Origin of the sequence: Alistipes ihumii AP11, assembly GCF_025144665.1 — a bacterium.
GTDB classification, from domain to species: domain Bacteria; phylum Bacteroidota; class Bacteroidia; order Bacteroidales; family Rikenellaceae; genus Alistipes_A; species Alistipes_A ihumii.
The window spans coordinates 2,191,521-2,306,863 of record NZ_CP102294.1 but is presented as its reverse complement, the minus strand read 5'-3'; the positions used below and the strand labels follow the sequence as shown (position 1 = coordinate 2,306,863).

Sequence of the window (115,343 nt, the reverse complement as noted above, 5' to 3'; positions counted from 1 at the left end):
AAACCCGTATTCCTTTCATAACAACGGCCTAATAAATCGCCTGCACCGTACCGTTATAGGTCACCGTCGGGTACATTTGCGAGGCGAGCGTCAGCACGGCCTCCCGCGTGATCGAGTAAATCTTGAACGTAAACGTGTAGGTATTGGTCGAGTAGAGATTCGACATGAACGAAACGGTCCACCCGTCCTCGTCCTGCACGGCCGTATACTTCTGAATGTCGAAGGTGATGTAGTTCATGATGGTCAGATGATAAGGCGGAACCTCGCCGACGATATAGGGCATATCGATGTCCATGTAGTCGCCGCGCATCGACAGGAAATAGAGTACGCTGTAAATCTGGTGCATGTTGCCGGCCGGCTCCTGCTGGAAGCTGTTCGGAACGAACTTGTAGTTGCGGCTCAGCACGACCGAGTCCATATACTTCAGCTCGTTCTGATGACGCACGGCGCGCTCTTCGACACGCTGCTCGTGGTGCTGTTCTCTCTGTTCGCGAGTCATCGTCGACTCGTCTTCGGGTGCTTGGGCCGCGGCCGACAACGCTATCATCGTGGCGACCAGAATCAAATACAGATGTTTCATGGCATTAAAATGGTTTAAGTGACTTTTGCTGACATCGGTCCGTACCCGTCGTCTCGACGGCACGCGGCCGATACGGCGCACTCAAACAAATTCCCTGCCTAAAACATCGAAAACAAGCAAATTAACCCGTTTGGAATATAAAACCGCTGCCGCTTCCTCAAAACCGGCAGTCCGCGTCGTCCCCGTCTCTGTCCGAGAGCCCGCCGGGCATCAGCGGATACGGTCCGAACCGAGCCGTCCGTTGCCGAACCATATCTTCGCATACACCGGCAAAGAATCGTCCTCCTCCCAGATAGCCTCCAGATAGTCCGTAATCAGCCGCATCCGTAACGGCCGGTTCCACAGCTCGTCGATCTCGCCATGCCCGTTATACGCGAGTGTCGCCCGTCCTTCCTGCAGAACGACGATCGTCAGCAATTGCGCCTCGCCCGGATAGGGATAGCCCGCAAGCAGCAGAAGCGTAGGTCCGCTCGTCCAGACACCATTCTGAAACAGTCGCCATCCGTTCTGAACCTTTCCGGGAATCGGTCCCACGCATCCAGTTCCTTCATCCTCAACAGCAGTCGGCCGTCGCACTCGATATCGACGACACAAAAGCAGCCGGGCTCGTTCTCGAAACCTTCCAGCGTATACGACCGGATAGCAAACGGTTTCCGAAAGCCGGGCAACGAAATCGTCCGGCTCTCGACCCGAACGGTGTCAAACCCGAGATCTTCCCTCCACAGAAACGGCTCGACGAATCTCGGATCGGCTATTATCTCGCCCTGATCCGTCCATAATGAAAATATCGTCTTCGCTTTGGGCATTCGCGGACACGAAGGCAAGCAACAGCGTAGCCGGAACAACAGCTTTCTTACATCATTCAATTTCGGGTGATCAGCGGCTTCGTAAAAGATTCTATTGCCCCTTGCGCCACTTCAGCAGATTGCCGTCCTGATAGATCACCTCGTACAGCGAAGCGTGCGTGCTCTCGGGCACAGCCTCGAGAAATTGCCTGATCGTATGAATCTTCAACGGATTCTCCGTCAGAGAAGTGATATGCCGGCCCTTATTGTAAACAAGTGTCGCCTGACCGCCTCGCAAGATAACGATCGTCAGCAATCCGGGCTCGCTCGCGTAATTGAAACCGACGAACAAAAGAGCATACGTCGAATCGTCCAGCCTGACCAACTTGTAATAGTCGCTCGTCGGAGAGTAATCCGGGTGGAACTTGTCCCAACCACCAGTCTGAATCATCCTCAACACTTGCTTCGAGCCGCAATCGATCTCGACGATGCTGAAATACCCTCCGTCGTTCTCGCTATTCTTGTAGCGGTACAGCTTGACTGTGTAAGACCCGCTTAAGCCCGGAGTAAACAAAGTCCGGGAATAAAGCGGCTCGTACTCGACCGTCGGATTGATCCACACGAACGGATCGATAAACGCCGAATCGGCAACCACCTCTCCCCGAGCGTTCAACGTGTAAATGTCGTGTTGCGCGACTGTCGGCAACGCGCAGCACAAAAGCAGCGACGAAAGGATCAGTGTTTTCATCATGGCTTGTCGGGATGATTCGTTGCATAAAGAAAATCATTTTCAACGAATTTACCTAGAGAAGCTTCGCTTTCTCCGCATCGTTCAGCCCCGACGATTTCCTAAAGTCAATTCTTCCCTTGCCGCCATTTCAGCAAATTACCCTCTTGAAAAATCGTTTTATACACCGTATTTCGCATCGTTACAGGAAGCGTGGAAGGAAACTGCGTCACCACCTTCATCAGAAAAGGACTCTCTCTTAAATTGTAAATGCTCCAATGCTTATTGAACACCAAAGTAGCCTTGTCATTTCGAAGAACGACAATCGTCAACTGTTCCGGATCGCTCGCATAATGATAGCCAACGAATAATAAAATATACGTCTGTTCATCAAGTCGGATAAGTTTAAAGAACTCATCGGAAGCATTTCCATCAACCGTGAATTTGTCCCCGCCTAAAGACTGAGCCATATGCAATGACAAAACGCCATCGCGCTCAATATCGACGATATAATAATACCCCGGTTCATCGTCCCATCCTTTGTATTTATATAATTTTACACGATACGAATGATTCAGGCCTGGCGTAACAAGAGCTTGAGTATATACCTGCTCGTAAGGAGTGTCCTGATCCGTCCAAAAAAAACGGATCAATATAATTCGACTGGGGTTCTATTGTCCCTTGATCATTCATCGAATAAATAGGATGCTGCGCGGAGCCAAACGACATAGAGCAAAATAACAATATAACTAGTAACCAGATTCTTTTCATAAGTCTATTTATAGTAATAAAATTCGACATCAGGAAGTTTATTTTTTCCAAAACTTTTATTCATTGGTTGTTTTTCAACTCTCATATTCCGCCCAGTATCCATACACTCAGGGACATACATTTTGGCACCCGAAGCCCAATGGAGCGTCCCGGGAACAATCACCACCACATGTCCCGCCCCTTCCGAAGCTTTCCAACCTGCGACAACAAACCAGCCGCTATTGGCCATTTTCTGTACAAGATCCACAGAAGTCAAACGGACCCAACGCTCAGGATTATTTTGCCAATATTCAATCATTGCATTTGCCCTCTTATCCTCCAATTCTGTCGAATTGTTCGCTAATTCCATGAATGCCAATTTAACGCCCCAATTACAAAAAGGCTCGCTTTTTCCGAATCTTTTTGTCACTTCCTGGACCGCCACCTTAGCCGCTCGCTGGATATCCCCAGCACGAGTTTTCAAAGAACTGACCGGAACATCTACCCCGCCGGCCCCTCCGCCGCATGTCCCGTTGCAATGGTACGGATCGGGGCAGCCGGGCTTCGTACAGGTAATGATCTCGCCCTGCTCTCCGCCTCCCCCGTGAGAGCACGAGCAAGGGAAGTTATGACATACCGGACAGCATACGCACTGCGATTCCAACTGTCCGCATCGTCCGCAATAATCGGGATAGACGTCGGTCGGCAGCAACATATTGCACGCGCTGCAAATCCCGTTCACAAAATTATGAGCTCCGCCCGTACCCGGACACACCTGCCAGTCGCCCCCTCCCCATTCCGAGTTATAGGCATAGCTTTCGAGCATCATCCGATCGGTGCCCAAATGGAGCGTCGAGACGGCCCGCGCCGAATCGATACCCAACGACTGAGCCCGATCGCGCGGAATCAAGCCGACCGGAATCCGCTTGCCGTCGCGGTGCAGATAGGCCGCAATATACCGCCCCGTGGCTTCGGACAGAATCTCCAACCCGCTGAACCTCTCGTCCAGACGATAAAACGTCAATTCCGTCAAATCTTCGATCGACCGCTGGCAAGGCCCGTCGGCTACGAATGTAGCGATAAAAAAGCGTTTTTCCTTGTGTGCATGAGTACGCAAACTTCTATGACAAAAAAATTATGATTCGATCTACGGGCACATGGAATAAAAAGCGAACGATAATGCAAAAAGGGCATGCCTTTTTTGGACATGCCCCTTCGTTACAGATTTCAGACCGGTTTTCAATCGATCGGCTCGAACACTTCCTTGCCCTCCTGACACAGCGGGCAGACCCAGTCCTCGGGCAGGTCTTCGAATGCCGTTCCGGGCTCGATGCCGTTGTCGGGATCGCCCAGTTGCGGATCATAGATGTATCCGCACACTTCGCATTTGTACTTTTTCATGGTTGGTCGTTTTGGTTGAACATGCTTTGCGTTGCAAAATCCGGACCCCGCTAATACTTGCAGACGCCCGTATAGGTTTGCGGCGACAGGGCGCGCAGCTCCTGCTTAACGCTCTCCGACACCTCGAGCCGCTCGATGAAATCCCGGATGTCCGCCTTGCCGATCGGCTTGTTCGTGCGGGTCAGGGCCTTCAGCGCCTCGTAGGGATTCGGATAGTTCTCGCGGCGCAGGATCGTCTGGATGCCTTCGGCCACGACGGCCCAGTTGTTCTCCAAATCGGCGTTGATCTTGTCGAAGTTGACGATCAGCTTGTCGAGCCCCTTGAGTATCGACTTGAACGCGACCACCGTATGGGCCATCGGAACCCCGATGTTGCGCAGTACCGTCGAGTCGGTCAGATCGCGCTGCATGCGCGACACCGGCAGCTTGGCCGACAGATGCGAGAAGACGGCGTTCGCGACGCCCAGATTGCCCTCGGCATTCTCGAAATCGATCGGATTGACCTTGTGGGGCATGGCCGACGAGCCGACTTCGCCCGCTTTGATCCGCTGCTTGAAATATTCCATCGAGACGTAGGTCCACACGTCGCGGCAAAAGTCGATCAGGATCGTATTGATGCGCTTGAAGTTATCGAAAATAGCGGCGATGTTGTCGTAATGCTCGATCTGCGTCGTGGTCTGCGAGCGGTCGAGTCCCAGCACGTCGTTGACGAAATGGTTCGCGAACCCGACCCAGTCGACATCGGGATACGCGCACACATGCGCATTGAAGTTGCCGGTCGCTCCGCCGAACTTGGCGGGCGACGGAATCGCGCGCAGCAGCGCGGTCTGCTTCTCGATCCGCTCGACGAACACGCGGATCTCCTTGCCGAGCTTCGTCGGCGAGGCCGGCTGCCCGTGCGTGTGGGCCAGCAGCGGAACTTCCTCCCATTCTTTCGACAGCGCGGTCAGTTTGGCCGTCAGTTGCTCGAGCAGCGGATAGTAGACGTCGTTCGACGCATCGCGCAGGCTCGACGGAATCGCCGTGTTGTTGATGTCCTGCGACGTCAGGCCGAAGTGCACGAACTCGCGGTGAGCGCCGAGTCCCAGCTCGTCGAGCTTCCCCTTGACCAGATACTCGACGGCCTTTACGTCGTGGTTGGTCGTTCGTTCGATCTCCTTGACTTTCAGAGCGTCGGCAGCGGTAAAGTCGCGGTACAGATCGCGCAGTTTCTCGAAAGCGCCCCGGTCCACGTCGGCCAGCTGAGGCAGAGGCAACTCGCAAAGCGCGATGAAATACTCCACCTCTACCAGCACGCGGTAGCGGATCAGAGCCAGTTCGGAAAAATAATCGGCCAGCACCTCGCACTTGTCGCGGTAGCGCCCGTCGATCGGGGATATGGCGGTCAGTTCGGTCAGTTCCATCGTAGCACGCAATTAGAATTTTCAGCTCTCCGGCGCCGGGCGGCACGCTCGCGCATGCGCAGGGCATCCGGTCCCGCAAATATAGCGAAACCTGCGGAATATCCACAATAATTTCGCCAGTGGCAGCGTATTGCGTTACAAAACGGACAAGGCCCGCGATCGGCCATGTCTCCGCGGCGGAACCGTCCATTTCACGGGACTTCGCTCGCAAATGCGAAATTAAATATTACCTTTGTCACTGTCGGGAATATTCTTTGCATGAAGCGTTCCCGGGCATCGTTTGCAAGCTATGATACTGACCATCCTGTTTTTCATCGTCGTCGGAATCTACCTGATGGGGCTTGTCGGGCGGCTGGCGCTCGGCTACTGGATTCGTAAGAAACAGCGCGAGTTCGCCGAGAGCGGGCAGGCCGGAGGCTTTTCGCGCACCTATACGTGGGGAGGCCGCAAAGCCTCGCGCTCCCGGGCGGAAGGAGACGTGACCGTCCAGCAGACGCAGGCATCGCCCCGCAAGAAGATCAACAAGAACGTGGGCGACTATGTCGACTACGAGGAGATTAAAGAATAGCATGAAGAATCTGTTCGAACTCATAGGCCGCTACTTCCTGCTGATGGGCAAGGTATTCTCGAAACCCGAGAAGGCCTCGATCTACGGCAAGCGCATCCTGGCGGAGACCGAAAGCCTCGGACTGAACTCGATCGGCATCGTCGCGATCATCTCGGTGTTCATGGGGGCGGTCATCACGATCCAGATGGCCCTGAACCTGGAGTCGCCCTTCATTCCGAAATACCTGATCGGATACGCCGCCCGCGAATCGATGCTGCTGGAGTTCAGTTCGACGGTCGTCGCGCTGATTCTGGCCGGCAAGGTCGGATCGAACATCGCCTCCGAAATCGGAACGATGCGCATCACCGAGCAGATCGACGCGTTGGAGATCATGGGCGTCAACTCGGCGAGCTACCTGATTCTGCCCAAGATCGTCAGCACGGTCTTTTTCTTCCCGTTCCTGACCATTCTGAGCATGATCATCGGCGTGGCTGGCGGCTATGTCGTGAGCATTCTGACCGGAGCGGTCAACCCCGACTCCTACATTATCGGTATCCAGTACGACTTCAAGCCGTTTTACATCACTTACTCGCTGATCAAGTCGTCGACGTTCGCATTCATCATCACGTCCATTTCGGGCTTTTACGGCTATTACGCCGACGGCAACTCGCTCGAGGTAGGCCGCGCCAGTACGAAGGCGGTCGTCGTGAGCAGCATCGTGATTCTGATTTTCAACCTGATTCTCACCCAAGTCCTTCTCACATAACATGATCCGAGCCGAACACATCGTAAAATCCTTCGACGGGCGCATCGTACTCGACGACATTTCGGCCGAGTTCTCGCCCGGCATCACGAACCTGATCATCGGCCAGAGCGGATCGGGCAAGACCGTGCTGCTCAAATCGCTGGTCGGCCTGCACAAGATCGACAGCGGCAGCATCTATTACGACGACGTGGAGTTCAACCGACTTCCGTTCAAGGAGATGAAGGCTATCCGCGAAAAAGTGGGCATGATCTTTCAGGGAGGAGCGCTGCTCGACTCGTCGAACGTCGAAGAGAACGTCCGGCTGCCGCTCGACCTGTTTACGTCGATGCCCGAGGACGAAAAGCGCGACCGGGTCAACTTCTGCCTCAAGCGGGTCAACCTGAGCAATGTGAACCGCCTCTACCCGGCCGAGCTGAGCGGCGGCATGATCAAGCGCGTGGCGATCGCCCGCGCCATCGTGCTCAATCCGCAGTACCTGTTCTGCGACGAGCCCAACTCGGGCCTCGACCCGATGACTTCGGTGCTGATCGACAACCTGATCCACGAGATCACGCAGGAATACAACATCACGACGGTCATCAATACGCACGACATGAACTCGGTACTCGAGATCGGCGAGCACATCCTGTTCATATACAAGGGGCGCAAGTGGTGGGAAGGTTCCAAACACGATATTCTGGACGCCGACAACCGGGAGCTGAACGACTTCGTGTTCGCCTCGGCCATGGCCAAGCGCGCCAAAAAGGCCGGATTATAACGGAATAATTCTTGCTTTGTCCCGTCCTTTGCGCGGCCTTGCGCCACGAACGGCTGCGATATCCTGCGCGACCGTACGAGAGGCGAAGACGATGGGGCGAAAGCCGTGTTTTCTTAAAAAAATTTAATATAAAAATTTTGAAGCTCATTGATTTTTACGTACTTTTGTGCCGGTGAAAAAGAGCAGTCAATTAACCTTAAATAGTAAAGATTATGTCAAAGATTAAAGTGGGTATCAACGGCTTCGGACGTATCGGACGTCTGGTGTTCCGTGCGGCCATGGCCAAGGACAATGTGGAAATCGTCGGCATCAACGACCTGATTTCGGTAGACTACATGGCTTATATGCTTCGTTACGACACGATGCACGGCCAGTTCAAGGGCTCGATCGAGGTGAAGGACGGCGCGCTGGTTGTCAACGGCCACTCGATCCGCGTAACGGCCGAGAAGGATCCCGCCAACCTAAAGTGGAACGAAGTGGGCGCCGAGTACGTCGTTGAGTCGACCGGCCTGTTCCTGACCAAGGAGAAAGCCGAGGCCCACATCAAGGCCGGCGCGAAGCGCGTCGTGATGTCGGCTCCGTCGAAGGACGACACCCCGATGTTCGTGATGGGCGTCAACAACAAGACCTATGCCGGCCAGACCATCGTGTCGAACGCATCGTGCACGACGAACTGCTTGGCTCCGATCGCTAAGGTGATCAACGACAAGTTCGGCATGGTAGAGGGTCTGATGACGACCGTTCACTCGACCACCGCCACTCAGAAGACCGTCGACGGTCCTTCGATGAAGGACTGGCGCGGAGGCCGTGCCGCATCGGGCAACATCATCCCCTCGTCGACCGGCGCCGCCAAGGCCGTAGGCAAGGTGATCCCCGCCCTGAACGGCAAGCTGACCGGTATGTCGCTGCGCGTTCCGACCCTCGACGTTTCGGTTGTCGACCTGACCTGTACGCTGGCCAAGGACGTGACCTACGACGAAATCTGCCAGGCCATGAAGGAAGCATCGGAAGGCGAGCTGAAGGGCATCCTCGGCTACACCGAAGACGCCGTCGTTTCGTCGGACTTCCTCGGCGATCCGCGCACGTCGATCTTCGACGCGAAGGCCGGTATCCAGCTCTCGCCGCGTTTCGTGAAGGTCGTTTCGTGGTACGACAACGAGTGGGGTTATTCGAACAAGGTTCTCGAACTGATCGAATACATGAACACCGTCAAATAGTTTCCGCAAGGAATCGACGAACAGGAGAGCGGGCTGCCCGAGGCAGCCCGCTCTCTATTTTTATCCGTCTCCGACCGATCCAATCCCCTTTCCGGCTTTTAACAGTCGCCGCACTCCTTCCGGCTTACCGCAAAAGCGCGAATCGCCTTACCCGACATCAGTAGTACCGGATACCGAAACCCGAAACCCGAAACCCGAAACCCGAAACCCGAAACCCGAGACCCGAGACCCGAGACCCTTCTTTACAATCCATACGCCCATAATTTTTTACCGGATCGCTTACGGCAGCGCAACTATACGGCATTTCCCCGGATATCGACTCAAGCCTAATCGAATGTTTCCGTTTCCGTTTCCGAACCCGATCCCATATCTCCGAACCCGCCGAAACAAAAGCGCCGCGACTAAAGTCGCGGCGCCCGATACGAAAGTCGTACCCTCCGCAAACCTCAGCGGATTGCGGAAAGCCGAGGTTCACTCATTACAGAACCGTATGCATAATATCGTCCCAACTCGAGATCGGATCGTTAGCCGTCTCGTTGATCACATCGATATAGGGAGCGAATTTCGCATCCTCGTCGGCCGTACCGGCAGCCTGATACAGGAACCAGATCGGCTTCTTGGCACAGGGCTCTTCGGCATCCTCCCAGCTCTTGCGAAGGCCGAAACGCTGATTGGGATGCTGAGCGATTTCGGTCGGATGGTCGAACGGATGCCAGTGGATCGAGTTGATACCGGTCAGCTTATTCATCTTCTTCCAAGCATAGGCGAAGCAGGCGGCCTGATTGGCCAGATCCGTCTCGCTGTACGAAGGCGAAGCGGCCGAGTTCTCCGACAGCCATACGCTGCGCCGCGTCGTCCCCTTATACATATGCTCGGGCATATTGACCCACTTGTCGAGCACCTCTAGATTCTTGAACGTCACCATCGGCGAGTCCATATCGAACGTAGCCTGCGCATCGTTCCACGTCTTGGGATCGATCAGGCTCGACGGATAGGAGTGGTAAGCCAGAGCCCAGCGGAAATCGCCCTCGGTATGCGAGTACCCGTTGATACGGTCGAGCATATCCTTCACTACATAGGACTTAGCGTCGTTCGCTACTGCCCACGAATGGGCAAACGAGCCGAATATTTCGGCGTTCTGATCGTACTGGCGTACGATGTTATAGGCGATACGCATCGAGTTGACATAGGTGTCCACATAAGTTTCCATCGTGGGCGAACCCATGTTGGTCCACGAGTAACCCATGTCCACCTCGTTGTGCATGATGAAATGGTGGATACGGCCGTGCGAGAAGTCGTTGCCGCAATAGCGCTGAGCCATGAAATCGAGCGCGGCGGCATAGTAGTTGGCGCTCTCGATCGTCGTCAGGTTCGGCATCGTGTAGCTTCCGCCGTTGAAGTCGGGATGCTGGATCAGTGTCCCGTCCTCGGGATGACCGGCATGGAAAGGCGAATTGGCAGGCGGGATCAGTATGATCGCCGCTACGACCAGATTATTCTGAGCGGCCATTTCCAGATCGGCATCCACTCCTTCGACGAGAGCCTTGTCAAAATAGTAAGTCTTGCCGCCGAACTCGTGTGTCAGATCGCTGCCGCCACCCGAAGTTTTCGAGAAATGAGTCGGCTGAATATTGATCACCGTGCACGAAATACCCAGATCGGCATAATCGGTCCGGTACTCGGCCTGTCCGGCCGCAATGCCCCCGAGCCCCTTCTTGGTTTTCAGAACCGCTGCCGGAGCCGAAGCCTTGGTCTGAATCTGATCGGCATAGCGTGCAGCGGAAACGAGCACGTCGTACTCGCCGGTATGCTTGACGATCGCCCACTTGGACAGCGCGCGGTCGAACTTGAAGTCGCCCCGCGTTACGAAACGGTCCAGCTCCTTGGTGAACGAGCCCGAGACTTCGATCATATATTCCGACTCGAAATGTCCTTCGAACATGCCGTCTACCATATAAGGCGCTATCTCGACCAGACTGAACGAACCCTCGCCGCTGCAGATACCGGAAATCGTTACCTTGTCAGTCGTCACGTTCACGTTCGAAACGGCCGACTCGAACGTCTTGGTCAGATAATTCGCTTTGTTGTCGGCCAACTGGTCCAGCACATCGCCCGTAGCGGCCTCCTCGGCCGTTCTGGGACGAAAGTGAATGTTCTTGATTTCTATGTCGATACCTTCTGTTTGGCCCAAATCGATGCGCAGGTAATCCTGCGGAGCGCCCCACGACATGTTAATGGCCTGAAAGCCCAGATCGACCGACCATTTAGCCCATTCGTCGTTGTCGTCGGAAGTTTCCTCGCCCGAGACCCTGGAGGCCGGAATCGGACTCGCCTTCATCATGCGCGTCGCGGACAGCGGCTCGGCGAAATAAAGCTCCACGTCCCGTATGGTCGAATCGCTCCTATACTCGAAAGTCAGCACGCAGGAATCGGCATTGAAAGCGCCGGCCAGCTTGTCCAATATGAGCTGAGGGTCCGTGCCGGTCGTGCTGACGGCATACTCGAACCGGCCCTGCCGCGTGATGTCGACATCGTTGGACGCTTCGACGGCAACAGTCATATAGGTCGGAACATCGACCTCGGGATACGAAGGCACAGGGATCTGCCTGTAATCTTCCGGGTCGTCCTCGCACGCTCCCATCAGCAGCAACGGGACCATGAAAGCCGACCACATCAAAGTGCGAGCGGCGCGTACGCCACGGGAACGCCTTCCCTTTGCAGAGAAGAATCCCGAATTGTTCAAGTTCAGGTGTTTCATATCAATAATCATAATAAGGTTAATGGTTCAATCCGGATACAAGTTTCGGACAGGCCTTGCAAGTAATTATATAGTTTATAGAGGCCTTCAAATCAATTATTTCCGCATTCAGAAAAAAGGCCCCTTTCTTTCCGAATGCGTCGAAATTTGCTACAAGATAAAAAGTTTTTCGCAAAAACAGCAAACCTTGTCGGATAAATTTAATCGAAACGTCATACGGCCGGCTTTCCGCCGGAGACCGGACCGGATCCGCACAACCGGACCGGGCGTGATCCGCCGGAGAACCGGCACTTCGACCAGTTTTCCGACAAGGCTGCCCGGTCGCTCTTTTCCGCATAGCTCGCGATACGTTTTCCCCACTCGACCCGGCAAGTCCCGATACCCTCCTTGTTCGCCAACCGGCCGAAGGCATGCGACAACAAAATATGGCAATGTGTCGCGTGACACATTGCCATTTTCACGAGATAGCCCGACGGAGCCGTTCATGTCTCTTATCATATTCCCGGGCTCCCCCCAAAGACATGCCTGCGGGTCAGTAAGTATTCGCCGGAGGACTCCACTTCCCCTCTTTCCTTCGGAGCGAATCGTCGCATCGATCCGCCTGCACGACGGCAGGAAACGCCATTGACCGGATCGTCGCGGCTTAGAGAGACGATTGTCCGGTCTCCGCCCGTCGCGCTACATTCTGAACGAGATGCCCCCTACGAAGTTGACATCTTCGGTAGCCGGATTCCAGATCAGATTGGTGAAAAATCCCAGCTTCATACCTTCGGCTCCTTTGATCTCCCAGTTTTTACCGGCGTTCAGGAAAACGTTCTGAACATAGAAATCGCGGTCTATGCCGTAAGTCCCGACGGCATTCCAAGGAACCATGCCCACGCCGGCCTTCATATCGATCCCTTTTACGCAGAACGGATAGGCCACCTCGAAATAGGAACCGTAAGCCCGCTTACCCTTGGCATTAACGTCGGCCGCGCCGAAAAGAATCGTGTACCAGGAGAGCGTAAAGGGAGCCTTCTCCGACACGACCCAGCTGGCGCCGAGTTCCACGCGGTGGGGCGATCGGCCGTCGAACGTGAAATAATTGCGGTTCACGAGTCCCCGGTCCCCGGCGCCGCCTTCCCAGTAAAGATCGGCCAGCGAGAGGGTCACGGGACCCAGCGCATAGGCCAGCGTCAGATCCATCTCCTTATACGAAGTCGAGGCGAAATCCACCGAGCCCCATGCCGTGGCTGAAAACTTGCCGGCCGTCATGGTCAGCGTGGGCTGAAGGCTGACACCGGCCTGAGTAACGCCGCGCCATACATAGGCACTGACGAGATCGGACCCGCCGCTGAAAGAAACTCCCTTGTCCTGAGCCGAAACACGGCCTGCGGTCAACACTCCGGCCAAAGCCAGAGCGCAAATCATAAAACGTTTCATAGTCTAAATTTTCCTTTTTTATTTGGGTTATCGATAATCCTGTTATCAGCCCGTTCCGGGTCTTTCCGTACCCGCTCGCAGGCTTGCCGATCCGATACGCCGCCCCCGTTTGCGGCACGGAAACCGGGGTTTCCGTGCCGCATGTGTCGAAAATCTTAACGGAAAACGGCGCTCAGAAAACCATATCCAATAGCAGCAGAACGATCAGGAAACAAATCATGCATGCCGCCAGTCGCCAGAATGGCTTATCCGGTCTTTTCATAAAATGCGGCGTTCGTTACCGTCCCTGCGCCTCATCGAGAGCGACGTTGAGCTTCAGAACATTGACCTTGTAAGTCCCGAAAAGACCCAGCCAAGGACGCTCAACGCTCGCTTCGACGATCTTACGCACCGCATCCTCCGACATGCCCCGCGAAGCCGCCACCCGACGAATCTGAACCTCCACCCCTCGTACCGAAATGTCGGGATCGAGACCCGAACCGCTCGCCGTAACCAGCTCAGAGGGAACGTCCCCCCTCGATAAATACGGATGAGCCGCCATGAACGATTCGATACGGCTTTCCACCTCCGAAAGGTACTCCGGATTGTTCGTGCCCTTGTTGCTTCCGCCAGAGCCGCCCCCGTTGTACTCCACGGCCGAGGGACGGCCCCAGAAATAGACGCTGTCGGTAAAAGCCTGACCTACGTTGGCCGCTCCTACCACTTTCCCGTCGAGCTCCACGAGGGCGGCCTCCCCGTCGTTCGGGGAGACAACGGCCGAAGTCAGGCGAAGAAGCAGAACGTAACCCACCGTCAGCACGACGCACATCGCCAACGTAATCCTAACTGATATCCATAAGTTTTTCATGACTGCTCTCGATTAAAAGAATACGCAAATTAACATGTCGATCAGCTTGATGCCGATAAACGGCGCTACGATACCGCCCAGACCGTAGATGAACAGGTTCCGGCGCAGCAGGGCCGATGCTCCGATCGGCTTGTAGGTCACGCCGCGCAGGGCCAGCGGGATCAGCAACGGAATGATTACCGCATTGAAGATCACGGCCGACAGGATTGCGCTCTCGGGCGAGTGCAGGCGCATGATATTCAGGGCTTGCAGCGAGGGAATCGACGCGATGAACAAGGCCGGAACGATAGCGAAATACTTGGCCACGTCGTTGGCGATGGAGAACGTGGTGAGCGTGCCGCGCGTCATTAGCAACTGCTTGCCGATCTCGACGATCTCGATCAGCTTCGTCGGGTCGTTGTCCAGATCGACCATGTTACCCGCCTCTTTGGCAGCCTGCGTACCGCTGTTCATCGCGACGCCCACATCGGCCTGAGCCAGCGCCGGCGCATCGTTCGTACCGTCGCCCATCATAGCGACCAGCTTGCCGGCCTGCTGCTCGCGCTTGATGTACTCCATCTTGTCCTCGGGCTTGGCCTCGGCGATATAATCGTCCACACCGGCTTTCTCCGCGATATATTTTGCCGTCAGCGGATTGTCGCCGGTCACCATGACCGTCTTCACGCCCATCTTGCGCAGACGCTCGAACCGCTCGCGGATACCGGTCTTGATGATGTCCTGCAGCTCGATCACGCCCTTGACCTCCTCGTCGGCGCATACGACCAGCGGCGTACCGCCATTCTCGGAGATTTCGCGTACCGTCTTTTCTATCGTTTCGGGAAACTCATGTCCGGCGTCGGTCACGATACGGCGGATCGCCTCGGTCGCGCCCTTACGGATTCGGGTTCCGTCGGGCATGTCTACGCCCGAGCAACGGGTCTCGGCCGTAAAGCCGACCATACGAACGCCCACCATTTCCATCGGGTCGGCTTTCATGCCTGCCGCGGCTCCGAGCTCCACGATGGACTTACCCTCCGGAGTCTGGTCGGAAACCGAAGAGAGCACGCACAGACGGGTAAACGCTTTCGCGTCGACGCCCCGTACGGGATAGAATTTTGTAGCCTTACGGTTACCGATCGTGATGGTTCCGGTTTTGTCGAGCAGCAGCGTATCGAGGTCTCCGGCCGTTTCGACGGCCTTGCCCGACTTGGTAATGACATTGGCGCGCAGCGCGCGGTCCATGCCGGCGATACCGATCGCCGAGAGCAGGCCGCCAATCGTAGTCGGAATCAGGCAGACGAACAGCGAGATGAAAGCGGCTACCGTGATGTTGGCTCCCACGTAATCCGCAAACGGTTTCAGCGTAGCGCAAACGATCACGAATACCAGCGTGAAACCGGCCAGCAGAATCGTCAGAGCGATTTCGTTCGGAGTTTTCTGGCGGGACGAGCCTTCGACCAGCGCGATCATCTTGTCGAGGAAGCTTTCGCCCGGCTTGGCGGTTACCTTGACGACGATCCGGTCCGACAATACTTTCGTACCGCCCGTCACGGAGCTTTTGTCTCCGCCCGCCTCGCGGATCACCGGAGCCGACTCGCCCGTGATGGCGCTCTCGTCGATCGAGGCAAGGCCCTCGATGATCTCGCCGTCGGCAGGAATCGTATCTCCTGCGGAGCATTCGAACACATCGCCCTTTTTCAGTTGCGAGCTGCTGACCACTTTCGCGGCACCGTTGGCCGTTACCAGCTTGGCCGGAGTCTCCTCGCGGGTCTTGCGCAGGCTCTCGGCCTGCGCCTTGCCGCGCGCTTCGGCGATCGCTTCGGCGAAATTGGCGAACAGAATCGTCAGCAGCAGCACGAAGAAGATCGCCAGATTGTACCCGAACGAACCCTGCGACTGGTCTCCCGTGAAGGCGATGTAGAACAACATCAGCAGCATGATGGCGGTCACCAGTTCCACGGTGAACATGATCGGGTTCTTGATCATGGTCCGAGGATCGAGCTTGCGGAACGCCTCCACGAGGCTCGTATTTACCAACTGTTTGTCGAACAGCGAATTATTTTTCTTTTTCATGGTCAGTCCGTAATTAGAAACTTAAATAATCAGCGATCGGGCCCAGAGCCAGTGCCGGGAAGAACGAAAGAGCGGCCACGATGACGATAACGGCGAAGGTCATCAGCGAGAAAGTGGCCGTGTCGGTCTTCAGCGTGCCGGCGCTTTCGGGAATGTATTTCTTCGAGGCGAGCAGGCCGGCGATGGCTACCTGTCCCACGATCGGGAAATAGCGTCCCATGATCAGCGCGATACCTGTGGATATGTTCCAGAAAGGAGTGTTGTCGGCCAGTCCCTCGAAGCCGGAGCCGTTATTGGCCGCGGACGACGTGTACTCGTAGAGCATCTCGCTCAGTCCGTGGAACGACGGGTTGTTCAGCCAGCCGATTTCCGGATTGGCGGCCGCGATCGCCGACGATATGCCGGTTCCGACCAGAATCAGGAAGGGATGCATCAGAACGACCATCGTCGCGATCTTCATCTCGCGGGCCTCGACCTTATGCCCGAGAAATTCCGGCGTGCGGCCCACCATCAGCCCGCTGATAAAGACGGCGATGATGAGGAAGGCGAAATAGTTCATCCAGCCTACGCCCACGCCGCCGAACCAGCAGTTGATCTGCATGTTGAGCATCTGCATCATGCCGCTCAGAGGCGTCTGGCTGTCGTGCATCGAGTTGACGGAACCGTTCGAGGTGACGGTCGTCACCATACCCCACATGGCCGAGGCCGCCGAACCGATCCGAATCTCCTTGCCTTCCATCGAGCCGAGATCCTGCGCGATGCCCATTTCATCGATATGGGGATTGCCGCCCATCTCCTGAGGAACGGATACGAATATACCGACCGTAAAGGCGACGAGCATAACGCCGAAGATACATCCCGCCAGTTTCTTACGTCGGATATAGAATCCGAAACACCACGCCATGGCCATCGGAATGATCAGAATAGACCAGCATTCGAGCATGTTGGTAAAGGCGTTGGGGTTCTCGAGCGGATGCGAGGAGTTGGTTCCGAAATAACCGCCGCCGTTGGTTCCGAGCTGCTTGATCGGCACGATAGCCGCCGTCGGTCCCTGCGAGATCACCTGCTCGTTGCCCTCGAGGGTGGTGATCGTCTGCTTGCCGTCGAACGACATCGGCGTGCCGTTAATAATCAGCAGAATACCGACCAGCAGCGAAAGCGGCATCAGGATACGGGTCGTGCTCTTGACCATGTATACCCAAAAGTTGCCGATCGTCTTGGCGGTTTTGGCGGCCAGCCCCTTCATGATCCCGGCCATCGCCGCCATGCCGCAAGCCGCGGTAATGAACTGAAACAGCATGATCACGTAAAGCTGAGTAAAATAGCTCAGTCCCGATTCTCCGCTGTAATGCTGCAGGTTACAGTTCACCATGAACGAGATGCAGGTGTTGAACGCCAGATCGGGAGTCTGTCCCGGGTTGCCGTCCGGATTGAGCGGCAGCCAACCTTGGCAGCAGAGCAGCACCATGCCCCACACGAACCAGAAAAGGTTGACCATCAGCAGGGCCTTGAGGAACTGCTTCCAGTTCATTTCCTGCTCCGGGTTGATCCCGCAGAGCTTGTACACCCATTTTTCTACGGGAGTCATGAAGTCGAGCCACGTGCGCTCGCCCTTGTACACTTTGGCCATGTAGCGTCCCAGCGGATAGCAGAGCACGACCAAGGCCACCCATTGCAGAATGACGCCTAAAATTTCGGTATTCATTTATTTACAAGTTTTGATAGTTCCACACTTAGAATTTTTCCGGTTTTACGAGCACGTACATCAGATAGACGAAAACCGCGATACTCAGAATCAATAGTCCTATGAACATAGCCGTAACCGTTAAATTTTCTCGAACCAGTCGACACATTTGAAGTAGAACCAATAGCACAGCCCACCCAGAGCGAGCAGCAGTAGAAAAAGCAAAAATCCGTTCATCTTTTTTTCTTCGTTTTAAAGTTTTCAACACTCACCATTTTCTTCTCTGTCTTTTATAATCGTTCAACTTATCGACGAAATCCGCCACGCTCCGGGAAAACAGGAACAGCACAACGCATGCCGTCAGAAATACGAGTATTACGCCTGCATCTTCCATGATCGTAGTCCGTCTTTACTATTTTTCGGGCCCGAGCTTTTCCAAATGAATGCCAAACCGCACCCTATTTCAACAAATCACTAATTATCAAATACTTACAGCCAAACAAAATATTTCACCCTCTCGAAATCCTTCTCAAAATGATAGAGCGATTATTCAAAATGGTAAGCCGGAGGAGATTCCGGCCGCCGTATTCCGAGATTTTCCGGCCTACGGGAGTGGCTTAATCCGTCCCGGCAGCGGACGGCCTGCATCGGTCGCCGTCCGCATCGTGCAGCGTATCGTCCGCGACAAGCATGCTATTCACCCGTCATAACCGGATGGTAAGCCCCCTTGCAGAAAGCGGAACGGCACGCCGTTCCGCCGGAACCGCCCCATCACTGCAGGACGCAGGAGCTGTTGAGCGCCTCCAAAGCCTTTTTCTTATCGGCACAGCGCAGGACGAACGACACGTCGCAATTGTCCCCGTAAGAGATCATCCGCAGCGGAATCTTCCTCAGCGAGTCGATGATCTTGTGCCTGAAACTTTTGTCGTTCCGCTTCAGATCGCCTACCACGCACACGATCGTCATGTTCTCCTCTACCGCGATGTCCGCGTAGGGACTCAGCCCGTCGAGTATCTCTGACAAGCATTCCCGATTGTCCGTAGCCAACGATATTTCGTTATCGGAAACGGCGACCAGATCGACGGAGGTACGAGTACGCGCGAAGCTGTGGAACACTTTGTCGAGCAACCGGTAGCCGGGAATCTTGTGCATCGAGCGGATCTTGACATGAACAACGCCGTCCTTGGCGGCGACCGCCTTCACCCGTCCCGCGTCGGCCGAGTCGGAGATCAGCGTTCCCGGAGCCGACGGGTCCATCGTATCGAGCAGACGCACGGGAATATTCCTCAGCTTGGCAGGAAGGATGCAGGTGGGGTGCAGGATTTTGGCGCCGAAATGCGCCAGCTTGGAAGCCTCGTCGAACGTAAGCCTGCGCACGGGAACCGTAGACGATACCACGCGGGGATCGTTGTTGTGCAATCCGTCGATATCGGTCCATATCTGAATTTCCGAAGCATCCAGCGCCGCCCCGAGCAGCGACGCGGTATAGTCGCTGCCTCCGCGTTGCAGATTGTCTACCTCGCCCGCCGCATTCCTGCAGATATATCCCTGCGTAATGAAAATACGGTTATGTGGGTAGCGGTTTACGGCCTTACGGGCATTTCGACGGATAAAGCGCATATCCGGCTCCCCGTTTTTGTCCGTTCGCATGAATTCCAAAGCAGGAAGCAGCGTAGAGCGAACGCCCGTCTCCGCCAGGTAGAGGTGCATCAGCATCGTAACGATCAGCTCACCTTGGGCCAGAACGATCTTTTCCTCGACGGACGAAAAGGGCCGTTCCGCCACTCCTTTCAATAAGGAAAAGGAGTCCCGGATATGCCTTCTCGCCTTTTCCGCGCTTCCTTCGGAAAAATAGAGCTGACCGGCCGTCTCGAGGTATTTGCTTTCCAAAGTTCCGATATCGTCCGAAGCCCCGGAAATATTGCCCCGCGACAATTCGGCGGCAATCGCGGCAAGGGCATTGGTCGTACCGGACATGGCCGACAGGACCACCAGTTTCGGCTCCTCGTTGCTGATGAGCCTCGCGACATGCTTGATCATTGCCGGAGAGCCTACGGAGGTTCCTCCGAACTTCATGACTTTGATTGATTTAGGATCGTGATCCATCGTTTTGAATTTTCGTTTACGATTAGCGGTTCTCACATTTTCGTTCCTGTCGCAAGACAATCGGGATGCCACCGCAATGCGCCACGCAACCAAATACATGACTATCAAATCGTTGTCTGCAAACACACGGTCATCCTTGCATCGTCCGGACTTATCAAAATGAAAAGGCATTTTTTCATTCTGATAGAATCTTCGCCCGAGCGCATTCACGCAAAACGCTATATATCTGAAGATTGAATAGACGCCCGATCCGACGGTACTTCTTTTGCTTTTGAAGCACGTATGAGACTTTTTATCATATCCAACAGACTGCCGGTGAGGATGACCCGAGAGGGCGACCGGCTTTCTTTCACGCGCAGCGAGGGAGGATTGGCCACCGGTCTCGGCTCTTTGCAGATTCCTTACGAAAAGCACTGGATCGGATGGCCGGGTATCTGTACCGACGATCCGCAGGAGCGGAAAACGATCGGCTCCGAACTGCGGAGGATGCATTTCCATCCCGTATTTCTTTCCGAGGCGGAAATCGAAAATTACTATGAAGGCTACAGCAACAGCACGATCTGGCCGCTGTGCCACTATTTCTATGCCTATACGCTTTACAAAAGCCGTTTCTGGGAGGCGTACCGGGAGGTGAACCGCCGCTTCTGCGAGGAGATCTGCCGTGTCGTGGAACCCGGCGACAGGGTATGGGTGCAGGACTACCACCTCATGCTGCTGCCCGGCATGTTGCGCGAGGCGATGCCCGACCTATGCATCGGATATTTCCATCATATCCCTTTCCCCTCCTACGAATTGTTCCGCATCCTGCCGGAGCGGGCCAGGCTTCTGAGGGGATTGCTGGGAGCCGATTTCATCGCATTCCATACGCCCGACTACATGCGCCACTTCGTCAGCGCCGCGCAGCACATTCTGAACGTGGAGTTCCGGCTGGACGAGGCACAACTGGGCAGCCGTACGGCCCGGGTGGACGCGCTTCCGATGGGAATCAATTACGACCTTTACCATAAGGCCGCGTCGAAAATACAGGTACGCGACGCGGTCGAAAAATACCGCAGGCTTTTCGGCGACCGCAAGCTGATCCTCTCGGTAGACCGCCTCGATTACAGCAAAGGCATCCTGCACCGCCTGCACGGCTTCGCGTCCTTTCTGGAGCGCCATCCCGAATACAGAGGCAAAGCGACTCTCTCCATGGTGATCGTCCCTTCGCGCGACCATGTGGGCAGCTATGCCGAACTGAAGACCCGAATCGACGAGGAGATCGGCTCCATCAACGGCAAATACTCCACGATGGACTGGACTCCGGTATGCTATTTTTATCACGGATTCTCGTTCGAGGAGCTCGTCGCCATGTACTACGTGGCGGACGTGGCGCTCGTCACCCCGCTGCGCGACGGGATGAACCTGGTAGCCAAAGAGTATATCGCCGTCAAGGACGGCAACCCCGGAGTCCTGATCCTGAGCGAGATGGCCGGAGCGGCCGTGGAGCTGAGCGACGCGCTGCTGATCAACCCGAACGACATGGATCAGATCGAACAAGCCATCGTGAAGGCGCTCGAGATGCCGGAGCAGGAGCAGCTGAGACGGCTGAAGAAAATGCAGCGCATCGTCTCGGCGCAAACCGTGAACCGCTGGGCCGAAAGTTTTATCAACGAGTGGAGCTCGGCCTGCCGGAAAAACTGGGCGATGAACCGTAAACGGCTTTCACCCGAATCCGAGACGACGATCCGCAGGCACTACGCCCGGGCCCGGAAGCGGCTGATTCTGCTGGACTACGACGGTACGCTGGCTCCGATCCGCGCCCGGCCCGAGGAAGCCAGTCCGACACCGGAGCTTCTGGATACGCTGCGCCTTCTGTGCGGCGATACCCGAAACCGAATCGTGATCAACAGCGGGCGGGACAAGGCGACACTGGAGCGATGGCTGGGAGAACTGCCCGTGACATTGGCTGCCGAGCACGGAGCCCGTTACCGGGAAAACGGAGTCTGGCATACCCGCGTGGCGAGACAGCAGTGGAATACGGGGATCATGGCCATTCTGAACCTATATCTGGAAAAGACCCCCCGTTCGCGGCTGGAGATAAAGGATACCGCGCTGGCATGGCATTACCGCGAATGCGATCCGTGGCTGGGCGAGCTGCGGGCCCAGCAACTGACCCGCGCGCTGGTCTCGGTCTGTCTCAGGCACAAGCTGCAAATCATTCAGGGAAGCAAAGTACTGGAGATCAAATCTCCCGAATACAGCAAAGGTTCCGAAGTACGGCGGCTGCTGGAAAAGGGCGGCTACGACTTCATTCTGGCCATGGGCGACGACACGACGGACGACGATATGTTCGAGGCGCTGCCGCGCGACTCTTTCGCCGTCAAGGTAGGCAGCGTCTCGGAGAAGGCTCTCTACAACATGCCGCAGCAAGAGAGAGTGCTCCCGTTCCTGCGCTCCCTGACCGAAAAAGTACCGGACGCTTCGGAGCCGTCCCGCAAAAGGCCCGGACGGACGGCGATCCGCTTCGTAAAAAGGCTGTTGCAAACGAAAAACCGATAAATCTCGTCTCTCCATGAACCATCGACTCAATTACGGGGCCGTAGGCAACTGCCGCACGGCCGCCCTGATATCGGAAACAGGAAACATCGAATGGCTCTGCCTGCCCGAGTTCGACTCTCCGTCGATCTTCGCAGCCCTGCTGGACCGCGAGAAGGGAGGGTGCTTCGGCTTCGAGGTATCCGAAGCGTACCGCACCGAGCAGTCCTACATTCCGCACACGAATATTCTCTCCACGCACTTCATTTCGGACGAGGCCGAGTTCACGGTACTGGATTTCATGCCCTACTACCGGGCCCAGAACAGCGAACACTATCTTCCGGCCGAGCTCTACCGCTACGTACGTCGTATCCGGGGCGTTCCCCGGTTTCGGGTCCATTACGCTCCGGCTCCGGACTATGCCCGGGGAAAGACCATCCGCAACGTCGGGACGGAATATATCGAAAGCTACAGCTCGCTGAACGCTACGGACCGGCAATACCTCTACTCTTCGATTCCGCTGGAGGACATCGAGCGGAGCAGGGAGATCGTACTCGAGAAAGACGAATTCTTTCTGCTTTCCTATAACGAGAAGGTAATTCCGGTAGACATCGAACGGGAAAAGCTGGAATACTGCCGGACGCTGGTCTACTGGCTCAACTGGAGCAACCGGACGAAAAAATACACTCTCTACAACGACGTGATCGAACGGAGCCTGCTGACACTGAAGCTGATGTCCTATTACAACGGAGCCATGCTGGCAGCCCTCACCACCAGCCTGCCCGAGACGGTGGGCAAGGTGCGTAACTGGGATTACCGCTTCTGCTGGCTGCGCGACGCGTCCATGTCCATCGAGACGCTTTTCAAAGTGGGTCACCCCGGCGTGGCGCAGCGCTTCATGCGCTTCATTCAGTCCACCTTTACCGCCGACCGGGACTCTTTCCAGATCATGTACGGCATCCGCGGAGAACGGCAATTGACGGAAACGATCCTCGAGCATCTGAGCGGCTACAAAGGCTCGAAGCCCGTACGCATCGGCAACGACGCTTACCATCAGCGGCAGAACGACTCGTTCGGTTATCTGATGGACCTGATCTACCAATACTACCGCTTGGTCCCGGGACCGCTGGACGAGATCGAGGATATGTGGGAGCTGGTGAAAAAGATTCAGGCCAACGTCATGCAGGAGTGGCGCAAGCCCGACAAGGGAATCTGGGAAATCAGGGGCGAGGAGCGCCATTTCGTCTCCTCCAAAGTGATGTGCTGGGTAGCTCTGGACCGAGGGGCCAGAATCGCCCGGATGCTGGGCAAATACGACTGCGAGAAGCGCTGGCAGCAGGAGGCCGGGCTCATCCGCAGGGATGTGCTGGAGAGGGGCTGGAAAGAGGAATTGCAGAGTTTTTCCCAGACTTATGACAATACGGCCTTGGATGCGTCGCTGCTGCTTATGGAACCTTACGGCTTTCTGGATGCAGACGACATACGCTATCATAAAACGGTCAAGGCCGTGAAAGCGGCCCTGATGCACAACGGGCTGATGTATCGCTACAACAGCGAAGACGATTTCGGGATGCCGTCGTCGGCCTTCACGATCTGCACGTTCTGGCTCGTCCGCGCCCTGTTCGTAACGGGAGAGAAAGCCGAAGCGCGCTGCCTTTTCGACGAGGTGCTGCGCTACGGCAACCACGTGGGGCTGATGAGCGAGGATCTGGATTTCGATACGAAAGAGCAATTGGGAAATTTCCCGCAGGCTTACTCGCATTTGTCTCTGGTCAATACGGCGATCCTCTTCGCCGAAGAGGATAAGCACCGAAGCCTCCATTTCGTCCGGCCGTAAAGTCCGCGGCCGGCATGCCCATACGGCTCTCTCGCGTCCGAACAAAACCGGAGCGCGCCGCCATCCGTTCCGGCATAAAAGACATAAAAGACGGGGATGCCTCTTTCGGACGCATCCCCGTCTTTCTTCGCTCGGGCCGGCCGTTGTCAGACCCGCAACGAGATCGTGAAGCGGCTGCCCTTGCCGACCTCGCTCTCGACGAATATCCTGCCGTTGTGCGCATCGACGAACTCCTTGGAGATGGCCAGTCCGAGGCCGCTTCCCTGCGTCTTCGTCCCCGGCACGCGGAAATAGCGGTCGAAAATGCTCTTATGATAACGCGGGTCTATGCCGCGACCGAAATCCTGAACGTAGATATCGACCCAGTTGTCATGCTGCTTGGCGCCCACGATGATACGGGCATTTTCGGGCGAGTGGTGGATCGCGTTGGATAGCAGATTGGTAACGACCCACGCGATCTTCTCGTTGTCGACGAACAGTTTCGATATTTTTTCCGGATACTCCACTTCCACATAGCAGTGGAAACGTTCGGCCAGCACATGGGTGGCCTTGACCGCATAGTCGATCAGCTCGATCGGCTTGACGATCTTCGGATGGAGCTGGAGCTTGCCCGACTCCACCTGAGTCAGGTTCAGCAGCTCGCCCGTAATGTCGAGCAGACGGTCGCTGCTTTCCTTGATGCTGCCTACGAGCTGCTTCTGCTCGTCATTGAGCGAGCCCAGCCGGGCGTCGCCCAGCAACTGGAGGCTCATCAGAATCGACGAGATCGGGGTCTTCATCTCGTGCGATACGGTGGAAATGAAATTGGTTTTGGCCGAATCCAGCTCCTTGTATTTCGTCACGTTGTTCAGAATGATCAGATTCCCGATGAAATTCCGCTCTTGCTCCCCGACGGCATTGGTGTAAAGCGGAATATTGTCCATCTGGAAATAGCTCTCCTTATTGTCCGCATAGATTTTCAGCGGCTCGTGCGGCCCGTCGGATTCCCTGTTCGAGTACAGTTCCCTGATCAGACGACGCAACAGGTCGTTGTTTATCGCGATCTCGGCGGCGTTGCGCCCGATTACGTTTCCCCGTTTGAGATTCAATATAGAGAACGCCTCGTCGTTCATAAAAAGGATGTTCCGTTCGGAATCCAACCCGATGATCGGCTCGTGAAGGCTGTTGACGATCGCCTCGATACGCATCTTTTCGGTCATCAGCCGGTCGAGCGAGCTGCGCCGGTACTGGGAGAGCTTTTGCGCCATATTGTTGAACGATTCGGCGACACCCCGCAGCTCGCGGTTATTGCCGAAGTCGAGCCGCTGGTCGTAATTATGGTTGGCGATCTGGACGATTCCCTGCTTCAGCTTGTCGATGGGGCGGAGCACGATGGAGGGGAAATAAAGCAGGAACAGAGCCGCCAGCAGGACACAAAGTATCGCTATGACCGATATCCAGCGCACCGCCTCGTCCGCGCTGCTCTCCATCCCCCGGCTTTTGGCCAGAATGGAGCCCATATTCAGCTCCATGATGCGGTACAGGTCATCGCGTATTTGCTGAACTTCTTCTCCGGAAATGGAATCGTTGAGCCGGCCGACCTTCTCTTCGAGGGCGGAGGTAACCTGGCGCTCGTTGATCTCCGTAATGTTCTGCTGCTGCAGAGTCAAGGCCTCGATCAGCGTCCGGCGGGAGGCCGAATCCTGAGAGAAGCGGTCCAGGGAGCGGAGCATCTCGCTCACATAATGTACGGAGTTGTAGTTATCCGACAGAATCTCTTTCGAGGAGACCGACAGATGGCGCACGTACCGGATCGACTGTATGCCTTGTATGAGGATCAGGGTGAACAGGATGCCTATGCCCAGACTGAGTTTGCTGCGAAGTTTCATATTACGATAACATGGTTAGATCTATATTCATTCTCGCCAGACGATTGAGCAAGCGGCGCAGCCGGAGCGCCGTCATGAACAGGGCGTATAGGGAGAAGCGAGGCTTTCCGATATATACGGCACTGATCTTTCGCTCGATACACACGTTCACCACCGTCTCGACATAACGGTTGGAGTGCACCTGCACAACTTCGCCGCCCAATTCCGTCGCCAGATTGAAATTGTTGATCAGATAGCGTTGGTTGGCCAGCGGGATACGGTCGTCGCTCTCCTTGTCGCTCTGAATGTAAAGGACGATGAAACCGGCATTGAGATGGGTCGCCATGCGGGCCGTCTTGCGAATGACGCGCCGGGCCGCCTTTTCGGACGAGTCGATCACGGCCAGCAGCCTGTCGTGCCGCAGGAGCTTGTCTCCGGCCGAAACGCTGGTCTCGACCTTCTTCTCTACCCTCAGCGCGACCTCTTTCAGCGCCAGCTCGCGCAGCTGCAACAAGTTTTCCTGCGTAAAAAAGTTGCCGAGCGCCGCCGCGATCTTGTCCGGCTTGTAGATCTTGCCCGCCTTCAGTCGGGCGATCAGATCGTCGGCCGTGAGGTCGATGTTGACGACCTCGTCGGCCATCGCCAGCACGCTGTCCGGCACCCGCTCGTGCACTTCGACGCCCGTAATTTCCTGAACATGCTCGGTCACGCTCTCGATATGCTGGATGTTGATCGCCGTGATCACACTGATTCCCGCGTCGAGAATCTGCATCACGTCCTGCCAGCGCTTGGGATTGCTGCTCCCTTCGATATTGGTGTGGGCCAGTTCGTCGACCACCACGATCTCGGGATGCAGGTTCAGGATGGCCTGCATGTCCATCTCGTCGAGCTCTTTTCCCTTATAGAAGAGCTTGCGTCGGGGAATCAGCGGCAGACCCGCGACGAGGGCCTCGGTCTCCGCACGGCCGTGCGTCTCGATATAGCCGACCTGTATGTCCACCCCGGCATCGAGCAGCTGATGGGCCTCCTGCAGCATGCGGTAGGTCTTTCCCACACCGGCGCTCATGCCGATGTAGATTTTGAATTTTCCCCGGTGCGACCTTTTGATCAGCTCCAGAAAGTGTTGCGAACTCTGTCTGGTTTCATCCATCGTCTCTTTGCTTGCCACTGCATCGAAGTCCCGTTCATAAAACGAACGATTTCAGGACAAGATTAAATATTTTCCGAAAACAATAAAAATTCTTTTTATCCAAAATTCCTTTCCCCGTCCTCGATCGTACAACGGAGCACATCACGCCGGCGCCAGCTCTCGACATAGCGTAACGAGCACCACCAATATCGCGAGAAGCGTCAGGAATGTCAGCAGCAGTCGCGCCGGTCCGTCCAGTTTCGGCATAAACGGTACTTTTAGCAGGTATTAAAACGATTCGATTGTGTGTAAAGCAAATTCCCACATGCTCCGCCTCACCGTCCCTGCGCCTTATCGAGGGCGACATTGAGCTTCAGAACGTTCACCTTGTACGTCCCGAAAAGACCCAGCCAAGGACGCTCAACGCTCGCTTCGACGATCTTACGCACGTCCTCCTCCGACATGCCCCGCGAAGCCGCCACCCGACGAATCTGAACCTCGGCCCCTCGTACCGAAATGTCGGGATCGAGACCCGAACCGCTCGCCGTAACCAGCTCAGAGGGAACTTCGGCCTTCCCGAGATACGGATGAGCCGACATGAACGATTCGATACGGCTTTCCACCTCCGAAAGGTACTCCGGATTGTTCGTGCCCTTGTTGCTTCCGCCCGAGCCGCCCCCGTTGTACTCCACGGCTGAGGGGCGGCCCCAGAAATAGACGCTGTCGGTAAAAGCCTGACCTACGTTGGCAGCTCCTACCACTTTCCCGTCGAGCTCCACGAGGGCGGCCTCCCCGTCGTTCGGGGAGACAACGGCCGAAGTCAGGCGAAGAAGCAGAACGTAACACACCGTCAGCACGACGCACATCGCCAACGTAATCCTAACCGATATCCATAAGTTTTTCATGACCGAATATTATTTGAAAGAATTTGCAGATCGCCCCGGATGTCGCCCCGTCCGGACCGGCGTCGCAGGGAAGAGAAGCGGCGCAAGGAAAATAGACCGAACATCCTGACGGGCCGGCGGCATTTTTCGATTCTTATGCGCTTTTCATACATTATTTACGGCAAGCGAGCTGGGATACCAAACCGTCATGTACGGTTTTACGGCTTTTATGCCACAGCAGCGGCGTCTGGAAATGCCAAGAACGTGCCACAATAGCGCATTGGACTTCAGGAAAATGTCAATCAACGCATTACATTGCCCTCGACCTATGCAAGAAAAACCCGAACCATTTCAAAACGATAAGGCGGCACTTTTAAAATGATAGGCGACACCGCTATTCTCCGGAACCGGGCGGCGGAACGGTCACGGATTCGGAATCACCCGCGGTCAGGAACCGGCAGACCGTCGTACTCCGAAGCGCGGCCGCCGGAGTCGGAAAATCCATGCGGCAGCCGCCACACCATCGTCGCGGTTCATGCCGATATGATCGGACGCGAACCGGAGATTTCACGCCGGTTTTCGTCCCGGTCATTCGATTGCGAAACAGAACGACACGCCTATTTTCGTCGGTCCGAAGTAGTTTTTGTGTCCCCGGCCGAGATACCGGCCGCACCGCTTCCATACATAGCGTTCGTAGTCCGACCGCAGATAGCCCAAAGCCGCCGTAGCCTCGACGCTCCAACGCTTTCCGACAGGCCACCGGTATCCGTATGCCACGCCCGCCCCGTACAGGCTTCCCTCGTATCGCCGGTCGGCCATGCCCAGAAACTTCACGCCTCCGACATTGAAGCCGGCATACAGGAAATGCACGCCCAGAAAGTGCCCCTCGGAACGACAGCCGAACCAATGCCGGACTTCGGGCTGTAGCAGCCAGAACTTGAATTTCCGATTGTCGCCGAACGTCCACGGATTATATCCTGCGTCGATCACAAGCGAAATATCCGGAGTCAAACCCGTTTCAAAACCGGCGTTGAGCGACGATGTCGCCCAGTACAGCGCATTCGTCTTGACCTCCAGCAGAGGAAGGGGTCTCCTCGGTCCGATCGGCCGCTCTTGCGCGGCGGCCGAACCGCCCCATATCGCTCCCAAGCACAACAGGGCGAGGACTACCCGATTGGATATGAACACATTCATTATTCAGAGCTTTTATCGTTCCCGGCTTCCATACGAACGGGCAGAACCGCGGCAGGCGGTCATTCTTGGCCGCACACCTGCTCCACGATCCATGCCCACAGATTGGCCGTCAGCCGGTCGAAATCCGTCGTAACCGTTCCGTCCGTATTGGCTTGCGAGCTCAACCGGCCGTTCTGGTTCAAGTTGGCGTCGCCATGATACACGATGCGGGCTCGCCGGTTGACTCCGACGACCATCGCCTTTTCGTAGCCGGCCGCATCGCTGACCACCAGAGGAGTCACATCCGACGGATAGTCCGAGCAATAGGCCGCGTAGTCGTCGGCTTTCGCGATCGGCGCGTTTTCGGCCACCGTCCCGAAGGGCGAAGCGAAAAAGCGCCTGTTGCCGTCCGTCTGCGCCGCGCGCTTGAACTTTCCTCCGACGGCGGGACTCTGATAGTAATATTTCCATGTTCCGTCCTTAGTCAGGTACTTGCGCAAGTTTGCATTGGTCGTTTCGGTGTCGGTCCCCACGATCAGCACCCGGTTCGGACTGCCTTGGAGCCATGCGAGCACGACCTGGGCCAAATCGTCCGAAATCGAGGTATTGTAGGTCAGGTAAATGACATCCTGAGTATTGATCGTGTTTTTCACATTCCGGTATATATCGGAACCGGAGCCCGCGCTCGTGGCCTGCATCTCCGTGCGGGAAGCCTCCGAGAAAGAGAATCCCCCGACGATTACCGTGCCGGAAGGCGAAAAGTTTTTCGCATTGTCCAATATCTTTCGCAGCGGCTGCCCGCTTGCCGCCGCGGGGTTGTTCGTTCCGAGCGAGCCCACTTCCGTCACCGACAGCACTCGGATAAAGCGCTTGCGGTATTTCTCCGGACTCTCCTGCCTTACCGAGACATCCAGCGTCCAACGTCCGGCTGTCACCCGCAGCCTGGCCGTCACGTCGCTTTGCGTGCGGTTATCTGCTGTCGTAGTGAAGACCAATCGCGTGACCGTCTCCGCGTCGCCGGAGTTCCGTCCGATCGAGACCGTAAAGCCGTTGTCTCCCGGCAGCGAGGCGCCGACGCCCGACACGGCCGTGCCGACAAGGCTGCCGGAGGCATCCAGCCACTGGATCGTATAGGGCAACGTTGCCTGAACGTCCACCGTGTCGGCTTTTCCCGCCGGATAGCCGAGCGTCACGCTACGGGATGACAAGCCGATATAGTTGTCTCCTTCGAAATGCATCTCGGTCGTAAAGTCCTCCCACGGCTCGATCTCCGCAACGATGCTCGTCGCCTTGTTCACGGCAGCCAGACCGGGATCGCTCCACCCCGGACCGGTTACCTTTCTGATCCGGAAAACGTACCTGTGATTCCTCAGTATCTGGCCGAACGGATGGCCCTCGAGGCCCGGATCGAAATCCACCCGGTAATAAGTAGGCTGGGACTGTCCGTCGTAATATCCCCCTACGACGATGCAGGTCGCATCCGTCAGTCGTGCCGCCGCATCGGCCACCTCGTCGGCCTCGGGGACATAGATTCCGGCGACCGACACGGGGTCCGGCTCGCTCGTCTCCGTTACGACCGGGGACTGGGATTTCACCGCGCCCGCGAATACCGACGGCGCGGTGACCCGGGGCGACTCCGGAGCGAAGGACTCGTCGGGCGCAAGCTGGATTTTGTCGTTCGGACGGTACAAACGGACGCTTTCGATCCGCAGAGACCGCGAATCCGCCGTCAGGTCTTTCTCCACATCGATCCGGGCTACGGCCCGCAGCATCTTGACGCTGAAACGATTTTCCCGGTCGGCCTCCAGTCCGGACGGAACGGCGATCTCGCCGTACATGGGCAGACTCCGAGCGGCTCCCGTAAACGAGCATCCTATTCCGGCCTTGACCTCGGCCTCCGAGCGGCCCGGCGAAGGCGCATAAGCGGCGAACGCATCGCCGTAATTGCCGGCCAGCATCAGTTTGACCGGCTTGGTCGTACTGAGGAGCTTGGCCTGAAACTGAGCGCTGTTTCCGGTCGATTCGAGCCTCTCTCCCTCTGTCATATAGCGATACACGTACTTGCCGTTTTCCTGCTCGAGCACGAGTATCATCACGTCCTCGATCCGGTTTTCCGCATCCCCGGACAAATCTCCGGCTCCCGCGCTTCTTGTCGGAAGCGCCGGTTGCGGCAGGCTGACCGTCAGGCGTACCAGCGTCCCGTCGTGCCTTGCAACGCCGTCTTCCGGAGACATCTTCGTACAAGCCGCGAAAAACAAGACAGACAGCCATGCAATTAGCGGCGGCCGAAAGCGAGAGCTTCGTTCCTCCGGGACGGGATCATCCCTATCGTTATTTCCATACTTGCTCATTGTTTCCCGTTTATCGTTACCAAATATCCCATTGGTATATTTCATCCCATGGGGTGATTTCCGTATAGACGGACAAGCCCTCGCCTTCATTCAGATCGATTAACAGATTGACGGTCCGGCCCGCCGGCAGCGAGATCGGACGGCCGTCGTCGTCGGTCACCGAAGCGATCAGGCGGTCGGCCGACCGACCGAGCGCTTTCTCATACAGATTCACCGTCACGCCGCCTGCCGGAGAGACGGCCGGATCGGTATGGATCAGATTGAACGCTTCGTCGGTCGAGAAGTCCCCGTTATCACGGAACGCGCCGGTCCTGCGAACCCGGGCCGTACCCGCGGTCGGGTTTCCGACAAAGTCGTAGCCGTCGTTAGGTATCTCCACGGTGAGGTAATAGCGGTCCTCAAGAATACGCCGGTCCAGTCCTCGCACGGTAATGCGCATTCTGGCATTCTTACGGGCCAGAGTAATCACCTCGGGCCCGGCCGCTCCTACCGGGGCAAGCCGGGCATGTCCGAAAAACAGATCGTCCGGCGTACCGTGAAAAGCATCCTCTCCCTCGATCAGCGAAACGGCCCGCTCTTCGATCCCGCTCCCTTGGGCGGGCGAATGGAACAACTGGCCCGCCCCCGCATTGGTCCATGCCGAGACATGACAGCGACCGAGCGCCTCGACGGGCAACAGGACCGGCACACGGTGCACAATCTGCTCCCCGGTCACAAAAGCTCGGCCGACGAAATACCTCTCCGGAGAGAACAGATACAACACGGCGCTGCCCGCCTCCCCGGTCTCCGTGATATCCCGCCCCGTGGTTTCGTCCATAATCTTCAGTACGACGAACCTGTCTTCCGTTTCCGGAGGACAGTCGCCTCGATCCTCCCGAATGCAGCCGGACAAACAGTACAGACAGCACAGGGAGAGGCACAGCCATCCTCCGCAGAACAGATATCGAGCCGTATTCACGATCCGTATTGTTTAGACGGTTCTGAGCCTACCCCGCAGAACATAGCTGCCGATACTCTCGGGGACAGGCTCCGGACCGAACAATCCTTTCCCCGACTACCACTCTACGTTCTGGACAAGTTCCGTCGCCCACTCCTGCGGCTCGACGGTGACCGTAAGAGACGCCGGATCGGCCGGCACTTCCGGATCAGCGCTGCCGCCTCCGAGCCGTTTGAGCGTCACATTGACCGTATAGACGTGGTTGCGCTGAATGAAGGTCCCGTCGCTGGTAGCACCGTCGCTCCCAGGCTTGTCGTTGATGCGGAACGGGAAATAGGCGGGTTGTCCGTCGTAAGTTCCCACAAGCGTAATGAGGGTGGCATTGCCTCCGGTATTGTCGTTCGGGAACACGTAGAAATAACGGTTCGAATGATCGTCTGCCGATATGGTCTCCGACAGATAGCTCTTTTCGGCGCTTTTGTCTCCGGCCATGCCGCCGTAAAACAGTTCCGGAGTGTTGACCGACGGAAGCCCCATCGTGGCCGAACCGCGTGCTTTCATGACGACCGCCCGGCTCAGCACGAATTTGTCCGGATCGTGCCCGGCTTCCGGAGATACGGTGATCGTTCCCAGTTTGACCTTAGCGGCGACACGACTGACGGATACGGTTGTCGCGGCGGTAGAATTGGCCGAGAGCGTCACCGTCCCTTCCCCGCTCATGAAAAGTCCGTTCGTTTGCGGAGACTGGGTCTCCAGATCCATCGCATTCCGAGCATCGGCGAACCAACTGTAATTGATTCCGTCCGGGAAAGCGACGCCGGAGGGAACGTTCGCCACCACCACGACTTTCTTCGTTCCGGCGATCAGCCCGGTGATCGTCTCGGAGAAGCTCGACGAAGCGAAGGTTTGTTTCTTATCCAGCGTACCGTTGGCATTGAATACGAATACCGTCACGTTCTTGACCGTGTTTTCGGCTTTTTCCAGGTCTTCGGCTCCCGCGCCGTCCGACGGAACGACAGCCTTGGAGCCGGCCGCCTGCCGGTTCAGCGTAACGGTCAGGGACGCGGTCTCCCCGGAAGGGGAGTTTTCCGTGTCGTTTTCAGCGCAGGAGACCGATAAAAACGCGGAGGCGAAAAGGCATACGAATACCGACAATAAGCCTCTTTTCCCGATGCAGATACTTGTTTCCATAATAATTATTGTATTAAAAAGATATAGTCATGTCCTCAGACGATTGGAGACATGCAAAAAGCGTGACACATCGGACATTTTTCAACCCGGGTATCCGCAGGCCGATACATAGAGACATACAATCGGGTTTGCAACAAACACATTGATCGGTTCATACGGGAAGCCGCATCCGAAACCTCGTTCCATTTTCAAAGAATCTTGCAAACCCGTGATGCCGTTTTGTACTGCAGCAAGCCGGCGGAAGGTCCTTCCGCTTTTTCAGGACTGTCGAAACATGGTCAAAAGAACAAGTTCCCTTGGCATGTTCCTCTCATAAAAGTATTTTCGACTTTCTCCGCTGCGACGTACAATTCCCGTTCCCGTAATAACCTGTACGGTTCCCATTTTCGGATAAAGAATGTACGCCGGCCGTTCGCAGATCTTCCGTCGCGGAGGTGCAGTCCCCGAAGCCCCGGTCCGCTGTACGTCGACTCCGGATATCCGGGTAAACCGCCGGACTTAATCGACGACCGCACGACTTTCCATCGACGGCAATACGCTCCGTAGCGGCACACGGTCATCTGCACGAAAGAACGCCGCAAACAATACAATATCAACCAGATTTTACCCCCCAGAACAGGCAGGTTTCCCCGCCTCGCATAAACGCCCCTTGCCGCATCAGTCCTCATACGCGTATCTCGTCGTAACTTTTCCCGATTATCTTGTCGCACCCAGAAACGACCTTCCTTACAGAACAATACGCATAAAAAAATCCGTTTTCTGACGGGGGAAGCAATATTTCTCCGTTTGCAGAAGTTATTATACACATCTATTTTTGCGACGTCAACGTATGCAGCGAGTATCGGAATTCACGGGTAATAGGGTCGTGTTGCGAATTGCGAATGTTCCTTCGGTCGTCGCAGTACGTTCTCCCGGCATTGGACGCCGCGTCCCGGAATCCCGGACGGTTTTTCAGGACACGCGCCCGTTCGCCCGCTTATCCGTTCCGCGCGGCATTTCCTTATCGCAGGCATCGGAAAAATATGGTCATATGTTCAGGGGGGTATTGTTCAGTCTTTCGGATTCCTACTCCCCCGGACGATAGAAAACATCGCGTATGCAGAAAGTTAAATTTTCTCCCGAGCCACAAAAGCTGAAAGAGACCGTCCGCAGGTTGTCGCGCGTCCGAATTCAGCTCACCCGCCGGCAGTGGATCGTTGCGGTTGCCGCACTGGCTGCCGTTGCGGCCCTGCTTATTTGGTTGTTACGTCCGCAGACGCAGCAACCCGTCTACCCGATCGTCGCGGTCGAACCGGTGACTACGGACAACGTGAACATATACGGGGAATATGTGGGACGGATCCGGGCACAGCAGTTCGTCGAAGTCCACGCCCGTGTGGAAGGCTATCTCGAGCAGATGCTTTTCGCCGAAGGAACCCATGTCAACAAAGGACAGACCCTCTTTGTCATCGATCCGAAACTTTATCGCGCCCGGGCGAACCGGGCGCGGGCTCAGTTGAACAAAGCCCGTGCGCAGGCATTGAAAGCCGAGCGCGACCTGAACCGCATCCGGCCTCTTTACGAGCAAAATGCCGCCAGCCAGCTCGATCTCGACAATGCGATCGCCGCTTACGAAAGCGCTGCGGCGGACGTCAAAGTCAGCGAAGCCGATCTCACGCAAGCCGAGATGACGCTGGGCTACACGACCGTACGATCGCCCATTTCGGGCTATATATCCGAACGCAGCGCGGATATCGGCACATTGGTCGGTCCGGGAGGACAGTCACTGCTGGCCACCGTCGTCAAAAGCGACACGGTCCGCGTGGATTTCAGTATGACGGCGCTTGACTACCTGCGCAGCAAGGCGCGCAACGTCAACCTCGGTCACAAGGACTCCACCCGCAAATGGGACCCTTATATCACCGTTACGCTGGCCGACGATTCGCAATACCCGTTCCGCGGCCTCGTCGATTTCGCGGACCCCCAGGTCGACCCGAGGACGGGCACTTTTTCCGTCCGGGCCGAAATGCCCAATCCGGAACACGTCCTGCTGCCCGGACAGTTCACCAAAGTCAAGCTGTTGCTCGACGTCCGCGAGAACGCCGTCGTAGTACCGTCCAAGGCGCTCGTGATCGAGAAGGGCGGCGCCTATCTTTTCGTCGTGCGCCCGGACAGCATCGTGGAGAAGCGTTTCGTGGAAACAGGGCCCGAATTGGGCAACAGCATCGTAATCGAGCGGGGACTGGTTCAGGGCGAGGACATCGTCACGGAAGGATATCACAAACTCTCGCATGGGATGAAGGTACAACCCGCAAGGGAAGCCGTCCGGAAAGAAACCGAAAAGGAAGAATAGCCTATGAAACTGGATTTCTTTATCGATCGTCCCGTGTTCTCCACGGTTCTGTCCACCGTTATCGTCATCGTCGGGATCGTGGGCCTCGTACTGTTGCCCGTAGATCAGTATCCGCAAATCGTGCCGCCGGTAGTGAAGGTCTCGGCCTCCTATCCGGGAGCGAACGCACAGACCGTCACTCAGGCCGTGGCCACTCCCATCGAGCAGGAACTCAACGGTACGCCCGGCATGATCTATATGGAGTCTTCCAGCTCCAACTCGGGCAGTTTCTCCGCCACGGTCACTTTCGATATATCCACCGATCCGGACTTGGCGGCCGTCGATATCCAGAACAGACTGAAACAGGCCGAATCGCGTCTGCCAGCCGAAGTGGTGCAGAACGGCATTTCGGTGGAAAAGCAGGCATCCAGCAAGCTGATGACCATTACCCTGCTCTCGTCCGACCCGAAATTCGACGAGATTTACCTGAGCAATTACGCCACACTGAACGTATTGGACATGTTGCGCCGGATTCCGGGCGTGGGCAGCGTATCGAACGTCGGCAGCCGCTATTACGCCATGCAGATATGGGTGCAGCCCGATAAACTGGCCAACCTCGGGCTCACCGTCAGCGATCTGCAAGCGGCCCTAAAAGACCAGAACAGGGAGTCAGCCGCCGGCGTGCTGGGACAGGCGCCGATGGAAGGCGTGGACATCACGATCCCCATCACCGCTCAAGGCCGTCTTTCGTCGGTCAGTCAGTTCGAGGAGATCGTAATCCGGGCGAATCCGGACGGCTCGATCATCCGGTTGCGCGACGTAGCGCGTATCTCGCTCGAAGCCTCGTCCTACAATACCGAGAGCGGCATAAACGGCGGGAACGCCGCCGTACTGAACATCAACATGCTGCCGGGAGCGAACGCCATGCAGGTCGCCGAATCGGTCCGGGAGACGATGGAAGAGATCAGCCTGAGTTTTCCCGAGGGCATCTCCTACAACATCCCGTTCGACATGACCACGTATATTTCGGAGTCGATCCATCACGTTTACCGCACGTTGTTCGAGGCCCTGTTGCTGGTGATTCTGGTCGTTTACCTCTCTCTGCAAAGCTGGCGCGCAACGATCATTCCCGTTGTGGCCGTGCCGATCTCTCTGATCGGCACCTTCGGCGTGATGATGCTTTTCGGGTTCTCGCTGAATATGCTGACGCTGCTGGGATTGATTCTGGCCATCGGCATCGTGGTGGACGACGCCATCGTGGTGGTGGAGAACGTGGACCGCATCATGCACGAAGAGCACCTTCCCGCGCGCGAAGCGACAAAAAAAGCGATGAAGAATCTGGGAGGGGCGCTCATCGCCATGTCGCTGGTACTCTGCGCCGTTTTCGTGCCGGTAAGCTTCCTGTCCGGGATCACGGGACAGCTCTACCGCCAATTCACGATCACGATCGCCGTATCGGTAGTGATCTCCACGATCGTGGCGTTGACGCTCAGCCCTGTCATGTGTTCGCTTTTCCTGAAACCGGGCTCCGGCCGCAAAAACCGTTTCTTCCGGCGGATTAATTTCGGACTGGCCACAGGCAACCGCTTCTACGGTCGTATGATCCGCGCGTCGCTGAAACACTCGCGGCGTATGTTTACCGCTTTCGGAATCATCATGGTCGGCATCTGGATGATGAACCGACTCGTGCCCAGCAGTTTCATGCCGCAGGAAGATCAGGGTTACTTCACCGTGGAACTGGAATTGCCCGAAGGGGCAACCATCGAACGCACCCGGGAAGTGACGGACCGGGCCATGGCTTTCCTGACGGCGGAACCGGACGTACAGTACGTGCTGAACGTCACGGGTTCCAGCGCCCGCGTAGGGACCAATCAGGCCCGCAGCCTGCTGACGGTCATTCTCAAGCCATGGAACGAACGGCAGTCGGAGAGAATCGACGAGGTGATGAACCGCGTGCGGACCGAACTGTCGAGATATCCCGAGAGCAAAGTCTACCTCTCGACTCCCGCGGTCATCCCCGGTTTGGGTTCTTCGGGCGGTTTCGAAATGGTGCTCGAAGCCCGCGGCAGCATGACCTACGAAGAGCTGCAGCGCGCGGTCGATACGCTGATGCACTATGCCGGGCAACGCCCGGAGCTTACCGGACTGGCATCGTCCATGCAGGGAGACATTCCGCAACTGTATTTCGACGTGGACCGCGACAAGGCGCAGATGCAGGGCGTCACTCTTTCCGACGTTTTTTCTACGATGAAAGCGTTCACCGGTTCCATTTATGTCAACGACTTCAATATGTTCAACCGCATTTACCGGGTTTATATTCAGGCCGAGGCGCCCTACCGCGCCTATCGGGACAACCTGAACCTTTTCTTCGTACGCGGCTCGAACGGAACGATGATTCCTGTCACATCGCTCGGAACGACCGATTACACCACCGGACCCGGCACGATCAAACGCTTCAACATGTTCAACTCGGCCACCGTCACGGGCGAGGCGGCCCACGGGTACAGTTCGGGTCAGGCCATGAAGGCATTGGAGGAAGTCGTCCACGAACACCTTCCTCCGTCGGTCGGGGTGGAATGGAGCGGTCTCTCCTATCAGGAGAAACACGAAGGCGGGAAAACCGGTTTCGTGCTGGCGCTGGCTTTCCTGTTCGTTTTTCTGTTCCTTGCCGCACAGTACGAGAGCTGGTGGATTCCGGTAGCCGTCCTGCTTTCGCTGCCGGTAGCCGGTATCGGGGCTTACATGGGCATCTGGCTGTGCGGCCTCGAGAATAACGTCTATTTTCAAATCGGTCTGGTAATGCTCGTGGGGCTGGTAGCCAAAAACGCGATTCTGATCGTGGAATTCGCCAAGGAAGCGGTCGAAAAGGGACAAGATACGGTGACGGCCGCCTTGACGGCAGCGCATCTGCGTTTCCGCCCGATTGTCATGACCTCGCTGGCTTTCATCCTCGGGCTGCTGCCGCTGGTTTTCGCTTCCGGTCCGGGATCGGCCAGCCGGCAGGGCATCGGGACGGGCGTTTTCTTCGGCATGCTGGTCGCCATTACCGTCGGCATCGTCTTCGTCCCCTTCTTCTTCGTATGGATTTACCGGATCAAAGCAAAACTGAAACGATGAAACGGAACCCGCTTGCATTTTTCTGCCTTCTCGGTGCCGTCGCATGGCTGTCCTCGTGTTCCGCCGTGCGCCAGTGCAAAGCCCCGGAGCTGAATCTTCCGGAACGGATGGCGGATGTCGGACCGGATACGCTCTCGGTCGCCGATACGAAATGGTGGCAGTTTTACGGCGATACGCTATTGTGCAGGATCATCGAGCGGACGCTTTCTCACAATAAGGACCTGCTCGGAGCGGCGGCCAACGTGGAGCGAATGCGGCAACTTTACAGGGTGAGCAAAGCCGAACAACTGCCCGTGTTCAGCGCTCCGGTCTACGCAAAGTACGAAACGAACGACTACTCGGGCGAATCGCCTGTCCGCGACCCGGAGCTGGGCGCCAAACTGACGGCGGAGTGGGAACTCGACCTGTGGGGAAAATTGCGCTGGGCGCGGCGGCAGGGGAATGCGGAATATCTGGCTTCGGTCGGAGCCCAACGAGCGATGCGCATGTCCTTGGTGGCCGAAGTAGCCACGGCCTATTTCCAGCTGATCGCCATGGATAACGAACTGGCCGTCGTGCGACGTACATTGGCCACACGCAGCGAAGGCGTGGAACAGGCCCGGTTGCGCTTCGAGGGAGGGCTGACTTCCGAAATGGTCTACCAGCAGGCACAGGTGGAATACGCTACGACCGCAGCGCTCATTCCCGAACTGGAGAATCGCATCAAACTCGCCGAGAACGGCATTTCGCTGCTTATGGGCGAATATCCGGGCTGGGAGATCGTGCGCAGCCGGATGAATACGCAGGCCCTTATGCCCGACAGTCTGCCGGCCGGGCTTCCCTCGGCGCTGTTGCAGCGAAGGCCGGACGTACAGGAGTCGGAGCAGCGGCTACGGGCAGCCATGGCCGCTGTCGGCATAGCCTATGCCGACCGTTTCCCCCTGCTTACCATTTCGTTGACGGGAGGATGGGAGAATGATGCTTTGGAGAACTTTCTCCGTTCGCCTTTCTCGTATGTGGCGGGCAATCTCGCCGCCCCCGTTTTCGGATTCGGCCGCAAGCAGGCGAAATACCGCGCCGCCATGGCAGCTTACGACGAGGCGCGTCTGGAGTACGAACAGAAAGTGCTCGAGGTCTTCCGCGAGGCGGCCGACGCGGTTGCCACCTACCGACATGTCCGCGAAGCGGCCGCCCTGAAAGGCGCTTTGTGCGACGCAGCCCGCGAGTATGTTCGGCTGGCCCACCTGCAATACCGTGCCGGCAGTATCAACTATATCGACGTACTGGATGCCCAACGGCGCTATTTCGACGCCCAGATCGGACTGAGCAACGCCGTGCGAGACGAGCACCTTGCTCTGGTAGGGCTCTACAAAGCGTTGGGCGGCGGTTGGCAGACCGGAGCGGAATGATCCGTCACGGGACAGAAGCGTTCCTTTCTGTCCGTCGGCCCCCCCCGACGGCGTCCGGGCCGTACATTCGCGCCCCGAAAAGACAGTGAAAAAACATATAACCAAACGGAACGAGCGTATTCCCGTCCGGTCCGATCATACGGTTTCGCACGCCCCGGATATTGCGGACGGATGATGGAAGGCCACTCGCAATTCTCTCTTATATCAGCCCCCCGTCGAGCGGCAGAAACGCAATGGTTTTTCGCATCGGATTCACTCGATTCGTTCCCGCATCATCCCTAACCGTCGGATTCCTTGCATGCGCACCCGCTTCGCCAGTCCAAGTCACCGTCCAGTTCATGGCATACGACACCAATTTTTCACTGCTAATTGCATGTATGTTCATGCTCTTGCAACCGCCCAAAGAAAAAACGCCCGCATAATCGACGATTATGCGGGCATTCCTGAATTCCATTCAATTTCTTGGCGGAGAGGACGGGATTCGAACCCGACTCCGCTATATATCTGAGAGTCAAATACTTTCTATTTTATCTTTTTTGACAGGTAACGATTTGGAAACTAAGCGTTCATTTTTTGTCCGAACCTGTCTCAAAGAACCTTTATTACAGTGCGAATATAAATATTCTTTTTTATTTACACAAATTATTCTTATTTTTTTGTATACAAAAGTCTTCGATTGGCTGTTGTTTGGTGGTTCGTGTCTTATTTAAGCAGACAGAAGAACATTTTATTGATTGGATTAAGATTGATTTTGATCAGAGTATTCGTTACCGCTTTGGTTATTTTAGATTTGAGACAGGGGGCATATAGGTATATATATACCTATATGCCCCCTGTCATAACTAAAACAAACACTAAAACTCAATTATCATGAAAACACTAACCTCATTGCCCCTGTTCGACCTGCTCGAAAAGTCTACACGGAACCATGTTCTTACAGACATCGCCCTCGATGCCGCTTACGATGATTTCGTTTCGGCACTCGCTTCGCTCTGCGATACCGAAACCTCATTTCCGCACCTGATGCGTGTACTTTGTTACACCCGCTTGGAGTTTACAGCTTTACAGAAGCAAATCCTGCATACCACCGGTGGTGGGGCGGCTGAAAAAAAATGTGGCCGTAGTATGCCACAAAGCCATTGAGATGATCCGCTGCGAAGAACAGACGGCCTGTCGACCGCAGCCTCACATGGAAAGGCTGACATGGCAGGACAGCAAGACCGGCTTGTGCGAAATTATCTTCGCATGGCAAGCCAAAGGTTCCTTCGGGAATATCCCCATGACAAAATTGGCGGCCTACATCCAACAGGTATTCAATATCGACTTGGGTTCCAACTTGAGCCGCACACTCGGGGAGATGAGGCTGCGTAACGACCCCACACCTTATCTCGACAGTATGACCGATGCACTCCTGAGAAAAATGAAACGGACAAAAATAAAACGGTAATCGGATCGACATATACACCAGTTATGGGTATACGACCGACTTAAAAAATCTATCGAGCCGCTAAAATTCGAAAATCAGGGAACAGGTCAGCTTTTACACCTGTTCCCTGATTTGTTTGCATATTACTGTATTTTGAGTGCATTGTTCAGACAGTTAATGTGTTAATATGCATTCTTGCGTATGAATCGCTTTCATATACGTAAAGAGATGGACATTCTTTTGCATTCTATATTTTTTAGAACCAGTCTGTTGTAAAAATATTCGACAGAAATCCATACCGTATTCTGTATATCGCCTTGATCTAACCCAAACCTTTGCTGTAAGTAATTTCAAATAGCGAAGGTTATGGAAGTTATCACTTTCGACTCGGCGGCATTTCGTAAGCTGCAAAGCGACCTGAATAAGATCATGGAGTTTATCGAGGAGCAGCAAAAACGGCAGCACGACCCGTCGGCAGACGATGAGATGTGGATCGACAACTACGATGCCTGTACGTTCCTCAAGATCAGCGAGCGTACGCTCCAGCGACTTCGCGCCGCTAAGAAAATCACCTATTCGCGCTTGGACCGCCAGGTCTACTATCAGGTGAAGGAGATCAAGCGAATGTTGCGAAACCACCTGATCCGCAGCAACGAGGAATACCTGCGGGATCTGCTCGAAAACCAACGACTCTATGCTGAGCAAAGACGCGCTGCTAAGCCGAACAAATAACGGTTTGGACGTCTTCCGGCATTATATCCCGGGGGCGTGGCGTGTAGGTCGCAACTTTCTCAATCCGCTCTATAAGGATACCAAGCCCTCGTGCAACGTATATCTGGACCGACGCAGCCGTCAGTACCGGCTCAAGGACTTTGGAAACGATGACTATAGCGGCGATTGCTTCGCCTTCGTGGGGCGTCTCTTCTCGCTGGACTGTGCCCGGCCGGAGGATTTCATCAAGATCCTGCGGATCATCGACTCAGACCTGCATCTGGGGCTGGAAAGCGGCCAGAGGCCCTCGGCCGCTGTATCCAATGAAGTCATAGCCCGTAAGGTTACACCCGTACCACCGGAGCGTGTGAGCCGCCCGTACCGCTATGCGGATAAAGCCTTTTCCGAACAAGAGACAGCCTATTGGATGCAATACGGCATCGGGCGCAGCACGCTCGACCGCTACCATGTAGTATCTGTCGGAGAGTACAGCAGCCGGAATAAGGACGGTGAGCCTTTTACACTGCGTTCTTTCGAGCAGATGCCTCTGTTCGGATATGTCTTTCCGAAGTACATCAAGCTCTACCGTCCTATGGCCGATAAAATGCGCTTTCTCTATGGCGGCGATCCGGGTGAGAACTACTGCTTCGGGTTAGAGCAACTGCCAGTGCGTGGCGATACGCTCTTTTTGACCGGAGGCGAAAAGGATGTGCTTTCGCTGGCTGCCCACGGGTTCTATGCCGTATGCTTCGGCAGCGAAACCTGCACCGTACCGTCAGCCCTGATCCGTTCGCTCTCGCACCGCTTCAAGCACATCGTCCTACTTTATGATATGGACTCCGTAGGAATAGAAAGTGCCTGCCGTCATGAGCAGGAGCTGCGCCGTTACGGAGTCAAGCGTCTCGCGCTGCCCCTGTCGGGGGTCAAGGGAGAGAAAGACATCTCCGACTATTTCCGTTTGGGCCATAGCGGGGAGGAGTTCCGCGAACTGTTCGTCCGTTTTCTGGACCGTATTTACGAGGAGACCTTCGCCATGCTCAAGCCCTGCGAAGTGGATCCCGTACATCCGCCGGAGGTGCCGCGTACCATCGTCTCCATTAGCGGCGTCCCTTTCGGTACGCAGGGTAACCTGCTCTGCATCACGGGCGGCGAGGGCAGTGGGAAAAGCCACTATGCCGGAGCACTTATCGCCGGAGCCTTGGCCGGGAACGCAGACTCCGATACGTTGGGGGCGACGGTGGCCGGTAACGAGGCCGGCCATGCCGTGTTGCTCTACGATACGGAACAGTCGCTACCTCAGCTCTACAAAAACATATCGGTGATCCTGCGCCGTTCAGGCATCACCATGCCTCCGGAATCGTTCAAAGGCTATTGCCTGAGCTGCATTTCGCGGCGCGATCGTCTGCAGGCCATCGTGCGGAGCATGGACCGGTACTATTATCGATACGGCGGTATCCACTTGGTGGTGATCGACGGCATTGCCGACCTGATCCGCTCGGTCAACGACGAGAGCGAGAGCGTCGAGCTGGTCGAAGAACTCTACCGTTTGGCCGGTATTTATAACACTTGTATTGTGGTTGTGCTGCACCTTGTCCCCAGCGGTATGAAAATCCGCGGATACCTCGGTTCGGAGATCGGCCGTAAGGCCGCCGCCATTCTTTCCATCGAACGGGACGAGAAACGCGACCTGTGCTGCCTGAAAACGCTCAAGGTGCGCGATGGCAGTCCGCTGGATGTTCCGCTGCTCGAATTCGGCTGGGATAAGCAACGGGCGATGCACGTAAGCCGTGGCCAGCGCAGTCCTGAAGCTCAGCAGAACCGTAAACAGGAGGAACTGAGGGCACTGGCCGGAGAACTCTTCCGTCAGCGGAGCGAATACTCTGCCGTAGAGTTGCGTGAGGCGATCTGCCGGATGCTCGACGTGGCCGAGTCTACGGCCAAAAGTTATATCCGCTTTATGAAAGAGAAAAAAATCGTGGTCTGCAAACCGGGATCGATGGAACTGATCCCGGGACCTGCCAACCGTTAAAACCCCGGATGCATATGGAAATGAGCAAAGAAGAATTCATGATGCTGCACGAAAGGCTCCTCGATCGTCTCGATCGGTTGGAGCATAAGATCGAGTCGCTCACTACCATCGGAGGCAAGCAGATGCTCGACAACCGCGACATGCGTCTGCTGCTGAAGGTTTGCGACCGCACACTGCTACGCTGGCGTCGCAGCCGCAACCTGAGGGGATTTCGTATCAGCGGCAAGGTTTACTATATGGCTTCTGATGTCCACCGATTCCTGCAAAGCGAGTATTATCGGAAAGAAGAACGAAATCGCAATAGAAATAATAAAAACCATTTCCATGAAAAAGAACAGTAAAGTAATCGTGCTGGAGCGCAACCGTTTTGCGATGCTCGTCAAGGTCCATCGTAAAAGTTTGCTGATGCTCGAGGTACTGACCTACATTTGTCGAATACGCAACATCGACCTGGTCATGACGCTCGAAGAGGTGTGCCATGTATTGCGCATGGATGCTGCCGTTGTCGAACAACATCGCCACAAGGGGTTGCTGCGCAGCTATGAGGAAAACGGACTGCGTTTGTACGAGGCCGCCGATCTGGTCCGGCTGAAAGCCGCGCTGGACATGATCGATATCTACCGCCGTATCAACAAGGCGGCCATTATTCCCTCATCTTCTAAATCCAAGTCCAAGTAGTATGCAGTACGATCCGGCCCATGTATTCCGATGACCGCCGTCTTGATAGAAACGAACAAGAAAACGATACGCGGTCAAAATCATGTCGAACCATTTGATAACGATGCATTATGAAAACACCCATCAGTTATTACGGCGGCAAGCAGTCCATGCTCAAAGATATCTTGCCGCTCGTTCCCGAACATGATATCTATACGGAGGTTTTCGCCGGCGGTGCTGCCCTGCTCTTCGCCAAGAGTCCCGTGCGGGTCAATGTGATCAACGACCTGAACGGCGAGCTGGTCAACTTTTACCGTACCGTCGTGGCGGACTTCGACGCCCTGCGCCTCGAGGTGCTGCGCACGGCCCACAGCCGCGAACAACACGACGTGGCCTGGTTCATCTACCGGCATCCGGACTACTTCAGTCCGGTCAAGCGGGCTTGGGCCGTATGAGTGCTTAGCCGGCTGGGATTCTCAGGCGTATTTTCGTCTTCCTTTTCGTATACCCGTACTACGGGAAAAAGCGGTGCCAGAGTCTTCGCAGCCAAAGACCGTTTTCTTCCCGAACTCAAGGAATTACTCGAAAAATGCACCATCGAGCAGGACGACGCCCTGAAAGTGCTCTCCCGCTTCGATACCCCGACGACCTTTCATTTCGTGGATCCGCCCTATGTGGGCTCCAATATGGGCCATTATACGGGAATGTTCAACGAAGATAACCTGAACCGCCTGCTCGAGGTGCTCTCCGGAATAAAGGGGAAATTCATGCTGACGATGTATCCCCATGACCTGATCCGCGAGTATGCCGGACGCTTCGGCTGGACGATTCGTCCCGTACAGCGTACCGTGACTGCATCTAATACAAAGCGGCGCAAGCAGGAGGAGTGGATGATTACCAACTATTAATATCACAACAATGTGGACGAAAAAGGATTTATTGAAAGAAGTATACCGTCTCCGCAACATGATCGCCGTGGAGAAAGGCACGCAGCAGATCGCCTTGGATAAGCTCGAGAGCGATTACCGTTTTCAACGAGAGCTCAGGGACTCGAAAGGCTATGAGCTTCGGGAGCAGATCGATGCACTCAACCGGGAGTACACCCGGATCGTCGACGACAAGCAACGTAAGGTGCGAAACGATGCTTACTTTGCCACGTCCGAAGGTGCTGCGCATAAATGGCGGCTGGAAGAGGCGATCGCACAGAGGCAGCAGGCATGGAAGGAGCATATGCAGCAAAGTATCTCGTTCATCGAAGGTCGTCTGCAACAGACTCTCGGCCCGCATTGGGGTGTGAGTCGCTATAACGAGGAACATATGATCATCGGTGTTATCGATGCGGCAGGTTCCACTCCGCAACAGCGTAAGTATTATTTTGGTCAGGATATAGATATCTGGTATGAGGATCGTATGGGGCGCGGCACGAATAATGTCCGATTCCGTGCCAACTGCGGTACTACCGGTAGTTTTGAAATGGAAGGAGGAGGGACTGTGGGCGAGAGGGCCATGTTCTACGTTGGGGTTGGGCGACTGTTATCCGACCGGACCCTCGTCCGGGACATCCGCCACACGATGGCCACGACCGTACAGGTCGCAGGTAATCTGAGCAATGAACTCGCTCGTCTGCAAAAGGAACTGGATGATCCGCTGACAGAACGGAAGCAGACAAGTCTGGCTCCGGCTGATGCAGGGGAAAAACAAAGTCGTCAGCACCACTTTCCGAAACCTCCTAAACCCAAACGGGGAATAAGATAGGCACTGAAAATAAAGCAAGGGACACACGATTCCATGTGTCCCTTGCTTTGTTTAATTGATCGTGTAAATATTATTCCAATACAGTATCCATATGAGAATAGTTCAGCAGATTGATCTCTCCCGCACTGTTTTCCAACGTACCGGCATAAATGACGGCTTTACCCGCTACAGGTTCTTTGATCCATTTATTCATCTGTTTTAGTGCCTTTTCAAATTCCGTATGATAGGTCATCGCCGATTTGATCTCGATGCCATACAATCCGGTTTGTTTCCGGAGTAACAGGTCAATCTCGTTTTGATTCGAATCCCTGTAAAAATAAAGGTTGCTCTCCTTACCCTGATTATATCGCTGTTTTAAAGCCTCCATGGTCACGAAGTTCTCGAACAATGCGCCACGCATTTTGTCCCGTGCAAGTTGCACCGGAGATTCGATGCCGAGTAGGCTGCAGGCAAGCCCCGTATCGGTAAAATAGAGTTTGGGCGTTTTGGTCAGCCGTTTACGGGTGTTCTCAAAATACGGAGGCAGTAAAACTACGATATACGATGCCTGCAAAACGGACAGCCATGCAGCGATCGTATTCGAACTTACACCCACCTCACTCGCCAATTCCGATGCCTTGAACAACGAACCGATACGCCCGGCACAAAGCCGGATAAACGTATGGAACTGCATCATGTCCTTAATTTGCAGCAGATCGCGCACGTCTTTGTCGAGATATGTTTTTACATACGCCGGATAAAGGTATTTCGGAATATTCCGCCCGGCATAAATCGCCGGATAAAATCCGTCGAACAACAATTCATCAAGCGTTTTTTCGGCGGCCTGCTCATGTATCTCGGAATAGGCCAGCGGTAGCAACTCGAAAACGGCCGTACGCCCGGCCAGCGACTGCGAAACCTTCTTCAGCATGGCGAACTGCGAACTGCCTGAAAGAATAAACCGCCGGGTGGGATCTTCGTCCACCATACCTTGAATATAGGACAGCAGGTTAGGCGCGTTATGCACCTCATCGAGAATCATTCCTTCGACATGCTGGTTCAGAAAAGCGACAGGATCATTCTCGGCAAAATTCCGCACGTCGAGGTTTTCCAGCGAATAATACTGTAACTGTGGAAACAAGTTACGGATCAAGGTTGTCTTGCCCGACTGACGCGGTCCGGTGATCGTAATGACGGAGAAATAGCGGAATGCCTCTTTAACCTCATCGGATATCGATCTGTAAATATATTGATCCTTCATATTCTTTATGCGATTTTGAAGTTACACTGCAAATATGCATAAAAATAGTGTCATTACCAACTTTTGTGTGAGATTAAATTCCCGGTAAATTCCAATCGACACATAAAAGCGACATACGCCGGGTGTTTGTTTTTGTCGGTATCCGACTACTTCGGGATATCCGCGACACAATGATCTCGACCGTACAGATCGCAGATAATCTGGGCGATGAACTCGCTCGTCTGCAAACGGAACTGGATAATCCGCTGAATGAACGGAAACGGTAGAAAGCGTAATCGGGAAATACGATGGATACACAATTCAAACCTCCTAAACACAGCTGTAGTATACGCTCATGAAAATCCATCAACTGTTACAAATTATTTCTCATATTTCATATTTTTAATGCAAAAAGACTTAATCGATTAAAGATTTGTTGATCTTATTTTCTGGAAGTTATGAAGTATAGGGCCATCCCTTACTTTGAAGATGAATTTAAAGGTTGTAACGAATAGCGAAAGGAGGCGAAGACTATGCAGCCAGTATATATTGATTTACATATCCACACCTATCCCGACGCGAACAACCGCACTACAGACTATGATATTGTGACGTTGGTAAGGAAAATCAAGGAGTATAACGGCGACGAGCCATTCCTGATTAGCTTTACTGACCATAACACCATAAACAGGGATGTATATCTGGCTGCCAAAGCAGTCGGGGTGAACCTGTTGTTGGGAGCAGAACTGCACATAAAGAACCACGACGACGTAGAGGCCTTCCACTGCCATATCTATTTCAACTTGGATGTTACGAGGGAGAACATTGATACACTGAACGATATTTTGGACAAACTATATGAGAACAAGCTGCCCTGCAGAACAGACCAATCAATTCCCGACATACAAAAGGTAATTAATGCCTTCGACCCTTTTGAGTTTATGCTTTTGCCACACGCAGGTCAGCAACACGGACAGTTTAACTACTCTCTGCATGACGATGAGAAGGTGGACAATGCAATTAGCCGTAGCATCTACTACAACCAGTTTGACGGATTCACGGCACGTGAGGACAAAGGACTGGATACCACGCGAGCTTATTTTCAAAAGCTTGGCATAGCGGAGTTTGTGAACTTGCTTACCTGCTCTGACAACTATGTGCCTAGTAATTATCCTGAACCGAAATCAACGGAGGCTTCACCGTTTGTACCCACATGGATGATGGCGGAACCCACCTACGATGGCGTAAGGTTGTCGCTGTCGGAGAATTCGCGCCTTTTCTACCAAAAAGATAAACCTCACATACAGTGCGAGCACATTGGACGGGTGAAACTTCAAAACGAACTGATTGACATAGACGTGATGCTGAGCGAGGGTCTGAATGTAGTGATTGGCGGTTCATCGTCGGGCAAGACGCTGTTTGTGGACTCGGTGAACAAGTTCTTTGAGAAAGATTTGATGAATTCAGAATACAAGAAGTTTGGGGTGGAGCATATTGACGTGAAAAACCCCTCGGAGATTCATCCCTATTATATCCACCAAAATTTCATAGCAGACCTAGTGAACAGGAATGACGAGGCCTCGATTGACGAGATACCCATCCTGAAAAAGGCATTCCCCAGCGATGACACTGTGAAACGTCAGATCAGCAAGACGCTCGCAGACCTGAAATGCATTGTAGACGAGATGCTGCTGTGCGTGGATAACATTGAGAAGATTGAACGTTGGCTGAAAGACATTCCGCATCCAGGCAAACTGATTACGAAGGGCAAGATAGAGGGCAACATCTTCCTGCCGTTGCTGCCCAAACCCGAAGAGAGAACGAAATGCGACTATTCGGCGGAGGATTACGAGGCTGATGTGGAAATGCTGGAAGAATTGGAGAAGCGGGTGAATGATAATCCTTTCACTTGCAATATCAGCAAGGAGATAGAGCTGATTCTGAGAGAACTGATAAAGGCTAGGGAAAGTTCTATGTTGTTTGACAAAGTCAATGAACTGCTCACTGAACATAAAGAGGAGAAGGACAATGAGTTACAGGAAAGACAGGGACAGAACCAGAGCAATATCAAGAACCGACAAAATTTGATGAAGCACCTACGGGACTATGTGAACTACAGCCGCCGCTTTGCGGAGCAAAAGCAGAAACTAACCGAGATAGACAAGGCGTTCACCACTAAGGAGGTGAAGGCCACTGGTCATACATTGTATATAGAGAACACATTCAAGTTCAATGAAGGGGTTCTGATAGAAGTACTGAACAAGTATTTAAATTCCACTTTCAGAAATATGAACGACGTGGTGCCAGACAACTTGTTCTCATCGAAGTTCAAACTGCGTCCAAAGGTGAGTAGCTTCAGAGAATTGGGTGACCTGATTTACGAATACCTGCGCAAAAACGACCATACATCGTATAAAATTGTCTCTTCGGATGACAGAAACTTCTACGAGATGAGTCCAGGTTGGAAGAGTGCCATTCTGCTGGACTTAATATTAGGTTATGATGCGGGCAATTCCCCCATCATTATTGACCAGCCTGAGGATAACTTGGCGGTGAAGTACATTAACGAGGCGTTGGTTCAGACCATCAAGAAGGTAAAGTATAAGAAGCAAGTGATTCTGGTGAGCCATAACGCCACCATCCCTATGATGGCTGATGCGCAAACCATTGTGCTCTGCAAGAATGACGGCAAGAAGATTACCATACGATCTTCTTCGCTGGAGGGTGAGATTGGCGGAGAGAAGGTGCTTGACCTTATAGCCGACCAGACCGATGGAGGGAAAGCATCGATAAAGAAACGTGTTAAGAAATATAACTTGAAAAAATTCAATTAAGAGATATGCAATTAGTATTCAAAAAAAACGACGCAGGTGATGTGGCTGTGACCATGTTTAAGGGAACAGCTGAGATTCAATTTTCTTATATAGAGATGATTAAGGCTCTGATTGCTGGAGAGTCTCTGGATACTGATTTTAGTGAGACTATCAGCGACGAGGAGAAGAAGCAGATAGAAGAGGTAATACAAGAAATAGAGACTATAACAATGTCCAAGGAAGAGGATACAGAGAACCAAGAGGCCAATAATATTGATTTCTATGATTAAACGATATTGAGATTTTGTCATCTGTCAATGAGATAGACATGCAAAAGGTTGCGAACTAAACAAATAGGCATGTAAATGAAGTAGAAATTAAAGGCATTGTTCGATACACGGTTGCCCTAGAACACAATATTTATCTTAAAAATTGATAATAATGGTTTATCATTCTTCAGTGTAGAACTTGCATTATTCTTTACAAACAAAAATTAAATACGTTAAATCCTCATCTTTTCCTCCATCTACATAATCCACGTAATCACTTTTTACTGCTTAAATCAAAATAAACTGACTGGCAGCAAGTTACAAATACCTCATCGACATATCGAGGAAAAGCGTCATAAAACGTTCTATGTGTTACAATGATTTAAGCACTACTGGGTGATTTCGGTGACCGTAATATCCCGGACCCCAGAAGCGATGGACACCTCGTATGTACGGCTGTGGCCGCCGGAGTCGCTGATCGTGAACCGTCCCCGGTAATCGCCCGAGGGAGTGATGTCGACCGGAACGCTCAGGCCGGTGGCCGTGTTGTAGCCGGTGGTCTTACTGCCTCCCGAGACGATCTTCGCCCCGTCGATCGAGACGCTCCCCGAACCCGATACGTTGCGGTAGGCGATCGTGAAGCGGCCCGTGTAACCCGGCTCGCCGATACGGAACGTGACGGTCGCCACCATGCCGACCTTGCTCGTACCGTAAGCGACCGTAAGCGGATTGGCCGCCCGGAATACGGTCGAGGCATCGACCGTCACGGGATTGTCGTAGGCATCGCTCAGCGTGAAGCGCATCCGCATGTCCCCGGGCTCGGACTGCGTATAGCCCACCTCGAGCGGCGTATCGCTCACGACCCGTCGTCTTGTCCCCTGCGGAAAGTCGCTCCCGTCGAGGAGGGCGCGGCCCGTGCCCTCGACGAGCTCGTAACTCAGGTAGAGTGCGGCGTCGGGATCGTTCGTGCAGAAAGGTAGAAGCTTTAGTGCGGCCGTTTGCGAGCAGTCGTATTCCGGAGCGAAGCCCTCGGAGAGCAACAGCGTGGTCATCGAAACGCGGCAGTCGTCATTGCTGACTCCCCGGACGGTCACCTCCATGCGGTAGTGACGGTTACGCCGCAGGTTGAAGTCGTCCGTCGTATTGCTGCCCAGAAAAATGTAATAGTTCAGCGGAACGCCCATGAAGCTCGCATGGATATGGACGAACGTCGCTCCTTCGGGGGCATGGGCCATGTCCCGCAGCCGGGGTTCGGTGACGGCCGGGTTCGTGCCGCGCAGGTTCTCGGGCAGGTAGTACGTGCGGGCGGGTACGCTGTTGTCCGTGATTTCCTGCTGGTCGAAGCCCGAAAGCAATGTTTCCGTGGCAGGTCGGTTGTCGGCGAAGGGCGCGAGGGTGGCCGGCACGCTGCGCAGCGCAATGGAATGCAGTTCGAGGCCCGGCGGGCACTCCTCTCCGAGCGAGACGCTCAGATCGAGCCGTGCGAGGCATCGCTCCAGCCGCAGGGGAATCTCGGTGGCTCCTTCCACGCGGACGTTTTGCTGGGCGGACATGGCGATACCCCCTCGGGCGAGCTCCTCGTCGTTGCGCAGCAGCAGCGTATAGGCGGCCAGTCGTTCGGCCGTCAGTTCGCCCGGATCGCCTCCCGTATTGGCCAGCGCGAACAGTTCGTAATCGCCCGGGGGCAGGCTCAGCGAAACGCGGCCACCGGGATTTTCGAGGTAGAGACGTTCGGAGGCTTCGGGCATCGTTTTGTGGAAGAAGTAGAGGCTCAGATCGTGCACGGCACTCTCCTGTACGGTGCCGTCGCCGCTGCGGGTCATGGCCTCCGGACTTAAACGCAGGGTCAGGGTCGCCTCCCGCTCCGTATCGGGCACGGGCACATCGTGGGCCGAGAGGCAGCCTACCAGTGTGCAGCAGAGTGCGAGAAACGTCTGAAACAGATATTTTCGGATTGTCATAGTAAGCGAAGGTTATGGGCGGGGCTTTCGGGCCCCGGTCCGGAATGAAACAATGGGAAATGAAGACGGAATGAATCGAAAGACGATGGCTATGCGCCGATACCGATCGTCTGTGTGGCTGGGGGTTCTCAATCGGCCACGGTGATCGTGGTGCTCACGTTCTTGCCGATAAGTCCGGCCAGCGAGACCGCCACGCGGTAGTAATCGTTGCGCAGGATCGTATCGCTCTCGGACTTATGCCTTACGGTCAGGCTGTCGTCCGTGTCGAAACAGAGCTGAGAGATCGACGATAGCGATTTCTCTCGTGCCTTGGTCATCGAGATCGGATCGAAAAAGGGGCGAGTAGTGTTCGATTTATCGGTAAACGATACGGTGACTTGTTCTTCTCACGAAACCGGAGAATTCATTTCGTACGTTTCCTTGCCGCAAAAGGCAAATGTCCAAGCGCCAGTATGGTCGTAATTCAATTTTTCATCGGGTATGCTTTGAATGGATTCATACGAGAAATGCTTCGATGCAGCTGTTCGGGAACAAATGTATCATTGTTTTTTCAGTGATCTTACCTATTCGCTGCCGGGGATATATTGTTTTTTTGTAGATAAATTTCGTCTATCCGACTCATTGACAAACTGGTATATTTATATCAATGGTAAAAAAAACGATACGACGGGTAAATAAAACCGTATAAAGCAGGAAGACGTATCCTCGTAAATCAGGACTAAGCTATCTTTGTAAGAAACTCGGATATTATGACACCCAAAAACGAACCTGCGGTAGCCGTACTGATCGACGGCGACAACGTATCCCACGAGCGGATCGGCGAGATCGTGCGCTTTGCGGAGCAATACGGCGCGCTCGTTATCAGGCGCATCTACGGCGACTGGACCCGACGGACACTGGCCAAATGGAAGAAGGAGGCCAAAGTATACTCGTTCCGACTGGTAGAGGCTCCGTGCTATACGGCGGGCAAGAATACGACCGATATGGCGCTTGTTATCGACGCGATGGATATTCTGCACGGAGGCGGGATAGACTGTTTCTGTATTGCCGCCAGCGACGGGGACTACACGATGCTGGCTCAGCGCATACGCGAGGCCGGGCTCACGGTACTCGGCTACGGAGAGGGCAAGACGCCGGAGGCGCTGGTCGCCTCGTGCCGGGAATTCCGCTATGCCGGGCAACAGCAGGGAGTCGAGCCGGAGCTGCCGCCGAACACGCCGGAGCACTTTATCCGCCGGGACATGCCCCTGTTCGAAGAGGCATTCGAGACGGCCGCTGCCGGGAAGGACGAAGTGCCGCTCTCGCAGGTCGGAACGGCGCTCAAAAAGCTGATGCCCAAGTACCGCATCAAGCGTTACGGCTGCAAAACGCTCGGAGAGCTGTACGAGAGGCTCGACCGGTACGAGCTCGTCAAGACGGAGAAAGGGGTGGCGGGGATGGTGAAAAGGAAACGACTGTAACTAATGGCCGTTAAATTACCATTTTTGAATTGTGCTGATTATTCATTGGAGTATGGAAATACTGTAAATATTGCCATTCTCTCATTCAGATCCGTAATACCTGACTCTATTTTCAGATAGAACAGATGAAGAATAGAGCCGGCAATTTGCCAGCTCTATTCTTCAAAAGACAAATCGTCAATCCAATTTGGGCAGATACTGCCCCCTGTTACCGCCCGGGAAAACCATACTCTGAATCCCTTTTTCTCCGATCAGACCGTAAAAATTCTGCTTCATCGTACTGTCGGTCAAAATGATCAGATTCTTATCGCGCCACCAAGTACCGGTAGAAAGCAAATTCGAACGAGAAATCATGTACAAACGGTATTTGTGCATCTTGGTTAATTCCAGAAATAAAGAATAAGGCTTTGTCGTATCGCCATAATGACCTGAAAGGTTTCCGGCTTCTACAATCGGCCGCCGCTGATGTTTTCGTATGAAAGATCTGACAGAATCCCGACTCAGATAAGGGTCATCTTGAACATAAAGATCCGTTCTTTCCAAAGGCTTCTTCATTAAAGCGTCAAAAGCCGAAACAAAGCGGAGTACCGAATCTTTCTCTATCGTCGCTTTCATGACGGTCCCGTTCGAACCGTCCGTCAGGCAAACCATCCCGTCGGAATCTTTTTTCCAATGACCTCTGGCAATGGATGCCGTCGATATTATATCTTCCGAAGGGAAACAAGTTAAATTGATCGTATAACCACCGTACTTATATAAAGTAACATCATAACATTTGGGGATCGGCCTACTTTCATAATAAACGCTGAAGGTACGACCGATATCTTCGGAAGGAATCGGCTCAGGCTCTTCTATGGAAGGAATCGGCTGACTTTCATAATCAACATTGAAAGTACGATCGATATCTTCGGGGGGGAAAATCGGCCTTTCGCCACGAGCCCGATCACCCTGCAAACAAAGCCCTGTAAACAACAAAAATGCAATAAGACGTTTCATAACAATGAAGTTTAAAAAATTGTTAGAACGAGATAAAAGGGGTCATTCTATATTCAATCGGAGGAAAACATAAATATCCACTTTCTTTTGCAATTTGTAGTATATCCATTGCTTTCGTATTCATGCCTGCATCGAGATATGTCTTTATTGTGTAACGATATGCTACTGCTTCCGATAATTGACCTAACAGTAAGCCTTTCATATTATGATAAGCATGAATGAATTCATGACCCACTGTTGCTTTAAATACAATTTCAGATCCATCCAAAGCTGCTAATGAAACATGCAAACTTCCTGTTCCATTATAGAAACTTTTGAATGCTCCCATTGTTATCTGTCCTGATTTATTAAGAAATGCTCCATCCACAAGAAGCTTATATCCTGTCGGAGGTTTTGTCGTCATTATTTTTGCACCGTAATCTCCCTGTTGCAAACCAAAATATTTGAATACTTTTGGATGCAAACGTATATCAGCGTTCTCAAAAATACTATTGGGAGGATTTTTAACTATTCGTTCAGCAATATTTTTTATACTTGGATCGGATATAATATCATATGTTTTCGATCCATCCCAAAACGAATATCCTCGTTCCAATGAAACCAAACCATCATTAAGTCCGGATAACAATCCGTTGGATAATCCAGCGGTAAGACCGGTCATAAACCCATTTCCCAAACTCTTGGTAAAGCCATTGCCATTCATTGCGGAATTACCTAATCCAGTAATAAAACCGGACCCGAAACCGGAAGAAAACCCCGTAAAAAACCCGCCTCTGAATCCAAGTATATTATTGTCGTTTGCAAATTTCGCAGCGACACCCCCGATACCAGCTCCTGCTACCGAGGACGCTCCGCCGACGCCAAATGCCAATAAACCATCCCAAAAATTATGAATATTACCTAACATAGCTTGGGAATGCAAATTGAATAATCCTCCGGAAATCATCGGTGCCAACCACCATAATTCTCCATTTGGATCTATATGCATTACAGGATTGTTTCCGCAAAAGACATAAGGATTGCACCCCTGCAATTTCGGATCGATATTGGACCAACGTCCGAGAACCGGATTATAATAACGAGCGCCAAAATCGTACATGCCGAGTATGTGTGAAGTCCCCACGGCATCCGTTTGAAATTCTTTACCGGAAAAAAGATACTTGTTTTTGTTGAGGTTATTATATTGCCACGCAACCCCGAACGGATAATAATCTGTCGATTGTTGCTCTTGCAATACTCCGTTAACTGCGCTCAAAAAGATTCGTACGTTATTTGCGTAGTCTTTTTTGAAGTAGTTATAGGTGTATCCGCCGGAAGTCTTACTTACCGTACCTTCGGGATGCAGAATATACAGCAGATCGCTGTCGGCATACACCATCATACCTCGATAATATGTGAAAGAGCTTCCCGCTTTTTTGCCGACTTTATCTCCGGCAGATGTGTAAATATAATTAATTTCATTTGACCCGTCAAAAATTTTTTCCGGTAAATCGAAAGAATTGTATTCAATATGAATATTTTCCAACGGATCATATATCATATTACCGTTCGAATCATATTGAAAACCTGTTATCGACGTATTTCCACTTCTGATACGAATGGACTCGAGTTGGTTTCCATTGTAACCATATGCTATATTTTGTAATTCATTACCAGAACTATTGGTTCGCACAAGAGTCAGGATATTTCCATTCTTATCATAAGAAATGTTTTTCTCGGCATAATTGTTCGTTTTAGTCAATATGGCAAAGGAAGGAGGATTCACTCTATTCAATTTCAACGGTGTGGCTGCCGTTAATTGGCCATATCTATCGTAAGCATAACCATATCCCAAATAAGCTATCGAATCGTTGGAAACAGACCATAGCGATTGAGAGAGATTCCCGTTATCATAATAACTCAATTCATAAGAGAAAATATCCGATTGCGAATCGATACATTGTCCGCCGATATTGTATTTCTGTACGGTTGAGTCTTGTCCATTGTGTATATATTTGGTCGACATACGTCCCATGTCATCATAAGCGTATTCTGCAAGTATAACTTTTCCATTTTTCGTATCACCCGTAATTTGAAATTCTATTTTTTGTAAACGCCCTTGATCGTCGTAGGTGTACCACTTGCCATATTCATATTCGTCTGCTCCGGATAAAGATGTATTTTTTATCACTTGTTTGACCTTTGCTTGAGTTACCTGTCCTTGAAAATCATATTTATTGCTTATAATTTCAACTCCGGACACAATGCTGGGACCGAACAATTCAGCAAAGGACTGAATCATTTTACCCTGATCATTATAATAATTAACTGTTGTTAACCATTGGTTGCTATCAGTACCCAAAACTTTGACTTTAGTGCCAGTCGTAGCTCCGTTTACAAACTCGGTTTTTTGTTCGCCAAGAGCATCCTCTACCGAAAAATTAAAATAATCGACACCAGCAAGGAAAGGTCGCAAATTAGGCAACCATTCGTAATCATCGTAATAAGAAATAATCAAATAATCTGCCTCCGAAGTAACCGAAGGATATGTATCATTCGTATATCCATGAACTGCATTACCCCTTCTTTCATACATTATTGTTTGAGATTGTAAGGCAGTTCTATGGGTATCATATGTCCCTCCTGTATAAATTCCGCTCAATACAGGACGGTCGAATGCGTCGTATTTGGTAAATGACCACTGGTTTTTATCACGTTGATTGCCATTTTGAGTCATTGCTAAGCGGCCTCGATTATCATACAGCTTTACGGAGTAATCTGCACCGGGAACATGTTGTTTCGATAAACGACCATACTCGTCATACTCATTATAATAACAATATTTTCGCAATGAATATGGCGTATGATATCCCACTGATAATATCTCGGATTGAATCGGAGGTATGATATAACGTTGCATTCCCATTTCATCATAAACATAATAAGTAATCCGACGATCATTTAAAGATATACGTTCCTCTTTAGCAATCAGTTGTTGATTCGAATCATAATATTCGTATATGTCTGTTGTCATCGAATTGGTTTTGTCATTCGAAGAAAAAGAGACTTTCCTTTTAACAATGAGTGTGCTATCAGGAAAATAATCGTTGTATGCCAATATTGAATCATTTACTACAGTCAGCTTCTTTATTAAATCTGTAGATAGATTAGGTCGGCTCTCGAATTCCGAATGAAACCCCAATGAAATATGTTGTGCTAATCCCACTCCTCCTTGCGCCGAGAGCATCCCGCCTGATTCATATCGTTTTACTGCATACGGGAATTCCCCATTATTATCATATTGCGCTACATAATACTTTCTTTGCTCGTCTTGAGGATTACTCCTTTTGGCTCCGGCGGTAATGCTACGGATCGGGTAAGGTAAATAGCTTTTAGAATCTGAGCGTCCCATTTCATCGTACTCGATAAAATTTACAATATCCTTTCCAGAAGGTGAAGCTCCGACGTGAATAGTTTGGATAGGACGCCGAAAGGCATCATAATACGTTATTGTTTGATTTTTTTTCGTTCCGGTTTCATCTATAAAGGAATTTTCGACATTACCGTTGGTAATTTCGAGGGGTGGTGGAGGTATGATTCCCGGTTGCTGGGTATATGTGGCAACCAAGGTTCTCTCCTCTTGAGGTTTCCCCCGGAAAAGCGTATAGTGATGTATCGTAATTGTTCCGGATATGGCAGAAGGTGTTGTATTCGGTTTGAAGATTATAAAACTGCCTTCGAGCAAGGCTTTGGCTGGAAATATACACCGTATAGAATCCACTTGTCCTCCGCTATCTTCATAGCTAATAAATTCAAACCCTTTGACATTCATTTCAATAATATCGGACATAGTGCTTAACGGCCCTAAATATCTGTCGCAAGTCAAATTGAAAGAGTATTTGCCACCATCTCCTGCTACCGTAAATGAGGTCGGCTTCATCACAAATTCATTCGTCGCAGCGTATGCTTGCTGGCACAACAGCATGATAGCAAGCAGAATATATATCTTTTTCATATTGAGTTTTCTTGATGGATTAATCGTAATATTCATAACTTGTACGCTTATGCTGATTGTTATCCCGTATTTCGATCACACGCCCAAATGCATCATACTGCGTATAGGTACTTCGGTCGTTGATATCGGTTTCGGATGTCTTGCCGATTCCCGGATCATAAGTATAACTGACCATTCTTGCATCTTGAGGATATATCCGGAGCTCGTCAATATAGGATGTAGCCGTACCGATCGACTTATTGAAAACAACCAGATTTTCTTGCACTGTAAAGGTCTCTTTTACAAATCGCCAAGGTGCGGTCGCATTGTCCTTGATCCAATAGCTAACAATATAAGTTCCGGGAGATAGATCCGATATGTCCGCCTTGTATACTCCTTGGCAAATTTTCCTTCCTGTCTTACTGAAATTCTGTTCTACGAATTGATCGTTCATATCCTCAAAACTCGTATAAATCACTTCGTTGGTACGTTCACCATTGCATGAAACCTGAGCATTGTCAATCTCGGCGACAGGTAAGGTTCCTTCATATCCGTAAATAACGGCTTTAGTATTTCCAAAAACGTTATGACTCTGAATTACATTCAGATATTGATCGTATTTGTCTACGATTTTTTCATCTTTATAGTGGCTGTCAAATTTAAATTGACCGTTATCGATTTCAGAAAAATCAAAATCGCCGCTTGACAATGGTTTTTGTATAATTATTTTTTTGTTTTTATGTGGAACGATTGCATCATTGATATCAAACAGTATTCGGAACATCGATAACTGAGCTTCAACAATTTTCCCATTTTTTTCCGTCACTTGTTCGATAGGAATTGCGTTCATACCTTTATACTGCATAGCTTTTAGCGCCAACAGCATTGTGTCATTCCCATTGTATTGCTGTAAATCACCGAAATCGGACGAATATTTGACTTTTGTCCGCAAGGTGTCACTTCCTGCTGTATATGTTATAGTTTCAATTGGCCGTAATGGACTTTCACCATACATATATCGAATTTCGGATTCCAATTCATATTTAGTCGTATAATTACGAGTCCGAGCTAAACGATACGGGGACGAGATATATCTATAACGTCCTAAAAATCTTCCTCGGATTGGATCTTGAGCGCCTAAAGCGACAAACAAATAAGCATCAATAACTTTTCTATTTTTCGTATCTTCGATATATTCATTAGTTTGTTTGGACAATAATTCGCCGTTTTTTGTGTATGAAGCTTTTTCTATAGGTACTCTCATCCACGAATTGGATGTATTAAGAATAAAACCACTCATATCTTGTTCAAACCGCGAATTTACCGTGCCTCCATCGGGAATACTGGCCATATACCCATATTCATCATGGGCATTGTTGAATTTTGTCAAACAATAAGATGAATCGGGCTGAACAACTTTAACGGACGTATAAAAGACTGTAGTTCCAGAGGCATCCGACATACTATTCCCACTACGACTAAAAATCGTAGCCCACCAGTGCTGCACGCCATTATTCATTTCTTTTAGTGCCACTTCGTAATACCTTGGCTTATCGAATAAAAGAACACCGGAAGGTTGACCGTATTCTGTTACATATTCGTAGCTGGTAACTCGAGGCTGTGATGTCGAGGATTCCGATTCTTTAATCTGTTTAATTCGAAGACCTCCAGCTTGAATTTGAGTGCTATTATAATACAGCGCACCTTGGTTCAATTCATATTCTAATTCTTTTCTTGCTCCATTGGGAAACAGAATCGCCTCTAAAATAGATGCTTTGGCATATGTCACATTGGGTGAACGGGATACTCCATCTAAAGACACTTCATCGATATTACAGGTGGGTAATTGCCTTAGTTCAGAAGTGGTCCCGTTGTAATATCCCCAATGGTCAAAACCTGCTTTATGTCGTGCAGGTATATTGACTGACGTATTATAAAAGAAAGTGCATATCGGACGGTCGAGTGTGCCTGCTTCCTCGCGTAATCCTGTCAGTTTTAAAGAGCCATTCGTAAACTCGCCATAAGAAAAGACTATATTTTTCAGGCATTTATTTTCAATCGAATACAATTTTATTTGTCTTAATTGTCGAGCGCCAGACAATACTCCATAACGTGCCTCTGTGATAAATTCTAATTTGCCTCCACGCCATACGATTTCTTTCAAATATGCTGGCCTCTCTTTTGTTTTAATATGTCGCAAATAATCGAATTTTCGTGTATTTTGCTTCGTTGAAACATTTACGTCAAGTAGAGCCGCTACATTATAATCTTCATATTCGTATGATGAAAGAGTGTCATATGTGAATGACACACAATCACCATTGCAGTCCATTGCTTTAGTGAGATGCCATGTCGAAACATAATCGACGGTTTTAGTTTTTACATCGTACTTATTGCTCAATGGATGATCAAAGAAGATTTCAAGATTATCCGTCGTATCAACAATTGTTTGTTGGATTGTTTCCCTTGAATTTATACTGTCCCCAAAAATAAATTTGTTTCCATTTTCATCTCGAATAGTAAAATATGTATTGTTAATCCGTTCTATTTCAATGTCCTGATAAGGGATTGTATGAGCTTCCCCATTGGGAGCCAATACAAACATTCCTGATTTCCCGGGTATTTCAAAATAAAATATGTCAGGCTGTCCATCGAGTTCCGCATTGGATTGTTCATTATAGTAAAAGTCAAAGAGCCCATAATCCCAACTTGCCACGTTGTCAAGAAGGAATTGCAAACTTGTATTTAGTCCGGGAACTAAATAACCTTTTTCATCAGGATGTCCACGAACTATCCGAGTAATTCTACCTCCGGCGCTTAGATTCCATCCTAATCCTACCCAAGTGGCTATATCCGTTACCTTAATTCCAGATGTCTGATAACTTAGAGTTACTGGAATTTGCATTTTTGAGAAACCTGCTGAATAAAGAGGAATTTGGACATTTGCCCGCCCTGTACTAAGATCGACAGGAATATCAATATTTCTTGCTATTGCCGATGTCCCGGTTGATGAGGGCAGGGCCGTACCGTCCGGTATTTGCGCCCAGGTAACAATGACATTATTAAACAAAATGATGAAGCAAGTTATGATACGCTTCAGTTTGCTGATCTTGTGAATTGCGAGACCATTCAATATGCAGTATTTCAAATTATACCACATGAGAGAAATATGCATGGTATAGCTACCATCATTACGATCAAGTACATTCATAATGAAAAAATTAATTAAAAGTGGTTTTAAACAAACAGGCAAAACCATAGATTAGATTGTCTGCATTACATTTTAGGGTTTAGTTTACACGGTATGGTCTGTTTCATTAGCAAAAGTTTTTCAAGTTCGACATCGGTTATCGGTTGGGTGTCAGGTATGTCGCGTTGTGTCGGGTTCTATCCCATGATACCTCCGAGACAGAACATGGGCAGGTACATGGCGACGAGTATGACGGCCACGAGCAGGCCGACCAGCAGGATCAGCACGGGTTCGAGCAAGTTCCCCAGCGAGCGGAGGCGGTGCTCGAGCTCTCCGGTCAGTACGTCGCCTTCTCGGACGAGCATTTCGGGCAGCCGGCCGGTCTGCTCTCCCACCCTCAGCAGCGTGACGAGCCGCCGGTCGTAGAGCTCCGCGAAGCGCTCCAGCGCCTCCGACAGGCAAGCTCCCCGTTCCAGTTCGCGGGCGATCCGTGCAAAGGAGACGCGGTAAGGATAAAACACAATGATCCCCTCGAGCATCCCGATGCCCTGCAACAGCGGGACTCCAGAAGAAGCAAGCAGGCCGAGCAGGCGGCAGAAACGGGCCTGCACGCTCTTTTTCAACGTGTCGCCCATTATAGGAATCTTCAGCAGCCATCCGCAGGCAAACCGCTGTACGCAAGGGCGGCCGCCATAGGCCTTCCACCACAACAGGCTTCCCGCACCCGCGAGCGCCGCGACGGTCAGATAGGTCGGGAAAGCTCTCGACAGCGAGATGATCCACCGGGTCATCGCCGGCAGTTCGCCTCCCATGCGCGAGTAGACCTGCTCGAACATCGGCACGATCACCAGCACCATGAAAATCACGACGACGATTGCCGTAAAGAGGATAATCAGCGGATAGCTCACCGCGCCGCTGACCATACGCCGTTGCGCAATGCGCTTGCGGTAGTAATCGGCCAGAAAAGCCAACGCCTCGTCGAGCCGCCCGGTCTGCTCGCCGAGGCGCAGCACTCCGCAGTCGAGCGGAGCGAAGCGTCCGCTCCGCTCGAAGGCGCGGGCCAATGCCTCGCCGCGTACGACCGAGCGGTAGAGACTGCTGAGCAGCGTTTTTGTTTGTACATCCCGCTCTCCCTCGATCAGCAATGAAAACGAGCGGCTGAAATCGAGTCCGGAGCCGAGCAGCGAGTGCAGCTCGGCGAATATGGCCTCCTTGCGGGCGTCTTTGAGCGGATGGCCTCCGTGCTTGGGTAAAGCAAAAGAATCGTTCGGGTTCATGGCAGTTCGATCGTTCGGTTTAGGATATTCTCGTCTTTGTTACAGTACGGGATCCCGTATTCGCTTGCGTTCCGGTGCAGAACCGGGTATCGGAACGTGCACGATGCCGCAGTCGACACGGAACGCTCTCGGCGGCAATCCGGATACCGATAGGCGATTCGGTCGTTTTCCGGCAGGGGCCGATAATGTCTCGTGCAGTGTTGCGGATCGAAGGTCGTTGGCGGCATAAGATTTTCGGATTCTTCATTTTCGGGAACGTGTTCGCTTTATTTCGATTCCTCGTTCGATTCGTTTTCGTTTTCTTCGTATCTGTACTTCGCTTCCTGCTCGCTCAGCTTCTTGAGCAGCGGATCGGGCGGACGGCGGGACACGAATCCGATGCTCAGTACGGAATCCTGTTCGGTCCGCAGCTCGACGATCATCGTATCGATCCGCGCTCCGAGGACGGATTCGGGAACGGTCCGCAGTCGGACGACATTCCGCCACAGCGTATCGGAGCGTTCGTCTTGCCGGACGATCAGCGCCGAGTCGGCCAGTGAGAGCCGGGCATGGATCCCTCCTTTGCGATAGAGCGCCAACGTTCTTTCGCCTTCCGAGATCAGGCTGTCCGAGTCTCCCGCCAGATCGGCCGTGTGGAAATAGCCGGCATACTGCTCCGTGCGCTCTGCTATCCGCTGCGAGGTCCGGTCGAGAAAGCGGCGTAGCAGCCCGAATCCCTCCATGACCGACAGAAAGACGATGCCGCTGAGGATCATTAGGATCAGCACTTCGATCAGCGTCGAGGCAGACAGTCCGCTCCCCGCGATCCGAAGCCGAGGCCGGTTTCCCGGCCCGGTTCGAGCTGCCCGCTTACGAGCACAGCGAGCGTCCGGCTGCCACTGCCGGTAAGCCTCCTGCCTATCCGAAGCAGGACGTTGCTCGCTGTGCCCAGCACATGGCAATCGTCGCCCCGTAATCCGTTCCGGGCGGATAGCGCCCTGCGTGGAACGACCGGGACAACGGGTCCGAGCCCGTTCCGCAGAGCGCGCGGCCGGCCATAGTTGGCTCGGGCAGCCAGCGCGTCCTTCCGTCAGTCGCTTTCGTGCGGTTTTGCAGTCATTCATTATCGATGATCGTGTTTCGGTCGAAACCGTCCGGATCGACCAGATACCGGTATTCCATTCTTTTGCGTCCTCCCGTCAGTCGCTTTCGTGCGGTTTTGCAGTCATTCATTGTCGATGATCGTGTTTCGGTCGAAACCGTCCGGATCGACCAGATACCGGTATTCCATTCTTTTGCGTCCGCCCGCGATTTTCACCGTCAGCGTCGCCTGCCATAGGGCTGGACAGGAAGCGTAGGGCTCGATGAGAACCGTGAGCGTTCCCCATCCGTAGGAGAGTTCGGTCTTGCCCTCGGAGAAAGCCCCCTGCCGGATTTCGCTCGCCGTGCAGGCGGCCCGGTAATCGGCTTCGGCGCAGACGATTCCGTCGGAGGGGCCCGCCGTTAGCCGGACGACGGTCTCCAGACTCGCGGCGAAGACGATCAGCAGCACGACCGAGGCGACGACCGCCTCCAGCAGCGAGGCGGCGGGAAGACGTTTTATCGCACCCATCCCGCCTCCTTTCTCCGGTAGGCCGTCGCCGCCCACAGCGGGTAGGCCGTCGCCAGGTTTTCGAGCAGCGTCAGATCGTAGAGCATGTCCTCGTAGTACCCTTCGGGAGAGTAGTAGACCAGGCGGTTCGCCGCCATGCAGCCCGATACGATACCTTGCACCTGCGCCGCGCCGTCCGTCCACAGCAGTCCCCGCAGTACGGCCGTGCGGTCCTGTCGGTAGTTCGCGCGTTTTACATCGGGTCGACCTTCCCCGTCGACGATCGCATAGCCCTCGACGCGGCTGTGCGGGCCGATTTCGATATAACGGTCGGGGTTCTCCCGCGCGACGAACATTCCCGACGGGTAATCGAGCGTCACCCGCTGCCCTATCAGAACGGTGTCCGATGCGAATAGTTGAGCTCTTCCCCGAAATCCGTCTCCCACGCGGATCGTGCGCCCCACGACCAGCACATCGCGCAGACGGCAGGTGCTGTCGATGGACACCTCCTCTCCCAGCAGCACGGCCATGCCTTCGATCAGAGCTCCCGGTCCGAAGCTCCCGGCATCCAGCAGCCGGGGCTCCGTCTCGCCGAATCCGACGCTCAGACTGTCCGGCGTAGGCATCCATGCCCCGGGAGCTTCGAGCAGGCGCAACAGACTGTCGGTCATTCGGCGGGCATCGGTTCGGACCGGCGGAAGCTCCTTGCCGGCATAAGCGGTACGGGCTCCTTCGATCCGTTCGCCGCAGAAAAAGATCGAACGGATTTGTCCGTACTGCACGCCGTGGCGGGGAAGCCTCAAGCATCCGTGCAGCGAGGTGCGTCCCGCAAGCGACAACGAAGCGGCATCGGTCGCATACCAGAGACCGCTTTCTTCGCCCGGCGAACATGCGAAGGGGGCGGCCGACCCGAACAGCCGGGTCGGGGCGATCCGGGGATCGGCCGCCTCGATGCGCACGGCCTCGTACAGTCCCCACGGCCGGACGGCGATCCGCACCCGACTGTCGGGCTGGCCGTCGTAAAGCCGCAGGCCGCCCTGCTCGTCAAGCCTTGCTGTCAGCGTGCTGTCGGCGGCGTACAGAACGAAGGCCGACTCGACGTTCGCCCGTTGCCGCGAGAGGTAGCCCGCGCGGGAGAAGAACAGAAAATCGGACTCCCACAACGCGAGTACGCCCAGCACCGAAAGCAGCATCAATGCCGAGACGACCAGCACCGTAGCCAGTACGCCGGCGGGAAGGCAGGCCGAATGGAAAGCAGACCGTCCGGCCGGTCGACTCGGCCTCGGGACGACCGCCTTGCGACCGTGATCCGGCTCCGGGTTCTCCGCCGGAGGGAAAACATGCGGAACCCCTCGGCACAGCGGACGGTCGATTCTTACTGAGTATGGTCCGATTCCTTTCATCGTATTTTTCATCGTACTATTTACCTTAGCAGCTATAAAACAGAACAGTCGAGATATCGGAGTTCGGAGTACGGAACGAGTCCGAGTATTCATCGGTCTGCGAAACCGGGAGCCGTATTCCGGCTCCATATTCTTTGTATCGGAATCCGGGCAGTTCACAGCTCAGGGAATTTTCAATCCGTATTTCCGACCGTCCGCCGCGAGCCATAGCGAATCGGCTCCGACCGCATGCAGTCTGAAGCCTCCGGCCGACTCGCCCTGCCGCAGCAGATGGTTCCGACCATCGATCGAGATCAGATAACGGTCGGTTCCTTCCTTACGGATACGGCCCGTACAGGCGAGCTTGGCGGCAGGACGTTCGTTCTTCGCTTTCGACCGCACGGGCGCTTTGGCCGACGTGGATGCCGGGACGGAAGGTCTCGTCGCAACCGCACGCAGGAACGGATCGGGATAGTCGAGTCGCAGCGTATCGATGTCCGCACGGGGATTGTTCCGGGCAACGGGCACGGCAGCCGGATCGGAAGCCGCAGGTTTCGGCCCGGAGAAAAAGAGCTTCCACGCCACGACGCCCCAGATACCGAGCGCTACGACGAGTAACAGGTATGTCAGCGGACGGGATTTCATGGCTCGGAAAGAGTTTCGTGACCTGAAAAGCGTTTTTTCGCCGATAGCATATCGGAGCGGAGTGCCCATGTCGGACCGGCAGGCCGCAACCCGCCGTCGCTCTCCGTCGGCAATCGTCTTTCGGCCGGCCCGAACGCGATACCTGAAATAGTCTGCCGTGGCGCGCGATACGTGATCGAAAGCATCCCATTCCTGCCACGGCAGGACTCGAATCGGTTCTCCGGACCGTTCGGACGCTCAGGTCCGACGCCCCCCGCAGATTCAGTCGAGGGATTCGGCATGGCGAGCCCATCGCTGCCGGAAAGACCTTCCCTGCCCGGGACTGCGAACGCCTCATGCATATCGTCCCCTTCCTCTGCGGGTTCTTGCGGATCGGAAAGCGATTGCGACTCGTCCGCCGCAGCGGGATCGACCCTCAGCGAATAGACGCTCTCCTCGCTTCGGTAAACGCCGTTGAAAGCCTGCAGGCTCCACTGATAGTCCCCTTCGTCGAGCGTCAGCGAGAAGCGGTCGGCCGCATGGAGGGAATCGGCGCGCAATGTCGTGTCGGCCCATACGCGCGAAGCACGGGCGAAGCTCGGCGAGACGACCGTGAGCCGGTAGTTACGGGCTCCCGAGAGGGGCCGCCAGAGAAAAGTCACCTCGCCGGCTTCGATATGCGCGTCGTGCTTCGGTGCGACCACTTCGATCCGGGCCCGGTCGATATCCTGCTCGAAAATGTCGTCGCAGCCCGAAAGCAACGGCAGCAAAAACAAAAGCGCGCAGGCCGTCCGGAACAGGTCGGCGGAGCCCGTTCGACGGATCGGGATCGTCCCGGACGTCGAACGGGATTCGGACTCGCACGTATCGGCCCCGCCTGCCGGAAAGTCTGCGGAGAGCCTTTCTGTCCGGATCGGCGTTTTGCGGTCGGACCGACGGGCGTCGGGCCGAAACGGCCGGAGGGAACGGTTTGTCGGATCGGATTTCATATCACAAGGGTTTACGGTTTATCGGTCAGTTGCTGGACAACGAGGGTCAACAGCAGCGAGGTCTGCCGTCCCCGGCGGATCGTTTTGAACTCCGAAGAAAGCAAACGGCAGCCGGAGAGTTCCCGCTCCGTCGCGTCGAGGGTCCGCAGTAGCGGAGCGAAGCCTCCCGAAAGCACGATCTCGGCCGTGCACAGCGTGAAGTCGTCACCCTTGCGGGTCAGATAAGGCGTGTAGCTGACGATTCGGACGGAGCTATCCGGGTCAAGGCGCTCCAACAGCTCGAGCAGGCCGCCCCCGGCGATCAGTTCCACCGTATCGAGCATGACGACAGACGCATCCGGTTGTACAGGTGCGGCCTCCGCCTCCGCGAGCATTCGTTCCGTCCTGCGCACTTCACCCCACAGCGCGACCGTACGCCCCAACGATAACCGGTACACGGCCGCAGGCAGCACGACCAGCAGCAGGACCAGACGCACGACTCCTTCGTATTTGCCGATCCGGTTCATAAGGCGACGGTTATCTTGAATTCAGTCGCACCGCTTTCGCGGTTTTGCTCCAAGCCTTCGAGCCGAGCTTCGTGCAGCGGCGGTTCGGAGCGTAATCCGGTCATCAGTTCCGATACGGTCGACGCATCGTTCGTTACGCCCCGGATCGAAAGTGTCTCGATAAGGAATACCGGGTCACGGCCATCCTCCAATGCTTTGCTTATAGGTTGTACAGCCAAAACGCTCAACGTTACGGCGGGCGGTACGTGAGAGGCTACCCGGTCCAGCAACAGGGCATGACGGTACGGCAGCCTGCGCGAAAACTCCGCTACGGCCGCTCGCCGCTGCTCGGAGCGGGCCTGCGATGTGTCCTGCCTCTTTTCCCGGGCGGAAAGCACGCTCCGCTGCTGTGCGCGACGCTCTTGAAGCGAACCGGAAGCAAACGTATTGACTACGAGCAGAAGCAGCATCAGGCCCAGCACGGGCAGCCGCAGGCGGCGTTCCGCCGCTTTAGCGACCATGCGGCCTTCGGGTGTAGGGCGCAGAAGCGTGCGCCATTTCAACGTATCGCGATAAAAACGTTCCGCTTGCCGCAGGGCCTCTTGCTCGGGATCTGCCGCCACCCGCTCGTAGCGAATATTTATGGAAGGAATGCCGTTCGCCGCGAGCCGTTGCCCGAGCGGTTCGACTTGCTCGCGGCGAACGAAGCTGATACTCCCTGAATCCTCCTTTTCGTCCGAAAAGCTCCATGCGAACGTTTCGGGATCCGAGGTCACCTTTTCGACGATCGCCGTATCTTCGGTCGGCTTCGTGACGATTCCGTACCCGGAGACCGAAATCAGGACGGGACGGCCCGAGCACTCCTTTTTCAGCGCATCGGCGTCGGGATCGGCGCACTCCCGCAGGATTCGGAGACCGCTTCGATCGAGACCGAGTACGAACAGGCGCATCGCGTAGCGGTCCGCCTCCCCGAAGCGGATGCAGAGCACGGTCGAAGGACCGACGAGTCGTTGCAAAAGTTTTCTTTTCATGATTCAGTATGCTTTCCCAAGGCGTTCGTTCCGGTCGGGGTTTCCGGGACAGAGACCTGCGGTCGGGCGATTTGACGAGGGGTTGTTTTTCATTTCTATTCGACCACGGTCGGTTTGATGAATACGTTCAGCCGGCGTTCCTGTTTGTTGTTCTTGTGCGTGCCGAAGATCCATTTGAGCACCGGCACGCGGGCGATGAAAGGCAGTCCCTGCGAGCTTTTCTCGCGCGACTGCCGGTCGATGCCGCCCAGCAGCACCGTCTCCTCGTTTTTCACGCGCACCATCGAACGGAAACTGCGCGTGGTAGTCCCCGGCGGAGCCTCCTTTTCGGTACGGTCGGTGAACTCGCTTTGCGACAGGTCGATCGTCATCGTGATATGGCCGTCCTCGCTCACATAGGGCGTGATCGAAAGGGTCATGTTCGCCTCGACGCTTTTCCAGACGTAAGAGGTCGACTGCACGGGGTTCTGCGTACCCATGTAAGTATTGTTCGTCTCCTTGTAATACTGCATCTCCCCGCTGGTGAGCACCGCCTCGCGGCCGTTGAGCGTCGAGAGCCGGGGCGTCGAGCGCAGCTCGATCGTGCCGTCCTGCTCCATCGCCTTCAGGCTGGCATAAAAGTTCGGCGTCACCTTTCCGAGCTTTACAAGACCTATCTTATTTGCCAGACTGTTGACGGCTCCCGCCCCGAGCGTCATGTCGAGACCCGGGGAGAGCGTACCGCTCGTCTGCGTCGGCTCCGTACCCAATCCGAGGCCGAGACCCGCTTCCAGCAGCACGTCCTTCGAGGCGTCGACGATCATCACCTCGATCGTGATGAGCGGCACGGTGCGGTCGATCGAGCGCAGGAACTGCTCGATGCGGGCTACCTGTCGCTGATCGCCGCTCAGGATCATGCTGTTCAGATCGCCGAAAGCGGCCGTTTGCACCCCCTTTTTCAGGTTGTCGGGGATCGCTTCCGCGAGCTTGTCCACCGTGCGGTAATGCATCGGGACGATGCGCGTCGAGAACAGGCCCTCGCGTTTCGCCTCGCCGAACATATAGACGCCTCCCTCCTCGTAGTAGGTGTAGGCCGTGCCCGTGAGCAGCAGGTCGAACAGCGTTTTCGCGTCGGTGTTTTTCAGGTAGATGCTCGTCTGCGCATTGACGGGCGTGATAAAGAAATAGTCGAGTTTCAACTGCTCGCAGACATCGAGTATGATGTCGTATATGTTGCCCCGGTCGATCATCGCCGTGATTCGCCCCGTACTGTCCACCGAAAGCTGAGAGGCTGCGAACTGCCGGCGACGGACATAGTTCGAGGCGGGAGCGGGCGAGCCTCCGGTCTCGGAAGGCGGCTCGGAGAATGCCCATGCTCCGCTGCCCTTGACGGGGGTAACCTCCAGCTTGTTGATCTCGGCCAGCGAGCCGAGCGCTTCGGCGAAAGGCATCGCCGCGATGTAGCCCGATACGGGCCGTTCGTACAGCGTCTGCGGAACGATCAGGTTCACGCCCGTGCTGTCGGTAATGCGCCGGGCTACCTCGCGCAGCGGCACGGCGATCAGGTCGTAGCTGAGCGTCGAGTCGGAGCGGTCGAACCGCACCGACGGTTCGGGCGGCGGAGCGACAGGCGCTTTGTACGGGAATACGGAGACGATATTCCCGATGACCTGCACGTCCAGTCCGTACTGCTCGCACAGAAACAGCAACAGCTCGTCGATGCGGGCCCGCGTGAAGTTGCAGCTCACCGTCAGGTTCGCCCCGTCGCGCACGCTCAGGTTCACACCGCCCACTTGGGCCACCGAGCGCAGCAGCTCGGAGAGCGGAGCCTCGCCCACCGACAGATCCACCTCGCCGAGGTAGGCTTCGTCGCGCCGGGTCAGCGTGTCGAGCCGGGCGCGGATCGCGGCGATACGCTCCGTGCCGTCGGACTGCGCCGACACGGCGGCAGGAAGACACAGCGTCCAGACCAGCAGAATCGAAAAGAGGTATAGGTTCTTCATAGGTTGCGGGTTATTGGGCAGGTCGTATCGAATAAAATAGGTAGTGTCGGGTCGTTCGTTTAGGCGATTCGGAGTATGAGCGGCGTATGGATTATCGATGCGTGATCCGTATTCACTCCCTGAGCAGCGGCAGTACCTCCTCGAGTGACGTCTGCCCGGAAAGGAACAGATCGAGGGCCGAGTCTTTCAGCGTGGTGATGCCACGTTTCTTGAGCAGCGGGGCGATATCGGGACGGCTCTCGCGAACGGCCTCGGCGAGCTCGTCGTCGATCGGGATCACCTCGTAGATCGCCCGGCGGCCCCGGTAGCCCGTGTAGTAACATCGCTCGCAGCCGACGGGACGGAAGTGCGTCCGGGCAGGCGCATCCCCCGTTCCGCATGATGCGGAGCCGGTCGGGGGCGACGGATGGCCGGAGTCGTTGCGGGCCGCTTTCCCGGCCGGCTGCGGTCCGGTTCTCCCCGAAGCGGGTATACGGCCTGCGCCGTCGCGCGGGCCAGCCGGCGGGAAAGGCTCCGTCCGGTTCGCGTCCGCATCGTCGCCCGGGGCTGCGGCTTCCGAGATCCGTTCTCCCGTGCCCTTTCTATCGGAGTACCTCGGCTGACCGTATATTTGTTCGTATTCCGGCTCGGTCAGCATCGCCTCCTTTTTACAGTCGGGACACAGCAGGCGGACGAGCCGCTGCGCGGCGCAAAGGATCAGCGTGCCGGAGAGCAGGTACGGATGCACGCCCATGTCCCGCAGCCGCGAGACGCTGCCCCATGCGCTGTTCGTATGGATCGTCGAGAACACGAGATGGCCCGTCAGCGAGCTGCGGATCGCCATCGCCGCCGTATCGGCGTCGCGGATCTCGCCGAGCATGATGATGTCCGGGTCCTGACGCAGAAAGGTGCGCAGCGCAGCGCCGAAGGTCAGGCCGATCTCCTCTTTGAGCTGTACCTGGTTCACTCCCTCGAGCGTGTATTCGACCGGGTCCTCGATCGTAAGGATGTTGCCCGACTCGCGGTTCAGCCGCCGGAGCGTCGCATAGAGCGTCGTGCTCTTGCCCGAACCGGTAGGTCCGGTGATTAGCGCCATGCCGTGCGGGCGCGCGATGGCCGACTCGTAGTCGGCGAGCTGCCGCTCCGAGAAACCGAGGTTCGAGAGCTCCAGCAACTCGGCATGGCGCGTCAGCAGGCGCAGCACGACTTTCTCTCCGTAAATCGTCGGAAGCGACGAGACGCGCAGGTCGAACTTGCGATCGCCCCGGTGGTAGAGGATGCGCCCGTCCTGCGGCAGGCGGCGCTCCGAAATATCCATGTTCGCCATGATCTTGATTTGGTTGACGATCGAGGCGTAACCGCTCCGGTCGAGCACGTACTTCTCGACGAGCTTGCCGTCGATGCGCAGGCGGATGCGACAGCGCTCCTCGTAGGGCTCGAAATGGATGTCGCTCGCATATTCGTCGAATGCTTCGCCGATCAGGTCCGTAAGAAAGCCCTGTCCGCTGCCGATGCGGCTCAAGTCGGCCGTCCGCCCCGATATCGGGCGAGTCTCCTCCCGGCGGTAGTAGCGATTCAGCAGCAGGGAGAGCTCGTCCGGCCCGACCGGCTCGATCTGTACCCGGAATCCGGACAGCACCTCGATCTCCTGTGACACGGAAGCGTAGTCGCGTCCCCGTTCCCCTGCGCACAATACGGCCCCATCCTTACGCGCGTAAGGCACGAGCCGGTAATTCCACGCCTCGACGGAAGCGAACAACTGCACGATTTCGGTCGGTATGCGCTCGGGAAGGGTCATGGCAGCGAAAGGTAAAAGCGGTACGACATATAAGCGGTCAGCGGCAGGCTTAGAAACGTAACCAGCGGAATCGTCGTCTCTTTCCGGAAAAAGATCCGCACGAAGGTCCCGTAGAGCAATCCGCAGGCGAAGCCGCACAGAAGCAGCACGACATAGACCGGCAAAGCGAAAAGAGGGGTCAGCAGCAAGAGGAACCACACGTCTCCCGAACCGATGTATTGTCGAAAGAGATTTGCTTGTCGCTGGTAACGTAAGCGGAGATATACCCACACGCCGCCGAACATCCATCCCAGCAGCAATACGTTCGTCAGCATATTGTACAGTATCGTCCGTGCCGGCAACATGAGTACAGCGGTAGACAATACGCATGAAGCGAATGCGGCAAGCCCGTAAGCCTGAATACTCCGATGCCGGAAATCCGACACGGCCAGCGAGAGGGCCGGAACGACCGGGAGCAGATATAGAGCTTGTGGCCACATCGTTCGTTAAAATGTAATGGGATTCGATCGGGACCGGGATCGGGACCGGCTGCTCCGATCTCCGATTATAAAAAGGTTTGCGTGTTCGGTTTGCCGGTCAGTCTTTGACGGTCTCTTTCAGGTTTTTGTCCTGATCGATCTCCCAGACATTGTACTCGCCGTCGCCGTCGAAATCCACCACGGCCGTCGCCGTAGCCCGGAATCCCCGCTCCGAAGCCTCGACGATCTCGATGCGGTAGTTGGCATGACCGCCCTCGGTGACCAGAGGCTGCTGCTCGAAGCCCAGCTCCTCGAGCGAGGCGGAATACTTCGAGTAGGTGTAGAAGTTGTTCTTCTCGAGCGTGTGCAGAAAAACGAGCTGCTGCTGGGCTTCGGTGCTCTTGGCCCGCGAGATGAGCGGCATCAGGTTCGGCAGCGCGATCAGTACCAGAATCCCGATAATGACCAAAACAACGAGTAACTCCGGCAGAGAAAAAGCGGGAAGACGTCGGGAAACGATTCGTGTCATAATCCTAAGTTTGAATCAGTAGAATAATAGTTGTCGGGCGATTGCTGTACGAAGGTCGGAAACGAAAACGAATCGATTTGATAAGTATATGGTAACTACCCTGTTTTTTATGACGAAATATTCGATAAAAATCTAATCGTGAATACAATAAAAATTGCAAAGCCCATAGAGGAACTTCATATTTTATCTCACCGCACACGGTTCTAAAGCTTTTTCAAGCGGTTTGCATTCGTTTTGCGGAAAAATCGGACCGAAAAATGAAAAATCGGGCCGTTCTTTAATCAAAGCTACAATCAGATCCATCATTCCAAAACGAACACGAAAGAACAAATCGCCGAGAAAACCCGAGTAACATTGAAAAATTTAAATATCAGAATATTCAAACGGAAGGCGTTAACTGCCTCCGGTCCGTTGGTACTTCAATCTTTACCTATGAGGGGAGCGGACAAAAGCAAGCTCGCGGTACGAACGGCTTTTCCTGCAGTCGCTCCCAGTGGGTCCGAATTCAACGGACTCTCTCTTTCCTGCGAATTCGTTTGCACGATGACCTTGCTGCAAAACGAAGGACAAGGGGCCTAGGATGGGCCTCCTGTCCTCTGTTTGGCGATTACGGGTCACTTACTTATTCGTCTTTCTGGTCGGCATCCCGCTCGATCTGCTCGCTGAGCCATTTCAAAAACGGGGTCCGTCCGTTTTTACGGTTTCGGATAGCCAACAGTCGGTTGTAGATATGCGGCAATCTGACACCGAACAATCGCTCGAAAACGGCTGCAATCTCCTGAATGCCGCATCGTCCTCCGTTGATACACCGGCCGACATAAAGACCGTAGACGATCTCGACCAAATCGATCTGTTTGCCCGACCAGTTCAGACGTAAAGCTCTGTTTTCGGTCGGCGAAAGATCCGAATCTTTCGCCTGGGATGCGAACATCAAAACAATCTCCTCTTCGTTTTTCAACAAGCGGATAATATACTCGCTCTCTTTACCGGCCACCTCGTAAACCTTTTTAGCCGACGCAAGTCTGATCCGTATTTGGCGCAAAGTGCGGAACCGCTGAACGGGATTCTTTTCCTTCGCATAATAGTCTTTTGTCAAGCGGTTGAACTCAGCCGTAATTCGTTCGTAATCCTGCATACCGGTCAGGTCGACCATTTTGTTGGAAAAAGTTTGGGTGTTTTTCATAAGATTGGGATTTATGGTTAGACTTACGGGTGAGCGTTATAAGGATTCGTATATCGAATCTACTGAATAATATACTACACATATAAAAAGAAAGCCAATCTTCCGATCGGCCATTTTACGGAACTTTCATATCGTAGCGCATTGCATATTTTAAGCCGACCGTTACGCCCAAACGTACCAAACGGCCCCAAGCCTTCTTTGGAGGAACAGATTGCCGGCAGTACACGGACGAAAGAAGCCGAACTGCTGGCTCTGTAAAAAAACCGGAAAAATCGACCGGAAAACCGCCTCGGAACTGATGCCAAAAGATGATGCGGCACAAAAAGGCGCAAGACATAATAATTTATTAATAAGAAACTTACCACTCCGACAAACCGGAAATTTTCAGTCTGTTCCGAGTCGAAGCCAAAACCGAACGGCCGGTCCCCGCGCCCCCGGACAACGAAAGCCTTAACGTATGAAAGGGGAAAAGCACAGACTGCACGAGAACCGCTTTTATAAACGAAGTCTGCGTAACCCGGTTTCGATCCGTTTTTATCCGAGGTCGGCTCAATTCATAACGGACAAACGTGCGTATACGAACTTATACGTCTCCTCGCAGGCGTGTTTCCACGCTACCGGCTCATAAATGACCTCCGTCATATACGAGGGCATCAGCGAAACGACACAGTGCTCGCCATTTTCCCATGTCATCATCCCGCGCCGAGAATCGAAACGATAACAGCCGCGAATCGTCGTGAACTCAACCTCGTACTCTTCGGCCGTGCCGTCCGTATGGAAACGGATGCGGACCCGGTAGGAGGCGAGAAAGACCGGATCCTTCCACATTTCCCGGTCCGGGTCGTACCAGCAAGAACGGGCAGCCGCTACAGACCCTCGGTCTGCGAAAAATCGATCTCGTTGCTCCGGCAAAACAAAAATCGGGCTACCGGCGTATTACGATAAAAGAAAGTAGATCGGATTCGCTAAAGCCGAACGTTACTGGAGAAAATCATAAACCCGGACCGAAAGTAAAACGCGGATTCGGCCTGTAACATAAATCAGGGGATAGAGTTTGCAATTCTATCCCCTGATTTATATCTCCTCCCGAGAGAAAGGATTTATATTTTGTGTATCGTTACTTTTTAGACCGAAGATGTTTCAATCCCGATACACCCCCCATACGGCCATGACGAACGGTGCCGTCAGCGTGATGATACCGGTTAAAACGGCATATTTCCGGCCTTTTTAACGACGCGCCGTTCCCATTCGTCGGTCAGTTCCTTGCGAATCTCGATAGATTGCAGTCGTTGATTGATCCAACTGTCGGAATAGCCCTTACGATGATAATATTCCAACATACGTTCGATATCCTATTCCGGATCGTTCTATCTAATGGAAAGAAGACCGGTTTATTTGTCCATACAAAAAGGGAATTATAATGTTTACAAAATTACTGACCCCGTTTTTCGTCTCGACAGATCCTCTTAGCCATATTCGACTGCAAATAAGACAATTCCGGACAAATCGTTACCTGATCGGGTGTAAGGTCTTCAGGTAACGATTTGGATACTCTGCTACCTGTTTCAGAGCCTTTTTCGCGCTGGTTTTGACGATACCCCAAAAAAGAAAAAATCCTGCAAGTATTTGATCCTGCAGGATTTGACCTATCGTTGTCGCCTCTTGGCTTTCAACGTGGCGGAGAGGACGGGATTCGAACCCGTGGAGCCAGTTGCCCAGCTCGGCAGTTTAGCAAACTACTGGTTTCAGCCACTCACCCACCTCTCCGGGCTTCGGCTTTCTTCCGAAATAACCGAACGCAAAAGTAGGTCAAAGTTTGTAAACGACCAAATTTCCGGGCTAAAAATCAATGAAAATAATGCCTTGGAGCAACATGTCACAGCTTTCCCGCAAGAGATTCGCACCGGAAAACATAATAAAGAACGGCTCTTGCCGAATATACCGTACGCGAACAGCCCCGTCAATCGTTCCAAAAACACTCCGTCCACAAATACGGAAACGGTCGCAGCGCCACCTCCCGGAAATATCGGCGGCATAGCACGCGGTGCGGCTCAGCCGGATCATACGCCCGGACAGGGGAAGCGCACCAAATTTCATCCGAAATCGAATACGGCAGCTCACGCAAACGGGAAACGGGTCGAAATGAAATCCGGGCAACAGCCCCACCCTCCCCGCCGCGCACATCCGACAAAGGCAATTATCCGAGCAAAGAGAATTCCCGACGCTCTCTGAAGCCGGGAGTCCCATCGCCATATTCGGAGAGGGGAACCGGGCATTCTTGCGTACGAACGGTCATATTAAGCAAAAAAGCGCTTTCGGCGCCTTTTTGCTTGAATTTCATACCGGTTTGTCAAACTCGTGCCGAAAGCTCGTCTCAGAAGATGAATTTCGAGCTGATCTCCTTGTAATCGTGCACGCGCTCGATCACATCGGCAAACAAGTCGGCTACCGAAAGTACGGTGAATTTCGACAGGTCCTCGCTTTGCTTCAGCGGTATGGTATCGGTCACGATCACTTCCGACAGCGCGCTCTTGTTGATCCGGTCGTAAGCCGGACCCGAAAGCACGGGATGAGTCACGGCAGCGCGGACGCTTCGCGCGCCCATCTCCATGAACATATCGGCGGCCTTGGTGATCGTGCCCGCCGTGTCGATCATGTCGTCCATGATGATGATATTGCGGTCCTCCACATCGCCGATCGCCGTGATCTTGCCCACGACGTTGGCTTTCTCTCGCTGCTTGTGGCTGATAATCATCGGAGCGTTCAGGTGCTGCGAATAGGCATGGGCACGCTTGGCTCCGCCCATGTCGGGCGCGGCGATCGACAGATTCTCCATCTGCAGATTCTTCATATAGGGAACGAAAATGCCGCTCGCATACAAATGATCGACCGGAATGTCGAAAAACCCTTGAATCTGATCGGCGTGCAAATCCATCGTCATGATCCGGTCGACGCCCGCCGCTCGCAGCAGATTGGCCACCAGCTTGGCTCCTATCGAGACGCGGGGCCGGTCCTTACGGTCCTGACGGGCCCATCCGAAATAGGGCATGACGGCAATCACCCGGTGAGCCGACGCACGGTGGGCCGCATCGATCATCAACAGCAGCTCCATCAGATTGTCCGCAGGCGGGAAAGTCGACTGTACGATAAAGACGGTGCACCCGCGGATACTTTCGTCGTAGGCAGGCTGAAACTCTCCGTCGCTGAACTCCAAGACCTGTGAGTTACCGAGATTTACGCCGAAATTGGCTGCGATCTTCTCGGCCAGATAGCGCGAGCTCCGGCAGGAGAAGATCTTGAGTTTGTGAATGGCCATGATCAGAAGGGTTGATTCATTTGGATGCAAATGTACTTCAAATTTAGCGAAAATAAGGGACGAATCGTCATTTTATTCACAAAAATGCGGCAAGGACACGGACCGCAGCAGCGCTTTCTCCGGCACTCCGACGCCTACCGGTCCGAGGCCGGCCGCAGGCAGCGGTCGATAAAATCGAGAATTTCCGCACGGCCCCTTTTTTTCTCGGACGACGTCAGAAAAACCGGAGGCAGTTCCTCCCAAGACTCGAGCAGCACCCGTCGGTAGCGCGCCACGTTCGACGCGAGCCGGTCGGCAGAAAGCTTGTCGGTCTTGGTGAAAACCAGTCCGAACGGAACGCCCGCGCGGCCGAGCATCTCGATGAAACGCAGGTCGATCTTCTGCGGCTCGTGACGCGAGTCGAGCAGCACGAACAGGAAAACCATTTGCTCGCGCCGGAGCACGTAGTCGGTAATCAGCTTCGAGAATTCGCCCCGCTGGCTTTTCGATACGCGGGCATAGCCGTATCCCGGCAGATCGACCAGATACCAGCTTCCGTTGACCAAAAAATGGTTGACGAGCCGCGTCTTCCCCGGTGTCGACGACACCTTGGCCAGCGAGGGGGAGTCGGTCAGCATGTTGATGAGCGACGACTTGCCGACGTTCGAGCGCCCGATGAAGGCGAATTCGGGCAGTCCGTCCGAGGGACACTGGCCGAGCGAGCTGCTGCTGACGGTAAAAATCGCGGAAGTGACGTTCATCGGAAAGGTTTTCGGCAAAGGTCGCAAATTTTCGGCGAAAACCGAAACGCGGACCGGGAACGCGCCGCCGCCTCCCCCGACCGGAAAGCGCCGGTTCAACGGCTCAACAGATTCAGATATTCCGCCTCGGCCCAATCGTCCGTCTTGGCGTCGCGGAGCATCCGCATGCACAGATCGGAAAGCGCGAGCGTCTCGCCCTGCGGCACATCGCGGAAAAAGAGAGTCCAAACCTCGTTTCCGACTACGCAACGGAACGTGACCGAATAGGCCGCATAGCGCCCTTCGTACCGACTGTCGAAATGCTCGATCATGTCGGTTATCCGATTGTACAGCGCGTCGGCCAGTTGCTGACCGATGCGGAAAGATTTCGTCTCGACCCGGTAACGCTTCATTCTTTCCTGCCGCCGCTTCGTATCCATGCTGTCGTTGTGCTCTATATGGCGACGTATCTCGCTGTAAGGCAGCTCTGGAGTTACATCCTCGGCTCTGAAACAGACATAGGGATACTCTTTGTCCAACTCGTCGTCTACTTCCTTAAGATTCGCGATTCGCTTGACTTCGAGCCGATACGAGTTGTCCGCCGTATCTTTCAAGATTCGCAGACCGGCTACATCTCGGGGATCGTTCATGCCGGGATTCGGCCTGAAGAAAAATTCCACCGGCGCATTGAAACGGTCGAAAAACAATCGTTCCAGATCCGACTTGCTTCCCAGATTGTACAGCACCTCGACGGACCCGTCCGGCAGGATATTCTCCAAATTGCACCGATCGATATTGTTTTCCACCCTTTTTACGAACATGAAAGGTTCGCCGGCGGAAAGGAATTGCAACGCGAACGACGACAGGAAAAGCACAAAAGTTTTTTTCTGCATGGCGACCGTTTTTTAGTTTTTCGGAACCGTTCCGCGACAGGACGTGCCGCCTCGGAGAGAAAAGCCGCCGGACCGTTCGCCGAGCGCCGCAAAACGAACGATCCCGGACCGGCGGACCTCGTCTTCGTTTCGGAAACCGCTCCGCACCCGACGGTAAGGTCACGAAAATCAAACGAATATCCAAATCCGATCACGGCCGAAGCAGCGCCGTTTCCGGACGCACGATCCGGATCGGCCCGCCGGAAGATTCCGCGACCCGCGTTCTCCGGCTCCGGCAAGCGGGCCGGCACGGGGCCGAGGCAAAATCGACCGACCGATTTTTTTGCATGCGCATGCAATTTAAAGGCCGGTTCATGACACGAAAAAAGCAAAGTTGCGCTATCTTTGTCATCGGGAGCACGCGTAATCCGGAAATCGAGCGTTCCGGCGCAAAGCATTTCCGCCCGGAACCGCAGTCTCGGAGAAACCGGCATCCCCAAGAAAAAACGGAACAAGCATGGCAACCGTAGAAACCATCTATCTGGGCGAGCTTCGCACCGAAGCGACCCATGTGCAGTCGGGCAGCAAGATTCTGACCGACGCGCCGACCGACAATCACGGAAAGGGCGAGGCTTTCTCGCCGACCGATCTGGTAGCCGCAGCATTGGGCAGCTGCATGATGACGCTGATGGGCATCGCGGCCCGGACGCAAGGCGTCGACATAGTCGGGACCCGCCTGAGCATCACCAAGGTAATGAGCGCCGATCCGCGCCGTATCGGCGAGATAATAATCGACATACGTTTTCCGGGAGAGATGGCTCCGAAAGCGCGCACCGTACTGGAACGGGCGGCGGCTACCTGCCCGGTAGCCCGCTCGCTGCACCCCGACTGCAAGCAAACGGTCCGCTTTCACTACGGAGAATAAGCCTGTGCCGGCAGCGCCGGCACGTCGCTGAAAATCACCGAACCGCACGGCACCGGGCCATGCGGGTTATTGTCGTCAGCCTATGATTACTTTCACCGTCGCACTGGCCGCGCTCATAGCCGGCTACTTCATCTACGGGAAATTCGTTTCCCGCGTCTTCGGCGTCGATCCGAAACGCGCGACTCCGGCCTACACCAAACAGGACGGAGTCGACTACATTCCGATGCCGGCGTGGAAAATCTTCATGATCCAGTTCCTGAATATCGCGGGCCTCGGTCCCATATTCGGAGCGATCATGGGAGCCAAGTTCGGCACGGCTTCCTACTTGTGGATCGTACTGGGCAGTATCTTCGCCGGAGCCGTGCACGATTTTCTCTCGGGCATGATCTCGCTCCGCAACGACGGAGAAAGCCTGCCCGAGACGATCGGCCGATACCTCGGAAGCCGGTTCAAGCAGTTCATGCGGGTCTTCTCGGTGCTGCTGATGGTACTGGTCGGCGCCGTATTCGTGGCCGGACCGGCCGGCCTGCTCGCCAAGCTGACGCCGGACAGCCTCGATCTGGCGTTCTGGGCGACCGTCGTATTCGTCTATTACGTACTGGCCACGCTGTTGCCGATCGACAAGATCATCGGCAAGATCTATCCGCTGTTCGCCATCGCACTGATATTCATGGCTGTCGGAATACTCGCCATGCTTTTCTGGCATCATCCTTCCCTGCCCGAACTGACCGACGGCGCGGCCAATACGCACCCCGACGGTCTGCCGATCTTCCCCATGATGTTCGTATCGATCGCCTGCGGGGCGATCTCGGGATTCCATGCGACGCAGTCGCCGATGATGGCCCGCTGCATGACCAGCGAGAAATACGGACGTCCGGTTTTCTACGGAGCCATGATCACGGAAGGGATCGTCGCGCTCATCTGGGCGGCCGCGGCTACCTACTTTTTCCATACCGACGAAGGAACCGCGCTGTTCGCCGCCTCGTCGGGCAACGACAACGCCGCGATCATCGTCAATTCGATCACGCGGGATTGGCTCGGCACGCTGGGCGGTCTGCTCGCCGTGCTGGGCGTGATCGCCGCGCCGATCACTTCGGGCGACACGGCCTTCCGGTCGGCCCGGCTGATCGTAGCCGATTTCATGCGCCTCGACCAGCGGCCGATCCTCAAGCGACTGGCCATCTCCGTTCCGCTGTTCGTCGCGGGTTTCGTCATCCTGCAGATCGACTTCGCCGTCCTGTGGCGCTACTTCGCATGGTGCAATCAGACGCTGGCCGTGTTCACGCTCTGGGCTCTGACGGTCTATCTGGTCCGCGAGCGCAAGCTCTATGCGATCACGCTGATTCCGGCGCTGTTCATGACGGCCGTCTGCTCGACTTATATCTTTATCGCCGGCGAGGGACTGGCTCTGTCCCGGAATCTCTCCTACGCGCTGGGAGGAGCGGCGACACTCGCCGTGCTCGGTTTGTTCCTGAGATGGAAAAGACGATACGAGCGACGAAACGCCGTTCCGTACAGGAAACCCGGATCGCCGGAGAAGTGCCCGGGAAACGATTGACGGAACCCGAAAGAACGCCGCGCCTTGGCATCGCCGCACGCAAAAAACCACCGCAGATGCCGGACGAAGACAACCGGAATATAAATAGATATGGCAACCGGAATGAAGCATGCGAGTTTTCGTCCGTACGGCGAGGCGCTTTCGAAGCCGATCGGCCGGATCGGGCTTCTGTTCATGCTCGCATGTTGTTCCGCATGGACCGGGTGCCGCCGGCCCGATCGTCCGAGCTCTGTTTCGGAGCGTCTGCAGGAAAGAAAGTGGATCGTACAATTCCCGGGCCCCAAGGACTACTCCTGCGAAATGCGGTTCACGGCGACGGAACGGATCGTCACGCTCGTCTACATGGGAAGGCACGAAAGCCGCTCGGACTACCGTCTTTTCGACGAACCGGCCTGCCGTTTCGACCCGGCGGAGACGGCCGGGAACGAAAACGGACGCTACATCGTGACGCGGACCCTCGTCCGCGGCGGAGCGGACGAACCGTATCGCGAAGAATTCCGAACTTTCGCCATCTCGGAACTGTCCGATTCCCTGCTGATTCTGCAGGATACGAAAACCCATGCCGCGACCGTCTTCCGGGGAGAACGGGCGTCCTCTCAAAAGGCTGCGACCGGTCCCGACACGGCTGCGAACAGGCGAACCCGATAACAGAGCCGGTCCCGTCGGCTACGGACCATGCCTGAAAAGAATCTTTATTACCTGCCCGACTACCGGCAAACCGGAAACTTGCCCCGAGCGGATAACCGAGAACGGCCAAACGGCCGTCGCCGGACCGCATCGGGCCTCAACTCGGCTCTTACCGGACTTCGCTGTCGTCTTTCGGCCGGAAACGGCCGAAACTTCCCCGACGGATCGGTTGGCCCCCGGCGCGGCTCCGAACCGGCTACTTCGGGGCTTTCTTGTAAAGATAGTAAGCGATGAACGCGTAGATGAAATTCGGAATCCAGACCGAAACGTACGGGGGCAGCAGACCGCCCTTGGCGAATTCCTCGGCAAACTTGCTGAACAGAATGAACGAGAAAGCCAGCACGATGCCGATACCGATGTGCAGCCCCGTTCCTCCCCGCACCTTCCGCGACGAAAGCGACACGCCGATGATCGTCAGAATGAACGTCGAGACGGGATAGGCGAAACGGTTGTGCCGCTCGACCTCGAAACGCGAAATCATGTCCGAGCCCTTGATCTTCTGCTGAGCGATGAACCGGCCCAGCTGGTGTATGTTCATCGTCTTGACGAGCTCCTCGACGCGGCCGAGCTCGGTCGTGCTCAGGTTGACGACCGTGTCCAAAGGTTGGGTATTGTCGAACGTCTCCTTCTCGCCTTCGAACGTCCGGCGAATGCTGCGCGGCGCCGTCCAGCGGCCCGTCTCGGGATCGAGCTTCACGTTGGCGGCCTCCAGCGACGAGACCATCGCGTTGTCCTCGTAAGACTCGAGCGCGAAATACGATGCGCCCTGCTTGTCGTCGGAGTAGCTGCGGATATAGATGAACGTGCCGGGCTCGATCTGGCGATAGATATGCTGGTCGTACTTGATGCCCTTGATGCGCTTGATGTAATTCATCTCGAACTTGAGCCGTTCGCCGTTGGCTGCGGGAATCACGTACAGGTTCAGCCCCAGACTCAGCAGCGTGATCGCCGCAGCGCTCAGGAAATAGGGCCACATCAGCCGCTTGAAGCTGACGCCGGCCGACAGAATCGCGATGATCTCGGTCTGATAGGCCATCTTCGAGGTGAAGAAGATCACGGCGATGAACGTGAACAGCCCGCTGAACTGATTGATAAAGAACGGGATGAAATTGAAATAATATTGCAGGATGATTTTCGACAGCGGAGCCTTGAGCTCGATGAAGTCGTCGATCTTCTCGGCGGCGTCGAAAATCACGACGACGACGATGATCAGCGCGATGGCGAACACGTATGTTCCCAAAAACTTGCGGATTATGTAGCGATCGATGATCTTGACACCGGGAAACTTCATGCTCTTTTCTGTAAATCCGGGAAAACGACCCGCGCCCTGCCGCGAATCCGGACGACGGCCAAAGTTAATAAAATTTTCCGCTCATAGACACAACGGCTTCCGAGCCGAAAAATTACAGCCGGCGCGAAAACCGCTCGACGGCTCCGGGCTTCCAGCTCGAGAACGTTCCGTCGAGAATATGCCTGCGCGCCTCGCGCACGAGCCACAGATAGAACGAAAGGTTGTGCAGGCTGGCGATCTGAGCGGCCATCATCTCGCCGGCTACGGTCAGATGCCGCAGATAAGCCTTCGTGTAGGCCGTGTCGACGAAACAGGTCGCGCCCGGGTCGATCGGCGAAAAGTCGTCCCTCCACTTCACGTTGCGGATATTGACGATGCCCTCCGTAGTGAACAGCATGCCGTTGCGCCCGTTGCGCGTCGGCATCACGCAGTCGAACATGTCGACTCCCCGCTCGATGCCCTCCAGCAGATTGGCCGGCGTGCCCACGCCCATCAGGTAGCGGGGTTTGTCGCGGGGCAGCAAGCCGTCGAGCAACCCGATCATCTCGTACATCACCGGAGCCGGTTCGCCCACGGCCAGTCCCCCGATCGCATAGCCGTCGGCGTCGAACTGCCGGACGAACTCGGCCGAGCGGGTCCGCAGATCGGGATAAGTGCACCCCTGCACGATCGGGAACAGCGACTGATAATGACCGTATTTCGGCTCCGTTTGCCGATAGCGGTCGAAGCACCGCTCGAGCCAGCGACAGGTCAGATCGAGCGAGCGGGCCGCATAGTCGTACGGCGCGTCGCCCGGCGGACACTCGTCGAACGCCATCATGATGTCGGCCCCGATCGAACGCTGGATATCGATCACTCCCTCGGGCGTGAACAGATGCTTCGACCCGTCGATATGCGAGCTGAAGCGGCAGCCTTCCTCCGAGAGTTTCCGGCAACCGGCCAGCGAGAAGACCTGAAACCCGCCGCTGTCGGTCAGAATCGGACGGTCCCACGAGCAGAAACGATGCAGGCCGCCGGCTCTCTCCAGAATATCGGTCCCCGGACGCAGGTACAAATGGTAGGTATTGCCCAGAATGATCTGTGCGCCCGCCTCGTCCGCCAGGTCGCGGTGAAACACGCCCTTGACGCTGCCTACGGTACCCACGGGCATGAAAATGGGCGTTTCGATCGTCCCGTGGTTGGTCGAAATCAGTCCGGCGCGGGCCGAGCTGCCGGGATCGGTATGAAGCAGTTCGAAGTTCATCGCCGGCAAAGGTAAATATTTTCCTGCGGATCGGGAAACGTTTGCGGATTCCCCGAAAATCCGGTACCTTTGCGGTAAACTCCAACTTCGGCGGTGGACTATCTCGACCTGCTATACGACGACCTTCTATCCCAAGGCATTGCGCATCCGGACTGGATGCTGGGCGCCATGGCCGGAGCCTTGACCGCATTTTTCGTCCAGCTGTACTACTGGCTCGGCCGGTACGGCGGCCTCCCCCGCTTCCGCAACAACCGAGGCATCCGGCCGCAAATCCCGTCGCCGCCCGTTTCCGTCGTCGTCGTAATCCGCGAGAACGGCTATTATTTCATCGAGAACTACCTGCCTCTGCTGCTCGGCCAGCGATACGACGAGTTCGAAGTCGTCGCCGTCGACTGCAGCTACGACGAGGAGATCGGCGAGCTGCTGCACGAGAAAAGCCTCGCCTGTTCCCGGCTCCATGTGACGGCGATCAAGCAGCAGCGCAGCGCGGGTCACGGCACGAAACTGGCGCTGACCGTCGGTATCAAAGCCTGTGCCTACGAACATATCGTGTTCACGACGACCGACTGCTACCCGTCGTCGGACAAATGGCTGTCGCTGATGGCCAAAGGCTTTATCAACGGCGACATCGTGATCGGCTACTGCGGCATCGAACCGGGAAAGGGGCTCGCCAACCGGCTGATGCGGTGCAGCCGGCTCGCCGGATCGGTGCGCTGGCTGTCCGCCGCGACCCGGGGCCGAGCCTACCGGGGCATCGCGGGCAACATCGGCTACACCAAAAGCCTCTACTTCGAAAGCCGGGGTTTCAACTATCTGAACATGGAGATCGGCGACGACGACCTGTTCATCCAGAAGATCGCGACGTCCGACAACGTAAGCGTCGTCATGAATCCGGCCGCGACGATGCGTCAGGTTCCTTTCGGCGGACTGGGCTGGTGGCGCGCGGTGCGGCGGTTCTACGCCTATTCGTTCCGGTACTATCCCGCCCGCGTCAAGCGGTCGGTACGTACGGAGCTCTCGAGCCGCCTGCTGTTCTTCGCGCTGTCGGCAACGGCCGCTCTGCTGCTTCCCCCGCCTCTGATCGCCGTTCCGCTCTCGCTGGTGCTCATACGGCTGCTGCTGCTGGAGCTGAAGATCCGCCGTATCGGCCGCAGGGTCGGCGAGCGGGGACTGGCATGGGCCTACATTCTGCACGATTTTTGGGCGCCCATCGGAGAATTCGCTCTGGCGCTGGGCAACCGCATCCGGCCCAACAGGAAAATATGGAGATAGAACAATACATCGTATCGACCGACCAACAGCTCGTCGAGCGGGCGCTGGACGGAGACACCGTAGCGTTCGAGCACCTGTTCAACCGCTACCGCGACTCGATCTACCAGCTATACGTCCAGCGGACGAGCGGACGGACCGACGACGCGAGCGACCTGTTGCAGGAGACTTTCGTCAAGGTTTACCTGAACATGCAGCGATACGACAGCCGCTACACCTTCGGCCAATGGGTCTATACGATCGCGCGCAACACGTTCATCGACTACATGCGCCGCAAGCGCGACGACACCGTTCCGATCGACCGGATCGGCGAGCGCGTCTCCTCGTCCTGGGGAGGTCCCACGCCCGAAGAGCGGATGATCACCGACCAGAGCCGCGCCCGGCTCGAATCGCTTCTCGAAAGAATGTCGCCCCGCTACCGGAAACTGATCGAGCTGCGCTTTTTCAAGGAATACTCCTACGAGGAGATCGCTGCCGAGCTGCAGCTGCCGATGGGCACGGTCAAAACGCAGATACACCGCGCGCGCGAACAACTCTGCCGTTATATTACGGAAAGCGGATCGCGCTGAAGCCGCATCCCGTTCGGTCGCAACCCTTCTCATACCCGCTTATTCCCAGATCCCGAACCTTCTGGACCGGAAGTCTCCCCACAAAGCAGACGATCCTGCGGATACCGCAAGCGTCCGAGTCGCAAGCCCGAGACCGGCATGAACGAACCGTTGCGGAAGCACGTCAGCGTTCGCCACGGGTCACTTGCCGCAGGTCGTACCGTCGTCATACGCGGAAGAGCCTTTCCCGGGGAAGACCTTGTTAACTTTCCATACAAAGAATGAACACAAGGGCAGGAAGAGCAGAGACCGTCCGACAAAGACAAAACGTACCTGCCCCGGATGTCTCTCCCGATCCTTATACGCTACGGCAGAGGGCATCGCGGGCAAGCACCGGCACCGAAAACACTTCGGGAACATAGGGTACAACTCCCCGTACGGCTTTCTATACATAGCAGGCGCGGCTATGATGGTCCAACAGTTATCAGCCCCGTTGTCATAATAGGCAAAGAGAATACGGGTCGCCGGTCGCCATCGTGCGAAAGGAACGATATCTTCGCTACGGACCTCACGGCAAAGACAAGCCGGTTTCCGAGCCCGCCGGGCCTTACGGAAGCATAACCGGAAAGCCGGCCGAAAATACCGATACGGAAGCGCCATGTCCGAATCCGGGAGCAAAACCGTTCCCGAAAACCGCAGAGCCAAAGGCTCGGGCTACTCGTGACAGGAATAATATTTCATGAACTGCGTGCGCTCGTAAAGTTCCGGATCGGGAATGTTACGGGCGTTCATCCGTCCGACGAAGTCGCGCGCGGCAAGAAAGGCATGACGCTCCATCCATGACCCGACGAACCGGTTCATTTCGGCGATCACGCCGAGACCCCGCTCGTACACGGCGCTGGCTATCTCGACGGCGGAAGCTCCGGCCAGCATGGCCTTCACGACGTCCTCGCCCTGATGAACGCCGGTCGAAACGGCCACATCGATTCCGGGCTCCGATCCGCTGACGAGCGCAGCCCAGCGCAGCGCGCCCGACAGCTCGGACCGGTGGCTGTACAGGTTGCCCGCGCGCACGGTCAGACGATCGATATCTATATCGGCAGGATAAAAGCGGTTGAACAGCACGACACCCTGAATTCCCCGGGCATAAAGCCCGCGCACGATTCGCAGCGGATTGGTAAAGCCGGCGCCCAGCTTGACCGCGAGCGGCACGGACACGACCTCGCGCACCTGAGCCGCTATATCGAAGTACGCACGCTCTATCTGCTCCGAGGGAAGGCCCGCATCCGTAGGCAGGACGAATATGTTCAGCTCGATTGCCGAAGCCCCTGCCTGCTCGATCGACCGTGCAAAGGAGACCCATTCGCCCGGATGAACGCAATGGATACTGGCGATCACGGGTATCGCGCAGCGGTCCCGCGCCTCTCGAATCAGATCGAGATACTGCGCGAGCGCATGCTCCGACACGTACCGGCGCACGTAGTCGCCGGCTTCCGGATAATCGCTGTAACGGTCCAGCCGGGAAGCCTCGTGCAGAATCTGCTCTTCGAAAACGGACTTGAGCACGACGGCGCCCGCTCCGGCCTCTTCGGCTTCGACGATGTGACGCAGCGTCGAAGTGAGACCCGAGCTGCCCATAATGACCGGGCCGGAAAGTTCCAGACCGAGATATTGCGTTGCGATGCTATTCATGTCCGATCGTTTTATCCTGCGTTTTGCGGCGGTTCCGAACATAAGACCGCCCTTCTTTATTCATCTCGAAAGCGTATACGCTCGTCTGAGTATAAGTCTCGCCGGGACGCAGCACGGTCGACGGGAAATTGTCGTGGTTCGGCGCGTCGGGAAAATTCTGCGTCTCAAGCGCAATGCCCGTCCGGAAGTCATGCCGGTCGCCGCGCTTGCCGACGTCGCTGCCATCCATGAAATTGCCGCTGTAGAACTGCAGGCCGGGCCGGTCGGTCCAGACTTTCATCAGTATCCCCGTATACGGCTCGTACACTTCGGCGGCCAGCTCGAGCGAATCGCCCGTGCGATCGAGCACCCAGTTGTGATCGTAGCCTCCGGCAGACCGCATCGCCGGAAAATCGGACTCGACGCGCCACCCGATCGGCGTTGCGGTCCGAAAATCGAGCGGCGTACCCTCGACGCTCGCCAGCTCGCCGGTCGGAATCAACCCTCCGTCGGTCGGCGTATAGCGACCGGCGTGAATCGTCAGCACATGCGATCCGATTCCCCGGGCCGACGTACCGTTCAGATTGAAATAGACGTGGCTCGTCGGGTTCAGCACGGTCGGGGCGTCGGTCGTCGCCCGGTAGTCGATGCGCAGCGCGTTGTCGGCCGTCAGCGTATAGGTCACCGAGATCGAAAGCGTTCCCGGATATCCCTCCTCGCCGTCCGGCGAGAGGTAGCCCATCTCGACGGCCTGTTCTCCGGCTTCGTTCACGAAAGGCCGCGCATCCCACACCTTGTCCGCGAACCCGCCGCTGCCGCCGTGCAGATGATTCGCCCCGTCGTTGACCGTCAGGCGGTACTCGCGGCCGTCGAGCTCGAAGCGCGCGCCGCCGATCCGGTTTCCGTAGCGTCCCACGATCGGGCCGCTGAACCGATCGCCCGCAGCCAGGTAGTCGTCGATCGTCTCGTATCCCCACACCACGTCGCGATGCACGCTGTCCGCACCGGGAGCCCAAAGCGCCACGACGCGGGCTCCGTAATTGGTGATCTGGACGAGCATTCCCCTCTCGTTGCGCAGCGTGTACAGCGAGACGGGCTTGCCCTGCACGGTTTTCTCGAAAGCGCTCTCGGGGATCGGGATCGCCTCCCCGTGCCGGTGTCCGCCCTGCCCGCATCCGGCCCAGATGCCCAGCAAGCCGAGCAATATAACGGTCCGTAACAATCTGTTTTTCATCGTCAGTCCGAATTTCGGGAACGGATCGTCCGGACTCTCTGCATTCCGACGGACAAAAACCGCTCTGATATGCAAAAATAAAAAACTATTGCGAAAAACAACCGACCGGACGGGCGAATCGCTCCGTGTCGCCGGCAAATCCGCCGCGAACGCCCCTCGTCCGGCCCGTTCCGCGACGCCGCTCGGCACGGAAAGCTCACGTTTCCCCGGCAACGGCGGCCCGCTCGTCCGGAAAACCGCGGCACTCGGGCCGGATGCCCGGTCCGACCCGTCCGAAGCCTCCGCCGGTAAAAGCCGCTCTGCTCGGAATCCCGAAAAACGTTATCTTTGCCCGCGTAATCCTTTAACGCACGAACACGATGTGGCTGACTCTGTCGCTGCTCTCGGCCCTTTTTCTCGGGCTGAACGAGGTGGCCAAGAAAAGCGCGCTGAACTCGAACGCCGTGATTCCGGTGCTGGCCGTCAGCATCTGGATCAGCGCATTGCTGTTCCTTCCCTTGCAGATATCGAGCATGGCAGCTCCGGCATGGATTCGGGAGTCGGCATTCTACATTCCGCCCGTATCGGCAGAAGCTCACTGGGGTATCGTGCTCAAGGCGGTCATCGTACTCGGGTCGTGGATTTTCGGCTTCTTCGCCACAAAACATCTTCCGCTGACGATCTCCGCATCCATCAAGGCGACGCGGCCGGCTTTCGTCGTGCTCGGAGCCGTGCTGATTTTCGGCGAGCGGCTCGACGCGACGCGCTGGACGGGCGTGGCAGTCGTGCTCGGAGCCCTGGCCGCACTGTCGCGGCTCGACAAGCGCGACGGACGGGACGACAGGGAATCGCCCCGCCGCAAGACGCTGTGGCTCTGGTTCCTGATCGCCTCGACGCTGCTCGGCGCAGCCAGCGCGCTATGGGATAAGTTCCTGATCGCCCGCTACGACCGACTCGCCGTTCAGGCATACACGTGCTACTACCAGTCGCTGATGATGATCGCCATCGTCATGACCATGTGGTACCCCTCGCGCAAGCGCTCGACCCCTTTCCGCTGGCGATGGTCGATCTTTCTGACCGCCGTGCTGCTGACAGCAGCCGATTTTCTCTACTTTTACGCGCTGAGCGATCCGCAGGCCCTGCTGTCGGTCGTTTCGACGATCCGGCGCTCGGGCGTCGTCGTCACGTTCGTCGCGGGCGCGCTGATGTTCCGCGAGCGGCAGATCGGCACGAAGGCCGCGCTGCTCGCTGTCGTGCTGGGCGGAGTCGCGCTGCTCTATTTCGGATAACGTACCGGAAATTCCGTAAAGCATCCCGACAAGGGAAGCAAACCGCCGGAGCCCTTCGGCCGAAACCCGCACGGACAAGACCTCCGAGACTGTCGGCAAGCTTTTCAGTCTCCCGAAAATGACATACCACCGAAAGTCAGACAAAAAACTTTCGGGGTTTTGATAACGTTAAACCGTCCGTTTTTTTTTGGGGGGGGGAAAGGCACATCGGAATCACATATTCCAAAATGCCCGATCATATACCCTTACCGCACCGGCCTTCGAGTTTTCGATGCCTCCGGCTTCCTCGTATGACGTTCCCTCCGAGGAAATTTCACGGCAGGGCCTAATCGGATGCGCGGCCTGCGGCCGCAAACCGCAACTGACAGATACGGAAATCCGGGTGCGAACGCGCATGGCACACCGAAGCATACGATCGCCTCGGAATATTTCCAAAGCAGTGAATACAAAAGAGGCTGCCACGATTCGGACAGCCTCTTATATTTTCCGTCGCAGGAAAGACGGCACGGAACGCCCGAAGGCTAACGGCCGAAAATCGAGTTCAGCACATGAGCCAGGCGGAAGCCTCCTTTCTGCAGTTGCTGCTCGGCCAGCAGATTGCCCCGATACCGGTCCGGATCGGATACATTCTCATCGGGACGGACGATGTCGTAAGCGACGATGCAGTTGCGGGCGTTATCGGCGACCCACTCCCTCGGCGTGCCTTCGACCATCTCGGCCCGCTCCTCCTTGGTGCAGTGTCCCAAATACCGGCACCACTCCGAAACGCTCCACGCATGAGGGCCGTAAGAAGGCATGTTGTCCCATACGCTATGGAAAAGTTCCTTGCGGCCGTTGATCTCCACCCAGTAATTCGAGGGTCGGTAATTGTAGATCACATGCGCCGGACAGTGCATGTCGGGCAGGAAATGGACCAGATGCTTGATCAGAAGCAGCACGGTCGAGTCGTCGAGGTTGCGGTACTTCCCGTCGCCCAGACGCTCGATGGCTTTCTCGATAGCCATCAGCGCATCGCCGGGGAAATCGCCCTCGGCATACTCGAAATCCTTGTTGACGGGTACGCAGTGGTCGAACCACTCGTTCGAGTAGCCGCTCTTGGTCACATAGCCCATGTAATCCATCCACGAGGCGTAGTAGACGATGTCGTCGTGTCCCTCGAGGTACTTGGAAATGTTCTTCTTCGCCTTGGAAGTCATATTCTCCCAAGCGATCATCGCCGAAACGTCGTGTCCCAGCTTGTCCCACGCAGAGGAGGAAAAGGGAACGACAAGCAGCACGAGCGCCGCCGCAAAAATCTTCTTCATGTGAGTTTTCGTTTAAATTCGACGCAGTAGGTCCTAACAAAGATAGGTATAATCCGCGTTCCGATCAACCCGCCGACGCTCTTCCCCCGAGAAAACGCGCTTCCGGCTCCACTTCCCCGAAAGAGCGAGCCGACGCAAACGGCCGGACGGCACTGCGACGAAACGCCCGGCCCGTCGGAAAACCGCCCCCGTCGGACCGGCAGCCATGCGCCCCCACAGGACATAGCTTACGAACAACCCGGAACCGGCGACACCGCAAACGCGCGGACGATTTTTTTATAAGGAATGAAAAAGAGGCTTCCGACAAGTCCCCTAAAACGGAAATCGCCCCTGTCAGAAATCGTTCCGACAAGGGCGAAACCGTAAAATGCAAATTCGCCCCGGGCTCCAACCGCCCGGCGAACTGCCGAAACGGTCCTCGCCCCGTTTTCCCGCGTCGTTACGGCGGACCGGGGAAACCCGCTATTTCGCCTGACGCTTGCGCATCGTCTCGTCGAGAATGATCTTGCGCAGGCGGATCGACTTGGGCGTCACCTCGACATACTCGTCCTCCTTGATATACTCGAGCGCTTCCTCTAGCGAGAAAATGACCGGCGGCGCGATCGACACCTTGTCGTCCGACCCGCTCGCACGCATATTGGTCAGCTTCTTGGACTTGGTCAGGTTGATGACGATATCCTCGGAGCGAGTGCTCTCGCCCACGACCTGACCGGCATAAATCTCGTCCTGAGGCGAAACGAAGAACGTGCCGCGATCCTGCAGCTTGTTGATCGCGTAGGCATAGGCCGTACCGGTCTCCATCGCGATCAGCGAGCCGTTCTGACGCATCTCCATGTCGCCCTTATAAGGCTCGAAGCCTTTCAGCCGGTGCGACATGACGGCCTCGCCGGCCGTAGCCGTCAGCAGGTTGCTGCGCAGTCCGATGATGCCGCGCGACGGAATGTCGAACACGATGCGCTGACGGTCGTGCACGGTCGCCATGTCGGTCATCGTACCCTTGCGCTTGGTAACCAACTCGATCGCACGGCCCGAGTATTCCTCGGGAATGTCGATCGTCAGCTCCTCGACCGGCTCGCACTTCTGCCCGTCGATCTGCTTGATGATGACTTTCGGCTGCCCTACCTGAAGCTCGTACCCTTCGCGGCGCATCGTCTCGATCAGCACCGACAGATGCAGCACGCCTCGTCCGTACACGACGAAACTGTCGGACGACGCCCCGGGCTCGACCCGCAGCGCGAGATTCTTCTCCAACTCGCGGTCGAGCCGCTCCTTGATATGACGCGAGGTGACATACTTGCCCTCGCGGCCGAAAAAGGGAGAGTCGTTGATCGTGAACAGCATGCTCATCGTCGGCTCGTCGATCGCGATCGGCTCGAGCGGCTCGGGATTTTCGTAATCGCAGACCGTGTCGCCGATCTCGAAGCCCTCGATGCCGACCAACGCGCAGATTTCGCCGCAACCGACGCTCTCGACCTTCGTCTTGCCGAGCCCGTCGAACACCATCAGATCCTTGATGCGCGTCTTGACCATCGTCTTGCCGTCCCGCTTGGCGAGCGTGATCGGCATGCCCGAGCGGAGCGTGCCACGCGTCAGCTTGCCGACGGCGATGCGGCCCACGTAGGGCGAATATTCGAGCGAAGTAATCAGCAACTGAGGCGTCCCCTCCTTCATCTCCGGAGCGGGTATGTTGTCGATGATCGCGTCCAGCAGCGGCGTGATGTCCTGCGTGCGCTCCTTCCACACATGCGACATCCAGCCCTGCTTGGCGCTGCCGTAAATGGTCACGAAGTCGAGCTGCTCCTCGGTCGCGTTCAGCGTGAACATCAGGTCGAACACCTGCTCGTAGACTTCCTCGGGACGGCAGTTCGGCTTGTCTACCTTATTGACGACGACGATCGGCTTCTTACCCAGCGACAGCGCTTTCTGAAGCACGAACCGCGTCTGCGGCATCGTGCCTTCGAACGCGTCCACGAGCAGCAGCACGCCGTCGGCCATGTTCAGCACGCGCTCCACCTCGCCGCCGAAGTCGGAGTGGCCCGGCGTATCGATGATATTGATCTTGTATCCGTTATAGTTGACCGACACGTTCTTCGACAGGATCGTGATCCCGCGCTCGCGCTCCAGATCGTTGTTGTCCATGATCAGCTCGCCGGTCTTCTCGTTGTCCCGGAAAAGATGCCCCTGCATAATCATCTTGTCGACCAGCGTAGTCTTTCCGTGATCGACGTGGGCGATGATCGCTATGTTGCGTATTTTTTGCATACCGTGTCTTTAAGTCGCGGCAAAGGTACGAAATTAATTTATCTTTGTCATCAATAAACTGTCTGCCATGAAGCAAGTCATCGAGGTCGGGCGCGGAGCGGACGCGCCCTCGCGAGTGGTGATCGGAGACGCGATCAACTCGCTGGAGAACTATCTGCCGTCGGGCCGCAAGGTCGTGATCGTGACGGACCCGAACGTCCACCGCCTGTACAAGGAAATCATCAACCGCTACGACTACTGCCTGATCGGTCTGGGCGAGCCCAACAAGACGCTCGGGACGGCAGGCAAGCTCTACGGCGAGCTGCTCGCCCGAGGAGCCGACCGCTCGACGTTCCTCGTCGGCTTCGGCGGCGGCATCGTGACCGACGTGACGGGTTTCGTCGCCTCGACCTACATGCGGGGCCTGCGTTTCGGCTTCGTCGCGACGACGCTGCTCGCGCAGGTCGACGCGAGCGTCGGCGGCAAGAACGGCGTCAACTACGAGGGATACAAGAACATGGTCGGGACCTTCAACCAGCCCGACTTCGTGCTCTGCGACCCGGCCATGCTCGACACGCTGCCCGAGCGGGAGTTCCGGGCCGGGCTGGCCGAAATCGTCAAGGCGGGCCTGATCGCCGACAGAGAACTGTTCGGACTGTTCGAGAGCCATTCGCTCGAGGAGTTCCGACGCGACCGGGCGCTGCTGGGAGAGGCGGTCATGCGGGCCGTGAAGGTCAAGGCGCATATCGTCGAGCGGGACGAACGGGAGAGCGACGAGCGGCGCAAGCTCAATCTGGGACATACGTTCGCGCATGCGATCGAAAAATGCAGCCGCGACTTCTTGCACGGCGAGGCCGTCGCGATCGGCACGGTCATGATCGCGCGCCTGTCCGAAAGGCTCGGAACCGTCACGGCGGAAGAGGCTGCCCGCGTGCGGAGCGTATTCGAGGGGATGGGGCTGCCCGTCGCGACCGGCATCGAACTGCCCCGCCTGATCGCCGCGCTGAAGCACGACAAGAAAAAAGAGGCCCGCTCGGTCGCCTTCGTGCTGATGCGAGGCATCGGCGACTGCGAGATACGCCCGATGACGTTCGACGAGATCGACCGGACGGCGGACTTGCTGAAGTAGTACGGAGACACCCCTGTATGCTCCGGTACCCGCCTCTCGTTCAAACCTCGAAAGGCTGCGTTTTTCCGCCGGAAAAACCGTGCGCAAGCGTCTCTGGCATCCAGAGAGCAACAATTCGCCCCCACCGGCATACGGCACGGAACGCCTCGTCCGGACCGTCTCGACGACCCGGGCAAGGGTAAAGATCGACGACACCCTGAAACCGATCGGGCGGGCCGGCGCGAAACGACCCGTCGCACGATGGGGTACCGACAGGACAGTCCGCCCGCGGCGGGTCCAGTTTCCGGAGTTTTTTGCAAAAAGCCCGATACCCGTTCTTCCCATGCAAGACATGGGCGGCATGCGTCCGCCTTCTCGTATTGTCCGGAATACCGAACCGAGGACGGATTGCCCGAAGCGAACCGCCCGGACAGGATCGGCATGCGTTCCGGAGCCGTCCGGCGACATCCGACGGCCCTCGGACCCTTCGTTTTCGGACAAACGGCGCGCATTCCGAAAAGAGCTGCGTCCTCGCGCCCGCAGGCAGCATAAAAAAACGAGGCCGGAAAAACCGGCCCCGTCGTATCGCTAAGATTTCCGCGAGCACTATACGCAACCCTGTGCCAGCATCGCGTTGGCCACCTTCATGAAACCGGCGATGTTCGCGCCCTTCACGTAGTTCACGTAGCCGTCCGGCTCGGTGCCGTACTTGACGCAGGCGGCATGGATGTTCTTCATGATCGAGTGCAGCTTCGCATCGACCTCCTCGGGCGACCACACGAGACGCATCGAGTTTTGCGACATCTCCAGCCCCGACGTGGCTACGCCGCCGGCGTTCGACGCCTTGCCCGGAGAGTAGAGCAGCTTATGATCCTGAAACGCCTTGATCGCTTCGGGCGTCGAAGGCATGTTGGCGCCTTCGGCCACGCAGATGCAACCGTTGGCGATCAGCGTCTGCGCCTCGTCGCCGTCGAGCTCGTTCTGAGTGGCGCACGGCATCGCGATGTCGCACTTCACGCTCCACGGGCGCTGTCCCTCGTAATAGGTAGCCTGCGGATATTTCTCGGCATATTCCTTGATCCGGCCCCGGAAGATGTTTTTCAGTTCCATCACATAAGCCAGCTTGTCGGCGTCGATGCCCTCCGGATCGTAGACGTAACCCGACGAGTCGGACAGCGTCACGACCTTCGCGCCGAGCTGGGTCGCTTTCTCGCAGGCATACTGGGCCACGTTGCCCGATCCGGAGATCGCGACCGTCTTGCCCTTGAAGCTCTCGCCGCGCGTAGCGAGCATCTCCTGAGCGAAGTAGCAGGTACCGTAGCCGGTGGCTTCCGGACGCAGCGGACTGCCGCCCCAGTCGAGTCCCTTGCCCGTCAGCGTACCGGTGAATTCGTTGCGCAGCCGCTTGTACTGGCCGAACATGAAGCCGATCTCCCGGCCGCCCACGCCGATATCGCCGGCCGGGACGTCGGTGTTCGCACCGATATGCCGCTGCAATTCGGTCATGAACGACTGGCAGAAACGCATCACTTCGTTGTCGGACTTGCCCTTGGGATTGAAGTCCGAACCGCCCTTGCCGCCGCCCATCGGCAGCGTGGTCAGGCTGTTCTTGAACGTCTGCTCGAAAGCGAGAAATTTCAGAATGCTCAGATTCACCGACGAATGGAATCGGATGCCGCCCTTGTAGGGCCCGATCGCGCTGTTCATTTCGATGCGGTATCCCTTGTTGATCTCTATTTCACCCTTGTCGTTGAGCCATGGAACACGGAACATGACGACCCGCTCGGGCTCGGCGATACGCTCGAGCACCTTCATTTTCTGAAGCACGGGATTCTGCAGGATATACTCCGCCAGCGACTCCACGACCTCGTGCACCGCCTGGTGAAACTCTTTCTCTCCGGGATTCTTGGCTACGATCTGAGCCATGAAGTCATCCACATACTGTTGAACGTGTTTTTCCATTGGACTTGGGGTTTACGTGTATTTTACTCTGTTTCGGACGGTAAAAATAGTGCAATGAAACCTAAAAAACAAACAGAACGAGCGCCAATTGCCCGTTTCATCACATTTAGTTAAAAAACAAACACGGAAATTCGTTACTAAATCGCGGCCCGGCGAGGCGTTTGCTTTCAAATGGTAAGCTGCGGGCAGCCGGCGACCTGAAATCGTTAGCGGCGAAAAAAAAGCGAAAAAATTCGTTTTATTTTCATCGTCTGTCCGCGCCGCCGATCTGCCCGAGCGGCCCTGCCGTATCGTCCGCCGGAACCGTCGAAGACACACGCCGAAAAGGCGGGGAAGCGGAAAAGTTTCGGGAAAACCGCGCGGCCGCGCCCCTTACGGATCGGTTCTCCGGCCGAGCTATCGTCCGTTCTGCTGCAGAAACCGCTGCCGGATCACCTCGGCCACCGGTACCCCCTTGAGCTTGCTCTCGAGCCACGAAAGAATGTCGAGATAGTAGAACGTCCGACGCTCGTAGGGATGATGCTCGAGCGGCTTGAGCCGGCGGAAGAGCTGCCTCAGTTCGTCCTTGAGCGTCGTCTCGTACATCGAGTTGAGCCGCTTGAGGAAGGCCATGATCGCACGCTGCACCTGCTGCATGTCGTTCATCTTGATCAGGAACAGGTAGACCGAGCGCACCTGATAGTCCAGGTTATAGTCGATGCCCGCTTCGTAGGAGGCGATCAGGTTCAGAATCCGCGCATAGCATTGCAAATCGCGGCGTATCTGCGGGTCGCGCGTACCGATGATCCGGCCCAGATACTCCATGCACTTGCGGTGATCGCCGTTCCCGAAATAGAGACATGCTATCTTATAGCAGAGCACCATACGGTGATGAATGTTCAGCTGGGACTCGCAGTCGCGGAGGAACCGCTCGACTTCGGGAATCATCTCCACGCCCTCGGCGAAGGTCCCTTCCCAGAAATGCCGGTTCATCCGGTTGGCATAGAGAATATGTCTCGATATGAGCTTGGCATTGCCGTTCAGACTGCCGATCGTCTCGTACTCGTCCTCGAACGCCGCCAGCGTCTGGACGAAACGCCGGTAACTGCGCATCAGAAAAAGGCCGTCGAGCAGACGCGAATAGCCCCTGAGGTAGGTATCGTACATCTGCTGCTTCATCTGGGGCTCGCGGTCGAAGAGCGCGATCCAGCGACAGACATACTTGTAGCACGTCAGCATATCGTGCCGGATATAGTGATACCATACCTGCGCCTGATACAGGTAGAGCCGCTCGAGAAACGACAGCTTCGAGGGATCGCCGTACTTGTCGAGTCTCGGGCCGAAGAACTGCTCGATCATGTCCAGGTCCTTCTGCGTCCGGGCATAACCCAGCTGAAGGTACAGGGCGTAAAGCTGCACCCCGGCGTTCGACAGCTCGTTGACGTTCTCGATCCGGCCGCACAATTCGATGGCCTGCCGGCTCGCCGCCTCGCTCTTGGACATGACTCCCCGGGCGACACTCAGCGTGTCCATCTTCTTGCGGAAATCGATGATGTCGATCGCGGCGGTATACTGCTCGTTGGCAAGCGCCGTCTCCTTGGCCTTGTCGAGCATCTTGGAACTCTGCCGGAAAAGGCCCTTATCGTAGAGTATGCGGGCGAAGTCGATCTGCTCGCGGAGCTGCATCGGAACCGTCCGCTGCACGTCCAGCAGACGGATGCTGACCAGTATCTGCTTATACAGATGGGCCTTCATGTTGGGCAGCTGTTCCTTCTTGATCGGACAGCGCTGCAAAATCTTCGCCTCGTCGTATTCGTCGAGCGAGTCCATGCAGTCGAACAGCGTGACGAACTTCGCCTCCTGATTGCCCGAAAGGCGCGTCGCGTAGAGCTTGAAGTTCCGCTTCTCGGCTTTACTCATGCTTCGTATCAGGTCGAATACGGGCTCCTGTTTTCCGCTGGCTGCATTCATCGTAGAGCTTGTTTTTGCCGTCAGCAAATTTACCAAATAATTATCCGCAAACGAAATTAATGGCTATATTTGTGGAAATTTACCATATATTTTCGCCAATATGTCCACCACTATTTCACGCTACGCCGGACGGGGAGTATCCTCCTCGAAAGAGGACGTGCACGCGGCCATCCGCCATATCGATAAGGGCCTTTATCCGAAAGCCTTCTGCAAAATCATCCCGGACACGCTCTCGGGCGATCCGGAGGCATGCCTCGTCATGCACGCCGACGGAGCGGGAACCAAGTCGGCGCTCGCCTACGCCTACTGGCGCGAGACGGGCGACGCATCGGTATGGAAAGGCATCGCTCAGGACGCGATCGTGATGAACACCGACGACCTGCTGTGCGTCGGCGTGACCGGAAACGTACTGCTGTCGTCGACGATCGGGCGCAACAAGCACCTGATCCCCGGCGAGGTCGTCTCGGCCGTCATCAACGGCACGGAAGAGTTCCTTCAGAAGATGCGCGATCAGGGTTTCGAGATACGCTCGACGGGCGGCGAGACGGCCGACGTGGGCGATCTGGTGCGCACGATCATCGTCGACAGCACCGTCACGGCCCGATTGCGCCGAAGCGACGTGATCGATAACGCGCATATCGGACCCGGCTGCGCGATCGTAGGTCTCGCCTCGTTCGGACAGGCTTCCTACGAAGACGAGTACAACGGCGGCATGGGCAGCAACGGTCTGACCTCGGCCCGGCACGACGTGTTCGCCCGGATACTGGCGGAGAAATATCCGGAAACCTACGATCCCGAAACGCCCTCCGATCTGGTATACAGCGGCAAGTACCGGCTGACCGACACGGTGCCCGGCTGCCCGCTGACGGTAGGCAAGCTCGTGCTTTCGCCCACGCGCACCTACGCTCCCGTCGTCCGCGCGATTCTCGACGAGCACCGGGGCGATATCCGGGGCATGGTCCATTGCAGCGGCGGAGGACAGACCAAAATCTTGCACTTCGTCGACCGGCTCCACATAATCAAGGACAATCTGTTCGATACCCCGCTGCTGTTCCGGCTGATCCAGCAGGAGTCGCAGACCCCTTGGCGCGAGATGTACAGCGTATTCAACATGGGGCACCGCATGGAGATCTACGCGGATCCGGCGGCGGCCGACGACATCGTCCGCATCTCGAAAGGTTTCGGTATCGACGCCCGGGTGATCGGACGGGTCGAGGAAGCCGACCGTGCATCGGTCACGATCCGCCACGAAGGCCGGGAACTGAACTACGCCAAGTAGCGATCGGCCCGCAAAACGAAGAAAGCGAAGAGGCTGCCCGACACGAATAAGTCGGGCAGCCTCTTTTGACGTTCCGCACGGTTCCACTCTTAGGCGCGGGCCCCGGCGTACCGCCGCAGGTCCGGCTTCCGTCCGACCGCAACATTCCACTTACCCTCCCGTATCGCTCCGGATAGCGACGACACGGCAAAGGCCGGCGACCATCGCTTACGGCATTCCCAGCGCCGGACACCCTCCGCATCCTCCCGCAGGAACAAAAAAATAAAGGGTCCCCGCTCGGCGGAAGATCCTTTATTCAGCGAACGATGCTTCGCGAGCCGGTCGCCCGAACTTATTCCGCAACAGCGGCAGAGTCGGCAGCGAGCGAGTCTGCGGCAGCGGCGGCGGCGGCAGCGGCGGCAGCCTCTTCGGCAGCGGCGATCGAGTCGGCCTTGGCAGCGGCAGCGATCGAATCGGCCTTAGCCTTGTCCGCAGCCGAGGTACCGCAAGAAGCGAAAGATACGGAGGCAGCAACTACTGCGAGCATCATGACAGATTTTGCCAAAGTTTTCATAATAACAAGAATTAAATTGGTTGAATTATTCAGCCGCAAATGTATAAAATGATTTGCTATTAATGCAACTTTCAGGCGGGAAGTTTCGCTTCTTTCCGGAAAAAGATTTGTTTTTTCGGAAAATTTTTCTATAATCCGCTACCGCTCGGCGCCTCCGGCCCGTCCGTCCGTGCGACCGGCTGTTGGCCGAAAAGCTCGAGAGGCATGCTCTCGGGCACGATGAATGCCCGGTCGAAAGCATCCCTGATCCTGCCCCACAGGATAATGGCCTCCTCCATCGTCAGACAGTTGCCCACCGTCACCTTAAAATAGGGAATGTTGTCGTAGTCCATGTAGGCCGGGATGTCGGGGTAAATCTCCCGAAAACGCGCCATCACGCTCTCGGCCTGCGAGCGGGCATGCTGCACGTTGTCGAAATAGATGCGTACCCGATACCCGCGTACTTTTTCCGGCGCGCGGCGGCCCTCCATCGAGCGGACGGCAGACGCGGCCCCGTCGTGCTCCTCGACCTCGACCCGGCTGCCGTACGACGGATCGGGCGTACTCAGTTCGCTTTTCAGAGCGCTCAGGCTCTGCGCCCCGGCTTCCACGCAGAAACAGCCGCAGAGCGGCAGCAGGGCGATCCAAAATTTCCGTTTCATAATCCGAACTCCTCCATCATTTCGGACAAATCGATGCCGAACTGCCTCAGAAAGGCATCGGTATCCATCCGCTCGACTTTGTATTTTTTACGCATCATGCCGGCTTTCAGCACGACTTCGCCCGACACGGTCGTTCCTCGGGCACCCGAAGAAAGGGTCCCCATGGCACCTAAAGCGCCCAGCAATCCTCCTTCAAAACGTATTTCCACCGGAATGCGGACCGTCGCTTCCTCCGACCGACGGGGCAACCGGACTTTCTCGTCGACCGAAGCCCTCAGCAGGGTAGTTTCGCCCCGATCGAGCGTCAGATCGGCCCGGACGATCGAAACCGCCGCGCCCGAAGCGTTCGACGCGCGCAAGGATACCTCTACGAGCGAGCGGGACGCCCCCAGCGAGCGCACCTCGACCGATTCGACTCCGTCACAGGAGATATCCTCCATGCGGACGCACGACACGGCGGCCAACGCGAACACCGCCACGATCCATACTTTTTTCATGCTCATCGTCTTTTTTCAGTTTTTTCACACGCGTCCGGCCGGCGGGCCGTATAAATCTGCGCCACGCCTCCGAAAAGATTCCGGCAGTCGCAATCCTCGAAGCCCGCTTCCGCCAGCAACCGGACGAAAGCCTCTCCGTAAGGGAACTCGTCCACCGAGCGGGGCAGATAGCTGTACGCCTTCCCGTCGCGCGACACCCATCCCCCCAACCGGGGCAGAACCCGGTGGAAGTAGAAACGGTAAACGGTCCCGAAAATTCTGCCGCGCGGCATGCCGAACTCGAGCACGAACAGTTTTCCTCCCGGTCTGAGGGCGGAAAACAACCCTGTCAAACCGCCGGGAATATCCTCGAAATTGCGCACGCCGAAAGCCACCGTCGCCGCATCGAACGCTTCGCGGCCGTAAGCGGCCGACTCGGCGTCGCCCTGCACGAGCTCTATACGCTCCGACAAAGACTCCCGTTCCACTTTCGCCCGTCCTACGGCCAGCATCCGTTCCGACAGATCGACGCCGACGACTCTCGCCCCGGGGCAGGACTTGGCCAGCATGATCGCCAGATCGGCCGTGCCGGTGGCCATGTCCAGCACCGAACGGGGACGCTCCGCCCGGACCGCCCGCACGACCCGGCGGCGCCAGCCCCGGTCGACACCCAGCGAAAGCAGGTGATTCAGCAGGTCGTAGCGACGGGCTATCCCGTCGAACATCGCCCGCACCTGCTCTTTCTTCCCGTCCGTATCGTTATAAGGCTTCATCGCATCGCATTTATTCGAACCGGATGCTTCTCTCCGGCAGGATGAACGAAATAAGCATCGTGGGCAGCGAAAGCAGCACGACGATCAGGACGAAAGTTCCGGCATTGAGCATCAGCACCCACCCCCAGCGGATACTGACCGGAAGCGTCGTCAGAAAATACCCTTGCTCGTCGAGCGTGATCCAGCCCGTAAAATATTGCAGCAGGCACAGCCCGATGCCGATCAGGTTTCCCCAGACCATGCCCCTCAGGATAATGAACGACGAGCGGATCACGAACATCTTCTGCAACGCCCCGTTCCCCATGCCCAGCGTCTTCAGCACGCCGATCATCCGCGTCCGTTCGAGCAGAATGATCAGCAGCGCGGCGATCATGTTGAACAGCGCGACCAGCAGCATCACGGTAATGATCACGGCCGCGTTGACGTTGTGCGCGTCGAGCCAGTCGAAAATCATCGGATACTGCATCCGAACGTTCGTCACCCGCAACGGCTCGTCGCGGTCGGTCCGCTGATGCTCGACCACCGCGCGATACACGTCGTCGGTAAAGCGGTCGAGATGCGAAAAATCCGTCGTGCGCAGCTCGAAGCCGCTCACCTGAGTCGAATCCCAACCGTTGAGCCGCTGGACGTTGCGCAGGTCGGTCAGCGCCAGCACCCGGTCCAATTCGCCGAAACCCGTGTCGTAGATTCCGCTGACGCGGAATCGGTCGCGGCGCGGGGGATTCTGCACGAAAAGCATCTCGATCGGATCGCCCACGTCCGCCTCCATCCGGTCGGCCACCGCACGCGAGAGCAGCACTTCCTTATGGCGGACCGTGTCGCTCACGTCGGGCAGCCTGCCGGCGACGAGGCTCCTCCGCATCGGCGTCCAATCGTAGGTCGAATCGACCCCTTTGAGCACGATCCCCTGCATCGCCTCTTCGCCACGCAGGATGCCGCCTTTCACGGCATAGGGGTTGAGACTCTCGAAGCGGGGGATTCCGCGCAAATAGTCCGCGAACGGCTGATCGCGGCTGACGGGCTCCGTCTCATAGGACGACGCGTTGCCGTCCAGACTGGCGATCTGCACATGGGCCCCGAAACCCGACAGCTTGGCGGTTATCTCGCGCTTGAATCCGAATATGACGGCCAGCGAGACGATCATCACCGCGACGCCTATGGCGACGCTCAGCGTGGCGACCCGCACCATCACGTTGTTTCGGCGGCCGGACGAAACGGAAGCTATCCGCTTCGCCAGAAAGTATTCGAGATTCAGTCTGCCCATCGGGCCGTCGGTTTTAAAGTATTCGGCATGCAAAATGCAAAGTAACGCAAAATTTCCTATTTTTGCACTCGAACCGTCGAGGTTTCCCCCGCATCGGCGGCTCGGGGCGCCGATGCCCCCGGACGGAGAACGAAACGCACAGGCACATGAGCAAAACGGCATTTATCACGGGAGCTTCCTCGGGCATAGGAGCCGCCACCGCACGGGCGCTGGCCGAACTGGGTTACGATCTGGTCATCACCGGTCGTCGGACGGACCGGCTGCAAGCCCTCAACGACCGCTTGGAAAAGGAATTCGGCGTCAAGGCGCTGGTCCTCGGATTCGACGTGCGCGACCGTTTCCAGACCGAGAGCGCGATCGACGCGCTGCCCGGCCATTTCCGCACGATCGACGTACTGGTCAACAATGCCGGACTGGCTTCCGGGTTCGAGCACATCGACGAGGGCGACCCGATGGACTGGGACAAGATGATCGACACGAACGTCAAGGGTCTGCTCTACGTCACGCGCGCCGTCTCGCGGATGATGATCGAGAACGGGCAAGGGGGCCATATCGTCAACATCGGCTCGATCGCCGGCACGCAGCCCTATGAGAACGGAGCCGTCTACTGCGCGTCGAAACATGCCGTGCATGCGCTCTCTCAAGGCATGCGGATGGACCTGCTGAGCCACGGGATCAAAGTGACCGAGATACGGCCCGGCATGGTCGACACCGAGTTCTCGACCGTCCGATTCCACGGCGACCGCGAGCGGGCCCGCGAAGTCTATCGGGGCATCGAACCGCTCACGGGCGACGACATCGCGCGGATCGTCGCGTGGATCGTCTCGCTCCCGGCCCATGTCAACATCAACGACATCGAAGTCATGCCGGCCCGGCAGGCCAACGCTTACCTGACCTGCCGCAAACCCGTCGCGGCAAAGCAATAAGAGACGGCCTCGCAGCGTTTATAAAAAAACTGAATAAATGAAACGGAACGACGAGCGGTTTCGTCTTTCCCAAAAAACATCGAAAAACCATGATCGGACCCATGAATGCGGAGTTTCTGCTGATTATCGCCATCGGCATCGTCGGCTTTATCGTGCAAGCCAAACTCCAGTCTGTTTTTAAGAAATACTCGAAAGTCATGTTCTCCGGCGGCCTGACCGGACGCGACGTAGCCGAACGCATGCTGCACGACAACGGCATCTACGACGTGAAGGTCGTCTCGACGCCCGGCCATCTGACCGACCACTACAATCCGGCCACGAAAACGGTCAACCTGAGCGAGTCGGTCTACGCGAGCAACAGCGTAGCCGCGGCGGCCGTAGCGGCTCACGAGTGCGGGCATGCGGTACAGCACGCCAAGGAATACGCCCCGCTGAAACTCCGCTCGGCGCTCGTGCCGGTCGTCAGCTTCTCGTCTCAATGGGCCGTATGGGTCGTAATAGCCGGAATCCTGATGATGAAGACGTTTCCCGCGCTGTTTTGGGTCGGTATCGCAATGATCGCCGCCTCGGCCCTGTTCAGCATCGTGACGTTGCCGGTCGAGTACAACGCCTCGGCGCGCGCGATGCAGTGGCTCACGGGCAGTTATACGCTGCGCGGAGAGCAGGCCGCTCAGGCCGAGGAAGCGCTCTCATGGGCGGCCCGGACCTATCTGGTCGCCGCGCTGTCGGCTATCGCCACGCTGATCTACTACCTCGGATTCGCGCGGAGGGATTAGCGCACAGACGAAAAGAGACAACCTGTTCGGATACGGCGCCGTCTCCTTTTCGCATACCGGTTTCGCCGAAAGGCTAAAATTCAGAGCGCCGGTCTGCCAACATGGGCAGACCGGCGCTCTGTTTCGTCCGGCCCGGACGAACTTCCGAGCCGTCTGTTTTACTGGGGACGCCGATCTTCCCTGATCTCAAAAATAGTGCTTTCATCGTGATCCGGCAAGACAGACTCGATGACCGACTCGTCCGGAAACGCATAACTCCACGGAATACCCTCGGAATCTTCCGTCCAGAACGAGCCTTTCTCTATATGAAGAGCATACTTGTAACGTTTCATATAATATGTGAAATAAAAGTCTACTGTCAGTCTGCTCGTCGCAGGCCACGCCCCCGAACAAGCAATCAGGCGGTCTCCTTTTTTTCCTATATAAACCCGCGTCGTCCGACGCTTGCACCATGCCTGAGTTACATCGATCCGCCGAACGATCTCCTCACCGGAAGAGGTCGTTCCCGAAATCGTGACCACGCCGCTGCGCTGTTGCTCGAAATTCTCCATGATACTCAGCTCGGTGGTCCCGTCGCCTGTCCCGCCCATAGTCAAAGGAAAAATCCACGACACCGACGACGTAACGCTCCATCGAATGTTCGACTGAATATTCACCGTGCACCTGTCGTATCCGCATGAGACACCTATACTTGTCGGAGTGATTCGAGATACTCGCCGTTCCGGCTTTCGACACGACATGCCGGTATTGTTCCTCGGCAACCCGGTCGCACGCCGTCAGCAAAGCGACCGGAAATAAATACATCATTTTCTCATGGCATTTTTCAAAATCACAATGAAAACCAAATACAAATGTCTGTTATCTCCACACGGCAAACTAAATTCCGATAGCATATAAAACAGATAACCGGACTTCATTCCCTCGGCTATTGCAATACCGCACAGGTTGATCGCACGGTCGCAGGAGAATCTGAAACGACACGGGTCATTGCCCAGACGATCCGGTTTCCAAGACACCGGTTTCCGAACATGTCCGCCGCAAAGATACTTCATACGGGATCGGCCATAGATTTCTAAAAATCGACGTCAATCCGGTTCGGCCGAACAATGAGTCCGTCGACGTATGCAGGTAATATCCCGAATATTCGTCTGCGTCCCTCGTGAATTTTCGGGCAAAAAGTCATTTATGTTTCCTGTTATCTTCTCCTGCGACATTGCACGCATCTGCTTCTCTTGCCAGACAAGCGGCTCCGTGTTCCGTCCCAACTTCTTAGCCTTTCTGTCTCCGACAGCGCCCATCGATACCGAGATTTGCTTTCGCCGGGCATCCGCCGGGGCGAGAATACCGGATATTTTCAGTTCAACGCTGTAAAAACACGACGGATTCAGGCGTATTACAACGATTTACTTTTGTGCGTTTTCAAGAATATCCAGATGCAAAATTGGGTATCTTTGCACCGTCAAAAACGAATTCAATGGACCCGTTAGAGATCAACAAAGTAGAGATACGCAACCTGCAACGTGAAGATTACGACCAGCTGGCCGCCTCGTTCACCCGAGTCTATGCCGACGGAAGCGACGTCTTTTGGACGCCGGAGCAGATCGACAAACTGATACGCATTTTCCCCGAGGGGCAGATCGTCGTAGTCATAGACGATAAGATCGTAGGCTGTGCTCTTTCGATCATCGTGCACTACGATGATGTGAAGAACGACCACACCTACGCTCAAGTCACGGGAAACGAAACCTTCGACACCCACACCCGCAAAGGCAATATCCTCTACGGTATCGAGGTCTTCATCCATCCCGACTACCGGGGACTGCGGCTGGCGCGGCGCATGTATGAGTACCGCAAGGAACTATGCGAAAAACTCAACCTGAAAGCCATCATGTTCGGAGGCCGCCTGCCCAACTATCACAAGTATGCCGACCAAATGCGTCCCAAGGAGTATATCGACAAGGTACGCCAGCGGGAAATCGTCGATCCCGTACTGCTGTTCCAGCTCTCGAACGACTTCCATGTCCGCAAGGTAATGCGCAACTATCTGCCCAATGACGAGGAGTCGCTCCACTACGCCTGTCTGCTCCAGTGGGACAACATCTATTACCAAGCTCCGACCGAAGAGTACATCCTGCCCAAAACTACGGTACGCGTAGGCATCGTACAGTGGCAAATGCGCAGTTACAAAACCCTCGACGACCTGTTCGAACAGGTGGAGTTTTTCGTCGATTCCGTAAGCGGCTATCAGAGCGATTTCGTCCTCTTTCCCGAATATTTCAATGCCCCGCTCATGGCACGGTTCAACGATGTGAGCGAATCGGAGGCCATCCGCGGACTGGCGCAATATACGGATGAGATCCGGGAACGGTTCATTGCATTGGCCATCAAGTACAACATCAATATCATCACGGGCAGCATGCCTCAGATCAAGGAAGACGGACAGCTTTACAACGTAGGCTTCCTCTGCCGCCGCGACGGGACCTACGAAATGTACGAGAAATTACACGTCACGCCCGACGAGATGAAATGTTGGGGACTGAGCGGCGGCAAGACGATTCGCACATTCGAGACGGATTGCGCGAAGGTCGGCGTATTGATCTGCTACGACGTAGAGTTTCCGGAACTCTCGCGCATTATGGCCTCCGAAGGAATGCAGATTCTTTTCGTACCGTTCCTCACGGATACGCAGAACGCCTATTCGCGCGTACAAGTCTGTGCCCACGCCCGCGCCATTGAAAACGAATGCTTCGTAGTGATCGCCGGCAGTGTGGGCAACCTGCCCAAAGTGCATAACATGGACATTCAGTACGCACGTTCCGGGGTCTTCACCCCTTGCGACTTCGCTTTTCCTACGGACGGACGGCGCGCCGAAGCGACGCCCAATACGGAGATGATCCTTATTTCGGATGTCAACCTGAACCTGTTGAACGAACTGCACACTTACGGCAGCGTCCGCAATCTCAAAGACCGTCGCAACGACTTATACGAAGTGCGGATGAAAAAATAGACGGTCCGCGACACTTGCTTGACGAGAATCATGTCGATCGGCCGACACCAAGATGCGAAATTGAAATTTTCTGCATCCCCCCGATACGGCTTTCGTTTCAGATCGTAGCGCGGAGTCGTACGCAGCTGCAACGTAAGCGCATACTCCCTCCCGTTCGATAACAATCTGTTACGAAAGTTTTATGATCGGAAGGCAGGTTAGCGGCAGAATACAGATGTGTAATATCAACGACCGTGGCACCCTTTATCCGGCTCTCCGGAGTACCACCATCCCTTACCCCGATCCGTATAAACGATTTTTTCTTGCCCCGTGACAGCATCTTTTTCCACACTGTATTCGTATCGAATATCATGTTCGAAAAGCGTCAATCGATCGAACGACTCCGGTATCTCCGACAAAATCAGGTTATCGGTACAGATCAATTCGGTCAGATACGGGCAAGCTGAAATATCGATATTCTCCAGCAAGTTGCCCGAACAATCCAATTGTCCGAGCATTTCACAACCGAAAAGGGTTATCGAGCGCAATGCGTTTCGCGCACACCCCGCGATGCGCAACGATTTACAGCCCGTCAAGTCGAGGCGTTGCAGATTGTTGTAGGAGCATTCGAATTGCGAAAGCCGATCGGTCCCGGACAGATCCAATTCGGTCAGCCGATTCCCATAACAGTATAATTCACTGAGTAGCGGCGCAAAATCAGACAAGTTCAAAGTTTCGAGCCGATTGTCGTAACAATAGAGCCGGCCGAGTTTTTCGCAGCCGGAGAGATCGAGCCGGGTCATTCCGTTCGCCCCGCAGTTCACAAGCGTCAGCGAGGAGCATTTCGACAAATCCAGTACGGAGAGCCGGTTGCCATAACAGAAAAGCATCCGAAGGTCTTCCCGTCCTGCCATGTCCAACTTTTCCAACCGGTTTTCGGCACAGTTCAAGTCCGTCAGAGCCGGACATGACGAAATGTCCAATGCCCCCAACCCGTTATAAGGAACATTCAGTTCCGTCAGGTAAGGACAGGACGACAGACCGAGTTCCGTGAGACCATTGTAACCGCAGAGCAGCCGCCGGAGAGAATAACAGCCGGAAACGTCCAGACCGGAAATTCCGCAGTTCGTACAGTCCAGTTCCTCCAACAGCGGACAACCGGAAACGTCAATCTCCGTCAGCGAATTTTTCGCGCAGCGAAGCGACACCAATGCCGTACATCCCGACAAGTCGATTTTTCCGTGCAGGTTGTTTTCGCCGAGAATCAGCGAGAGTTTCCCGTCTTCGTATTTGACAGACGATCCCCATTCGGACAAAGGTTTGTCCGTGCACCAGTTTTCCGGGAAGCGCCAATTGTCACCGCCGGTATCCTGATAAAGCTTTTCGAGGAAACGGCGCACCTCTTCTTCACCGCACGGCTCCATATCCGAAGCTTGCTGCGCAAAAGACAATCTTTGCTCCGCCCGCCCCGAGCGGATGATTATTTCTGCGCTTCGTTTTTCCGTGGTAATATTCGGCAATACGGTTACCTTTACCGTCCCATTACCGTTGTCTCCCTCCGCCGGTTCGATCCGATACCATTCCGCATGGACCGGATCGGCCGGCACAACACTCCATGCTTTTGTCGCGGAGAATCGCAACTCCCACAAACCGCCCATTGCCGGAAATTCCTTAACGGACGGCGTACCGGGTGCAAGGGTTATGGCATCCGGTTCCGATGGCGACGGAACATGTTCTCCTTCCGGACTGCATGCCGTCACCATGAAGACGAAAAGGAGGAGTATCGGAAACCTATTCATGGCAATTCAATGCTATTCGACCGCTATTTCTGTTCCTGTTGCGGGACGTAATGTTCCGCAACGAAAGCAAACAGCGCCGCAACCCCGCCTCCTTTGCCGAGCCAACGTTGCTGACGAATTTGCTCCAACATGGCAGGATCATCCTCAAAATAGCGTTCTACCAGCGCAATCATTTTCCTGTTCGAATTCTGAAAGAAAAGATACTGGCCGAGGAATACGGGACTCTTTTCGCCCGATTTCCAAAAATAGGCACTCGGTTCGGTTACGTTCAATTTATGGTTTACAATCCCGACCAGCCCTTTATTAGACATTTTGTAAGTCTGATAACGGGTAAAGAAGGCGACATGCTTGCCCGAAGATTCCGGGACCAGCCATCGGGCTGCCGGGATCTTCTTTTTCCCTTTTTCCTTGATGAACGGGACGCAATAAAGTTCGTTTTTGGCTTCGGGATTCTTTTCCGGCCAAAGTTCAAGATAAGCGATTTCCGCGGCCGCCAACGTCCTGTGTTGATTCTTTCCGTCGGAAAATACCTCGACAGACACTTCGGCGTCGATCCATCCGGGGATCGTAATGCTGGTACATTCCAGCGTTCGGCCGTCCAGAAAATGGACGGTTCCGGGACACTTCTTATCTGCGGCATTCGCGGAAACGGCTGCCAGTAAAAGCGCCCAAACTACCAGTAATTTTTTCATGTTTTCAGCATATTTGAATATCGGTCATCATTCATTGGGCCGGCTTGCCAGATACGCATCGTACATATCGAGTATCCATGCGTCGTTCTCTTCGGCCTCTTTTTTACGTATTTTGCCTTCGGCACCTTTAAACCATTTCTTATAAAATGCCTTCAGCCCGGGATGCAGTTTGTCCATCAACATCGTACCGACATACATATACGGATAGACGATTCGGCCGGGATCATTGTGGAAACGTATGCCGTATATGGTTGTCAGCACCCTGCGGTCTCTGTTACCCACTCGTTCCGTCGTCCACGTCTTCCACCAATAGGTTGTCGCATGTTCTCCGGCCTTGTTCACACAAACCAGTCTGTGATAAGTGCGGTGCCAATTCGTGAGTCCTGGAGCAGCAATATCGAGGGCCTCCCAGCGAATGCCGTCCGGATTTTCCTCCGTCGTCTCGGTATATTCGACACTCTCTACGTCATCGGCCGTATATTTGACGGGCTCTTTGTCATCGGGCGTCTTGGTGATTTTGAACGAATAGTTCTCCTGTTTCAGCAGAGCACCCTCCGCATGCCATCCCCGATGGAGATAGCCTTCGACTTTTTCCCCGGACTTGAGAGTTACGACTACGTGCCGGAATTCCTGATCTTCCGGATCTTTGGCGTCAGCATGGGAAATGCTGCCGAACATGGCCAACACAGTTGCAGTACAAAGTAAAAACCGTTTCATAATGTTTAAATTTATAAGTTGGATCAATATTTCGTCGGATCGTAATCCGGCAGCAGCAATTGTAAATTTCTGTTACGGAAGTTCTCTCCCAAACAGGGAATTTGTCAACGTAAATTGCCCCCGAGATGAAAGATTGCGTTGATAAAGGAATTCGCACCACCACCCAAACGTAATCTTACACGGCATTTTCTCTTGGGCCGAAACCGTCTCGAATGCTGCCAAGCAACAGACCTGAACCAACAAAATCTTTTTCATAAACAATTCATACGAACAACGATCCCCCGGCGATAATCACCCGAAATTCAATCGTCGTCGTCATCGTCGTCGTCGTCGTCGTGATACCTTCCGTATTTTCGATATCCGTGTTTGGGATACTTCTTATATTTATGCGGATGTCTGTGCGGATGATATTTTCCATGCCGCTGGCAATAGGAATTATAATGCTCGTACCAATAATCACTATGACTATGTACCCGATCATAGAAAGGGGTTCGGTACGACGATTCCGGACCGATTCCCAATTCGATCAGGATACGGCTCCACCCCTCGCTCCTATAACGTCTGTAATGATCGCAGACATCGCGCATACTTCTTCCGGATGTCCGGGCAATCTCCAAAGCAAGACCCACATGCCCCCAGTCTCTACCGCAGCGTCGATAATAATCATTGAGCGATTCCGCCGAAATATCGTATTCCACGCAGAGACGCCGACAAAAATCCGACAAGTCGACCGAAGCATACCGATTGGCATTTCCGATAAAAACAGAAAGCCTGTTTTGTGCAGACAAGGAACAAGCAAAGACTGCAAAAAATATCAACAAACCGATTTTTCTCATGAGTAAATAGCCGAGTTAAAATATATGCCATAACAAACATGCCGGCAAACGGATATCTCGTTCGTCTGTCGGTATGCTTATGCGCACGAATCTATTGCAATAAAGTTCCGTCTTCCCGAATCTTGAGAATCAAATCTTTGGCTTGCTCTGCTTCCAACTCGATTCGATAATAATTTCCGTCCGGCGTTTCCACCTGTTCGGGCTCATCATCGGCTTCATAACCGACATAATT

Annotated in this window: 101 protein-coding genes and 1 tRNA gene (2 of these 102 cut by a window edge); 34 read left to right on the top strand and 68 right to left on the bottom strand. The window is 55.2% G+C overall.

Annotated elements, in window-relative coordinates:
* The 8 genes from NQ491_RS09340 to purB form a co-directional block, all read right to left on the bottom strand.
* Positions 1 to 19: the start of a DUF4251 domain-containing protein gene (locus NQ491_RS09340; RefSeq protein WP_019245840.1), read on the bottom strand. It extends 599 nt beyond the left edge of the window; 19 of the gene's 618 nt are visible here — the first part of the coding sequence; the start codon lies at positions 17 to 19; its stop codon lies beyond the left edge, outside the window.
* A 9-nt stretch (positions 20 to 28) separates the two neighbouring features.
* On the bottom strand, positions 29 to 580 hold the full coding sequence (locus NQ491_RS09335; RefSeq protein WP_019245841.1) for a DUF4251 domain-containing protein: 552 nt from the start codon (positions 578 to 580) through the stop codon (positions 29 to 31).
* A gap of 210 nt (positions 581 to 790) precedes the next feature.
* Positions 791 to 1,114, bottom strand: coding sequence for a hypothetical protein (locus NQ491_RS09330; RefSeq protein WP_019245842.1), 324 nt, complete (start codon positions 1,112 to 1,114; stop codon positions 791 to 793).
* 363 nt (positions 1,115 to 1,477) lie between these two features.
* On the bottom strand, positions 1,478 to 2,116 hold the full coding sequence (locus NQ491_RS09325) for a hypothetical protein (RefSeq protein ID WP_019245843.1): 639 nt from the start codon (positions 2,114 to 2,116) through the stop codon (positions 1,478 to 1,480).
* 104 nt (positions 2,117 to 2,220) lie between these two features.
* Entirely contained in the window at positions 2,221 to 2,745 is a 525-nt protein-coding gene (locus tag NQ491_RS09320) for a hypothetical protein (RefSeq protein ID WP_019245844.1), read from the bottom strand.
* A gap of 122 nt (positions 2,746 to 2,867) precedes the next feature.
* Positions 2,868 to 3,959, bottom strand: coding sequence for a hypothetical protein (locus NQ491_RS09315; RefSeq protein WP_019245845.1), 1,092 nt, complete (start codon positions 3,957 to 3,959; stop codon positions 2,868 to 2,870).
* A 122-nt stretch (positions 3,960 to 4,081) separates the two neighbouring features.
* Positions 4,082 to 4,243, bottom strand: a complete 162-nt coding sequence (rd, locus tag NQ491_RS09310) for a rubredoxin (RefSeq protein WP_019245846.1) — start codon at positions 4,241 to 4,243, stop codon at positions 4,082 to 4,084.
* Positions 4,244 to 4,293: 50 nt separating this feature from the next.
* Entirely contained in the window at positions 4,294 to 5,646 is a 1,353-nt protein-coding gene (gene purB, locus NQ491_RS09305) for an adenylosuccinate lyase (protein ID WP_019245847.1), read from the bottom strand.
* Positions 5,647 to 5,935: 289 nt separating this feature from the next.
* Here purB and NQ491_RS09300 point away from each other — a divergent pair, with 289 nt between their 5' ends.
* The 4 genes from NQ491_RS09300 (at position 5,936) to gap (ending at position 8,933) form a co-directional block, all read left to right on the top strand.
* Positions 5,936 to 6,214 (top strand): DUF4834 family protein, encoded by a 279-nt coding sequence (locus NQ491_RS09300; RefSeq protein ID WP_019245848.1) that lies wholly within the window; start codon positions 5,936 to 5,938, stop codon positions 6,212 to 6,214.
* A 1-nt stretch (position 6,215) separates the two neighbouring features.
* Complete coding sequence (locus NQ491_RS09295; protein WP_019245849.1) at positions 6,216 to 6,959, top strand: MlaE family ABC transporter permease; 744 nt, start codon at positions 6,216 to 6,218, stop codon at positions 6,957 to 6,959.
* A 1-nt stretch (position 6,960) separates the two neighbouring features.
* Positions 6,961 to 7,716: an ABC transporter ATP-binding protein gene (locus NQ491_RS09290; protein ID WP_019245850.1), complete on the top strand. Its 756-nt coding sequence runs from the start codon at positions 6,961 to 6,963 to the stop codon at positions 7,714 to 7,716.
* Positions 7,717 to 7,928: 212 nt separating this feature from the next.
* A complete protein-coding gene (gap, locus tag NQ491_RS09285) occupies positions 7,929 to 8,933 on the top strand; it encodes a type I glyceraldehyde-3-phosphate dehydrogenase (protein ID WP_026089639.1) in 1,005 nt (334 codons plus the stop codon).
* 478 nt (positions 8,934 to 9,411) lie between these two features.
* Here gap and NQ491_RS09280 read toward each other — a convergent pair whose 3' ends face one another.
* The 6 genes from NQ491_RS09280 to kdpF form a co-directional block, all read right to left on the bottom strand.
* The gene (locus tag NQ491_RS09280) at positions 9,412 to 11,691 is read right to left on the bottom strand and encodes a DUF5722 domain-containing protein (protein WP_147524810.1); all 2,280 of its coding nucleotides are present in this window, start codon (positions 11,689 to 11,691) and stop codon (positions 9,412 to 9,414) included.
* A 678-nt stretch (positions 11,692 to 12,369) separates the two neighbouring features.
* Positions 12,370 to 13,113 carry a hypothetical protein gene (locus NQ491_RS09275; protein WP_019245854.1) on the bottom strand — a complete coding sequence of 248 codons (744 nt, stop codon included), beginning with the start codon at positions 13,111 to 13,113 and terminating at the stop codon, positions 12,370 to 12,372.
* Positions 13,114 to 13,390: 277 nt separating this feature from the next.
* The gene (locus NQ491_RS09270; RefSeq protein WP_019245855.1) at positions 13,391 to 13,921 is read right to left on the bottom strand and encodes a potassium-transporting ATPase subunit C; all 531 of its coding nucleotides are present in this window, start codon (positions 13,919 to 13,921) and stop codon (positions 13,391 to 13,393) included.
* Positions 13,922 to 13,972: 51 nt separating this feature from the next.
* Entirely contained in the window at positions 13,973 to 16,012 is a 2,040-nt protein-coding gene (gene kdpB / locus NQ491_RS09265) for a potassium-transporting ATPase subunit KdpB (RefSeq protein WP_019245856.1), read from the bottom strand.
* A 13-nt stretch (positions 16,013 to 16,025) separates the two neighbouring features.
* Positions 16,026 to 17,717: a potassium-transporting ATPase subunit KdpA gene (gene kdpA, locus NQ491_RS09260; RefSeq protein WP_019245857.1), complete on the bottom strand. Its 1,692-nt coding sequence runs from the start codon at positions 17,715 to 17,717 to the stop codon at positions 16,026 to 16,028.
* Positions 17,718 to 17,745: 28 nt separating this feature from the next.
* Positions 17,746 to 17,826, bottom strand: coding sequence for a K(+)-transporting ATPase subunit F (gene kdpF / locus NQ491_RS09255; RefSeq protein ID WP_034282999.1), 81 nt, complete (start codon positions 17,824 to 17,826; stop codon positions 17,746 to 17,748).
* Positions 17,827 to 18,139: 313 nt separating this feature from the next.
* Here kdpF and NQ491_RS09250 point away from each other — a divergent pair, with 313 nt between their 5' ends.
* Positions 18,140 to 18,406, top strand: coding sequence for a hypothetical protein (locus tag NQ491_RS09250; protein ID WP_147524811.1), 267 nt, complete (start codon positions 18,140 to 18,142; stop codon positions 18,404 to 18,406).
* Between the two features lie 61 nt (positions 18,407 to 18,467).
* Here NQ491_RS09250 and NQ491_RS09245 read toward each other — a convergent pair whose 3' ends face one another.
* Entirely contained in the window at positions 18,468 to 19,781 is a 1,314-nt protein-coding gene (locus tag NQ491_RS09245; RefSeq protein WP_026089641.1) for an aspartate kinase, read from the bottom strand.
* A 303-nt stretch (positions 19,782 to 20,084) separates the two neighbouring features.
* On the opposite strand from NQ491_RS09245, the gene NQ491_RS09240 reads away from it, so the two are divergent.
* Both NQ491_RS09240 and NQ491_RS09235 read left to right on the top strand, forming a co-directional pair.
* Positions 20,085 to 22,340 carry a bifunctional alpha,alpha-trehalose-phosphate synthase (UDP-forming)/trehalose-phosphatase gene (locus NQ491_RS09240; protein ID WP_026089642.1) on the top strand — a complete coding sequence of 752 codons (2,256 nt, stop codon included), beginning with the start codon at positions 20,085 to 20,087 and terminating at the stop codon, positions 22,338 to 22,340.
* A 13-nt stretch (positions 22,341 to 22,353) separates the two neighbouring features.
* Positions 22,354 to 24,153, top strand: coding sequence for a glycoside hydrolase family 15 protein (locus NQ491_RS09235; protein WP_019245862.1), 1,800 nt, complete (start codon positions 22,354 to 22,356; stop codon positions 24,151 to 24,153).
* 146 nt (positions 24,154 to 24,299) lie between these two features.
* Here the strand turns inward: NQ491_RS09235 and NQ491_RS09230 are convergent, their stop codons facing one another.
* From NQ491_RS09230 to NQ491_RS09200, 7 genes are all read right to left on the bottom strand, one after another.
* Positions 24,300 to 26,021, bottom strand: a complete 1,722-nt coding sequence (locus NQ491_RS09230) for a sensor histidine kinase (RefSeq protein ID WP_019245863.1) — start codon at positions 26,019 to 26,021, stop codon at positions 24,300 to 24,302.
* Between the two features lies 1 nt (position 26,022).
* Positions 26,023 to 27,150: a sensor protein KdpD gene (locus NQ491_RS09225; protein WP_019245864.1), complete on the bottom strand. Its 1,128-nt coding sequence runs from the start codon at positions 27,148 to 27,150 to the stop codon at positions 26,023 to 26,025.
* Between the two features lie 314 nt (positions 27,151 to 27,464).
* On the bottom strand, positions 27,465 to 28,034 hold the full coding sequence (locus tag NQ491_RS09220) for a K(+)-transporting ATPase subunit C (RefSeq protein ID WP_026089643.1): 570 nt from the start codon (positions 28,032 to 28,034) through the stop codon (positions 27,465 to 27,467).
* A 567-nt stretch (positions 28,035 to 28,601) separates the two neighbouring features.
* A complete protein-coding gene (locus NQ491_RS09215; protein WP_019245867.1) occupies positions 28,602 to 29,207 on the bottom strand; it encodes a DUF3575 domain-containing protein in 606 nt (201 codons plus the stop codon).
* 59 nt (positions 29,208 to 29,266) lie between these two features.
* The gene (locus NQ491_RS09210; RefSeq protein WP_019245868.1) at positions 29,267 to 31,420 is read right to left on the bottom strand and encodes a hypothetical protein; all 2,154 of its coding nucleotides are present in this window, start codon (positions 31,418 to 31,420) and stop codon (positions 29,267 to 29,269) included.
* A 133-nt stretch (positions 31,421 to 31,553) separates the two neighbouring features.
* Positions 31,554 to 32,495, bottom strand: a complete 942-nt coding sequence (locus tag NQ491_RS09205) for a FimB/Mfa2 family fimbrial subunit (RefSeq protein WP_019245869.1) — start codon at positions 32,493 to 32,495, stop codon at positions 31,554 to 31,556.
* Between the two features lie 96 nt (positions 32,496 to 32,591).
* Positions 32,592 to 33,665, bottom strand: coding sequence for a fimbrial protein (locus NQ491_RS09200; RefSeq protein WP_147524812.1), 1,074 nt, complete (start codon positions 33,663 to 33,665; stop codon positions 32,592 to 32,594).
* 1,096 nt (positions 33,666 to 34,761) lie between these two features.
* On the opposite strand from NQ491_RS09200, the gene NQ491_RS09195 reads away from it, so the two are divergent.
* Genes NQ491_RS09195 through NQ491_RS09185 form a run of 3 tightly spaced genes read left to right on the top strand, consistent with a single transcriptional unit; the run spans position 34,762 to position 40,481 of the window.
* Positions 34,762 to 35,997: an efflux RND transporter periplasmic adaptor subunit gene (locus NQ491_RS09195; RefSeq protein ID WP_019245871.1), complete on the top strand. Its 1,236-nt coding sequence runs from the start codon at positions 34,762 to 34,764 to the stop codon at positions 35,995 to 35,997.
* Positions 35,998 to 36,000: 3 nt separating this feature from the next.
* Positions 36,001 to 39,093, top strand: a complete 3,093-nt coding sequence (locus tag NQ491_RS09190; RefSeq protein WP_019245872.1) for an efflux RND transporter permease subunit — start codon at positions 36,001 to 36,003, stop codon at positions 39,091 to 39,093.
* Entirely contained in the window at positions 39,090 to 40,481 is a 1,392-nt protein-coding gene (locus NQ491_RS09185; protein WP_019245873.1) for an efflux transporter outer membrane subunit, read from the top strand. Before NQ491_RS09190 ends, NQ491_RS09185 begins: the two co-directional genes overlap by 4 nt.
* Positions 40,482 to 40,680: 199 nt before the next feature.
* Here NQ491_RS09185 and NQ491_RS09180 read toward each other — a convergent pair whose 3' ends face one another.
* The gene (locus NQ491_RS09180) at positions 40,681 to 40,935 is read right to left on the bottom strand and encodes a hypothetical protein (RefSeq protein ID WP_019245874.1); all 255 of its coding nucleotides are present in this window, start codon (positions 40,933 to 40,935) and stop codon (positions 40,681 to 40,683) included.
* 416 nt (positions 40,936 to 41,351) lie between these two features.
* On the opposite strand from NQ491_RS09180, the gene NQ491_RS09175 reads away from it, so the two are divergent.
* The 9 genes from NQ491_RS09175 to NQ491_RS09135 all read left to right on the top strand — a co-directional run bounded on the left by NQ491_RS09175 (position 41,352) and on the right by NQ491_RS09135 (position 47,059).
* The gene (locus NQ491_RS09175) at positions 41,352 to 41,624 is read left to right on the top strand and encodes a hypothetical protein (RefSeq protein ID WP_147524813.1); all 273 of its coding nucleotides are present in this window, start codon (positions 41,352 to 41,354) and stop codon (positions 41,622 to 41,624) included.
* Position 41,625: 1 nt separating this feature from the next.
* Positions 41,626 to 41,928 (top strand): RteC domain-containing protein, encoded by a 303-nt coding sequence (locus NQ491_RS09170; protein WP_157365668.1) that lies wholly within the window; start codon positions 41,626 to 41,628, stop codon positions 41,926 to 41,928.
* A 345-nt stretch (positions 41,929 to 42,273) separates the two neighbouring features.
* The gene (locus tag NQ491_RS09165; protein WP_019245876.1) at positions 42,274 to 42,639 is read left to right on the top strand and encodes a helix-turn-helix domain-containing protein; all 366 of its coding nucleotides are present in this window, start codon (positions 42,274 to 42,276) and stop codon (positions 42,637 to 42,639) included.
* Complete coding sequence (locus tag NQ491_RS09160) at positions 42,602 to 44,647, top strand: toprim domain-containing protein (protein WP_034283005.1); 2,046 nt, start codon at positions 42,602 to 42,604, stop codon at positions 44,645 to 44,647. Before NQ491_RS09165 ends, NQ491_RS09160 begins: the two co-directional genes overlap by 38 nt.
* A 14-nt stretch (positions 44,648 to 44,661) precedes the next feature.
* Positions 44,662 to 44,988 (top strand): helix-turn-helix domain-containing protein, encoded by a 327-nt coding sequence (locus NQ491_RS09155; RefSeq protein ID WP_019245878.1) that lies wholly within the window; start codon positions 44,662 to 44,664, stop codon positions 44,986 to 44,988.
* Positions 44,972 to 45,325 carry a hypothetical protein gene (locus NQ491_RS09150; protein WP_019245879.1) on the top strand — a complete coding sequence of 118 codons (354 nt, stop codon included), beginning with the start codon at positions 44,972 to 44,974 and terminating at the stop codon, positions 45,323 to 45,325. Before NQ491_RS09155 ends, NQ491_RS09150 begins: the two co-directional genes overlap by 17 nt.
* Before the next feature lie 110 nt (positions 45,326 to 45,435).
* Entirely contained in the window at positions 45,436 to 45,759 is a 324-nt protein-coding gene (locus NQ491_RS09145) for a DNA adenine methylase (protein WP_019245880.1), read from the top strand.
* Positions 45,760 to 46,212 (top strand): DNA adenine methylase, encoded by a 453-nt coding sequence (locus NQ491_RS09140; RefSeq protein ID WP_019245881.1) that lies wholly within the window; start codon positions 45,760 to 45,762, stop codon positions 46,210 to 46,212. It begins immediately after the preceding gene.
* A 10-nt stretch (positions 46,213 to 46,222) separates the two neighbouring features.
* A complete protein-coding gene (locus NQ491_RS09135) occupies positions 46,223 to 47,059 on the top strand; it encodes a hypothetical protein (protein WP_147524815.1) in 837 nt (278 codons plus the stop codon).
* Positions 47,060 to 47,129: 70 nt separating this feature from the next.
* Here NQ491_RS09135 and NQ491_RS09130 read toward each other — a convergent pair whose 3' ends face one another.
* Positions 47,130 to 48,299 (bottom strand): ATP-binding protein, encoded by a 1,170-nt coding sequence (locus NQ491_RS09130; protein ID WP_019245883.1) that lies wholly within the window; start codon positions 48,297 to 48,299, stop codon positions 47,130 to 47,132.
* A 512-nt stretch (positions 48,300 to 48,811) separates the two neighbouring features.
* Here NQ491_RS09130 and NQ491_RS09125 point away from each other — a divergent pair.
* Both NQ491_RS09125 and NQ491_RS09120 read left to right on the top strand, forming a co-directional pair.
* Positions 48,812 to 51,112, top strand: a complete 2,301-nt coding sequence (locus NQ491_RS09125) for a hypothetical protein (protein WP_019245885.1) — start codon at positions 48,812 to 48,814, stop codon at positions 51,110 to 51,112.
* Positions 51,113 to 51,117: 5 nt separating this feature from the next.
* A complete protein-coding gene (locus NQ491_RS09120) occupies positions 51,118 to 51,381 on the top strand; it encodes a hypothetical protein (protein ID WP_019245886.1) in 264 nt (87 codons plus the stop codon).
* 368 nt (positions 51,382 to 51,749) lie between these two features.
* Here NQ491_RS09120 and NQ491_RS09115 read toward each other — a convergent pair whose 3' ends face one another.
* Positions 51,750 to 53,321 (bottom strand): DUF4906 domain-containing protein, encoded by a 1,572-nt coding sequence (locus NQ491_RS09115; protein ID WP_051012987.1) that lies wholly within the window; start codon positions 53,319 to 53,321, stop codon positions 51,750 to 51,752.
* Between the two features lie 128 nt (positions 53,322 to 53,449).
* On the bottom strand, positions 53,450 to 53,638 hold the full coding sequence (locus NQ491_RS09110) for a hypothetical protein (RefSeq protein WP_019245888.1): 189 nt from the start codon (positions 53,636 to 53,638) through the stop codon (positions 53,450 to 53,452).
* A gap of 432 nt (positions 53,639 to 54,070) precedes the next feature.
* Between NQ491_RS09110 and NQ491_RS09105 the strand changes: the two genes are divergently transcribed.
* Complete coding sequence (locus NQ491_RS09105; protein ID WP_019245889.1) at positions 54,071 to 54,781, top strand: NYN domain-containing protein; 711 nt, start codon at positions 54,071 to 54,073, stop codon at positions 54,779 to 54,781.
* Positions 54,782 to 54,958: 177 nt separating this feature from the next.
* Here NQ491_RS09105 and NQ491_RS09100 read toward each other — a convergent pair whose 3' ends face one another.
* The 23 genes from NQ491_RS09100 to NQ491_RS08990 form a co-directional block, all read right to left on the bottom strand.
* Complete coding sequence (locus tag NQ491_RS09100; protein ID WP_147524816.1) at positions 54,959 to 55,777, bottom strand: hypothetical protein; 819 nt, start codon at positions 55,775 to 55,777, stop codon at positions 54,959 to 54,961.
* A 22-nt stretch (positions 55,778 to 55,799) separates the two neighbouring features.
* Positions 55,800 to 59,807, bottom strand: coding sequence for an RHS repeat domain-containing protein (locus tag NQ491_RS09095; protein ID WP_081587416.1), 4,008 nt, complete (start codon positions 59,805 to 59,807; stop codon positions 55,800 to 55,802).
* Complete coding sequence (locus NQ491_RS09090) at positions 59,791 to 62,961, bottom strand: hypothetical protein (protein ID WP_147524817.1); 3,171 nt, start codon at positions 62,959 to 62,961, stop codon at positions 59,791 to 59,793. Before NQ491_RS09090 ends, NQ491_RS09095 begins: the two co-directional genes overlap by 17 nt.
* 176 nt (positions 62,962 to 63,137) lie before the next feature.
* Entirely contained in the window at positions 63,138 to 64,217 is a 1,080-nt protein-coding gene (locus NQ491_RS09085; protein ID WP_259800658.1) for a type II secretion system F family protein, read from the bottom strand.
* A gap of 266 nt (positions 64,218 to 64,483) precedes the next feature.
* Positions 64,484 to 64,984 (bottom strand): hypothetical protein, encoded by a 501-nt coding sequence (locus NQ491_RS09080; RefSeq protein ID WP_232423219.1) that lies wholly within the window; start codon positions 64,982 to 64,984, stop codon positions 64,484 to 64,486.
* A gap of 437 nt (positions 64,985 to 65,421) precedes the next feature.
* Positions 65,422 to 65,808: a hypothetical protein gene (locus tag NQ491_RS09075; protein ID WP_019246938.1), complete on the bottom strand. Its 387-nt coding sequence runs from the start codon at positions 65,806 to 65,808 to the stop codon at positions 65,422 to 65,424.
* Entirely contained in the window at positions 65,796 to 67,202 is a 1,407-nt protein-coding gene (locus NQ491_RS09070; RefSeq protein WP_232423220.1) for a hypothetical protein, read from the bottom strand. Before NQ491_RS09070 ends, NQ491_RS09075 begins: the two co-directional genes overlap by 13 nt.
* A gap of 150 nt (positions 67,203 to 67,352) precedes the next feature.
* Complete coding sequence (locus NQ491_RS09065; protein WP_019246940.1) at positions 67,353 to 67,814, bottom strand: hypothetical protein; 462 nt, start codon at positions 67,812 to 67,814, stop codon at positions 67,353 to 67,355.
* Positions 67,811 to 68,782: a hypothetical protein gene (locus tag NQ491_RS09060; protein ID WP_019246941.1), complete on the bottom strand. Its 972-nt coding sequence runs from the start codon at positions 68,780 to 68,782 to the stop codon at positions 67,811 to 67,813. The genes NQ491_RS09065 and NQ491_RS09060 overlap by 4 nt, the downstream gene beginning before the upstream one ends.
* Positions 68,783 to 68,793: 11 nt before the next feature.
* Complete coding sequence (locus NQ491_RS09055; RefSeq protein WP_019246942.1) at positions 68,794 to 69,288, bottom strand: hypothetical protein; 495 nt, start codon at positions 69,286 to 69,288, stop codon at positions 68,794 to 68,796.
* Positions 69,285 to 70,298, bottom strand: a complete 1,014-nt coding sequence (locus NQ491_RS09050) for a PilN domain-containing protein (protein WP_019246943.1) — start codon at positions 70,296 to 70,298, stop codon at positions 69,285 to 69,287. The genes NQ491_RS09055 and NQ491_RS09050 overlap by 4 nt, the downstream gene beginning before the upstream one ends.
* A 95-nt stretch (positions 70,299 to 70,393) precedes the next feature.
* The gene (locus tag NQ491_RS09045; RefSeq protein ID WP_019246944.1) at positions 70,394 to 72,280 is read right to left on the bottom strand and encodes a type II secretion system protein GspD; all 1,887 of its coding nucleotides are present in this window, start codon (positions 72,278 to 72,280) and stop codon (positions 70,394 to 70,396) included.
* Positions 72,281 to 72,392: 112 nt separating this feature from the next.
* The gene (locus NQ491_RS09040) at positions 72,393 to 74,057 is read right to left on the bottom strand and encodes a GspE/PulE family protein (protein WP_019246945.1); all 1,665 of its coding nucleotides are present in this window, start codon (positions 74,055 to 74,057) and stop codon (positions 72,393 to 72,395) included.
* Positions 74,054 to 74,536: a hypothetical protein gene (locus NQ491_RS09035; protein ID WP_019246946.1), complete on the bottom strand. Its 483-nt coding sequence runs from the start codon at positions 74,534 to 74,536 to the stop codon at positions 74,054 to 74,056. The genes NQ491_RS09040 and NQ491_RS09035 overlap by 4 nt, the downstream gene beginning before the upstream one ends.
* A 97-nt stretch (positions 74,537 to 74,633) precedes the next feature.
* Positions 74,634 to 75,044, bottom strand: a complete 411-nt coding sequence (locus NQ491_RS09030) for a type IV pilin protein (protein ID WP_026089831.1) — start codon at positions 75,042 to 75,044, stop codon at positions 74,634 to 74,636.
* A gap of 622 nt (positions 75,045 to 75,666) precedes the next feature.
* Complete coding sequence (locus tag NQ491_RS09025; RefSeq protein ID WP_019246948.1) at positions 75,667 to 76,227, bottom strand: RteC domain-containing protein; 561 nt, start codon at positions 76,225 to 76,227, stop codon at positions 75,667 to 75,669.
* A 549-nt stretch (positions 76,228 to 76,776) separates the two neighbouring features.
* A complete protein-coding gene (locus NQ491_RS09020) occupies positions 76,777 to 77,055 on the bottom strand; it encodes a hypothetical protein (protein WP_019246949.1) in 279 nt (92 codons plus the stop codon).
* Between the two features lie 374 nt (positions 77,056 to 77,429).
* The gene (locus NQ491_RS09015) at positions 77,430 to 77,567 is read right to left on the bottom strand and encodes a hypothetical protein (protein WP_019246950.1); all 138 of its coding nucleotides are present in this window, start codon (positions 77,565 to 77,567) and stop codon (positions 77,430 to 77,432) included.
* Positions 77,568 to 77,902: 335 nt separating this feature from the next.
* Positions 77,903 to 77,994 (bottom strand) — tRNA-Ser (locus NQ491_RS09010).
* A gap of 430 nt (positions 77,995 to 78,424) precedes the next feature.
* On the bottom strand, positions 78,425 to 78,568 hold the full coding sequence (locus NQ491_RS09005) for a hypothetical protein (RefSeq protein ID WP_187119332.1): 144 nt from the start codon (positions 78,566 to 78,568) through the stop codon (positions 78,425 to 78,427).
* A gap of 33 nt (positions 78,569 to 78,601) precedes the next feature.
* On the bottom strand, positions 78,602 to 79,543 hold the full coding sequence (locus NQ491_RS09000; RefSeq protein WP_019246933.1) for a ribose-phosphate diphosphokinase: 942 nt from the start codon (positions 79,541 to 79,543) through the stop codon (positions 78,602 to 78,604).
* 134 nt (positions 79,544 to 79,677) lie between these two features.
* Positions 79,678 to 80,283, bottom strand: a complete 606-nt coding sequence (gene yihA, locus NQ491_RS08995; protein WP_026089830.1) for a ribosome biogenesis GTP-binding protein YihA/YsxC — start codon at positions 80,281 to 80,283, stop codon at positions 79,678 to 79,680.
* A gap of 95 nt (positions 80,284 to 80,378) precedes the next feature.
* Positions 80,379 to 80,594 (bottom strand): hypothetical protein, encoded by a 216-nt coding sequence (locus NQ491_RS08990; protein ID WP_198283041.1) that lies wholly within the window; start codon positions 80,592 to 80,594, stop codon positions 80,379 to 80,381.
* Here NQ491_RS08990 and NQ491_RS08985 point away from each other — a divergent pair.
* From NQ491_RS08985 to NQ491_RS08970, 4 genes are all read left to right on the top strand, one after another.
* The gene (locus NQ491_RS08985) at positions 80,583 to 81,512 is read left to right on the top strand and encodes a hypothetical protein (RefSeq protein ID WP_198283040.1); all 930 of its coding nucleotides are present in this window, start codon (positions 80,583 to 80,585) and stop codon (positions 81,510 to 81,512) included. The two genes, NQ491_RS08990 and NQ491_RS08985, sit on opposite strands and share 12 nt — an antisense overlap.
* Before the next feature lie 139 nt (positions 81,513 to 81,651).
* Positions 81,652 to 82,059, top strand: coding sequence for an OsmC family protein (locus NQ491_RS08980; RefSeq protein ID WP_019246929.1), 408 nt, complete (start codon positions 81,652 to 81,654; stop codon positions 82,057 to 82,059).
* Positions 82,060 to 82,141: 82 nt separating this feature from the next.
* Positions 82,142 to 83,617 carry a carbon starvation CstA family protein gene (locus NQ491_RS08975; protein WP_019246928.1) on the top strand — a complete coding sequence of 492 codons (1,476 nt, stop codon included), beginning with the start codon at positions 82,142 to 82,144 and terminating at the stop codon, positions 83,615 to 83,617.
* Positions 83,618 to 83,707: 90 nt separating this feature from the next.
* Positions 83,708 to 84,265 carry a hypothetical protein gene (locus NQ491_RS08970; RefSeq protein ID WP_147524754.1) on the top strand — a complete coding sequence of 186 codons (558 nt, stop codon included), beginning with the start codon at positions 83,708 to 83,710 and terminating at the stop codon, positions 84,263 to 84,265.
* A 235-nt stretch (positions 84,266 to 84,500) separates the two neighbouring features.
* Here the strand turns inward: NQ491_RS08970 and NQ491_RS08965 are convergent, their stop codons facing one another.
* Positions 84,501 to 85,595: an LptF/LptG family permease gene (locus NQ491_RS08965; RefSeq protein ID WP_019246926.1), complete on the bottom strand. Its 1,095-nt coding sequence runs from the start codon at positions 85,593 to 85,595 to the stop codon at positions 84,501 to 84,503.
* 112 nt (positions 85,596 to 85,707) lie between these two features.
* Positions 85,708 to 86,838, bottom strand: coding sequence for a tRNA guanosine(34) transglycosylase Tgt (gene tgt, locus NQ491_RS08960; protein WP_019246925.1), 1,131 nt, complete (start codon positions 86,836 to 86,838; stop codon positions 85,708 to 85,710).
* A gap of 93 nt (positions 86,839 to 86,931) precedes the next feature.
* Between tgt and NQ491_RS08955 the strand changes: the two genes are divergently transcribed.
* Positions 86,932 to 88,110: a glycosyltransferase family protein gene (locus NQ491_RS08955; protein ID WP_051013008.1), complete on the top strand. Its 1,179-nt coding sequence runs from the start codon at positions 86,932 to 86,934 to the stop codon at positions 88,108 to 88,110.
* Positions 88,101 to 88,676 carry an RNA polymerase sigma factor gene (locus NQ491_RS08950; RefSeq protein WP_019246923.1) on the top strand — a complete coding sequence of 192 codons (576 nt, stop codon included), beginning with the start codon at positions 88,101 to 88,103 and terminating at the stop codon, positions 88,674 to 88,676. Before NQ491_RS08955 ends, NQ491_RS08950 begins: the two co-directional genes overlap by 10 nt.
* A gap of 693 nt (positions 88,677 to 89,369) precedes the next feature.
* Here the strand turns inward: NQ491_RS08950 and NQ491_RS08945 are convergent.
* Together NQ491_RS08945 and NQ491_RS08940 are read right to left on the bottom strand one after the other, a co-directional pair.
* Positions 89,370 to 90,347 (bottom strand): dihydroorotate dehydrogenase-like protein, encoded by a 978-nt coding sequence (locus NQ491_RS08945; protein ID WP_019246922.1) that lies wholly within the window; start codon positions 90,345 to 90,347, stop codon positions 89,370 to 89,372.
* A complete protein-coding gene (locus tag NQ491_RS08940; RefSeq protein WP_147524753.1) occupies positions 90,340 to 91,560 on the bottom strand; it encodes an aldose epimerase family protein in 1,221 nt (406 codons plus the stop codon). Before NQ491_RS08940 ends, NQ491_RS08945 begins: the two co-directional genes overlap by 8 nt.
* A gap of 359 nt (positions 91,561 to 91,919) precedes the next feature.
* Between NQ491_RS08940 and NQ491_RS08935 the strand changes: the two genes are divergently transcribed.
* The gene (locus NQ491_RS08935) at positions 91,920 to 92,828 is read left to right on the top strand and encodes an EamA family transporter (protein WP_019246920.1); all 909 of its coding nucleotides are present in this window, start codon (positions 91,920 to 91,922) and stop codon (positions 92,826 to 92,828) included.
* A gap of 521 nt (positions 92,829 to 93,349) precedes the next feature.
* Here the strand turns inward: NQ491_RS08935 and NQ491_RS08930 are convergent.
* A complete protein-coding gene (locus NQ491_RS08930; protein WP_019246919.1) occupies positions 93,350 to 94,132 on the bottom strand; it encodes a S1/P1 nuclease in 783 nt (260 codons plus the stop codon).
* Between the two features lie 462 nt (positions 94,133 to 94,594).
* A complete protein-coding gene (typA, locus tag NQ491_RS08925) occupies positions 94,595 to 96,394 on the bottom strand; it encodes a translational GTPase TypA (RefSeq protein WP_019246918.1) in 1,800 nt (599 codons plus the stop codon).
* A 67-nt stretch (positions 96,395 to 96,461) separates the two neighbouring features.
* On the opposite strand from typA, the gene aroB reads away from it, so the two are divergent.
* Positions 96,462 to 97,502: a 3-dehydroquinate synthase gene (aroB, locus tag NQ491_RS08920; RefSeq protein WP_019246917.1), complete on the top strand. Its 1,041-nt coding sequence runs from the start codon at positions 96,462 to 96,464 to the stop codon at positions 97,500 to 97,502.
* Between the two features lie 585 nt (positions 97,503 to 98,087).
* On the opposite strand, the gene gdhA is transcribed toward aroB, so the two are convergent.
* Positions 98,088 to 99,443, bottom strand: a complete 1,356-nt coding sequence (gdhA, locus tag NQ491_RS08915) for an NADP-specific glutamate dehydrogenase (RefSeq protein ID WP_019246915.1) — start codon at positions 99,441 to 99,443, stop codon at positions 98,088 to 98,090.
* 396 nt (positions 99,444 to 99,839) lie between these two features.
* The gene (locus NQ491_RS08910; protein WP_019246914.1) at positions 99,840 to 101,393 is read right to left on the bottom strand and encodes a hypothetical protein; all 1,554 of its coding nucleotides are present in this window, start codon (positions 101,391 to 101,393) and stop codon (positions 99,840 to 99,842) included.
* Positions 101,394 to 101,493: 100 nt separating this feature from the next.
* Between NQ491_RS08910 and NQ491_RS08905 the strand changes: the two genes are divergently transcribed.
* Entirely contained in the window at positions 101,494 to 102,672 is a 1,179-nt protein-coding gene (locus tag NQ491_RS08905; protein WP_026089827.1) for an AIR synthase related protein, read from the top strand.
* 331 nt (positions 102,673 to 103,003) lie between these two features.
* Here the strand turns inward: NQ491_RS08905 and NQ491_RS08900 are convergent, their stop codons facing one another.
* The 5 genes from NQ491_RS08900 to NQ491_RS08880 all read right to left on the bottom strand — a co-directional run bounded on the left by NQ491_RS08900 (position 103,004) and on the right by NQ491_RS08880 (position 106,379).
* The gene (locus tag NQ491_RS08900) at positions 103,004 to 103,216 is read right to left on the bottom strand and encodes a hypothetical protein (protein WP_259800657.1); all 213 of its coding nucleotides are present in this window, start codon (positions 103,214 to 103,216) and stop codon (positions 103,004 to 103,006) included.
* Positions 103,217 to 103,353: 137 nt separating this feature from the next.
* Positions 103,354 to 103,866 (bottom strand): hypothetical protein, encoded by a 513-nt coding sequence (locus tag NQ491_RS08895; RefSeq protein ID WP_019246911.1) that lies wholly within the window; start codon positions 103,864 to 103,866, stop codon positions 103,354 to 103,356.
* Positions 103,863 to 104,363 (bottom strand): hypothetical protein, encoded by a 501-nt coding sequence (locus tag NQ491_RS08890; RefSeq protein ID WP_034283475.1) that lies wholly within the window; start codon positions 104,361 to 104,363, stop codon positions 103,863 to 103,865. The genes NQ491_RS08895 and NQ491_RS08890 overlap by 4 nt, the downstream gene beginning before the upstream one ends.
* Positions 104,364 to 104,365: 2 nt before the next feature.
* Positions 104,366 to 105,115, bottom strand: a complete 750-nt coding sequence (gene ubiE, locus NQ491_RS08885) for a bifunctional demethylmenaquinone methyltransferase/2-methoxy-6-polyprenyl-1,4-benzoquinol methylase UbiE (protein WP_019246909.1) — start codon at positions 105,113 to 105,115, stop codon at positions 104,366 to 104,368.
* Between the two features lie 10 nt (positions 105,116 to 105,125).
* The gene (locus NQ491_RS08880) at positions 105,126 to 106,379 is read right to left on the bottom strand and encodes an ABC transporter permease (RefSeq protein ID WP_019246908.1); all 1,254 of its coding nucleotides are present in this window, start codon (positions 106,377 to 106,379) and stop codon (positions 105,126 to 105,128) included.
* A gap of 146 nt (positions 106,380 to 106,525) precedes the next feature.
* Between NQ491_RS08880 and NQ491_RS08875 the strand changes: the two genes are divergently transcribed.
* Together NQ491_RS08875 and NQ491_RS08870 are read left to right on the top strand one after the other, a co-directional pair.
* Complete coding sequence (locus NQ491_RS08875; RefSeq protein ID WP_019246907.1) at positions 106,526 to 107,305, top strand: SDR family NAD(P)-dependent oxidoreductase; 780 nt, start codon at positions 106,526 to 106,528, stop codon at positions 107,303 to 107,305.
* A gap of 89 nt (positions 107,306 to 107,394) precedes the next feature.
* Entirely contained in the window at positions 107,395 to 108,081 is a 687-nt protein-coding gene (locus NQ491_RS08870) for a zinc metallopeptidase (RefSeq protein ID WP_019246906.1), read from the top strand.
* A 158-nt stretch (positions 108,082 to 108,239) separates the two neighbouring features.
* On the opposite strand, the gene NQ491_RS08865 is transcribed toward NQ491_RS08870, so the two are convergent.
* Positions 108,240 to 108,671, bottom strand: a complete 432-nt coding sequence (locus tag NQ491_RS08865; RefSeq protein ID WP_019246905.1) for a hypothetical protein — start codon at positions 108,669 to 108,671, stop codon at positions 108,240 to 108,242.
* Positions 108,672 to 109,555: 884 nt separating this feature from the next.
* Between NQ491_RS08865 and NQ491_RS08860 the strand changes: the two genes are divergently transcribed.
* On the top strand, positions 109,556 to 111,088 hold the full coding sequence (locus NQ491_RS08860; protein ID WP_019246904.1) for a bifunctional GNAT family N-acetyltransferase/carbon-nitrogen hydrolase family protein: 1,533 nt from the start codon (positions 109,556 to 109,558) through the stop codon (positions 111,086 to 111,088).
* A 224-nt stretch (positions 111,089 to 111,312) separates the two neighbouring features.
* Here the strand turns inward: NQ491_RS08860 and NQ491_RS08855 are convergent, their stop codons facing one another.
* The 5 genes from NQ491_RS08855 to NQ491_RS08835 all read right to left on the bottom strand — a co-directional run.
* Positions 111,313 to 112,866, bottom strand: a complete 1,554-nt coding sequence (locus NQ491_RS08855; RefSeq protein ID WP_026089823.1) for a BACON domain-containing protein — start codon at positions 112,864 to 112,866, stop codon at positions 111,313 to 111,315.
* Positions 112,867 to 112,889: 23 nt separating this feature from the next.
* The gene (locus tag NQ491_RS08850; protein ID WP_019246902.1) at positions 112,890 to 113,558 is read right to left on the bottom strand and encodes a hypothetical protein; all 669 of its coding nucleotides are present in this window, start codon (positions 113,556 to 113,558) and stop codon (positions 112,890 to 112,892) included.
* 27 nt (positions 113,559 to 113,585) lie between these two features.
* A complete protein-coding gene (locus NQ491_RS08845) occupies positions 113,586 to 114,275 on the bottom strand; it encodes a hypothetical protein (protein ID WP_026089822.1) in 690 nt (229 codons plus the stop codon).
* 302 nt (positions 114,276 to 114,577) lie between these two features.
* On the bottom strand, positions 114,578 to 115,111 hold the full coding sequence (locus tag NQ491_RS08840; protein WP_074431145.1) for a hypothetical protein: 534 nt from the start codon (positions 115,109 to 115,111) through the stop codon (positions 114,578 to 114,580).
* Positions 115,112 to 115,202: 91 nt separating this feature from the next.
* Positions 115,203 to 115,343, bottom strand: the 3' end of a protein-coding gene (locus NQ491_RS08835; protein WP_019246899.1) for a PepSY-like domain-containing protein. It continues 711 nt past the right edge of the window; only the last 141 of its 852 coding nucleotides appear in the window; the start codon falls outside the window, past its right edge; its stop codon occupies positions 115,203 to 115,205.

What these genes read in the sequence shown, in the direction of transcription:
- NQ491_RS09175 (WP_147524813.1), top strand. Translation starts at nt 41,352, where the DNA reads ATGAAAACACTAACCTCATTGCCCCTGTTCGACCTGCTCGAAAAGTCT.
- NQ491_RS08860 (WP_019246904.1), top strand. Translation starts at nt 109,556, where the DNA reads ATGGACCCGTTAGAGATCAACAAAGTAGAGATACGCAACCTGCAACGT.
- NQ491_RS09250 (WP_147524811.1), top strand. Translation starts at nt 18,140, where the DNA reads ATGCCAAACCGCACCCTATTTCAACAAATCACTAATTATCAAATACTT.
- NQ491_RS08880 (WP_019246908.1), bottom strand. Translation starts at nt 106,379, where the DNA reads ATGGGCAGACTGAATCTCGAATACTTTCTGGCGAAGCGGATAGCTTCC.
- NQ491_RS09020 (WP_019246949.1), bottom strand. Translation starts at nt 77,055, where the DNA reads ATGTGGAAGGATCCGGTCTTTCTCGCCTCCTACCGGGTCCGCATCCGT.
- NQ491_RS09280 (WP_147524810.1), bottom strand. Translation starts at nt 11,691, where the DNA reads ATGAAACACCTGAACTTGAACAATTCGGGATTCTTCTCTGCAAAGGGA.
- NQ491_RS09235 (WP_019245862.1), top strand. Translation starts at nt 22,354, where the DNA reads ATGAACCATCGACTCAATTACGGGGCCGTAGGCAACTGCCGCACGGCC.
- gdhA (WP_019246915.1), bottom strand. Translation starts at nt 99,443, where the DNA reads ATGGAAAAACACGTTCAACAGTATGTGGATGACTTCATGGCTCAGATC.
- NQ491_RS09290 (WP_019245850.1), top strand. Translation starts at nt 6,961, where the DNA reads ATGATCCGAGCCGAACACATCGTAAAATCCTTCGACGGGCGCATCGTA.
- NQ491_RS08875 (WP_019246907.1), top strand. Translation starts at nt 106,526, where the DNA reads ATGAGCAAAACGGCATTTATCACGGGAGCTTCCTCGGGCATAGGAGCC.
- NQ491_RS09170 (WP_157365668.1), top strand. Translation starts at nt 41,626, where the DNA reads ATGATCCGCTGCGAAGAACAGACGGCCTGTCGACCGCAGCCTCACATG.
- NQ491_RS09015 (WP_019246950.1), bottom strand. Translation starts at nt 77,567, where the DNA reads ATGTTGGAATATTATCATCGTAAGGGCTATTCCGACAGTTGGATCAAT.
- NQ491_RS09095 (WP_081587416.1), bottom strand. Translation starts at nt 59,807, where the DNA reads ATGAATATTACGATTAATCCATCAAGAAAACTCAATATGAAAAAGATA.
- NQ491_RS08945 (WP_019246922.1), bottom strand. Translation starts at nt 90,347, where the DNA reads ATGAATAGCATCGCAACGCAATATCTCGGTCTGGAACTTTCCGGCCCG.
- kdpA (WP_019245857.1), bottom strand. Translation starts at nt 17,717, where the DNA reads ATGAATACCGAAATTTTAGGCGTCATTCTGCAATGGGTGGCCTTGGTC.
- NQ491_RS09190 (WP_019245872.1), top strand. Translation starts at nt 36,001, where the DNA reads ATGAAACTGGATTTCTTTATCGATCGTCCCGTGTTCTCCACGGTTCTG.
- NQ491_RS09120 (WP_019245886.1), top strand. Translation starts at nt 51,118, where the DNA reads ATGCAATTAGTATTCAAAAAAAACGACGCAGGTGATGTGGCTGTGACC.
- NQ491_RS08965 (WP_019246926.1), bottom strand. Translation starts at nt 85,595, where the DNA reads ATGAAGTTTCCCGGTGTCAAGATCATCGATCGCTACATAATCCGCAAG.
- NQ491_RS09090 (WP_147524817.1), bottom strand. Translation starts at nt 62,961, where the DNA reads ATGAATGTACTTGATCGTAATGATGGTAGCTATACCATGCATATTTCT.
- NQ491_RS09060 (WP_019246941.1), bottom strand. Translation starts at nt 68,782, where the DNA reads ATGAAATCCGATCCGACAAACCGTTCCCTCCGGCCGTTTCGGCCCGAC.
- NQ491_RS08845 (WP_026089822.1), bottom strand. Translation starts at nt 114,275, where the DNA reads ATGAAACGGTTTTTACTTTGTACTGCAACTGTGTTGGCCATGTTCGGC.
- aroB (WP_019246917.1), top strand. Translation starts at nt 96,462, where the DNA reads ATGAAGCAAGTCATCGAGGTCGGGCGCGGAGCGGACGCGCCCTCGCGA.
- NQ491_RS08935 (WP_019246920.1), top strand. Translation starts at nt 91,920, where the DNA reads ATGTGGCTGACTCTGTCGCTGCTCTCGGCCCTTTTTCTCGGGCTGAAC.
- NQ491_RS08940 (WP_147524753.1), bottom strand. Translation starts at nt 91,560, where the DNA reads ATGAAAAACAGATTGTTACGGACCGTTATATTGCTCGGCTTGCTGGGC.
- ubiE (WP_019246909.1), bottom strand. Translation starts at nt 105,115, where the DNA reads ATGAAGCCTTATAACGATACGGACGGGAAGAAAGAGCAGGTGCGGGCG.
- NQ491_RS09025 (WP_019246948.1), bottom strand. Translation starts at nt 76,227, where the DNA reads ATGAAAAACACCCAAACTTTTTCCAACAAAATGGTCGACCTGACCGGT.
- NQ491_RS09035 (WP_019246946.1), bottom strand. Translation starts at nt 74,536, where the DNA reads ATGTGGCCACAAGCTCTATATCTGCTCCCGGTCGTTCCGGCCCTCTCG.
- NQ491_RS09030 (WP_026089831.1), bottom strand. Translation starts at nt 75,044, where the DNA reads ATGACACGAATCGTTTCCCGACGTCTTCCCGCTTTTTCTCTGCCGGAG.
- NQ491_RS09050 (WP_019246943.1), bottom strand. Translation starts at nt 70,298, where the DNA reads ATGAAAAGAAAACTTTTGCAACGACTCGTCGGTCCTTCGACCGTGCTC.
- NQ491_RS09155 (WP_019245878.1), top strand. Translation starts at nt 44,662, where the DNA reads ATGGAAATGAGCAAAGAAGAATTCATGATGCTGCACGAAAGGCTCCTC.
- NQ491_RS09185 (WP_019245873.1), top strand. Translation starts at nt 39,090, where the DNA reads ATGAAACGGAACCCGCTTGCATTTTTCTGCCTTCTCGGTGCCGTCGCA.
- NQ491_RS09000 (WP_019246933.1), bottom strand. Translation starts at nt 79,543, where the DNA reads ATGGCCATTCACAAACTCAAGATCTTCTCCTGCCGGAGCTCGCGCTAT.
- NQ491_RS08910 (WP_019246914.1), bottom strand. Translation starts at nt 101,393, where the DNA reads ATGAATGCAGCCAGCGGAAAACAGGAGCCCGTATTCGACCTGATACGA.
- NQ491_RS09275 (WP_019245854.1), bottom strand. Translation starts at nt 13,113, where the DNA reads ATGAAACGTTTTATGATTTGCGCTCTGGCTTTGGCCGGAGTGTTGACC.
- NQ491_RS09065 (WP_019246940.1), bottom strand. Translation starts at nt 67,814, where the DNA reads ATGAAATCCCGTCCGCTGACATACCTGTTACTCGTCGTAGCGCTCGGT.
- gap (WP_026089639.1), top strand. Translation starts at nt 7,929, where the DNA reads ATGTCAAAGATTAAAGTGGGTATCAACGGCTTCGGACGTATCGGACGT.
- rd (WP_019245846.1), bottom strand. Translation starts at nt 4,243, where the DNA reads ATGAAAAAGTACAAATGCGAAGTGTGCGGATACATCTATGATCCGCAA.
- NQ491_RS08890 (WP_034283475.1), bottom strand. Translation starts at nt 104,363, where the DNA reads ATGAAAAAAGTATGGATCGTGGCGGTGTTCGCGTTGGCCGCCGTGTCG.
- NQ491_RS08850 (WP_019246902.1), bottom strand. Translation starts at nt 113,558, where the DNA reads ATGAAAAAATTACTGGTAGTTTGGGCGCTTTTACTGGCAGCCGTTTCC.
- NQ491_RS09005 (WP_187119332.1), bottom strand. Translation starts at nt 78,568, where the DNA reads ATGAAATTCAAGCAAAAAGGCGCCGAAAGCGCTTTTTTGCTTAATATG.
- NQ491_RS09200 (WP_147524812.1), bottom strand. Translation starts at nt 33,665, where the DNA reads ATGGAAACAAGTATCTGCATCGGGAAAAGAGGCTTATTGTCGGTATTC.
- NQ491_RS09300 (WP_019245848.1), top strand. Translation starts at nt 5,936, where the DNA reads ATGATACTGACCATCCTGTTTTTCATCGTCGTCGGAATCTACCTGATG.
- NQ491_RS08865 (WP_019246905.1), bottom strand. Translation starts at nt 108,671, where the DNA reads ATGGGCGGGACAGGCGACGGGACCACCGAGCTGAGTATCATGGAGAAT.
- NQ491_RS09085 (WP_259800658.1), bottom strand. Translation starts at nt 64,217, where the DNA reads ATGAACCCGAACGATTCTTTTGCTTTACCCAAGCACGGAGGCCATCCG.
- NQ491_RS09270 (WP_019245855.1), bottom strand. Translation starts at nt 13,921, where the DNA reads ATGTGCGTCGTGCTGACGGTGGGTTACGTTCTGCTTCTTCGCCTGACT.
- NQ491_RS08840 (WP_074431145.1), bottom strand. Translation starts at nt 115,111, where the DNA reads ATGAGAAAAATCGGTTTGTTGATATTTTTTGCAGTCTTTGCTTGTTCC.
- NQ491_RS09135 (WP_147524815.1), top strand. Translation starts at nt 46,223, where the DNA reads ATGTGGACGAAAAAGGATTTATTGAAAGAAGTATACCGTCTCCGCAAC.
- NQ491_RS09225 (WP_019245864.1), bottom strand. Translation starts at nt 27,150, where the DNA reads ATGGATGAAACCAGACAGAGTTCGCAACACTTTCTGGAGCTGATCAAA.
- NQ491_RS09325 (WP_019245843.1), bottom strand. Translation starts at nt 2,116, where the DNA reads ATGATGAAAACACTGATCCTTTCGTCGCTGCTTTTGTGCTGCGCGTTG.
- NQ491_RS09100 (WP_147524816.1), bottom strand. Translation starts at nt 55,777, where the DNA reads ATGAAACGTCTTATTGCATTTTTGTTGTTTACAGGGCTTTGTTTGCAG.
- NQ491_RS08975 (WP_019246928.1), top strand. Translation starts at nt 82,142, where the DNA reads ATGATTACTTTCACCGTCGCACTGGCCGCGCTCATAGCCGGCTACTTC.
- NQ491_RS09075 (WP_019246938.1), bottom strand. Translation starts at nt 65,808, where the DNA reads ATGGGTGCGATAAAACGTCTTCCCGCCGCCTCGCTGCTGGAGGCGGTC.
- NQ491_RS09240 (WP_026089642.1), top strand. Translation starts at nt 20,085, where the DNA reads ATGAGACTTTTTATCATATCCAACAGACTGCCGGTGAGGATGACCCGA.
- tgt (WP_019246925.1), bottom strand. Translation starts at nt 86,838, where the DNA reads ATGAACTTCGAACTGCTTCATACCGATCCCGGCAGCTCGGCCCGCGCC.
- NQ491_RS08855 (WP_026089823.1), bottom strand. Translation starts at nt 112,866, where the DNA reads ATGAATAGGTTTCCGATACTCCTCCTTTTCGTCTTCATGGTGACGGCA.
- NQ491_RS09230 (WP_019245863.1), bottom strand. Translation starts at nt 26,021, where the DNA reads ATGAAACTTCGCAGCAAACTCAGTCTGGGCATAGGCATCCTGTTCACC.
- NQ491_RS09335 (WP_019245841.1), bottom strand. Translation starts at nt 580, where the DNA reads ATGAAACATCTGTATTTGATTCTGGTCGCCACGATGATAGCGTTGTCG.
- NQ491_RS09105 (WP_019245889.1), top strand. Translation starts at nt 54,071, where the DNA reads ATGACACCCAAAAACGAACCTGCGGTAGCCGTACTGATCGACGGCGAC.
- NQ491_RS08980 (WP_019246929.1), top strand. Translation starts at nt 81,652, where the DNA reads ATGGCAACCGTAGAAACCATCTATCTGGGCGAGCTTCGCACCGAAGCG.
- typA (WP_019246918.1), bottom strand. Translation starts at nt 96,394, where the DNA reads ATGCAAAAAATACGCAACATAGCGATCATCGCCCACGTCGATCACGGA.
- purB (WP_019245847.1), bottom strand. Translation starts at nt 5,646, where the DNA reads ATGGAACTGACCGAACTGACCGCCATATCCCCGATCGACGGGCGCTAC.
- NQ491_RS09130 (WP_019245883.1), bottom strand. Translation starts at nt 48,299, where the DNA reads ATGAAGGATCAATATATTTACAGATCGATATCCGATGAGGTTAAAGAG.
- NQ491_RS09070 (WP_232423220.1), bottom strand. Translation starts at nt 67,202, where the DNA reads ATGAAAAATACGATGAAAGGAATCGGACCATACTCAGTAAGAATCGAC.
- NQ491_RS08930 (WP_019246919.1), bottom strand. Translation starts at nt 94,132, where the DNA reads ATGAAGAAGATTTTTGCGGCGGCGCTCGTGCTGCTTGTCGTTCCCTTT.
- NQ491_RS09195 (WP_019245871.1), top strand. Translation starts at nt 34,762, where the DNA reads ATGCAGAAAGTTAAATTTTCTCCCGAGCCACAAAAGCTGAAAGAGACC.
- NQ491_RS09160 (WP_034283005.1), top strand. Translation starts at nt 42,602, where the DNA reads ATGCTGAGCAAAGACGCGCTGCTAAGCCGAACAAATAACGGTTTGGAC.
- NQ491_RS09045 (WP_019246944.1), bottom strand. Translation starts at nt 72,280, where the DNA reads ATGAAGAACCTATACCTCTTTTCGATTCTGCTGGTCTGGACGCTGTGT.
- NQ491_RS09115 (WP_051012987.1), bottom strand. Translation starts at nt 53,321, where the DNA reads ATGACAATCCGAAAATATCTGTTTCAGACGTTTCTCGCACTCTGCTGC.
- NQ491_RS08950 (WP_019246923.1), top strand. Translation starts at nt 88,101, where the DNA reads ATGGAGATAGAACAATACATCGTATCGACCGACCAACAGCTCGTCGAG.
- kdpF (WP_034282999.1), bottom strand. Translation starts at nt 17,826, where the DNA reads ATGTTCATAGGACTATTGATTCTGAGTATCGCGGTTTTCGTCTATCTG.
- NQ491_RS08985 (WP_198283040.1), top strand. Translation starts at nt 80,583, where the DNA reads ATGCTCGATCATGTCGGTTATCCGATTGTACAGCGCGTCGGCCAGTTG.
- NQ491_RS08970 (WP_147524754.1), top strand. Translation starts at nt 83,708, where the DNA reads ATGGCAACCGGAATGAAGCATGCGAGTTTTCGTCCGTACGGCGAGGCG.
- NQ491_RS09125 (WP_019245885.1), top strand. Translation starts at nt 48,812, where the DNA reads ATGCAGCCAGTATATATTGATTTACATATCCACACCTATCCCGACGCG.
- NQ491_RS09145 (WP_019245880.1), top strand. Translation starts at nt 45,436, where the DNA reads ATGAAAACACCCATCAGTTATTACGGCGGCAAGCAGTCCATGCTCAAA.
- NQ491_RS09220 (WP_026089643.1), bottom strand. Translation starts at nt 28,034, where the DNA reads ATGAAAAACTTATGGATATCGGTTAGGATTACGTTGGCGATGTGCGTC.
- NQ491_RS08895 (WP_019246911.1), bottom strand. Translation starts at nt 103,866, where the DNA reads ATGAAACGGAAATTTTGGATCGCCCTGCTGCCGCTCTGCGGCTGTTTC.
- NQ491_RS08990 (WP_198283041.1), bottom strand. Translation starts at nt 80,594, where the DNA reads ATGATCGAGCATTTCGACAGTCGGTACGAAGGGCGCTATGCGGCCTAT.
- NQ491_RS08870 (WP_019246906.1), top strand. Translation starts at nt 107,395, where the DNA reads ATGATCGGACCCATGAATGCGGAGTTTCTGCTGATTATCGCCATCGGC.
- NQ491_RS08905 (WP_026089827.1), top strand. Translation starts at nt 101,494, where the DNA reads ATGTCCACCACTATTTCACGCTACGCCGGACGGGGAGTATCCTCCTCG.
- NQ491_RS09180 (WP_019245874.1), bottom strand. Translation starts at nt 40,935, where the DNA reads ATGGAATTCAGGAATGCCCGCATAATCGTCGATTATGCGGGCGTTTTT.
- NQ491_RS09110 (WP_019245888.1), bottom strand. Translation starts at nt 53,638, where the DNA reads ATGACCAAGGCACGAGAGAAATCGCTATCGTCGATCTCTCAGCTCTGT.
- NQ491_RS09055 (WP_019246942.1), bottom strand. Translation starts at nt 69,288, where the DNA reads ATGAACCGGATCGGCAAATACGAAGGAGTCGTGCGTCTGGTCCTGCTG.
- NQ491_RS09295 (WP_019245849.1), top strand. Translation starts at nt 6,216, where the DNA reads ATGAAGAATCTGTTCGAACTCATAGGCCGCTACTTCCTGCTGATGGGC.
- NQ491_RS09215 (WP_019245867.1), bottom strand. Translation starts at nt 29,207, where the DNA reads ATGAATGTGTTCATATCCAATCGGGTAGTCCTCGCCCTGTTGTGCTTG.
- NQ491_RS09165 (WP_019245876.1), top strand. Translation starts at nt 42,274, where the DNA reads ATGGAAGTTATCACTTTCGACTCGGCGGCATTTCGTAAGCTGCAAAGC.
- NQ491_RS09040 (WP_019246945.1), bottom strand. Translation starts at nt 74,057, where the DNA reads ATGACCCTTCCCGAGCGCATACCGACCGAAATCGTGCAGTTGTTCGCT.
- NQ491_RS09150 (WP_019245879.1), top strand. Translation starts at nt 44,972, where the DNA reads ATGAAAAAGAACAGTAAAGTAATCGTGCTGGAGCGCAACCGTTTTGCG.
- NQ491_RS09210 (WP_019245868.1), bottom strand. Translation starts at nt 31,420, where the DNA reads ATGTCTCCGGAAGACGGCGTTGCAAGGCACGACGGGACGCTGGTACGC.
- kdpB (WP_019245856.1), bottom strand. Translation starts at nt 16,012, where the DNA reads ATGAAAAAGAAAAATAATTCGCTGTTCGACAAACAGTTGGTAAATACG.
- yihA (WP_026089830.1), bottom strand. Translation starts at nt 80,283, where the DNA reads ATGAACGTCACTTCCGCGATTTTTACCGTCAGCAGCAGCTCGCTCGGC.